Origin of the sequence: Clostridium beijerinckii, assembly GCF_036699995.1 — a bacterium.
Taxonomy (GTDB): Bacteria; Bacillota; Clostridia; order Clostridiales; family Clostridiaceae; genus Clostridium; species Clostridium helianthi.
Genome location: NZ_CP144906.1, coordinates 315,515 through 430,857, shown reverse-complemented (window position 1 = coordinate 430,857; position 115,343 = coordinate 315,515). Strand labels below are relative to the sequence as shown.

Sequence of the window (115,343 nt, the reverse complement as noted above, 5' to 3'; positions counted from 1 at the left end):
TCATCATGATTTAGTATTTCTGTATACGGAATACACTTTTTAATTATTTCTTTATCACTAATTGAAAGAATCTTTGAATCAGATTTAACTAGATTCCATAAATAAGCAAAGAAACCCTTCGCCTGAATAGCAATTACTCTAGGATCGTTAATTAACAATAGATTTCCACAATTAACACAATTCAATATTTCATTTATATTAGAAATTTCATAAAAAAATTCTGTAGGAAACAATCTTAAAATTATTTTAAGCTTAAAATTAGAATATGCATAAACATGTCCATCTTTTACAGATAAATTATCAGGTCCAACTTGTACTATGTTAATATTAGTATCTTTTAGAATATGTTTAAAATAATAACTGTGGTGTAATTCTTCATAATGACACGGATCCATCAAAAATCCTACATCTATTTTTTCTTTCTCCATTGCATGTTCTTTACATATTTTTAGTAATTCTTTAATCACATTATTTATAAAACTAACATTTATATTCCCATCAAAACTACATTTACCTGATAAATGAATTTCTTTTTGACCGCAAGGTTTATCATAATTAAATTCAGCAAAATAAATATCCCCATCAACATCCCTAAAAGTGTCATATCTGGCCCAAAACATTGGAGACATTGGACATTTCAAGTTAAATATTTTTTCTTTAAACATGAAATCATCAAAATAATTCAATAACTCACTATGTCCTTCCTTAATGTTCTTAAGTATATTTAATGAAATTCTATTTATTTCTTCACTATAAAACACCATTTTTTCATAAGTTGATTTATCAAAATAAAACGGTATTTGCGAGTGAACATACTCTTCGCCTAAAGAACTCACCATATAGTTATTAAATAAAACATCTTCAGTATAATTAATCTGTTTTTCCATAGAGTAATCCACATCCTAAATAATTTCTTTACATACATAAAGATACTTAAAATTTTAATTGTCTTATCGCTTATGCTAACTTGATGAACTTCCTCCCTTTGATCCAGAGTATCCTGCTGATTTACCACCTGACGAATCTGATATGCTAGCTTTGCTCTTGCTAGAAGAGTCACTATTTATAGATGAACCACCACTAAAACTGTTCCAACCTCCAACGTGCCCACCGCCACTATAACTAGAACCATTTCCATCTTGGTCTTCATCATCTTCTTTTTGAGGGTTGTAACAGCCTGTAAATCCAAGCGGTCCACTTACAAAAAATGCAGCAGCTACCGCAATGGATAATGCTTTCCTCTTATTTTTCTTTACTATCTGCTTGAAATCTTTCATTATACCCTCACCTTTATCACTTCTACTTCTATATCCTCATTTATAAAATTTATATAATCCTGTAAGTCATCTTTAATCTTATTCATAGTCAAAATAGTTATTTTAGTGTAGCCAAGAATTTTTAGCATATCCGTATTTGGAAGATCATCATCATTTATTCCATATTGATTATTCAATTTATCTTTTAAATCATCAATCTTAAAATCATCATTATATCTATCATACGGTATCAGCATAACAAACTTTTCAGTGCTTACTTCCTTTAAATTCAAACCATTATTTATCAATTTATTAATATTCTCTTTTGTTCCTATTATTCCAAACGGATGAAATAATAAATTAACGTTTAGAATTGGTTTTATAGAATATTCATTGTTTAATATAAATGCTAAATTTAGAATCTCATCAATAGATAAATCAACTATAAAAAAATTATTCTTACTACAATTTTCTACTACTATATCCAATACATTTTTATTACATTGGCATGTATTTTCTTCTTTCAACATAAAATTATCATAGGTTTGAAGTGAAACAAATGGTGTACTTCTGAAGAACCCTTGAAATGGTCCTAAGTTTGATTTCCATATTCTATACACCTTTCTTAAATCTATATCTTGTAGATGCATATAATCCTACCTTTCATATGTTACTGCATAAATTCCATATAAAGATATGCACTGTTTAAATCCCTCTTGAGTTATGAAGACTAAGTGACTATCTGTAGATTCACTTTCACATACTTCCCCCATAATAGTAATTTCCGGATTAGAGTTCTGCCAAGAATTAAAATTTGAATAAATATTGATTTCTTTAGCATACGATAAAAAACCATATGAAAGTTTATAAACAATAGCAAAGTTATTTCTTAACGAAAGTATTTGCCTATACTTCTTGAAGTCTTCCAATGTATCAATAACCAAAACTCCATTGTATATAGAATTCACCTCGCCCTCCAATGTTTCAGTGGGTTTATCATCAAACCACTCATCATAAGTCCTATAAATAAAAACTTCCATTATATATCCTCCATTTACTTTATAATACTAAATCAATATTATTAATATTTATCACCACTTACATGTTGTACTCTACACAGGTCATTATGAATATTTAAAAATTTAATAATATATATCCGAAAACTCAATGCTTATCTTTTCTACTTTACTTTCATATAAACGTCCATCAGAGGATTGTTTATCTTCAACAGATTTAACAGGTAGCTTAACTACAAACTCGCTGCCTTTTCCCAATTCACTAAAGGCTTTAATATCACCATTATGCATATCTACAATTGATTTTACAAGAGATAGCCCTATACCACTACCTTGACTATTACGTGCAAGAGTTTTATCTACCTGACCAAATCTTTCAAAAATCATATTCAGTTTATCCTTAGGCATTCCAACTCCATTGTCTTTAACAGATATTACAATATTATCTTTTTTATCATACATATTAACCAATATCTGTCCTCCTCTATCGGTAAATTTAATAGCATTAGATAATAGGTTTAGCATTATCCTTTCAATTTTATCCAAGTCGATTGCCATATCCTTTTCTTCCACATCTGTATCAAATATTAAGTCAATCCCTTTATTATTTGCATAATCTGCAACTGATAATGTTATATCTTCAATAACACTTACAACATTGTAGTTCTGAAGATTCATTTTAAAGTATCCAGAATCAAATTTTGATATGTCAATAAGATTATTTACAAGTCTTACAAGCCTATAACAATTTTGTTTCATTGTTTTTAAGTATTTACCTGATTCTAACTTATTTTCATCATTGCCTGACAATGATAAGATCTGAACAGCCCCCAAAAGTACATTCAATGGTGTTTTAAGCTCATGGGATATATTAGAAAAGAATTCTGTCATCATCTTATTTAGTTCCGTAGTTTTACTTATCAATTTTTTATTTTCCTCAATATTGTTTTCCAAAAGTTGTATTTGTTTTCTTGAGGTAATATCCCTAAGCATAACCATAGCCGAAGGTTGTCCTTTATACATACAAAAACTATTTGTAACTTCAATATCCACTTGTTTACCATCAAGTCTCAATAACTTACTTTCAACAAATGGTGTACTTAATTTATTGGATATAGCATTATCTATTCTTCTATAAACTGCATTTTTAACTTCATCTGTAATTATCTTCTCAATGTCTATACCTATTATTTCTTCAACCTTTTCCGCTCCCAAAAGTTCAGCCATTTTCTTGTTCGCAAATATAAACTTATTATTACTAATAACAAATATCGCATTGTCTGAGTTGTTTATTATCATATTAAGACATTCTTCATTATTAAATATTATTTCTTCAAATAATTTCACTTTGTTATCAGCCATATATAAATCACTATTCATAAGATTATAAGGCTTTCTAAGTCCTGTCTCTACAACCCCTTTGTATAAAAAATATGCAGAAAGAATCATTATAGTATGTCCTATTATAGTAGTAAATTCTGAGGGAAATATATAACTTACAAAAAACATTTCACATACTCCTGATAATATGAGAAAGCATTCAAAACATACAAATAAATATCTATCAATATTTTTTTTGAATATAAAAAATACAGCAGCAATTATTAAAAATGCAGTACATAATACATATTCACTAACTATTTTGAAGGAGGTCAACCCCACATTTTCTACATAACAATCTGGAAAAAACTTAAATATACATATTGACGATATCAAAAATATTGTTATGCAAAAATAAGCAATGAACAATACGTAAGGATTAACATTCCTTTGTGGGCTCACTTTGAATATTATTGCAATCAAACATGTAAAAGCACCCATATATCTTGAAGCAATCCAGAATTGGGTTGCTATCTTTAATCCATCTATATTAGTTAAAAAAGGCATTCCAGTATAAGTAAGCATATGAAATATCCCTAGTACTGCTACAAAAAAGTACCCAATTCCTAATATTAATAAGAAGTTGTTCTTATTGATTCTGTAGGTGTTAAAAGCAAATACAAATACTAATGCAAAAATAAAATTAATAAATAACTCAATTCCAGTATGAAAAAATAAATTACTATAGTTATTTATAATAATCAGAAATCCCATAAAAATAAAAAAAAAGCTCCATTCTATCAACAACTCAAATTTGATAGATTTTGAAAGCCTTCTAATTCCTCCTGTACTCACAATGTGTACCTCCCCGTAAACGTTTTTCAATGAAATTATCTTTAGATTTCTTTAATTCTCTCACCATTCTTTATTTTACTACTTATACATAAATATGTAAATGCATTCACTACCATGAGAAAGCCCTAAAAGCCTTATAATTTTTTCTCAAAGTTATATATAGGCTCTAAAAAAATACTTATCATAAAATATCTTATGAATATCATATTCTGCATAAGAATTTTATACACTATAAACTTTATAAGTTAGAACCCATATACACTTTTACTAATCTTTCTCTAAGTATATCCTTTATTAGCTTTCATTTTTTGTATACCATTTTCTTATGATTTCAGCACTTTCCTCACTTGGATAATACTTCTTATCGCCACTAGTTTCACCTATTGCAAATATAGAGAATCCCAGGTTCCAAGATTCATTTTCAAACACACTTCTATATGCTTCAAAGCAATTTGCCTGTTCCTTATTATTTACAATATTAGAAATCAACGGATTATGTGGTTGAACAGAAGCCTTATTAGTTCTCGGAAAACCTAATTCTCCAAAGAAAATTGGCTTATTCCATTTATCATAGAAGTTTTTTACTTCCTGTTTTATATTTTGTTTTCTATCATATATTTGGCTACGCTCTAATGAACTTATTAAATTTTCTACTGTATTAGTGTCATTAGAAGTAAGTTCAAAATAAGCTGCTATAGAAATGAAATCTACCTTTGAAAATATCCTATTATTTAATTTTTCATTATACTTATCTGTAAATTCTGGTGAGAAATCTTTCGCTGTAACCCAAAAATTTGTTCTATAAGTTAATAGACCTTTGTAACGATCTCTAACGTAATCAACCATATCACACATTTTCCGCTCATTAGATTCCATATACACAAAACTGGTCCCTATGTTTAATGCGTCAACATGGTACGGTATGGCTATATCTTTAATTAAATTTCCCAAAACATTATTAGTCCAGTTATTAAAAAATTCATCTATATTATCTGGTTTCCATTCTGTCTCTCCCACACTTCCGTTTTCAATCCATGGGTAAGGTTCTAATATTATATTTATTTTCTTCCATCTTAATTTTTCAAATAATTCAATAGCCCTCTTTTCACTTCCTTTATCTATTGTCATATTACTAGAAGTTCTACTATCTATATTTATAACTACTGGAACATTTAAAGTATTTAACTGCAATTTATCTATATCCTTAAGCACTTGATCTATATTATAGTCAGTTGATAAATTCCCAGATTTAATTTTTGTTTGAAATTTTGAATTTAATGTTTTTCCCTCTACTTTATTAATCATCTCATTAATAAATCCCCTTGACTCTACGTTAATGTTATAAGCATAAAAAGCAAATGTAATCATACTTAAAATGATAAATATTAATACTCCTCTTTTAGTCATTTCTCCACCTACTACCTACTCTATCGGTTAACCATATATTATTTCCATACACCTTCATTACTCAGTTTGCGTATTTCTCAAATTACTTTTCCAAAAATTTCAACAACTAAGAAAACTCTACATTATATTAATAATGTTAAGACTTCAATCTCTAAATATAGTGACTTAATATGCAACACAACTTGCAGTAAGCAATTCAGAAAACGAACTTGTTATTTATTTTCTTTCCTATCATTCCAATCATATAAATTATCTAAAGTTTTACTAACTAACTGTGCAAAATCATGATTTTATCACTTCTTAATTTTCTCAAAATAGTTTTTTACTGTACTAGATGAGATTTATTTTCATACCCATATATTCCATCTAATAACAAAAAAATATTCAGAATTGACATAATTTTTTTAATTGTTTCATTATTATTCCCCCATTAAATATATTACCTTCTAACATATTACTATATAATGAAAAATTAGGCAAAAATGTAATCATAACTTAAATGCTAGTTTTTTATACTCTATAAATAGAAAATGCCAACAATTCAGAAAGACTCTAAATTGTTGGCATCACTATTCTTATGGTACACTTGGTGGGATTCGAACCCACGACTTCTGGATTCTTTTTTATATTAAATAAATTTCTCTTAAGTTTTCTTAATCGTTATTATTACTAATCTCCGATTTCTTGGCTTGTCCTACACATTCTTAGCTTTAATAAAACTTATGTGTTAAAAATGTGTTAATGTGTGTTACACTTATCCCCCTATATATAATGTAGGAAAAACTTTAAGCTAAAATATCAATCATATATTTTAGCTTAAAGTTTATTTTATTTTGCTAAATTATATTGCCTTATTAGATTTAATGTCATCTATTGTATCTCTTATAGAAATGTATCTATAAAATAAATATTTATCTTCTCCTATTAATATTGAACCCAATATATCTAACAGGCGTTCCTCTTCCTCTTCAAGAACATCTAAAATATATTCATTATTAGTCTTATAAATATTTCTCTCCATACATAGTCCCTCTTCCCATTCATTTATACTTTGGTTTAAAAGAGGTTGATCAACTTCTTCTTTTCTGTACAAGTTGATTGTATCATAAATAAACTTTACTGACAGTGAAGTTTAGACTTTATTCGACTATTACATTTATTGTAAGCGAATAGTTATAATAAAGAATGTAAATATTATACCTATATTAATATTTTTTGTCATTTTAATATGTTGTGAAATTATATAATTTAATAATTTTAAAATTTAAAACTAATACACTCTTTTTTTGTCATTAAAAATTTTTAGATGTTTTTTATTTACACAAATAAACCCTTTAATTAATAACATTTATAATCATTCTGCGATAACTATATTATTTTCATAGAGGTGATTTTATGATAAGGCGAAGGCGAAAAGAGAAGAAATTTACCCAAAGAGAATTAGCATCTCAATTAAGAATTCGTGATACGTATATATCTCAAATTGAAAATCATCCTGAATCTTGTAACCCTACATTAGATATAATTTTAGGTTTAGCAAAATATTTAAAAATTACCCCTTATAAGGTTTTTGATTATTTTATCATGAGTAGAAAAAATAATAAGCATAAATAAATATACCCAAAAGGTTCCGAACCCTTCCGAACCTTAAACAAATAATTATATACCATATGTATACTTATATACAGGTGATGGAGGATGATAAGTAAGAAAAATACTAAAGTTACTACTATAATTCCTAAAAAAGTTTATGAAAAACTAATAGAGGAAGCAGCATATGAAGATAGAACTGTAAGCAACATGATAGCAAAAATTTTAAAAGATCATTATAAAATAAAAGATAATGATTAATAAAGGCCATGATAATTAACTTTATCTTGGCCTTTATCATGTATCTTGAAAAATTATTTAATCATTTCATATAAGGAATTTCTAATAAGTTCATCTATAGTATCATACTTAGATCTTTTAATTACTTGTCCTATTTTCCACTTTTCTTCTTTATTTATTTTGAATTCAATTTTAAATAGCTCTGATTCTTCTAAATCTTCTAGTATTCCAAAATCTTCTAAAGCTCTAAGTGTATTTTTGTCTTTTCCCTTAAGGTAGAAGTGGCTGCTTATCCATATAATTGCTAAAGGAAATGCAAAGAACCAAAAGCCATAATTTAAGCCTAGAAATGAATCTCTAAATAGATTATTCATTTAACTATTCCCCTTACCATTTTATTATACTGATATAGGCATAAGCATCTTATAAAACTGCTAATATCCATTCCATTCTCTTTTGCTAATTCCTTAATTAGTTCTTTTTCTGTTCCAGTAACATGTGCCACAACTCTTTCTACTCTGAGGTCTTCTTCTTTTTTCCTACCCTTAATTTCTATATTATTTACTCGTTCATTATCTTTTACTTTAACCCCATTCTTTACATAATAAATATTCATTAACCTCTCTCCTACTCTCTTTTAAAATTTATAAATGGCTATTCTAAAAGCCCTTATGGACAATAGTGCACTATTAGTACACTACTAGAAATCTAATACATTGACTTCTTCATATGCTCACTTTACATATTCTTTTGTTAATTAATTTGCCATCTAATCCTTCTAAAAAATCGTATATCTCAACTTAAACATATAGATTCTAATTGCATAATTTATAAATCTATACCATCAATTCCTTGTATTTCTTCATATTCATCTTCTGGAGCATCTATTGATATTTCTTTATTTACTAGTGACATTACTCTCTGACCTATAGCAGCTTCATATAACATTTCTTTTATATAATCTTTTGGGCTATATTTTAACTTTAAATATTTAGCTATTATTACATCTTTTTCATTGGTTTCACTAAGATACAAATTTATTCTCAAATCATTTACCCCCTTTTGTGCTACTTAGTGTTATATCGTGCTACATATCTGCTTGTATAAATTGAAATATATAAATATATAGCACGAACCGTTACAAGTTGTAACAAATTAATCTAATCCCTTAGCTTTACCTATAAAATGGCTACCATTAACATTAGATAATAGACTATTATTTAATTGTTCTACTTTATTAAATGAATCTTTAAAAACTTCAATGAAGTATTCTGCTCCACCACCACATAATTTTATTTCATAGTCTTTTAAATTTTCTACATCAATTTTTATTTCATTCATTATTAAACTTCCAATGCTACCTGTCGTGTCTTTATAATCCTCCAGGTCAATTAATCCATTATCTATTAACTTAAATATATCTTCTACTTTTCTATTTTCTCCTTGAGCATTAAGCCTATCTGCTATAATCTTAAAATAATTCATAGTTCCTACTGGGATAGATGTTTCTTTTTCTTCCTTACCATTTATAAAAGTGAATACATCTGTTGTACGCCCTCCAATATCAATAATAGCTATTAATCCATTATTTCTTTTAGGAAGAGAATAGAAAGCAGCGAATCCTTCTTTTAATACTCCAACTTTATCAAATGTTATTTCATGATCTACACAATTTACTTTAAATTTAAATGTCTTTCCTTGTAACCTATCTATTATTTGTTGCCTCATTGCAAATTGACTGGCAGGTAAGTGTAATATACTATTTATGTTTCCTTCTAATCCATCTTTACCAATAGCATAAAGTAATGGTATTTCAATTTCCTTATTTGCTTTAGTAAATTCTTTATTAAAATTACCTCTATTAAAGAAATAAGTATTTCCTTCAAATTCTAAAGTTTCTGCTCCAAATTTATCTGATTCATTATCTAAGATAAATCTATTTTCATATATTCCTCCTAGGCTTGTCTTGATATTGAAACTTCCTAAATCAAATGTTGATAATTTATTCATAAAACCCTTTCCTTTCTATCTTAAATATTTTATATTTTGCTTATTTAAAATTACTATAATTGCTAATCCAATACACATCGTTATAGCTCCATAGACAATCATCCAAAATCCCCATTTTACCAAAACTTCTCCTGCTAGTATTAATTGGTCGTGTGGTGGTATTTTCATATTAAATTACTCCTTGATTTTAGGAGCAACTTTAAGCTATACTATATTTGCGAGATATGGTGGTAGCTTAATGCTGCTGCCTTTTTATTTTTCATTAATTAATTCTCTTAATTGTTTTTCTATTTCAAGTAACTTATTTACTTTATCCTGAGTTAGTAGGTTCTCCTTAATGTTTAATCCTTCTGCTATATGCAAGTTTTTTAAACTTTCCTCTAAATAATCTTTAATCATTAACATAATAATTTACCTGCTTGTATTTATTTTTTTTAGATATGATCTCATTTAATCTTTTTGCTATTCTTTTTGAATTACCTATTTTCATAAGTTCATTAATCTTAAACTGCAAAAGATATTTTTCATTTATTGCTAAAGAATATACTGGCTCAATATCCCCAGATTCTTCCCATTTAACTTCTTTCATTTCAGCAAATAAACTTGTTATGCAAGTATCTTTGTTTTCTCTTATATGGTCTGCAACCTCATCAATAATTCTACGAGCTTCATATTTGTAATTATCTTCGTAATCATTCCCTAAATTGTCATGCCTACTATAAGCAACGACTATTCTTTCCATAACTTAACACATCCTTTCTAAACTTCCCATCCTAGCAATCTTTTTTCTAATGAATCCCAATCATATTCTCTTCCAGGAAAGTTATCAAACTTGCTTTTTGGATTCCATCCATTTTCTTCTATTGGCTTTAAAGTATTTTTAATTTTATTTATGTTGTTTATTGCCCATAAAGTGTAACTATATAGATTATCTGCCCCCTTCTCAGTTGCATAATTAAATGCTTTTACTATTTTATCTACCTTATCTTTAGCAACTTGTAATAGGCTTTTAGCTTGCTTCTGTGTGAATCCTAAATCAATTACTTCCTGTTCTTCATCTGTTATTTCAGAGAAATGTACTTGACCATCTATTGGTGGCTTTCCATCACTATCTAGAGGATTATTTAAAAATAAGTATTTTAATAGTTTATAAGTATTTTTCTTTCCAACCTTAGTTATTGAGATGTAACCTTTCTTAACTAAAGATTTTAATAATTTAGAAACCTTAGCTTTTCTTTTAGTTTTTAGATCAGACATGAGTATTTCATAACCTGGATAAGCATATCCAACTGATATATTGTAATAATCAAAGATAAGTTCCAGCATATAGCTTTCTTCTAGAGATAGGTTTTCATCTTTTTTAATTGCATTTCTAAATTTTAGATAATCTTTAGTCATATCAGTTCCACCTCCTTTTTCTTGCCGTATAAATCATTTTACTGTATAAAATAATATTAAATCATTTTGCCGTATAAGTCAACTATTTTTATTATACTTTTTATTTACTTTGTGGTATAATTAATTTATAAGTTAATTATGGAGTTGATTAAATGGATAAAAAAATATCTAAAAATGAAAATAGAGAAAAATTAACTGTACTTATTGATAAAGATGTGAAAAAGGATATGAAAAAAGAAATTCTTGATCTTGATTGCTCTATGGGTGAGTTCATAGAACAATTATTCGATATCTATAAGAACACTAAAAAATAAGACATTAGATTAATCTGGTGTCTTATTTTTTTACTCAAATACAGTAAGTAGTATAGACAAGTAATTAATATAAGCTTAAGTAATATATGCAGTTCCAAAAATGAAACCTAACTGGATTTCTATATTTGGAACTAATATTTAAAATTGGAGTTATACAAATAGAACTTATTATAAGTTGCATATTTAGAACCTATACTCTACCCAATTTTCCTATACATGAACTCTGTATTAGCTTCATTTGTCTTTGCATAAATAAGGGTTGTACTAATTTGTGAATGTCCAAGTAATGCCTGTACACTTTCTAGTGGCATATAATTAAGAGCCTTTGTAGCAAATGTATGCCTAAAGATATGGGGATATAAATGCTTTCCGGGATTAGTTTTATTTTCTATCTTCTCTATTATCAATTGAACAGCTCTTTGCTTTAATTTATTGTAAGGCCTTCTGCTGCTGCAAAATAAATATTCGCATTCGCCTTTTCTGCTATATAAATATTTTTCTAAGACTATTTTAGTACGATCATTGAAATAGACTCGCCTCTGCTTATTCCCTTTTCCTATTACCAGTAATGTCATTCTCTCCATGTCTAAATCGCTTATCTTTATTCCTGTTAATTCACTTAATCTACATCCAGTGGCCAGTAGAAATTCAAAGATTGCCTTATCTCTTATATCTGCAAGACCTTCTCTTATTATTTCCACTTGCTTATCTGTAAGTGGATCCCTTTCTCTGATAGGTTCCTTAACAGACTTAACTTTCTTAGTAGGATTACTGATTATATATTCTTCATCTTGAAGCCATTGAAAAAAGTCACGAATAGGCACCATTTTAGTATTTAATGTATTTTCTTGTACACCTTTAGCTATACTGGCCATATACATTCTAATATCCATGCTATTAATGGTTGTTACTGGCTTATTAAAGAAATCATTTAAATGTTGTAATTCTAGCCTATAGTTATAAATAGTTTTTTCACTGATACCTTCTAATTTCTTACATGCTAAATATAGCCCTGCTTTTGCCTCTATATCTGAAGCCACTAATGAAGTTTCCTTGGTGGTTACCTCATACTTATATAACACTTCATCTATAATTCGCTTAATATTTAGTTGCTTCTGAAGATTAACTTCCAGTTCTGGTAACTCTACTGTTAACCTTCCAGTTAGGATTACACTTAGTTCATCATTACAGTTTTTGTACTCAAAATTCACATAAAATTCCTCCTTGTTATGGAAGCAACTTTAAGTTATACTAATCTTGCTGAGGGATTGGTGGTAACTTTCATGTTGCTGCCTTTCTTTTTTAATAAAAATAATTCTAATATTCAACTTGAATTAAAAAACACATAAACACCTTCTTTATATAAATAAAAATATTGCATCTATACTATTTAAAAGATTTTCATTTTATTCAAGTTTTTCTGTAGGGAATTTTTAAGAAATATTTTTTAAGAATTATATACAGAACCGATAATATATAAGAAAGCATTTCAGAAATTGCTTTTATATGATGAGTTACATATCCTATTTTAAATTTTAAAATTCAGATTTTAGAGAAATATTGAGCATATTAGATCATAATTAGCTATTTTATAGGCTTAAGTGCTTATTTACTGCGATTCATGCAAATATCAATAAGAAATACTAGAGCAGGCTTGAAATTCATATCTATAAGGAAAGCATTTTTTGAAACGCTTTTTCATAAATATAGACAAAAAAAATAAAGCTAGGAAATTAAATCCTAGCTTCTACTATTTACCTTTTTTCTTTTCTTCATCGTACTTTTTAGCTAAATACGCATTTGCTTTATTTTTATTAACTTCGTTTATTATGCCACCTATTAATGCCAATACAACTATCGCTATGAATATATAACCCATCGTTCCCCCACCTCCTTAATATTAGTTGGTAATTCAATTGTATAATATATGGTAATTTTGTCAAATACAATAATTAAATTATGAAGTGTATTATTAAAGGAATTTATATTAGAATAGGTATAGCAGTAATTTAAATGCTATTATTCATTAGCTTTAATGTATATTTTTCCTATTGAATTAAGTATTTCTTATAGGTATAATAAAATTGCAAAATGGACTGGTGGTGATTTAGGTCACTGCCTTTTTATTTTTTATAATCTTACGTATAATTTATTCAACTAGTGTTAATAACTAAAACATAACATTAATTAATCCAAAAGAGATAGCTTTACTGTCATTCACCTGATTCTTTCGCTATCTCTTTTTTCATGCAAAAAAAATAAAAGGTAGATTAAGTATCCATACCTAATCTACCTTTATAGCTTATATATCATTATGCTCCAATAGCTTTTAACAATGGTCCAGCTACTGCTTTTACACCTTATTTTATTGATAATTGAAATACTATATTAAAACAAATATTTAAATACACTTTATGTTAATATTATAATCTAATCTGTTTTTTCTGATTTTCGCTTTTGGGCTTCAACCGGACAAATAGAAAAGTCTTGATCTGTTCTAAGCAGACATTTCGTGTATGGACAATCTTTGCAATTCTTTATCTCTGAAAACTTCATAATGTGCCACCCCTTTGTAGAATTAAATATATCATGTTATGCAAACAAAATATATTTAAGTTTTCATTTTGTTAAATATATGTAGTATTTTTTGATAAATTATTAATTTATTGTTGAATAAATTCTTGATATCTGTTAATATTGTAATTGTTAATAAAAATATATGTGGAGGTCCTTATGCCAAAATGTAATAGGAAGAAAAAAACTAATCCTGTTATATACTTCTTATTATCTTTCTCTTTTTATACTTTAATGCTAGTAATAGTATTATTTTTCTTGTATATGAAGTTATAAGATAGTTAGTAGTAAACAGGGCTTATATGATACCACAAATGAATATACGTGGTATCATATAGGTAAAATTATAAGAAAACAAATTATAAAAACCTACTACTAAAAGCACAAGATCAAACTCCATATCTAAATAAAATATAGAGCGAGAGGATGGATATATTAAGTATATTCTTCTCTCGCTCTATATCTTTGACTCAAAAACACTGAACCGCTATAAGTTTTACTTATTTTAATTATAATAAAGATAAAATATAATTAAGTTCAAAATAGTTTCTTAAATAGTATAAAATTTTAAGCAAATTTACTTTGTTTCAATAGAATAAAACCAGCTGCCTAATGTATTTTTTAATTCATTACACTTATTTATATCTAAATATTGTGTTTCAATCCATACTCCCTTTGAATTTCCACGAACATAACACTTAATTCCATTGAAATAAGATAAAATATAACTAATATCCACACCATCATATGAGTCAGATGAATGAGGTAAATAGTTAGTAACCACATATCCTTTATCGCTTGTTGTTGCTCCTGTAGCATCCTTTGGAATATTTGAATCAATTGCGTTACATAGAATATGTGCTAATTGTTCCCAAGAATATTTATTATAAATATCCATATCCTGTTGAGAATCGCAAAAACAAATCTCTGAGATAAAATTTCCACAACTAATATGATTCATTTCATATAGGCTTTCAAATTTAACGCCACGATTAGTAAAACCTAACTCTGCAAAGTTATTTACTAGCCTTTGAGCATACTGATACGCAGTGCTTGACTGACTCGATACAAGTACCTCTGTACCATGTGCTGAACCGTCAAAGCAATTCATGTGCAATGAAATAAACAAATCACAATTAGCTGAATTAGCTTTATTAGCCCCTTCGCTTAATTCTCCTGTCTGTGTGTTTGCATTGGAATTACAATCAATAACAGTATGTCCATATTGCTCTAATACTGATTTAACTGCTATATAATATTCTTTCATTTCTTCATGCTCGTCTACAATCCCAACTGCTCCTGTGCAATTATCGCTATGACCAGCCCTTAAACCTATTTTCATATAATTATCACTCCTTTTAAATAAAATATAATTAAGTATATGGATACTTAAAAATTAAGCTGTTGCTTCTTGTGTATCTGTAGCAGATGGTTTAGCAACTAGTTCTTGAACTTTATTAAATTGTTCTGTTAATGCTGCTAATTCAGCTTTTAAATTAGTGTTATCATCTTGCAATTGCTTAAGTAAAGTAGAATTATCTACAACCGCTGCTTTTCCTTGATTTATCTCTCCGGCAATACTTTGCCTGATTTCTGCCGCATCATCTTGACTTAGCTCTGGAAACTTTGCTAATACTAACTTGTCAAACATATCTGCTTTACTCTCAAGTTTTTCTTCTACAGTCTTTGAAATTCTGAATTGTTCATCTACTATATTCCAAACAGCTTTACCTACAGTAATATAATTTTTGTTCTTTAATATAGCTTCTTCTAATCCACTTTTAACCAATCTGCTTTCTAACACCTTAATTATTAACCTTAATGCTGTTCTTATCATCTTACATTCCACCTTTTCTATTTTTGTATTAAATAAGTCACTGCTGCAGTAACTCCTACAACAATAATTGTTTTTATTAGTTCATTCCAATTTTGACCTGGTTTACTTTCTAATGCTTCTAGTTTATTTGCTATTTTTTCAATATTCTTTTCAATAGCTTCGATTGCATTAAAAAGTCTATCAAATTTTTCCTCTGTAACATCAGACTTACGCTCAAGTTCTCCTACCCTTTCACTAAGTTCTTTTCTCTCAGCTTTACTCTCTTCAACTTGATGCCAAAGAGCTTTTATTTTGTCCTCTAAGTTTTTAACACGAATACAATCTTTACAATCATTCATATAGCACCTTCCCTGCTTCAAATTTTGTATAAAAATAAGCAACAAAAAAGAACCTCTAAAGGCTCTTAATATTGCTTATATTTTTTTATTTAATTGCTCGCCATTTTTTCCTATTGCGTATTTAATTTTAAATTTTAGATAGCCCTAAATATTAATTTAATGAGTTTGTTATTGATATTTCCTTTTTTCTCAAACAACAGTTTTTATATTTCTTTCCGCTACCACATGGACATGATTCATTTCTGCCTATTTTTGTCTTTATAATTTTATCTGTTTCACTATTAATATGTTCATTTTGATTTATATTGTAGTTGGTTTGATAAAACGCTTCTTCTATATTAATATTATTATTTTGTGAGTTCAACATTATAAATGTTTGTATAATCATTATAAGCAACTGTATAAATGCATATAATTCTGTTCTTGTTTTAGGTATTAAATCACCTAATATATTTAATTCAGGTATATTTTTATTTATTTCTTCTTTAATTTTATCTGGTGAATTAGCGTTCTTATTATTTTCTAATATAGAAAGTAGCAAAGTCATGTTATCTCTTGTAACGTTTCCTGCTTTTAATACACTTATTGTATCTCCTACTATATTAAATGTACCATTCATCATATGAGCAATTTTACCACAAAAAGGGCAATTAACTATTCCAGATCCCAATGTAATATTAAGACTATTATTAATTTCAACCATAGATGGGAATATTGATTTACAATTATCACATATTGCTGGTATTTTCATATAAACATCATCTCCTTGTAATGTTTATATTCTGCATTAAATAAAAAATCCCTTTACTATTTATTTATAATCTTATTAGTATAGATATTTCATATAATAATAACATTATAGCTTGGCCTTTGCTGGAAAAAAATAATCTCTTTTTTATTAATTTTAAAAGCTACAAAAAAATGAAAATAATGCACATATTAAATTAAATAGTTTGATTTTTTTATATACTAAACTTACTCGATATAAAATTCTAGTAAAAAGAGCTGTCTCACTAAATAATTAGTATACAACTCTTTTTTGCTATACCTATAACATACTTATTATTGTATCTGCAATAGTCTTATATCCTATATCCCCCGGATGTGTAGACCATGTTTGTTGTATATTAGTTGTAGTCCTATCATGGTAAGTAACTGTTGCTCCTACATAGTTAGTTGCTTTATTCGTAGGTGTATATAATGAGCTTATATTCAAAAATTCACAGTTATAACTCTTACATGCTTCTAGAATAGTATTAGCGACAGTATCATTATAATACCAACCAGTAACACATAATACTCTAGCATTAGGAGATTTAGTTCTAATATCTGATATAAGTTTCCCAAAGTTATTATTAAAAGTTGTCCGTCTAATATCGCTATTAACATTATCGCCTATCTGTATAATTATCAAATCTTTATTCATCCATGTTGTACCATTGTTTGCGATATAACTTTGAGCTGTAGCATCATTTTCAGCCATTTCAAAAGCACCATCATGAAGTTTGCTAAATTGTGCTGATGAATTCTTATTTAATATAGCTTGTTCCACATAATAAGCATAATCTTTGTATGGTGAAGTAGCTCCCATACCAAAAGCACCACCATGTGTTCCGTCTGTATCCATACCAAGCAATAGTGAATTGCCTATAAATAATACATTCGTAGGCATATGATTAATTGCTATAAGGCTTTCATTCGGTTTAAATGATGTAATATAATTCCCATTATCCCTAGAATTTTCACAGGGATAAATTTCAATGCTATCATATAAAATTTGTCCTTTGGTATCAGCAGTATTTACTAATACAAAGAAACTCTTTGCATCTGAATAAACATTAAGATTTGATGCGTCTATTGTGAATGTATAATCAATAGTTCCACCTGTTAAATTTGCTTTTTCTACATATATAACTCCACCAGAATTCTTATTAATTCCAAGCTTTATTGAAGCATTACTTGTTGTAAACGAGCCCTTTATCTTAATTGCAACATTAGGGCTACTAGATATAAAATCGTTTGTTCTCAATCCTTGACCAACTGACGAGATTTTAACTCCGTTAATTATTTTTTCAGCTTTATTAAATGGTGCATGATACGTAAATAAATTATCTACAACATTTTCATTTGTTTCTGCATTAGCTATACTAGCCGAATTCATAGTGATTATTGATAATATAGCAATAAATACTACTATCAATCTTTTTAAGTTTTTCATTTTATTCCCCCCTTAAATTAATTGTAATAAAAATATAAAAAGTCATACTTTCCACTTTTTATTACAATTTTATATTAAATACCTTTAAGGGTCAATACTTTGAAATCTCTAATGATTTGAAATAAAATCAAACTTATTATTGACTTTATACAATCTTCGTATTAATTAAATTCGTACATATCCATTTGTTTAAAGTTGAAACGTATGTCCACTCAATAAGTTGCGGTGTGCTAAACGCTAAATTTGTAACAATGTTAGGATTATTAATTAGATTTGTTGTATCAAATCCACCATAATTATAAGTACCTGTAGCCCTAACTAACGTAGTTACTTTAAACCCTTCTGGAATAACATTAGGAAGTGATATTTTATTTGATGTTGTCGCTGTAACAAGACAATCTATAAATATTCCTTTTGTAACATCTAATGCTCCACCATCTGTACTAATATTTTGTTGGTACTGCATAGGTATTTGATAAGAACTTTCTTCTACCCATTTAGCACCATCGCATCGGAATTTTATCCAGCTTCCTTTTCCTGACAGGAAGTTCCTTGTCATCGAAATATTAGTGCCTTCTACTATTTTAGTATAGTCGTCATCAATAATTATTTTTATTGATTTACTTTTATCTGCACTACCTCCTAAAAAACCATTAATTGTTGTAGCAACAGTATTTTGAATTTTGTAGGTATTTTCAAAGGCATATTTAAACCATAAACGTGGTATACTCAAATTGTCATTTATAATTTGTAAGTCCTGTATGTGACCAAAATCTTGTCTTTCCGATGTTATCTCAAGGTCAAGATTTACTGCTAATATTTCACTATCATAAGTAATAGCATCTGTTAATGTACCGTAAAACTTTACTCGATTGCATCTTCTAAAATCAATAGCTGATGCAGGCACACTTGATGGATTCATTTGCGCACAACCATAACATTCAACATCAAATACTTGATTGTAAGTATTTCCACTTGGTGCTGTACCAGTGTCTCCAAAAGTGAATCCGTGTGAGCAACCCGTTGTCTTACAACTTATCAATGTTAAATATTGCATATTAATATTGTTTGTGTTTGTATCTGAAAACATATCTCTCGAATAACATATAAAACTAAATCCACTATCGAAAGCTTCACAATTTATTGCAATATTATTTATACTATTTGCAATTTTACTTGCACCTTGTATATTATCCGATATGAAACCAAAACAAAAACTTGTATGATTGTAAGCTCTGCAATTAATCAATTTAGTATTTGTAGCTTTTGAAATAAACCCATGAATTGAATTATACGATTCACAGTTAATAATTTTTGTGTTTTCTACTAATCCATTATATGATTCTATCAAATATCCATGAGCTGATACGTTAGTTATACAATCCTCAATAACGACATCTTGAGTTGCACATGTATTATTTTGGAAACCTTGATCTACTGTTGATGCATTAACTCCTATATTCTTGACATGCACATTATTTGATTCAACAAACACTTTATTATTAAAAATTGCACCAGCTAAAAATACATTATTTACAGCGTCAAATACAGGTCTGCTTTCCCCAATAATATTGATATTGCGATTAATAGAAACTGTATTTCCGCCCAGATCATAATTCCCATTAGGTATAAGCAAATTACTATTAAGTGGTACGTCTGCAATTGCTCTTGCAATTCGGTTATAATCACTAGTTTCACCTGCAAGTCTTGGGTATTTTGCGTTTAAATTAATCGCAATATCTGACAAGTCTGCATTAATATTTTCTAATTCTGTAGTATGAGAATCCGATGTTTCCTTTAATTCATTAACTGCACCTATAACTTCTTGTGATGTAGTTTTTAATGTTGCAGCTCCTATCATATATTCCTTAATTTTCTGCCATGTACTTTTTCTTAAGATTCCACCCTGGTCAAAAGGTACTAGATCATTATCCTGTGGAATCGCTGTAATTTTATCAGGTATTTTCCATCCCATTCTTACCATCTCCTATCCTATAAATTGTTCATTATTTTCGTCTACCCAAGGCTCACCATTTTCATCATCTAATGTACCTATTCCAACGGTTTTATCTAATATATTTATTATTTCTTTTACATTCAAAGCCGCTAAATCCCATCTATCTTTTTGCATTTTAGTAACATGAATATCATCATTATTAATGTGCTGCGTATAGGCTATGTCCATATTCTTTATAGTTTCTATAACTGTGTTTCCTTCTTCTACAGCATTATCTATATTGGACTTAGTAGTATTCCCGGTTGAAATACTATTGTCTAAATTATCTTTAGTAGTATCGGAAGTATTAATAGTATCTGTTAAATTTTTTATGTCAGTTTCTGCCTGTGCATTTTTATCTGTTAAGATAGTAATGTTTTCTATAGCTTCTGAGATCTGTTTTATTAAATTCTTATTATTTATTACCGCCTGTGCATTGTTATCCTCTAAAGCTTGTAAATTAATATTTATATAAGCTTTTATGTTTTCTAAGGCTTCAATGGCTTCAATAGAATTACTTATTGCACTAACATCGGCAGCATATTTGGTTATCATATTTTCAGTATCTGTTATCATTGCTCTTAAATTATTCAATACTTCAATATCAGGTTTAGAATATATTAAAACATCATTTGCTATAGATTCATCCACTGTAAAAATGAAAGTATTTGTACTTGTTTGACTGTTACTATCTGTTAACTGCAATTCCCCATTAACTTCTCCTGGAACATTTGTTGCTTGCAGATCTAAAACTGCTGTTACAGTACCATTGGAAACATCTGTTATAATCTTTTGAATAAGGTTTCCGTCAGATTTTTCTAAAATAATGTCTACTTTTTGTCCTGTTAGATCTGCTAGAACACCATTTGTATAAACTTGCAATTGCAATGTTAATGTGTCTCCACGTTTAATAAGCTTTTCACACTCAAACGTATTATATATTGTGGTATCAATTGGTATATATAATGTCCTTTGCACTCTCAGTTCTCCTTTCTATATTTATGAATCTGTAGGTTCTGGCATTGAAGCGTCTATCATATCCTGTATTATTGATGTTAGTGATTGTCCTTTAATCCAAAAGTTGCCGTTAGCTGCAAAATCACCATTTACCACCAAATCATTTTCAGCAGTAATGTCACCATACACGCGCAAATTTTTCTTTATCCAAAGAGTGTTTTGAATCAATAAAATAGCAGCTTCATTATCAGCAACAACTGATATTTTAGACGTATATCCATTTTCATTTGTGATTTGTACTCCAGTTTTGTCTATATAGCAACATTGATCACCGTCCTCAACCGAAAAGCCACCTTGAGCTGTGCATTTCCCATTTGTATTCACAAAAAAAATCATTGTTCCATCTTTGTACATTCTAAATTGACCATCATAGATTGTTACACCATCAGAATCAATTTTTGTGTATTCTTTACTGGCGCCTATACAACACTCCTTAAAAGCTCTTTCAGACATTTTATAATCATTTGGGGTGTCTCCTTGCATTACAACAGAATTCACTTTATTAGTAGTAGTTGCAGCTATATCACTTGTATTATTAATAGTATTTAGAATATTTTTCTTTTTTCTTTCTCCAATTTCTACTTCTTCTATTTTATTTGTTAGTACATTAAATTTAATTTTTGTAACTCTCCCTGTTGCTTCGATATATGTTTTCTTTTCAGGATCATTAGGGTCGTAGTATTTAATTGTTACATTATTACCTATTTCACATTTTTCCAATATAGCAAAATCTTTATATTCTTCTGTATTAGCAAGCTGTGTAAATTTAACTGTATTATTTATTTTTAACTTATCTAATCCATCATCGAATAGTTTTTGTGTTCTTTCCCTTAACTGCGCATATACTATATCAATTGCTTCTTGGGAATTATCAACTAATTTCACATCATCAAATACAACTTTTTTAAATATTTTTCCTACTATAGCTGCATTGGGAGAATATATAATTTCACTATTGGGGAGATATACACCATCTGAGCTACATGGCAAAACTGCTGTTGCAAAACTTTCTGTATCAGTATCATCTATATTTTGTTCCAGCTCTTCTAAGTTTTTACCACTTCTTATCTCAAAAGTATGATCTGTTCCCCTCTCATCAACCATGTTTAATTCAAAGTTGTTATAAATAATTTCTCCACCATAAGCCTTGTATATAGAGTTTTCATTTTCACCTAGAATTGCTTTTCTTGGAGAAATACCACTTACATCTAAGTAGTTAATAATTTCCCCCGTCTTTTCATCAATGCCTAAATTTATGACTGTATTAGTATTTGTATCTAAGCTTCCTACATAGTATCCTTGCTGTTCTACACATTTACCTAAGAGCATTTGTAAAGCCTCTTTTCGTGTTTTCCCTGCTGGTACCTCTAGTCCTAAAACCATATTCATGTCTAAATCTCTTCTTGCTTTAGCTTGAGCATAAATTTTAATACTACTGTTGCTTGTATTCGGTGTTCTTGTTCTTACTGTGAATAGTTGTTCACCACGTTTATCTGTAGTTGAAATAGAACTTTTTATATCATTTTCTCTAACTAGCAAATTACTTAAACTCTTTTTATCTTTTATCGGATATTCCAAATCTAAATCAAAGATACCATCTATTGTTTCAGTTACGTAGCAGCTTAAAGCTTCATTTAAAACATATTTATTATGATTAAAATTTGTTTCACCTTTTAAAAATAGTCTAATCATTATAAACACCTCCAATTCGGAATAATTTCTATTCTTGTAACTCCTGCACCAGTCCAACTTATAGCATTTTCACCTACATCTAAATAGGGAAAATACCCTTCCATTTGATCACCTTTATTTTCAAGAACTTCTTCTAAAAATGAATTTATTGCTATGCTTCCATTAGGGATATTTTTTATATTAAAAGTTCTTGAATTAATAGTAAAAGCGCATGATCCTGATCCATAAATTTTTATATCAGGTTTACTTGTATGAGTTGCTTTATTATTATTCAGGATTGTACTACTAGTAAGCGTTAAAGTTTCTTTTCCATCCAATAGGTATCCAAAAGGTTGGCATCTAAACTGAATAGTAAAAGTGTACATTTGGTTCTCGATTATTTGGGATATTGGAATTACATTATTTATTTTAGCCTTATAGTATCGATCTGGAAGGCTTCCAAAAACCACTTCTCCATCACCTTGTAACCAATTTAATAGTCTCATTGGATCATTTCCAAAGTAATCACATTCAACTGATTTTGTATCTGAATCATATCCTTTAAATTCAGTCAATGTTCCATCTCTACCATCAACTGATTTTTCATCAATCTTTGGTGTACTTAATTGGATAGGTGGAAGAGAAATAATTTTTAACCCTTCATCTTCAGCTTTTTTATTATTCCATACTAAAGTTTTTTTCATTAAATCCCCTCCTTTATGATTTCTTCTGCTTATACGCCATAACGTTAAATTCATCTGCTAATTGTTCTGCATCCATATTGGTGTGCTGATGATATTCTTGAATGTTTAGTTGTGGCTGGTATATTTCAGTTTTAGTATTATTTGTGGTAGCTTTAGCTATTAGACCTCCTAGACTTCTAGCCATATCCATTTGTGATTGCATAACAGCTGATTTCATTAAACCAACTTGTTTAGCTATTTCAGATTTTATAAACTGCTCTGATTGCATGTGATTTTTAATAGCTGCACCTTTTGAAACATAAGCAACAGCATCATCTGAACTAGATATTTCGAACTTATTATTTTCATCAACATTATAAAGTCCGGCATAAGGGTTATAACTTGTACCACTCGCATAGCCTGTAGTTGAATCTGATGAACTACTTCTACTACTTCTAATAGAAATTAGATTTCTAACAGCATCTTCTGTTGATGTTTGTTGTGAATTCAAACCATTAATCAACGAATCAGCTAAGCTCTGTCCTGAATCCTGCCATTTTGGAGCATAACTGTTAAGTAAATTAACTAAATCTTGTTGACTATCATTTAAAATTCTGTATCTTGCCTGAGCATTAATAGAGTCTGTCTCAAGCAATTTATCATAATATGCATCAACATTTTTAAGTTCCTTTTGCTTAGCCTCTTTTTGTCTGGTATATTCTTTTTCAAGTGATTTTTTTTCATTATCCTCTTTTTCACTTAATAACGATTTTTCTTTTTCTAATGCTGCTTTCTGATCCTCAATATCCCAAGCATCCTCTTTTTCTTTTAGTTCATTTTGAGCATCTTTAATTTCTAATGCTATTGCTCTTTTATCAGCTTCGCTTGCAGTATTAGCCATTTTAGTTTTAAGTACATTAATATTATTATTTGCATCGGTTCTTTCCTTATATCTGCTATCATCTGTACTCTGTTGTTCTAGCTCAGCTATTTGCTTATCTAACTTATCACTTTTTGATTTAGTTCTATTTTCTAATGCTTCAACTTTTTTGTTATAGCTTTTTTCCATATTTGAAAGTTCATCATTTATAACTTTTTCAGCAGCTTCTTTTTCTTTAGTAAGCTGATTTTTAATAGCTGTTGTGGTTGCTTCAGCTATTTTGGCAAGCGCATTTTTATTTTGTTCGGCTATTTCTTGCTTTTTCTTGGCTGTATTTTTTGCAACTTCAATTTCAAGTTCTGCAGCTTGCTTTGCTGTTTCAACCGCTTTTTCTGCATAGTCCTTTTGTCTTTGGTATTCATCATCACCTAAAGCTTTTCTTTCATTACTTGTTAAATTATTAAGCCTATCAAGTTCAGCCTTAGCCTTAGCATAAGCTTCATTATTATCTATACTCATTATATTGGCATTATCAACTGCGTACTGTGCTTGCCTTATCTGCTGTTCAAGTCCAGTAAAACTTCCAGTTGTTGAGTTCATTTGATTTATAACACCATTTGCTAATTTTTCATTTAGTTGTATACCATTTTTAGCACTTTCTTTTGTATTACTAGAGATATTGCCCAACAAATTATTTTGTGAGCTCATAGCACTAAGTAATTTGTTTACAACAACTCCAAAACGACTATCTACAGCGTTAGAAACATCTTTTTTCATTGCATTAACGCTAGAACCATGATCTAGTATTCCAGTTCCAGCGCCTAGGTAGTACAATTCATTTTCACCTGTTGTAAACTCATAGCCGTGCTCATCTTTTGTTATTAAACCATCACTACCTCCACTAGTACCAGTGTATCGTGGCGTTGCATCTCCAGTATTTGCATTAACATCCACTGTTGCTGTAGCTTTTCTTCCAGTTATCCAATTAAATAAATTCTTTATATCATCCAATAGAGTTAAAGATTTTCCAACATCAACCGTAACTGTAGCATCTGCTTTTTTTCCGTTTAAATCATCTACTTTTTTAGTTGTTGTATCTACTTTGCTATCAGCTTCACTTGATTCTATAACTATTTTAGCATTAGGATTACTTTTAGTTATTTCGTCAAGTTTGGCTTTTGCTTCCTCCGCATTTGCTGTTTCTTCACCATTTATTTTTATGGTTGTTTCGGGATTGCTAGCTGATATTTCGTCAATTTTTTGCTTAGCTTTATCTATTGTATTTATCTCTTCGCCATTTATTTTTATATCGGTTTGTGTTCCCTTTGGTATTTGAGAAATTTTTTCAATGACATCTGTTAAGTTTGAAATTGTACCATCTGCATTAGTTTCGATTTTTATAGGCGTTCCATTTAAATCGTATATGCCACTAACTACATGACCGTTTTCTGTTACTATATCTTTTAAACTGCCTACTATTTGACCGCTAGAGTTTCTAATTTCTCCAGATGCGTTTATATGAGAACCACTTAAATTATTCATAGCCAATTGACATTCTGCTGCTAGTTTTGCATGTGATCTTCCAAGTTCTGCGTTATCCTTTGCCATTTGTTCTGTGTATCCCGCAACTTGCCCACTGGTTGAAGAATACGCCCCAGTTATCTTTCCTGTTCCTTCATCTACTGTAACCGTTACTGTTTCCATACTTTTAGTCTGTGTATTCTCTAACTCATATGTACCACTTTTAACTATGTTGCTTAGTCCGTCGTATGTTTGTTTCATAGTTGTTAATTTTTGTTGTGCTATTAAGTCTCCTTTGGTTAGTTCTTCACCGTTAAAAGTGTTTATTAGCGCAAGTGCTTCGGGATTCTTTTGTCTCAATATATTTATGTACTCTTCCCATTCTTCACTTTTCAATTTTGTTTTATCATCACGCAACTTGGTGAATTTATCTATTTCAGCTTGAATTGCTGCTGCGTTCTCTCCATCTGCTGTAGATAAATTTGCTTTCAACATATCTATTTGAGTATCATAACTAGCTTTTATTTTTATATTTTCTTCATCTAAAGCTTTTCTTTTATCTTGTAATAGTTTTGAAGCATCTGTTGCGCTTACTGTTTCAACTCTTGCGCCAAACTCATTTTTAGAGTATGCCTTTTCTTCTGCTGTTCCACCTACTGAATTTAATTCAATTTCTTTTATTTTATTTGTCTTGTCTTGCACATCTTTTATTTCTTGTTCATTTAATGCTCTTTTTTCATTTACCGCTTTTTGCTTTATTGCTAATATTTCTGTTTTTAATTGGTTCTCTTGTGATATTTGGTTATCATAACCTTTAGAAATAGTGTCTAATACCTTTTGTTCTGTAGCATCTATAGCATTATCATCTAATTTAAACAAATCACTTAAAGACTTGCTAGACTCTGCTTTTTTAGAATTTATAGTAGATATTGCATCATTAACCATCTTATTGATTTGATTGTTAAAATCAGAGCTTTCGGAATCTGTTATTATTCCGTCTAGGTTTATAGTCTTTAAAAATAATTCAAATTTATGCAATGTATCTGTGGATTCTTCTACTTTTTTCTTAAAATTATCTGAAATATTAGAACCAAACTCTTTATATTCAATCCCCAAGTCTTGCAATTCTTTTTTAGATTTAAATGTATATCCTGTCATTCCGTTAATAGCTTTTTGCCATTCTGTCATATCGTCTGTAGTACGTGTTAATTTATCTCCCATTTGGTCGTTAGCTGTTGCAACTGCTGCCGCTCCAACTCCTAATGCTGCCAAAGCTGCAATAACGGGAATTGCTACAGGTGCTATTGTTGCTAATGATCCCCCAAACGCTGCAATACCTCCTGTGCTTGCTGCTGTTGTTGCTCCAACTTCCGTTGTAACTGCTGCAACTGGCGTTAATAGGGCAGCTAGTTTGCTAACTCCACCTATCAAGCCACCGATACCACTTGTTAACCCACCAACTAATTTTAACGCAGGGCCTCCCGCTGCAATTGCTAATAATGTTTTAGCGTAAAATTCTTGTTGCTCGGGGCTTAAATCAGAAAAGGCGTTTGCTAGATTCTGAATTTCGTTACAAATTTGAATTATAACTGGTGCAAAATCTTCTTCTAGTTTTATCGCTGTTGTTTCTAAACTTCCTGTCATCTGCTCAATAGCACTTTTACTATTATCTTGCATGGTTTTAGCCATATCTTTAGCTGCACCATCTGCATTTTTATAACTTGTTGTTAAATCATCTAATTGACCTGAACCGGCATCAACTAAAGTCAATAAACCGGACATAGCTTCTTGTCCAAAAATAGTAGCAATATAATCTTGTTTTTGTTGATCTGTCTTACCCTTTAATGATTTAGTTAAATTGTTTATAATTCCACTTAAAGGTAACATCTTACCTCGAGCATCAAAAGCTTTAAACCCTATTAACTCCATTGCATCTGCTGCTTCTTTAGCTGGGCTTGCAAGTCTGGTCAATATACTTCTTAGCGTAGTACCAGCCATAGTTCCCTTGATACCACTATTAGCAAGTATTCCAATAGCTGCGGTAGTCTCTTCTAAGCTTATTCCCGCTGCATGTGCTGCTGGAGCTATAAACTTAAGTGCTTCTCCTGTATCTCCGACTGCTGCATTTGTAGCCGCTGCATTTTTAGCTAATACATCGGCTACATGTCCTGCTTTATCAGCTTCCAATCCAAATCCACGTAATGTTGAAGCTGCAATATCAGAGCTGTTAGATAGATCTTCTCCGCTACTTGCTGCAAGGTCTAACATACCAGGCATGGCTTGCATTATTTCTTCAGTAGAAAAACCTGCACTTGCTAGATTCTCCATACCCTCAGCTGCTTGCTTAGCGCTAAAGGCTGTATCTGCTCCAAGTTGTAATGCCTGGTCATGCAATTTTGTAAATTCTTCTCTAGTAGCTCCAGAAATAGCTTTAACTCTACTCATTCCAGAATCGAAGTCCATACCAATTTTTGCTGCAGCAGCACCTAATCCAAGTATAGGTAATGTAACTCTAGTTGTTAGCTTATCACCAACTCCAGAAATAGATTCACCTATGTTAGATATACCTTTTCCAATATCTATATTAGAAAGATTGTTCTTAATATCTCTTCCTGTTTGTTTTGCTTTCTTTTCTATATTGTCTAAAGATTTAGTAGCTGACATTTCAGCGCTTTTAAATTCTCCATCTAAACCGTTTAGTCCATCCATTTTAACTTTCAGATTAACTTGTTTATCTTTTAATCCATTAAGTTTATTTTCAAGTTTTATAATGCTTGCTTCCGCTTGAAGCATTTGTTTTTCAATTGCATTTTTTTTAGTTGGATTAGTAGCTTTTTCAAAGGCTTCTTTTAATTCGAATAATTTCTTTTTTTCTAATTCTATTTTATCTGTAGTGTTTTTTATTGTTTTCCCTACATTATCCAGTTCCTTTGCAAGCTGTTTACCATTAAAGGCTGTGCTTGCGCTCTTCATAGACTTTTCAGCTTTATTCATGGCTTTTTCAATACCATTTCCTAAGTCATTAGCAGCTTTCTTACTGGCAGTTTCAACATCTTTTTCAAATCCTTTGGTATCAAGCTTGGTGTCAATAATTATTCTTCCATCATTAGCCATGAATAGCCCCTCCTTTCAACTAAAAAAGAGCAACATAAGTTACTCTTGCAATTCTGATAAATCTCCACCACGTTTTAAAATAGTAGCCAAATTCTTGTTATGTTTAACCTCTTCTTTACTTCGTGGTATTGCATATAATTTTTTTATTTTTGTATAATGATCTTTCATATTTTTATCTGTAATTTTGTTTAAATCCATAGCCCTTATAGACATTATTTTCGATATCTCATTATCTTCTTTTAGAGAATTAAACATAGCTTTAAATTTCCACCAATGAAGATTTGTTTCTTGTAGATCTACTCCATATTGGTCTAAAAATGCACTATAAATTTTATCTCCATCATAATCAAAATTATAAATATCTTCCTTACTTGAAGTTGTTTTTTTATTCTTAACTACATCTTTGCCACATCTGTAAAACCAAAGCATCTGCTCTATAGCTTGATTTATATTCACCGGAATGTTAGGGTAATAAATCTCTAATGCTCTAGTAAATATTTCTTCATCATCTAATGATTCGTCATTAAATAATTGCTCAAACTTAATAGAAAAACGGAAGTCTGTATTTATTTTGACTTCCGCTCCATCTATTAAAACATATTCGGGCAATTTCTTTAGTAATATACTCATATCATTGCCCCTTTCTTACTATGCTTTAGCTGTTACTGTAGCAATACCAGCTTTTTTAGCTTTTAGACTTGAATCTACTTCAACTATGCAAATTTTATTACCTGTAAGTCCTGTAATTTCTGCTGTTCCGTTCCATACTTGATATCCTGAACAATCATCATTCAATGATGGTGCAGTTACAGTACTTGCTGTTTTATACATATAGATATTACCACTTGTTAATGGTTCCTTTATTGTGATTTTAGTTGTTCCAGCAGTTGAACCTTCAACTGATGTAACTGTTAATGCTCCAAGAGTTTCTGCATACTCTCCTTCATGAAATTCCTTTTCTTGAATATCAAAATATCCAAAAACAGGATCACCAACACAATTTAAATTACCTGCGCCAGTCATTGTTTCTCCACCAGCCCCCTGTGAATTTGTAACCTCAACAGCAACCTTAAATTTTCTAGCTTTAAAGTATCTAGTTGAACCTGGTAGTGCAGGCAAGAATAACTCTACTCTTACATATTCTCTTTCTGCATCTGATCCAACCGCATGATTTCTTCCTATAAAATATAATTCTTCAACTGCTTCAATTTCTGCAGCTTCATCATCATCTGCATCGTTATACATTAAGTCTAAATCATAAGCAAACTTTGTTTTATATCCTTTTACTGTACTCGATTCACTTGTATTATGAATATAAGTTTTGCTTTCAATTTGTGCTCCAACATCTTCATTGAGAGTATTGAATCCAGTACCCATAAATGCAAATTTTTCTTTAGCCTTAAGTGATAAATAATCAGCTATATCACTTCTTACTATTTTCTTATTCATTTATTCATCATCCTTCTTTCATAAATTTATTTTCTCTTTTTTAAGTATTTAAGTCTCAATTCGATTTGATATCTAGCCTTATCCGTGTCTACTTGAAATGCATAGCCGGGGCTTGTAACCTTTATTTCTTCGCTTCTACACTTTCCTTCAAGAGTCGGAAAATTTCCGATCAAGTTTTGCTCTTCAATCCAATTTGCAAAGTCCTCATAAAAATCTGAGTTAGCTAGATTTTGCATAATATCTGAACCATAGGGTTCTCTACTACAAAATATAAATTGAAACTGCCTTGAAGAATCTCCATTTATGTAGTTATTAAGAACCGGATCACATGGAATTTCCTCTATTGAATAAACTGTAGAATCTTCGCCCAGATAATTTACATTTAATCTAATTCCTCCATCACTCGATCCATTAAGAAAAGGACATGTTAGAATGAATTTTCTTATACTATCAATTATCATTCAGCACGACCTCCTACAGAATTTGCTACAGTTTTTAATATTTGATTACCTTGTTGTGGCCACATTCTTTTATCCCACAACTTTCCTCTTAATCCACCAGCGCTTTCTCCTTGTGTTCCGTTACCTTCGTTAGTATAGTACTGTTTAGCTGCATATGGAGCATTGTAGGCAACAAAGTCATTACCTAATTCAACACTCATATCCTTTAATCTACCAGTAAGAAAAGGGACATAATTATTCATGGCTTTAGCACATTCCTTAGTGAATAAAATTTGTGCTGAACCATCTTCATTAAGTCCCCTTTTTCTAAGAATTTCCTGTGTATTTATTTCAATTTTAAATCCCATTACTCGGCTTCCACCTCCCAGTGTCTGGATAATAGTTTTGCTGCAGTAACTGTAACTACATCATCATAATTTTTATCAAGATCTGCTATCTTAGTAACCTCAAAATTAATATTGCCTTTTACGATTTTATCTCCAAGGCCAAAAGTAAAATAATTAATCCTATCAGCATCAGGTAAACTTTTGAATTGTTTGGGTGGAATATAATTATCTAATTTATCAATTATTATTAGTGTTACATCAGTTACAGTAGCTCCTTTATCTCCGACAGTTTTACCTATAACTAACTTCGTTTTAGAACTCCAATTTACTCCTTCTATCACAGTCCTTTGATATTTATCTAAGCCAGAACTTTTATCAAAATATTTATTGTAAATTGTTATATCTGTATTTGGGAATAAAACCATAAAATCACCCCATTAGTTTCGCATAAGGTGTTGGAAGTAAAGCTTCAATTCCTGGAGTAATAGCCCACGCTTCAACTCCATTTTGAAAGCTCATTGATTGGTTACTTTCTGACATTGAAGAAACACCAATAATTTTGACTGATTTTATCTTGCTGGCATTCTCAATTAATTCATCTACGGCTAAGTCATAGTTAGTTACAATAAAATCGTCAGTAAACTTGGGATTATCTACAACATTCAAATATTTCTTTATAGCAAATATTGCTTTCTTTTGGTCCATACTAAGTTCCATAGTATTCCTCCTAAAATAAAAGAGGGCATACCCCTCTAAATAAATGAAATTGTTCCAATACCTAATTCTTCACCATGAGGCAATGTAGGTAATGCTGTAGCAACTGCCTTTGTAAATTCTCCTACTGGATCAATAGATGTATAAGTTCCAACAAATATTTTATTTTCTAATAAAGTAGCCTCATCCATACAACAACCATTATTGCATCCCATACTACCATCACCAAGAAGTTTTACTTCCTCAGCTGTTAATCCATAGATTGTTTCTCCTAATGTTTCATCACCAAACATAGCAATCTTATTTTCTGGGAAGTATCTATTAGTTGTAAATCCTTTAACACCTTCTTTTTTAAACTTACCTTCATAAACTAAAATTTGAGGCAATTCTAATTGCACTAATAGTTCATTTAATGCTGCTAAAGTTACAATCTTGTCTGAATTAACTCCATATATTGCAGATCTTACGGTAGCACAAGAACAAATTGTTTTTACAATCTTTCTTGATGTAAGTGCTCTTGTCGGTCTATATCCTGAAGTAGTTTCTATTGCAGACGCTAAATTTTCTAAATCATCAAGTGGTGTATCTGTAGCTGGTGTCTTCCAAGTAAATGATTTTTGGTTATCTGATGGGACTTTGTAATCTACAGTTACTTTGATACCATTCTCGTTAATAGCGATTTTACCACTTGAAAGTAATTCCATTCTCATTGCTTCAATTCTAACCTTTACTGAGTCAGTCATTTTTTCAGCATCATTATAAATTTGTGATAGGACAAAAGCTAATTCAGCATCTGTTCTTGGATTTTGGATTTTAATTATTTCTTTTTCAGCTATTTTAATTTGTCTTTTGATAAGAGCTAAGCTTGCAACACCTTTTTCAATTGCTTCTCTAGATGCTAATTGAGTTTTGGTATCATAAGCATGTACTTCTGCACTTACCGGAAGTCCACCAGTTCCTAAAATCATGTCAAATTCAATATCTTGAATTTTTCTTTCTGGGAATAAACTTTCCCCAAGCATTGGAGTGACTTGTCTTTCTTTAAAATAGTTTATTAATTCACTTGTGTTAAATACTTCTTCTATTCTTGGCATTTATCCATTCCTCCTTATTATCTAAATTTTATATCTGGTAATGCAGCTTTAATGGCTGTTATTGCTTTATCAGCAAATCCATCTAAAACTCTATCCGCTCTTAAGTAACCTTCAACAATGAAAGAACCTGGTGCATCTCCATTAGTTACATCAACAGTTTTATATAAAACTCCAACTGGTGTAGTTGTTAGCGTTTCTGAGCCTGTAGTCCCAGTTTGTTTTACAACATTTCCATCCTTGTCTATTAAGCTTCCTGATAAAACATATTTCTTTCCATGTTCATCACCTTCAGTTACATTGGCCGCTAAAACAGTACCACTAAAAGTAACTAGATTTGCATTGCTATATAGTATCTCCATATCATTTGAGTAAGTTGATTTTGTAAAATTCATTTATACATTCCTCCTATTTACTTGCCCAAGGATCACTTGCAGCAGTAGTTGATTTATTATTCCTCTGTGCTATTGAGGCACCAATTGATATTTTTGAACCATCCGGATTAGATCCACCTGGAACATATGAACTAGATTTCAATCTTTCATTAACTACAGATTCTAATCCTTTTGACCAATCCTCTGCTAATTCATCTAAATTAGCTTTAGTCGAATCTAAGTCTTCACCTAAATATCTATCTATAGATTTGATTTTAATTCCTTTTTCATTTGCATATTTAATTGCATCAGCTAATAAATCTTTTCTTGCTAATTTAGTTTCAAGTTCCTCTCTAGCCTTTCTTTCCTTAGCTAATTCAATTTGCACTGGATCTTTAACTAATTCAGGATATTTTTCTTTTAAAGCATCTCCAAATTCAGATTCCCAAGTTCCTTTTTCTTTCATTGTTTTTAAAGCTTTTGAATGATAAGTATCTCTTTCACTATCCATAAATTGTTGAAATACCTTATCAGATTTAATTTTTCCCTTAAAAACATCAAGAGTAGGTTCTTCGCCTTTAAATTGTTCTTCAATATCAGTTCCCTTTAAAAGGTTATTAATATCTTCATCATCTTTAGCTGCTTCAATTTTCTTTAATAATTCAGATTTAATCATCTTTATATTCCTCCTATACTCTAGACCATCATACACGCCCTAGAACATTTATTTTTTTTATATTTTAATGTATTTATACCCCTTGCACGAGAGCTTCCCACAAGACGTAATTTTCAACAAAATAAAAAGCCTTATTTCTAAGACTCAATTTGTGATTCAGCACTTACTAATATTGGTGGATGAGTTACACCCATACAAACAAAATATATTTTCTTGGTTTCAAGGACCTTTTTCAATTCTTCTTCTGATAATTCCCAACAACTTTCAACTGCATTTTGTCCATCATTATATTTAAGTCTAGTTATTGGTAGATCAATTACATTGTCACTACCTTCTGGAGCTCTAAGAATTGAATTTGTATTTTCAGTTTTTACTGGTTTCATAAATGCCTCCTAAAATAAAAATAATCCTTACGCTGGCTTTGCGAGATAATGGATCACCTTAACCTTTCTCAATCTTGATTATATTTGCATTAAAAATCGGCAACTTTCAATCCCTCCTTATTCAATTATTTCATAAAAACATCTGCAGAATGGATGTCTTGGCAAATAAGGCTTTTTATCAAAGTCATATAGTTTACCATCAAATGGCTTACACTTTTCACATGCTTCTAGCACAGCATTATATTTAACCTTTTTAACATCTGTTTCCATGCAAAATCTATCAAATGCCTCATTTTGACACCTTGAAACTTCTGTTTCAACTAACCTTCTTACCTCATATGCATTATTACCATAAGTTTCTTCAATATTATTTTTAATCTGATTTACATTAATTTTTCCTTTGAGAAAATCCTGTACTTGGCCATGAAGATATTCAGCAACTTCTTGTTCATTTTTCCATACTCTGCTTGAGAAATGTTGTCCTTTATAATGATTATTAATAATTTTTTCAACATCTTTCAAATTAGCATTATAACTGTAATAATCAAAAGTATTATTTACTGTATCTTTTAATATATCAGTAGTAACTCTATTTGTAAGAGTACCTTGACTTTTAGCAAATCCAGTAATCAAAATAAGAAACTTATTACCTAATGTACTTTGCTCTTCAGCACTTAACTTCATTATTGCATCAACTATTGTATAAGTTAGCATTACATTTGCAATTTCTTTAAGTAAATCATCTTTATTTTTCTTTTGTTCTTTATAGACATCTTTCAACTGATCAGTGACATCATTGTAAAGACTTTGTATAAAATTGGCTCCCTTATTATTGTTCATGGCCATCACCCGCAGCGTCATCCAAATTCATCTTAGGTTTGTTTTCCTGTTGTTCTTTTTTCACCTTCTCAGCCTCAGCTACTTTATTATTTACAAAACTAAATCTTCCCCTCATTGTATCCTTTGATATGACTCCATCTGGAAGCTTAGAAATAATATCAGCCGTTGCAGTATCATCACTTGGAATATTAGGAGTATAAAGAGCTTTGATATCTTTATAGTCATAATTTTTATTTTGCTTAATGTTTAAGTATATACATAAAAATCTATTACGATTTTTAACAATATTCATATGAGCCTTTATTTCCAATGTACACTTATTTCTCAATGCTATTAACCTTGACTCTAATGCAACACCACTAAGATTACTTTGAAGTTTTTCATTATGATTAATATGACATGCTAATTGATACATAACATCTATATATCTATCTAAAGTATTTTGAATGAAAGTATCATTAATATTTTTAATAAGCCATTCAATTTTAACTTTATCGCCCTCTGCATTAATTATGCCTAATCTTTTCATATCTGGGACCTTTGTTTCATCAACTTGACATCCCATAAATACTAAGTATGCATTTCTAAAATCACTTATTTCATTACCTATATCTGATAGATTTGTTTCAAAGGCATCTTGCAGACCCTTCAAATCCTTAAATAAACTATCGTCATATTTTTCTTCTGTTAACTCTCCACAACTTACTGGAACTTCTCCAAAAATATTATTGTCTGGATTTGATATCTCATTAAAATGACCATCAAAATGATAAATTTTATCTGAAGTATAAACGTCAATATATGTAGTTGTATAATCAAAATCATTTTTAAAAGCATGAATGAAAAATAAAACCTTACCCGAAGCCTTATCAACATAAGCGTATCCTTCTGTAGGTTTTATAATTTTACTGCAAAAATCAGCATTTTGATCTATATAATATAGCTCATATACTTGAGTGAAGATCAATAAATATTTCATCAAATCACTATCATGCAATTCATTCCAGTGAGCTGTGAAATAATCAATATCTTTAATAACACTATCGTTATTTGTCCTTGATTCATAAGTTATATCATTCCCAACAGTATAACTAACTTCTTCTTTAATAAACTTCTTAATAAAGTTAGCATTAATTTTTAAATTAGATCTTTCTGTTACAAATAAATATTTTCTTATTGCATCTGTATCACCTTTGTAGTATCTATACATTTTTTGATATATGTTCTGAAATACTCTGTAGCTTCCATAGACTTTTTTGACAAGGCTTAAATGCTCTGGATTATTAAGGTCTAGCCCTAATTCCTTTTTAAATAACTTTTTTAGCAACTCAGTTATCTTCATTTCACACCTCCTATAATCCAAATGCTCGTCTATCAAATATTTTAACTGGACTAATAACTGTGATTGTTTTAATTTTATTCTCTAACTCAGAAATACAATCAATCATATCATCATGTGGCGTATACAATTGACCTTGAAAGTCCAATATCTGTTTAACAGCCTCAGAACTATCTTCGCAATCAGAAGAAATAATTATCTGGCCATTATTCATTGGATCAACAACAGTACTTATCTTTTCATCCTTATTTTTTTTCTGCATTTCATTAATCCACTCATACTTCTTACCTTTAAGGATTGGACTTTCTGTTATTAATTCCTTAATTCTAACAACATCAGCTCCCTGGAACGTATTTCGTTCAATGTTTATATGAGTAACATCTAAATTTCTTTCAAGCATTTCCACAGCCTTTTTACAATATTGTTCATATTCAAGCTTTTTCATAATTAAATCTCTTATGTAAGTAAAATCGTTTGTAGCTTTTGAACCGATTGCCATAGCTGTAAAGTCAGATTTTTTCTTAGCTGTACTTGCTGGATCTATGCTTAACATCGTCTTAGTAAACGTGTGATTTTCAATTTCCTCTTTAGTTTGAGTAGCCACTGATTTAAACCACTTTTCACCTATAGAACTTGCATCATTCATAAGTTCTGACATGAACGCTGCTCTATTTTCCCAATATTTAATCGCTAAATCATTAAAGCAATCCCATTTTTCCGGCCACCAGGTTTCAAACTGCATTTCCACCTGGTGTTCTAAATAGAATTGATGAGCTTTTTCTTTTCTCTCATCTTCATTTAGCTTTTCATCAAAATAAATATCATGGCATTGTAACCATAAATCACTTTCAAATATATCTTCAACAGTTTGTCCGGGTTCTAATATAATTGCACGTCTTAAAACAGTAAAATAGTCATTATTTCGACTTAATTTACTCATAAGGCAATCAATGTGCAACACTGTTCCAATGGCAATTATCTTGGTGGCTGCCTTTATCTTCTTACCATTTCTATATACAGCTTTATCTCCAACTTCTTCAACTTCTTTGGTCCATTTAGAGTACTGCTTTTCTCTTGCTGCATCTGTTAAAATATTCTTTTCATCCTGAAAGTCATCTCCAATAAATACAGTTGGTCTAATTCCTCCCCAGTTTGCACCTCTGACAGATGTTCCAGAACCAACAGTTCTAATGTATGTCCCATTAGTGAACTCAACCTCATTTGCATTGATGGTATATCTTTCACCATTTGCCTTTACTGCTTTAAAATCTATCAACCTGCCAAAGTTTTTAATTATTTTCTGATTTTCATTAAATACTTTCTTGATAGAATCCAAGAACTGCGTCGCATCTGTATCAGTTTTAGCACCTAATAAAGTGAACAAAGATTTTTTATAACAATGCAGATATACACTAACAGCCATATCAAAGATAGTTGTTTTAGCGTATCCTCTGGGTTCAATAATTGCAGCCTTATCTCTTTTATCCTCTACGAATATTTCATTTGCAACCTGCCATAACTCATAATGACCTTTAGAAAGTTGTCGAGCGACATTAGGTATATGGTCTTCTGGATAACTTCCATCATCATTTATTCCTTTTGGAACAAAAATATCACTCATAAAATACAAACAAAAGAATTCTACATCAATTTCACCTAAAGCTTTAGCTAATTTATCAAGATCTGAGCTGTTATTCTTAAGTAGAGCTATAGCTGTATCTTCATCATAATGTTCAGATAAATATTTTTTTAATAAATACACATCGTATTTAATTTCAGTATCAAATTGCTTATTATCAAAATATATCAATTGCTATAGCACACCCTTTCTATAAGAATTTAAATTTTAGGCATAAGAAAAGCACCTAGATAATTCTAAGTGCTTAATTATTTAATTCCGTGCCATATTTTTCTTTTAACATTGCTTTAGTATCTTTAATTTCTTTTAGTAAAACTTCCATTTTATCTTTATTTTTTAATGTTAATTGCTCAATAGCTTCTAAATTATCTTTATTTACTGATTCCATTAATTGCTTTTGATAAGTTCCTAACCTAGCATACTCAATTTGCTTTTCTCTAGTTGCCTTATCAGTAACATCAATTAAATATTTCTCATAACATGAAGGACACCTAAAGAACTGTATTCTAATTTCTCCAATATGTTTAGACTCTATAGGTATCTTTTTTAAATTTAATTCAGCTTTACATTTTTCACACTGAACCCTATTTTTATTAATCATTTGATCAACTCCACTCACCTATTTTCTTCATATTCTGAAACTCTTCTGTAGAATGTATTTCTTTTAAGCCCAGTAAGTTCCATGGCTTTTACAGCAGTTATCTCTCCAGCTTTCCACTGGTCATAGGATTTCTTGAATGTATCATCAACTTCAATTTTCTTGCGACCTTTATATACACCTTTTTCTTTAGCGATTGCAATGCCTTCAGCCTGACGTTGTTTAATATTAACTCTTTCCTGTTCTGCCATAGTTGCTAGAACTTCGATAAGTAAATTATTAATCATATCCATAAGCCACTCTTGACCTTCTGGTATATCCATCATAGTAGTAGGTATGTCTAGAACTTTTACTCTAACACCTTCATTTTTGTAGTACTCAAGTTCTTCTTTGACTTGGCTCTTATTTCTACCAAGTCTATCTAAAGATTTAACATAAATGGTATCGCCTTTTTGAGCAACTTTTCTCATGAGCTGGTATTGAGGTCTATCAAAATCTTTTCCACTTAATTTATCCTGGAATATAAATCTATCTTCTACAAACTTCTTAAGTTCAACTAATTGTCTATCTAAATTTTGATCCTTTGTGCTAACTCTTGAATAACCATATATTCTCATAAAAACACTTCCTTCTAAAAAAATACTAGAAAATTTTATGGAGCTAGTCGCCAGTCGAAATGACTTTCCAGATTTAGAAGGTACCCCTCTTGTATCTGCTCCTATGTATCTTCTATAGTATTATTATATCAATGTGTTTCATTGAAGTCAATGTTTATTATGAAACATTTCAAAATTATTTATACAACTCTATTGAAATATATTTAGTTATTATTTAATTGTTTCACTGTAGTATACTCTAGTGAAACACTACTTTTTAAAGTTATCTTTCTTAATCTCATTAAGCATATCATCTATGTTTACATTAACACTGCTGTTCCCATCCGTTATTTCAACCTTATCCTTGAACATTCCTAAGTGCCTTCCAATAAGCTCTAATGCCTTGAGTCTATCATGAAGCTTAACTTCTATACCATTAGCACCTTGCTTTATACTTGCTATAGCTCCAATCTTATCTTCTGGAATGTCCTTTGTTGGGACGATATTAACTCTCTTATACTGTCCCATATCCTCAACCTCAAAGAAGTCAGTTGGCTTTGCTAATGCTATTCTTCTTAACTCTTCCAAGATAATATCCTGAGTTATCTCAGTTCTTTCCTGTCTATCCTTCATACGCTTATCAATATAGTCTTTTATCTCTGTATTATCTAATAATTTATATGCCTGAGAGTCTGCATATTTAGCTTTATATCCTGCTCTTATTGCTGCTTGCGTGACATTAAGATCAATTAAATATTCATCACAAAACAGCTTTTGTTTTTCTGTTAGCTTGGCCATTAATGCCACCTCACTTTCTTTTATAAGAATAAACCAGTAGGCCACCATATACTTGTGCTAGTGGAGGGATCCACCTTCTTTCAAATATATTTTTTGTTTCTACTGGTTTATGTTTAATTTATAAAATTCCTTGATACCATATTACCTTATTATAAAAAGCACGTCAATTCCACACTAAAGGACATAATTTCAAACAGTATTTTTATAAGTTTTGGCTTATTCCCTCACTTTTCAGTATTTTGTCAAGGACAAAATTTGATAATATTTTTACACTTTTGAAAAACTTTTTTATAATTTTATTCCATCAATACCGAAAAACAATATACTTAAATCTTCTATAGCGGCTCTTAAATCTCGTCCAACAGTTCTTATATTTAAGCCAAATCTTTCTGACACTTCATCATAACTTGGAGTGATATCAGCATCTCTTGTATCAATATACATATATTTAACTATGTTATATCTTCTTTCTTGATTTTTACCTTCGCTTTCACAAATAGATTGATAATATTTCATAGCTTTATTTATATGACCCACAATTATCATCGTCCTTATTTTTGTTCTGCCTAATGATTGCACATATTGTTCTTCATCATCTATTGCCTCAATATCGTCTAATACATCAACTGCATTCTCTTCATAAACATTATTGATAGAGCTATCAGCAATCTTATTATGTGCCTTTAGAGTTCTATAATGTTTTAATAATAGCCTTGTATTTCTTAATCTCCTATCATATCTTTTCGTTGTTTTATGATATTCCTGCTCTTTAATATATTTTATTCCTTCTCTGACACCAATTCTCACTGCTTCATCATAGTTTATTAATTTTTTATTCTCCATGTACATCTACTCCTTTACATCAATTTCAATCCCAGTTTCTACGGTCCAATGTCTTTCACCTATAAGCTTGTCTTTATGTTCAAGGTTAATCTCCTGAATTAAATTTGGTTCATCAAAAGTCAAAGCTCTTCTATGACACCTCCATAAAATCAAAATGCACATCTGGATTAAATCAAACGTTTCTCTTATGACCTCCTTCAAATGCATAAGCGATTTATCAACTTCATAAATTTCTATTGCTTCAATTACTTCGTTAAACTCTTCCTGTGTTTTATCGATTATTTCTTTTGAACTTAAAGTTGCATTATCTATATTTAAATTGTAATTTTTTGTTAATATATGCATCAATAATTTCATCCCTATATTTCCCTACCTTCACATTTAATTTTTTTTAATCTTTTCATATTTACAAACTTATTTACAATATTTGGGGTAAACAAGTAAACAAAATTTACTTTTTTCTATATACGTATACGTATTAGGCGTATTAGATGTATACATATATACCTAATTTACTATTTATAACTTATATATATTATTTTGTTTACTTTGTTTACCTTTGTACTTTAAGCATTGGTATTATCACGTTTTAAGGGTAAACAAAAGGGTAAACAGAAGAAAAAATTGTGTTTACTTTGTTTACTATTCCAAATATCCCCAAAGCAGAATTTGTTTACTTTGTTTACTCTTAAATCCATCTTGTTATCCTAATATTTGGTACTTTTCATTCTTGCCTTTACCGCTTCTAAAAGTAAATTCTGATTAATTTCTTTACCACTTAATGCCTTAATTACATCTTCATCAACTGTCCCTTTAGCTATTAAATGGTGAATAATAACTGTCTTCTTTTGCCCTTGCCTATATAATCTCGCATTAGCTTGTTGATACAATTCTAAACTCCACGTTAACCCAAACCATACAACAATGTTCCCTCCATACTGTAAGTTAAGTCCATGGCCTGCTGAAGCTGGATGTGTTAGAAGTATTGATATGTTACCCTCATTCCAAGCTTTAATATCCTCACTTCCTCCAAGCACTTTACCTTTATATTTATTCTTAGTAAGAAATGCTAATATCCTATCTTTATCATGTTGGAAATTATAAAATATAAGAACTGGTTTTCCATTGGCTGCTTCAATAAGGTCTAGCAATGCATTAAGCTTTTCCTCATGAATTTCCATTACTTCCTTAGATTCTGAATATATTGCGCCATTGGACATTTGAAGTAACTTACCTGCAAGTACTGCAGCATTAGTTGCTGTTATATCTTCATTATCTAGTTCAATTATTAAGTCTCTTTCAAGTTCCTTGTACTGATCCAATGCTTTCTTTGGTAGATTTACATAAACCTTATTATCAATTCTTTCAGGTAAGTCTAGGTAATCTTTAGCCATCATTGAAATACATATATCAGATATTTTATTGTGAATTGTCTCCTCTGAGCCTTCTTTAAGATTCCAGTTATAAACTATATGACCATTTCTATCTCCTGGCTTAAAATACTGCTCCTTATATCCTGTGATTGTTCTGCCTAATCTTTGACCACCATCTAGTAAATAAATCTGCGGCCATAAGTCTATTAATGAATTTGGTGCAGGTGTTCCAGTAAGTCCTATAATTCTTTTAAAATATGGTCTTACTTTTCTTAATGCTCTGAACCTTTGAGCTTTACTTGATTTAAAAGAACTTAATTCATCTATGACACACATATCAAAGAACCAATCTTTAGATAAATAACTTACTAACCATTCTACATTTTCTCTATTAATAACATATACATCTGCATCTTTTCTTAGCGCAGCCATTCTTTCTTTTTGAGTTCCGAGCACTTTAGATATTCTTAAATGATTAAGATGGTCCCACTTTTCAACTTCCGTTGACCATGTATCTTCTGCAACTCTCTTTGGGGCTATAACAAGAACTCTATTTATTTCAAGATAATCGTATTTTAATAATTCTATTGCTGTTAAAGTGCTTACAGTTTTGCCTTAGCTAACCCATTCCCATATCGAGAAAAAGACCTGCAGCATCATGTTCAATTACATGATTAATTGCATATTCTTGATAATTCCATGGGATAAAGTTCATATTCATCACCTTCTTTCTAACTTAAAATTTCTGGTATTATGCAACAAATTAATAGTTTAATCTTTTAATATCATCTATTAAATCTATAGTTAAATTTTCTTTAGGAACATCTAATATTGTGAATGTTTCCCCATCCCACTTAAATTCTTTTTTAGGAATTGATAGAGATATGGTTGCTAAATCTAAACCTCCAAAGATAGATAATCCACTTTCATTAAGCTGATTAACCTTATAATATTCTTCATTTTCTATGCTTTCTTCACCAACTATAATAAATTCATTTCTCATTTCACATCTTAAATTATTATTTGCTTTTAACAGCTCTGTTTGTATCTTCATTTTTTCTAGCCACTTAGAATCTTCCTTTAATTCAACTGCTCTAAATTCTAATTTCACTACTCTCACTTCCTCACATTTTCTATAAACAAATCTACTTTTTCAACTGTATCTAAACACTCAACCAAAAAACCTAACTTTCTAAGCTCTTTTGCCCTATATTCTTGAATTTTCCTAGGTTTTTCACCAGGCGCCTTTAATTCTATAAATACAACTTTTCCGACAGGTAAGAGCACCATTCTATCTGGTACTCCTATTACTCCAGTTGGATTCCATTTATAAGCCTTACCACCTATTTTCTCAACCTGCTTTTTTAGATATCTTTCAACTCTACTTTCTTCCATTATTTCTCCCTCACAAAGGCTCTTTGAGTTCCATAAACTTTTCCGAATTTTAAAAGACCTTTATCATATTTAGTCCATCCATTAAGACCTTTTAGAATATCATTAATTTCTCTTGATACAATTGGTGTTAATTGTTTAGGATCCCCATTGAAAAGTTCAACCCATATTTCCATTACACAAGTCTTTGTCCTTTGCATAGTACCTACTTTAGAATCACCAAATTCATTACCCTGTATATAATTTCTTCTTTCAGATAAATCTAACTTATACCAGTCTTCAGGTAATAATATTTCTAAGTACTCTTGTATAAGTCCAGACTTTGCACTTTCCTCTGAATGGGATTCTTGTTGTTTCTGTGCTTCTTTTTCTTCTTCACCTGATAAATATAAAGGTTCATTATTTTTAAATAACTGAACTGCTTCTGCCCATATTTGATCTATTTCATCATCCAGATGAATCTTATCCTTACTTACTTTGAATACGTCCTTTGTAGGCTCTTGATTGTATATATCTATCGGCCAAAATCTTCTATTTCCAGTCTTATCTCTTAGAAATTCATGTTCATTACTTGTTCCAATGAATATACATTGCCTTAAAAATCTACTTGTCCTTTTACCATATGCAACTCTGTATATATCTTCCGTTTTACTTAAAAAGTGTTTTGTAGCTTCAATATCTGCCTTTTTTGTAGCCATCATTTCAGCCATTTCAAATATCCATACTCCTTGTAATTGTTCATATGCTTCTTTTCCGCTTACAGTTGTTAATGAATCAGAATACCAATCCTTGCCTAACTTTCTAATTATGGTACTTTTACCTACTCCCTGCTTACCACTTAAAATAAGCATATTATCAAATTTAATGCCTGGTTTAAAAACTCTAGCAACTGCTGCAGTTAAAACTTTTCTTGTAACTGTTCTTACATAATTACAATCTTCAGCTCCCAAGTAATCTATAAATAGAGTATCTATCCTACTTACACCATCCCAATTTAGACTATTCAAATAATCTCTTACCGGATGGAATGTATGTTTTTGGAAGGCTATTGTTAAAGCATCATTTACCTTTGAAGGAGCTGATATTTCATATATTTTTTCTATAAAACTTCTAAGTCCGCTATCATCACTGTCTGACCAGTCTAAGATGTTTATATCTTTTCTCCAAGGTAATTGTCCAATAACTGTAGCTCTATTAGAAAATTCATCGTAAGCTATTTTACCTTTTAAAAGTGGTTCATTTTCTATAATTAAAAGAATATTATTTATTGTACTTTTTAACTTACCACGTTCTGTATATTCGAGTTCTTCAAGCCATTTTGTCTCTGATTCTTCATTTATTTCAACTGCCTCGAAGTCTTCTTGAGCCTTCTCCATACGCTCTTTGCCTAATGTTTTTCTAACCTCATTATCATTAGCTGCAAACTCTGACATTTTAAGAAATGATGGTAGTCTATTTACAGGAGTATCAGGCTTTGAGTCTTCATCAAGTTCTCTAAATTTATGAATCCTAACTAAATCAAACACATTACATAGCATTCCGCTTGTTGGATCTGTACCATGGTGTGAGAAACTGAATTTATCATCATATACAACTAGTCCACCAGATGTACTACCTTCTGCATAGGTATATCTTGTTTCATCTGTACCTGGAATATATACATCTTTTAGAAATTCTGCTATTGCATCAGTAATCGAATAGGTTCTACAGAAAGCACCTATGATACCTTTCTTTTCTAATGGATCCTCTTGTTTCTTAATAGCTGAATTTAATCTTGCTCTAGCTCTTGAACTTTCAGGCCAATAACTTACATCCTGCCAACCAAAAGTATATCTACCCAATACTTCATCCGCATCTAACCATTTTCCATCTTGAAATTTAAATACATATTCTCCATCTCTTGAAGTCGATGGCCAAAACATTAACCTTGATGGTTCATAAGTTGTATCATCGAATAGATCCATTCCTAATTCATTTGCTATCATTCTGGATATAGCTTGATATTCATCTGGAAGAACTGGTCTTGATAAAGGAATTACTAATCTTAATCTTTGATTTTCAGGCGAATGCGAATGAGTTGAATACATAATAACTGAAAAGTCCCATAAGACTTCTATACCTGCCCACACATCACCCTTTGCATAATCTATATCTAATGTAAGCATTGTTCTGTTAGCCACATTTTCAGCCTTACGTCTGCCATTCTTAAGTCCACCACCAACAAATCCGCCTACATCTTTAGCTTTATCTTTATCAGTTTTAGCCATCTTTTTATATTCAACGTAACTCTCTACTGTTCTGGTGGTTCTACTTAATCTTTTAACTACTTTAGACCATAATACATTTTTATTTTTCCATTTTTTTGCCCACTTACCTTCACCAGTTGCGAGAGTTACCATGCCATCATATTTAATTTTTATATCTTCTTGAATATCGTCAGGATTCATAAGTAGAACCTCCTTGTTATTTTTCATTTAATTAATCTAGTTCTTCACCTTCATTATCAATTTTGATGCTCCAACCACACCTACATTCTCTATAGTAATAATCTTCTTCTATTATTAATTTACCTTGTCCATTTCCTACTCTATCGCTACCACACTTAGGGCATTTTTCATATTTAGGCATTATAATTAATAATTTACTAACATCCATATTATTTCATCCTTCCAGCTTCAAATTTTAGTGTGGCGTATTACTTGTTTCCATCACTTATTACTAACACATTGCAATTTTTAGATTCTCTTGAAGTTGTTATTCTATGCTCTAGCTCTATTTCATTAACATATTTTTCTATTGTTTCACCAGCTTCATAATCTAAAACTTGTATTTTTAAATCCAAATCTCCATACCCTTTTAAAGTTTCTTGCATTATTAACATTGCTTCACTTATTTTCATTTTTTACCTCCAAAAATTTTAGTATTGTGAATTTAAAATTATTCACATATTACAATTCGTTTTTCTAATTTATGTATTTCTACATCTTTAACACACAAATTAGAAAATGTTCGTGTTTCAAAGTTTTCATGCTTTTTATTGTCCTCTATGAAACAGAATACAACTTCAAAGCCTGGGTATTTTTGTATTTTTTCCATTAATTCTTTCGCTATCATTTTATTTTTCACTCCTTCGCCATTTTTACAGATTTAGCACTAAACTATATACCAATTACTATCAGCTAATACTTTTAATGCTCTCAATAATGTTTCTGTATCAAAATGCCCAAAGTGACAGTCTTTCACATCTATTTCAAGCTTGTTACTTAACACCTCGTAAGCACTATTCCTTGGCATTTTATTGGTTTTCCAAACATAATCAAATAGATCATGACACGCTTTTTTTAATATTTTCATTTCCCTATTAGCTAGTATGCCCAATGGTCTTCCATCTGGATGTGTTCCTACTGAAGCCTTACAGTTTCTACATAAATAACAAACTCCATTACCATATTCTTTTCCGTAAATCTCTTTATTAGATGTCTTTACAACTTCATGGCCACAAAATGGACATATTTTTAAATCCTCCATAATTTTCACCTTCCTGTATTAATCCTTCATGTAATAATCACATTTATAACCATCTGCTCTAAGCGGTAATCCGTTAGCCCATTCAATAGATTCACCAAATATTGCATTAACTGCTTCTATACTTCCAAAGTCTTTAGATATATCCATAATAATTTCATCATGTACATGCATTACAATGTCATATCCTGCTTTAGTAACTTTAAACATGGCCTCTGCTAAACAGTCTCTTGCTACAGCTTGAACAATGTTCTCGACTAGCTTTGGACCGTAAGTTTCTAATGTTGTCCATTGTTTTGAGGTTTGTTCCATCCCCTCATATGTTATAATGTTCTTATCATATGGACCTGCTTCAATCTTTGGTTTTATATAAGATAATCTTCTACCACTTGGTAATTGAATGAATAAAACTCCTGGATCATATATAAACTTAATCCCATGATGTAACTCAACTGTAGTTCTTTCATGAATTGCTTTCTTAGCTGCTTTATCAACATCCCACCAAAACTTAGTTATCTTAGGATTTGCATTTCTCCAATCCCTCACTAAACCCGGAAGTTCTGCTTCTGGAATATCTTTTTTCTTGTCCATGCTTGTAAGAGCTCCAACGCTTCCGCCATAACCAAGTGCCAACTCTGCTATTTTTCCCTTTTGCCTTAGATGTCCATTTATACCATGCTTTTCTACTGGTACCTTAAACATCTTAGATGCAGATGCACAATAGATATCACCATTATTATTAAAAACTTCTAGTCTCCATTGTTCCCCAGCAAGCCACGCTATAACTCTTGCTTCTATAGCACTGAAGTCCGCAACTATAAATCTATTTCCATCAGCCGGGATAAATGCAGTTCTTATAAGCTGGCTTAACGTATCTGAAACACTATCATATAAGAGTTCAACTATATCAAAATCACCATTCTTTACATAATTTCTAGCATCATCTAAGTCCGGTAAATGGTTTTGTGGAAGGTTCTGAACTTGAACTCCACGTCCTGCCCATCTGCCAGTTCTATTAGCACCATAGAACTGTAACAGTCCTCTTACTCTTCCATCATCACATCTCATATCAATCATTGTTTTATATTTCTTTGTTGAGGTTTTTCCCATAAGCTGCCTTAGTTCTAATATTCTTTTTACTTCATCTTTTCCTTGAAGCTCAGCATCTTTTATTAAAGTTGGCATAATATCTTTATTTATACTTCCAACTGCATATCCTAACCTTTGCCCTATCCACTCTTTCAATTGAGCTGGACTGTTGGGATTGCTTAGCCCTGTTAACTCTATTGCTTCATTCACTAGTCTTTCTTTATATTGTTCATCACAGTCAATAGCTTTTGATATAAGTTCTAAATCTGTATTAATTCCCCTATCATTAATATGCTGATCTAATTCCCAAAGCCTTTGTTCTTTATCTAAAGTTTTATATCTGCTTAATTTATTTCTTATATCTCTTTCAACTTCAACGTCTTGCTTACAATATAATTTAAATGTTTCCCATTTATCTGGTGCATCTTCCGGTAAGTTTCTAACTCTTTGACCATTTGCTTTAGTAGGCTTACATGGCTTACAAAAGTATTGAATAAGTGATTTACCTTCTTTCATCTTCTGTTTATTCTCTGGAAAGTGTAATGCCTTACCAACCATATCAAGTGAACTTGGTAAACCTAAAGTTAAAGCTTTAATCATAGTACATTGCCATTGCTCTGGCACCATAAGAAGGTCATGAAATCTATAAATAGCATTTCTTTCAAAGTTAGCATTAAATGCACTTTTAATTACTTGTGGATCTTCAAGAGCTTTTAAAACTCTTTCTGGCAATAAATCAAAATCTGTAAAATCTAAAATTTCTACTGGTTCATCATTGAAAGCATATGCAAACAGCAATATTTCAAAAGATGGGTGCTCACAGTATCTATAAGCACCCACATTTTTAATATCTAAGTCACAATATGTTTCAACATCTATGCTTAGAATATCCATAATTCTAAACTAAGAATGAATCATCAGTATCTGATTCTACTGCATCAAAATCATCTTCTGCTCTTGTAAATCCACCTAATGGCTCACCATCTTCCAATTTTTGAGCATTGCCTAAACCACATGCGACCCCTTTGTTTCCGGCTGCATTATAAGCATAGAAGTTAAGTGTTAATCTTCCATAGCAGCCACTATATACTTCACTTGCTACATCCATAATTGGATGTGCACTTGCATCTACAACTCCTGGTTTCATCTTACTACTTGCATTTAAGAAATAGCATCCTGAATATGCTGGATCATCTGGTCTTTCAACATCTCCATCTCTTAAAGGTATTTTTAAAGTAGGTGGAACTTTTCCTCCCCATTTAGACTTCCCATTTTCTTTTGCTTCTGCTGTTGCTTCTTTTATAGCAGTAAGTGTTGATTTATCATTTTTATCGATTATTACAGATACACTATATTTAGGCTCATTACCCTCTAATGCATGTGGTTCAGCTAGATGAACATAACTCAATCTAACCTTTCCTGTAGTAACCTTTGTGCCTGTGCGCTTTGCATTTATCATAATAATTTCCTCCAAAATTTTAATTTTTTATTTCACCAGAGTACAATGCCCTCTGCTATGGCATATTTAATTTTTACTTAAAATCTTCTATTGCTGAATTAAATACTGGTCTTTTATCACCTTCAGGTGCTAAAGTTGGTTTACCTTGTGGCTTTTCAATATATTCTCCTAGCAATCTCTGAACCTCTTTTTTACCTATAGCTGTTTCCATATTTGATATGCCTGTAAGCTTTTTAGTGTAAATAATATTTTCCAAGAAACCTTGTTCAATAAGTATCTCTCCAACTTTCTTTTCATCTGTCCACTTTCTATTACTTCTACCTTCAACGACTTTATAACCTGGATAATTAACTCCACTTAAGGCTTGATCTAAAGCATATTCTTTTATCTTTGTGGCCCAACCTACAAGATCATCAACTCTTCCTAATATATCTGCAATCTCTTCTTGACTTAAAAGCTTACTTTCTGCAAATTCATATCCTGCAAGTTCCATATTATACTCAGCTTTAGCTTTGCATATAGCCTGTGCTTTGCAGAATTTACAGTGTTCTCCTGCACATAATTCTCCTTCACCTTTAATTGCAAGTTGTGCTCTAGGTTTAACATATTCATCTGCCCATTTTATAAGTTCATCAATTGATATTTCATCAGTGCTTATTGAATCAAGTCTTGGTTGTATAATTGTCATTTTTACATTTTGAATATCATATAAAAACGAAAACTCTGTTATTGCTCCAAGAGCGTATAACCTCATTTGTGTATTTCCTACTGCTGAAACTGGAACACCTTTACCATACTTCAAATCACAAATTTCCATTGTTCCATCTGCAATTATTACAAAGTCGCCAGTTCCAAATCCGTCTGGAACCCATTCAGAAAAATCAAGTCTTTGTTCAACAATTGCAATTGCATCAGGTGTTGTTGCTTTAGCTTTTGCAACTTTCTCTATGCAAACATCTGTATAAATTTCAACATAATCTGGCATATCATTTGTATACAGATCATTGTTAGTTATAAGCTTCTTTACTTTACTGTCATAAGATCTCTTAGTTATTTCCCCAAGTTGATATCTCAAGCTCAATTCTCCAAGCTCATGAGCTAGTGTTCCCTCTTCTGCTGCTGTACTTGTTTTATTTTCAAAGCCCTTTTCTAGTTCAACACTAGGCGTACACATTAACCACCTATGAGAAGAACTTGCAGATAATTTTGCGTGTGCTGCCATTACTTTACCTCCTGCATTAATGTTAATTCGTATTCTTCACTGACCACTTCTGATATAGTTATTACAATGTAATCACAATCATCATCGCCTTCATTAAATAACCATATGTGTATGCGAAGTGGATCTATCTCTTTTATAAGACCATCTAAATCCTTTATTTTGTACCCATTACTCTTGGCCCATTGCTTTACATGAATAGCCTTACCAACAGTAAATGTATCAACATCAAATTGTGGCTTGTTTACTATACCTACTAAATTTGCCATTATAGTAATGCCTCCGCCTCTTTTATAAGAGCTGCATAATCTTCTGGTTTAACATCAGATAGTTTTTTAGCTCCAAGGTTTTCAATTAAGGCCTTAGCTTCTTTTTGCTTTCCAGATTTAACAACTTGATTAAATTTTTCTCTAACCATTTCCTTAGTAATATTAACTTCAGCATCGGCTGTATTTTCTCCCTTAATATCCGCATCCTTCGGTAATTCTTCAGTAGTCGTATCTATTCCTGTAACTTCAACTTCCACATTAGGAGTTTCACCCTTTGAATCAACCTTTTCTTCTTTCTTATTTCCTACCCTTTCCTTTTTAGGATTTTCAGCTGCGGGTTTAATATCTTTCTTTAGTTGCTCCAATTTTGCTTGTCCAATATTTACAACAGATGGGGTATTTCCATTAATAAGTGCTGTTAATTCCTTTAGTTCCTCGATTGAATTTAATACTATTTGCATAATTTTTTCCTCCTGAAATCTTTAATTCTATTTATATTCTGAATTGCATGAGCATCTGCACCAGTAAGTTTTTCTCTTTCCTTAGCCTTCTTCTTATATAAGTCATTTACTACTAACTGCATAAACTCTGCTTTTGTTAACCTTTTATCCATTTTTTAGATCTTCTAAAAACATTTTCTCTTCAAAAACTTTAATGTCTGAATTAATATTTTTAACAATCCACTTTTCTGCCTTATCAATATGAATCTTGCTTTTTGAATATCTGCTAAAAACCCCTATAGAATATGAATTGCTCGTCGGAACTACTAATATGTCACCTTCTTTTAAATCTTCTATGTCTGTGAAATATGAGTATTCTTGGTCAAAACTACCTCTTGTGAATCTAATAAGTGCTACTTGTTTACTCATAACCTTATAGCCCTCCCAGCTTTAAAATTTTTTCTCTTTGCTTTTTAGGCAACTTCATAAGTTCATCCATAGCTACACATACAAATCCAGTGTTCCATTGGCCTATAAACCATGCTTTAATTTCAATATTGGGTGGAACTGGGACTACTATGGCTTTTGGATTTTTGTATCTCCATTCATTCACCCAAGCATCTTTCTTAGCTTGAATTATTTCTTCTTTTGCTTGCTGAATTTCTTTATGCCAATTTTTAATTGCAATCACACTCCTTTGTGATATAATTGAGTTGAATATTTACGTATGGCTATAATGGATTACTTTGGTCGGTATCCTTATAGCTTTTTTCTTTTGGTAACTTTTGAAGTTCTTTCTCAGAACGTTCTTTATCATAAGAGCTTACCATCTTTCTATGTCCTGGTACTCTATCCTTGCTTGTCCACGTTTCAACTTTGTTCACCTCCCTCCAAGTTGCATTTTCATATGGGATACGATTAAAATATCTAAATCCTGACTTACTTGTATAGTCTCATTTGATTGCCTTTCATTAGAATCAATACTGGCATACATTTTTTCTCTTAATTCCTCAATGGCTTGTTCAATACTCTCTTTTGTTAAATCACAGGCTCTACATTGGAATATGGTTTCTTGCTTTCGAGGTTCTTCCAACTCTTCAATTTCAAGAACTTCAGCTTTTCTGTAAAAGGATTTATTGTTTAGGCTAAAACTTGTTACTTTTACTCCTTGAGCTTCTAATTTTCTTTTTAGATCTAATGTACTCGTAACTTCTTCTTTTTCAATTTTAGTAATTAAAGCATCATCTTCTCTAATATGTCCAGGCATTTCTATTTCAACAAAGTTTAATACATTTTTCATTTCATCAACGTGAAATCTGAACTTTGGCATCTTTTAATTCCTCCTAACTTTTAGTTAACTAACTTACCCTTTTCAAAATTATGTTTAAAGATTACTTAAATCTGTCTATGTTCTTCTGTAATCTTCTCTATCCATCTATCCAATGCTCTTTTGTCAATAGATGTTCTTGTTCCTACTTTGAAATATGGAAAATCAGTATTTGGTTTTTCAACAAGTTCCCTTACCTTTTCGTGTCCTATTCCCATATATGTTGCTGCCTCTTGAATTGAAAAAGTGATCTTCTGAGGTTTTTCTGATTTTAAGACTGTTAATATTTCTTTTAGTAATTCTTCCATCCTAAGTCTCCATCTTTTCGAATATTTCTTTTTCACTAACCCCAAAGGCTTGAGCTATGGCTCGTCTACTATTTTTTCGAGGATATACAATTCCCTTTTCCCATCCCCAGTAAGCTCTTTGCCCGGTGAAACACTTTTCTGCTGTTTCTTCTTGACTCCATCCCTTAATGGTTCTTAAAACTTCCATCTTTTTGTTCCAAGTTAAATTTCTAATTAAATCTGACATCATTCTCCACCTCTTCGTTTGCTTACTTGCATGTTTTTTGCTTACAAGTACATATTACGTCATAATGTTTATAATAGCAACGATATCTTTACGTCATATTACGTCATTATACCAATTTTATCAATGTATTGCTTTTATTCTCTATTTATTCCATTGATTTATTGACATAATGACGTAAAAGACGTATAATAACGTTAATTATTAAAAAGGAGTTTTTGTCGTGAATAGTAAATTACTTGGACTTAAAATAAAACAATTAAGAAGTGAACACAGTTTAAAAATAGGCAGAAGATTTCTTCAGAAAGATTTAGCCGATGCATTAGGGATTTCAAGAGGATATATAGGTGACATTGAAAGTGGTAGAACAAGACCCAATAATGAATTAATAAGCAAAATTGCAAATGTTTTTAATGTACCTACATCTATTTTAAGTGATAATATTGCATTTGAATTTTGCATTAATTGTGAAAAATTAAAAAATCTTAGAGATATAAATAAACTTACTCAAGAAGAATTGTCTAAAATATTAAACTTAGATTCTGATGTTATTAGTAAACTTGAGAAACTTGAGATTGGTGCCAGCCCAGAATTGGCACATAAAATTGCTGTATTTTTTAATGTATCTTTTGATTTTCTTTACAATGATAAAGAAATTACTAAGTGTCCCATTTGCGGATTAACTTATGAACCCCTCAAATATGAAGACTATCATAAACATAAAATTACACATGAAAAATATTTAAAAATTAACTCAGGCTTTTTAGATATAGAAGATAAATTATTATCAAACTTCCATAAATTAAACGAAGTTGGTAAACATAAATTGATTGAGTACAGTAATGATTTGATAGATACACCAAAATATACTGATAATGAAATCAGCATTGATAAATTCAGAGCTCCACTTATGGAAGATCCTGAATCTTTAGTTAACCGTTATACAACAATAGCTGCACACGATGATAATTTAACAGCTGAAGAAAAACGAGAAGCAGATAAAAAAATATTAGAAGCATTAAATAGGAAACGTAAATAACTGGAGTTGATTGCATTGACGAAATACGAAAAACTTTTAATTGAAGCTGAAGATCAAGGTGTTGAAGTTATTGAAGTTGATCTTGGCACTAATAAAAAATGTGGTAAATATCTTAATAATAAAAATGAGAGCATTATTATTATTAATTCAAATATAACAGATATTGAAAAGCATGAAGTACTTGCGGAAGAATTAGGTCATCATCATACTACTTATGGCAACATAACAAATTTAGATGACATTAGAAATAAAAAACTTGAATTAGTTGCTCGCAGAGATGGTTTTAAAACTTTAGTGGAGCCTATAGATATTGTTAATGCCATGAGGAATGGTGCAACAAATATATATGAATTGGCTGAATATGTTCATGTTACAGTGGATACCTTTTATACCATAATAGAGGATCTAAGAAAACAATATGGATTAGGTATACCAGTCGGTAATTATTATATACAATTGGAACCTAGTTTTGGTATATATAAAGATATTGATGGTCTATTCAATTATAATGGCAAATAATCCAGTTGATTATTTCAATTGGTTGATTTATAAATATTTATATAAATTCTACGAAAGGATGATTTTATGGCAGTGAAAACAAACTATAAAATGAATGGGAAAGATTATTTTAGAGTATCAGCTTCATTTGGGAGAGATGCTAATGGGAAGCTTATAAGAAAGTTTTTCTATGGAAAAAACAAAAAGGAGGCCGAAAAAAAACTAGAAGAATATAAAGATAGCTTAAAGCAAGGATTAATTGTAGATAAAAATGCTTATTTAAGTTCTACAATGAGCAATTGGTTATTTGAAGTAATAAATATGTCCAATAAAATTAAACCAACTACATTTGAGAGATATGAAGGTATATATAGAAATTATATAAAGAGCTCTCCTATCGCTTCTTTGCCATTAAATGATATTAAGTCTTTACAAATTCAAAAATACTATAACAAACTATTTAAAAATGGAAAAACTACTAGTCAAATATTTAATCTAAATAAGTTACTAAAACATTTTTTTACTTATGCAGTGAATGAAGGTTACTTACTAAAAAATCCTTGCATCGGCCAAATTGTCATTCCCGGTGAAGTTGAGATTAATAATAATGAAGTGGAAGTTTTTACTGATGAGGAACTAATAGCTATTCTTAGCTATTCTAAGAACTCTATAATAAAAGATATAGCAACTGTCTGCATTTCTACTGGAATAAGACGTGGTGAATGTCTGGGCCTTAAATGGAGTGATTTAGATTCGGATGCTATGGAAATTAATATTAGTAGAACTGTTTCAACTGTAGCTGTTATTGATAAAGATGGAAATAGAAAATATGAAACAATAGTACAAATTCCGAAAACAAAAGGATCTGTAAGAAGCATTCCACTACCAGAATCATTAAAACCTATATTTGAGAGAATAAAAATCAAACAAAATGAAAATAAATTAAAAATCGGTGAAAGTTATAATAGAGAAAATGAAGGCTTTATTTTTTTAACTGAAAATGGAAATCTAATTGATAGTAGTAATTTAAGTAGAAGTTGGAAGAGATATTTAAAAAAGATTGGAGTAAGGTATATAAAATTTCATGCTTTAAGACATACATATGCAACACGTCAATTTGAAGCTGAATTACCATTAAAAACAGTATCAACTTTATTAGGCCACAGCAGCATAGAAATAACAGCAAATACTTATACCCATGTGTTAAAGAAAGAAAAAGAAAAAAGCATTGATATTCTTAATGTGTTAAAAATGTGTTAATACAGCTAAATATTAATTCAAACATTTTCACAATCCCAGTAGTATCAACGCTTATGGTACACTTGGTGGGATTCGAACCCACGACTTCTGGATTCGAAGTCCAACGCTCTATCCAACTGAACTACAAGTGCATATTCATTTTTATATAAATAAAAACAACTGAAATCAGTTGTTTTTTGGAGCGGGTAGTGGGAATCGAACCCACCTTTCCAGCTTGGAAGGCTGGAGTATTACCGATATACGATACCCGCGTATTTATTTATATTATTTCATGTATGGAGCGGAAAACGGGATTCGAACCCGCAGCCTCCACCTTGGCAAGGTGGCACTCTACCGTTGAGTCATTTCCGCTCATTTGGTGCAGATGAAGGGAGTCGAACCCCCACACCGTAAGGCGCTAGATCCTAAGTCTAGTGCGTCTGCCAATTCCGCCACATCTGCATATACAATTGGTGGCTCACCCGGGAATCGAACCCGGGACACCATGATTAAAAGTCATGTGCTCTACCGACTGAGCTAGTGAACCAAAATAATGGCAGGGATAGCAGGATTCGAACCTACGAATAATGGAGTCAAAGTCCATTGCCTTACCGCTTGGCGATATCCCTATAATGGAATGAACCACATGTTATCCCACATAATTTAAGTAAATAATAAACTTACTATGGTGCGTCATCAGGGATTCGAACCCTGGACACCCTGATTAAGAGTCAGGTGCTCTACCAACTGAGCTAATCACGCATAATTGGAGCGGGTAGTGGGAATCGAACCCACCTTTCCAGCTTGGAAGGCTGGAGTATTACCGATATACGATACCCGCATATTTATTTATATTATTTCATGTATGGAGCGGAAAACGGGATTCGAACCCGCAGCCTCCACCTTGGCAAGGTGGCACTCTACCGTTGAGTCATTTCCGCTCATTTGGTGCAGATGAAGAGAGTCGAACTCTTACACCGTTAGGCGCTAGATCCTAAGTCTAGTGCGTCTGCCAATTCCGCCACACCTGCATAAGTTTTTATGAATTTGGTGGCTCACCCGGGAATCGAACCCGGGACACCATGATTAAAAGTCATGTGCTCTACCGACTGAGCTAGTGAACCAAAATAATGGCAGGGATAGCAGGATTCGAACCTACGAATAATGGAGTCAAAGTCCATTGCCTTACCGCTTGGCGATATCCCTGTATGGGGTGAACGATGGGACTCGAACCCACGACAACCAGTGCCACAAACTGGCGCTCTACCAACTGAACTACGTTCACCATAATGGTGCGTTTTAAGGGATTCGAACCCCTGGCCCACGCCTTAGAAGGGCGTTGCTCTATCCAGCTGAGCTAAAAACGCATATCTTTTATTATGTTACAAATATTAAATTTGTATGGAGCGGGTAGTGGGAATCGAACCCACCTTTCCAGCTTGGAAGGCTGGAGTATTACCGATATACGATACCCGCATATTTATTTTTAAATGGTCGGGGTGACAGGGATTGAACCTGCGACCTCATGGTCCCAAACCACGCGCGCTCCCATCTGCGCCACACCCCGATTTAATGGTGCGTTTTAAGGGATTCGAACCCCTGGCCCACGCCTTAGAAGGGCGTTGCTCTATCCAGCTGAGCTAAAAACGCATATTTAATTGCTTTTCAGACTTTTTTATTTTACTCTATTCAAGCAATCTTGTCAAGAACTTTTTCTTCGGAACGTTTTTTATTTTACATGTTCCTTTAAACTTTGTCAAGACTTTTTTAACCACTTTGATTAATATCATAATTTTTAATGGAGCGGGTAGTGGGAATCGAACCCACCTTTCCAGCTTGGAAGGCTGGAGTATTACCGATATACGATACCCGCAAATATTAATCTTTAAATGGTCGGGGTGACAGGGATTGAACCTGCGACCTCATGGTCCCAAACCACGCGCGCTCCCATCTGCGCCACACCCCGAGAATCTTAACTAGTTTTTCAACTTGTCACTCATCTCTCAGCGACAATGATTATTCTACAATATCAAATCTGTTTCGTCAATACCTTTTTTATAATTTTTCATAATAAATTTAAATATTTAATCATTATTCCCTAATTTCTTTTAAATATGCGTCTACTTCCCCATTATTATCGATGTTTATAAAACCTATACACCTCCCTTTAAATTTAGGTAATGATATGCTTCCTGGATTCATTAATATCATATCATCTTCTTTCTCTACTAATTGTTGATGTGTATGACCGAATAACACAATGTCAGCATTTAATTCTCTTCCCCTATAATAGATATTATTCATAGAACTCTTTACCCCATACAGATCACCATGTGTAAAAAATATCTTTTTTCCATTCACTTCTATGACAGATTCCTTTGGATACTTAGTTGAATAATCGCAATTACCTGCAACAGCATATACTTTTCCTTTAAAAGTATTTTCCAATAATTCCGCATCATCAATGTTATCTCCTAGATGTATCAAAATATCGGCATCCTTTATTAGTGCCTTAGCCAAATTAATATATTTAGTCATCCTATGTGTATCACTTACAACTGCAATTAACATAATTTAATTTCTCCTCCTGCATTATTACTTATTTAACTCTTATATAGCAAAGAACCTATCCATCTAGAATAACTTTCTAAATAAATTAAATTAATTTAATAATTACCTTTTTTAATTCCTTTAATGCCTTTCCTCTATGACTTATTTCATTCTTCTCCTCTGAAGTTAACTCAGCAAAAGTTTTATCTAATGGTTCGTAGAAAAATAATGGATCATATCCAAATCCGCCATCTCCATGTAGTTCTTCTATAATATATCCTTCCACTTCACCTGTAACTTTAAAATACTCCCTCTTATCTGTAAACATAGCTAATTGGCAAATAAACTTAGCTCCTCTATTGCTTTTTAAAACTCCTTTTAACTTGTTTAAAAGCTTTTCATTGTTTTTTGAATCATTTCCATGTTCCCCTGCATATCTAGCAGAATAAATTCCAGGCTCCCCATTTAAGTAATTTACTTCTAATCCTGAATCATCTGCTAATACAATAAAATTACTATCTTTTCTTTCCAACAGATATTCATATATTTCCTTAGCTTTCTTTTTTGCATTCTCTTCAAATGTTTTTCCATCTTCAACTACATCTATGTTTATACGCTCATCTTCCAATGATCTAACTTCTATATCTATCTCTTTTAATATTTCTTTCATTTCTTTAATCTTTTTCTTATTATTACTAGCTAATATTAATTTTTTCATTATATATCTCCTTTTGCTCATTTACAATAAAAATTTCAAATTCCATAATTACTCTATAAAGTGCTTTAAAATCACTGGTTCTTTTGCTTTTCTATCACTAATAATATTATCACTTTTTCATTTTTAAGTAACCTAACTAACACTATATATTCCTAAATAGCTTTTATATAATTCTAACTAATTTACTTGAACACATTAATCTTTTAGCATTCTTACTGTATATTAAATAATTCATCTCTTTTAGGTGGTTCAACCTCGATTTCACTATCATTATCTATTAATAATGCTCCACGCTCACATATCTTACCTATTATACTAGCCTCAATTCCACTTTCATTTAGAAGGTTTATCAATTCACTACCATTTTTAGTAGTAATAAGCATACTTCCAGACGATATGAGCCTAAGTGGATCTATTTTAAATTCCCTGCAAACCTTTTTAGTTATATCCAACATTGGTATTTTCTCTTTAAATATTTTAAAGCCTTTATTTGATGCCATAGCAACCTCAAAAAGTCCTCCAAGAAGTCCTCCTTCTGTTATATCGTGCATTGAATTAACGCCAAATTCTCCGCTTATTTTTCCCTCTCTAAGAACACTTAGCTTATTAATTAAATTACTTCCAAATTCTATCTCTTCTTTTGATAAAATTTTCTCAATTCTTGCTTTATGATCATTTATTAAGATATATGTACCTTCTAATCCTAATGTTTTAGTTACTATTATGTCATCTCCTAATTGCGCTCCTGCAGTTTTTACAGATTTACCTTTTAAATTCTTTCCTATTACTGTTACCGATATAACCATCTTATTTACTGCACTTGTTACTTCTGTATGTCCTCCTATAATCTCTACATTAATCTTAGCTGCTTCTTCATTAATTTCCTTCATGATTTCGTTTATCTCTTGTAATGTTGATGATGTTGGCGCTAATATTGTAACTAAAATACCTATAGGCTCTCCACCTGCTGATGCTATATCATTACAATTAATATGTACTGCTAGCTTCCCAACATTCTCACTTGCTCCTGTTATTGGATCTGTAGAAAATATGCCTTCATATTCTCCAAAATCAATAATAGAGCAATCTTCTCCAACATCATTTCTAATCTTTACCTCCTTTCTCTTAATTGTTTTATTATTTAATATAATATTTCTCAAATCCTCGAAATCTAATTTTCCTTCCTTCATTATAAAAAATCTCCTTTTATTTTTATTTTATGTACTTTTTGTTTACAAATTTCATATTAATGAATAAGATGAGAATTTTATGAGAGGTGTTATACATTGAGATATATAGGACCATTTTTTAGGATGAACAGTCTTTCCCAAAAAGAAATTAGTGGTCAACTTTTTTACTTATCCAAAGAATCAATAAAAACTTTGGTTCTAAACTCTAAGTGCGGAATTTTAGCTCAAACTAGAGCTTCAAAAAAATCTCCTATAGAAGATATTAGCATATTAAATAATTTTTCTCCACTATTATGCTTATATAGAAAAGCTTCACCGTTATTTATTCATAGTAAAAGCAGCCCTAGTTTTGATGAAGCAAGTTTTAAAAAGGAAATAAGCCCTTCTACTAGTGCTCTTATGACTTTATGTTTACTTGAATTAAGCGAATATTATTCACATTATAGTGATGGAAAAAGAAATGTAGTATCTCTTGAGAAACCATTTAAATACCTTGCTAGAGAGCAGTTACAATTCTATTCTGAAAACTTACGAAATAATGAAGGCTTATTTGTAGATAAGAAAAATATATCTGATGGAAATTCTAAGGGATTTTCTCTAATAGATAAAGATGATAAATTTAAATTTTCAGATCAAGCTTTTATGATGGATGCTTACCTACTATACTCATATTATAATGATAATGACGAGCTTAGCAAAGATTATGCTGCATTTTCAAACGAAATTCTAGATATGTTTAAAACTTATAATTCTGTATTATATGATTTATCGTTTAGTGAATGTATACAAATTTTTCTCGCTCTAAATATTCATTATAAATATTCGTGTTCACAAAATGCAAAAGAATTAATTTTAGATCTAGGTGATTTTTTAATTTCTAAATTTCAAGAAAAAGATTACTATATCGATTCTATAGATGATTGTGCACTATTTTCTATCTGTCTAATGGAAGCTTATAAACATACAGAAATAATTTCTTTTAAAGAATTCTCTAAAGAAATTACTGAAAAACTGATTAGTTTATATGATACGGACAAAAATATATTTATAAAATTGTCCGATAAGAAAGATAGTAAATACTCTTGCATTGAAATTAATCTATATCTTTTATGTTTACTTATGTATTCATTTCAAGAAGATAGGATTTCAGAACTACGACCTATTATTTCTGGTCTTTATAGAAAATTCTTCGTAAACGGCGGCCTTTTAACAAGTTGGCCTGAAGCTCCAACCTTAGATGAGGTAGAACGATATAAGAAATTAAGCCTACGTTCCGATGATATGTTAGATGAGATATATTTTAGAATGCCAGTATTACCTACTCCTAAAAGCACAGGTTTAGCTCCTGTATTTGTTAAGAGCTTAAGTTATTCAAAGAAAAAAGATTCATTAAATACTAAAAGGACTTCTTTTGATAGTAGCAAAAATATGTTCAACTTCTTTATGATTATCTACCTTCTTAAAGATATGGTTGAAGACTTTATGGAATTTATCCCACCATTAGGATTAGAAAGACTCTCTGATTTAGATAACTCTGTTGACGCAAATACTGATTCTGCAACAACTGACACAAAAGAAGATATCTCTAATAATTCATCAGCTACATCTAGCCCAGAGAGTAATGTAAGTAACTTAAAAACACAATTAAACTTATCAAAGGTAGAAGCCCCTGTTAGCTTTAAAGAACCTGTACTCAATAGTTTTAATACTTTCAAAAAAAATACTAATATAGCTTCATTAAATAATGATAGTACAACTAAAATTAGCCATTCTGTTAAAAATAAAAAACCAAAGAAAAATAAAGCTCAACATCCACACAGTAAGAAAAAGTTTTAAGATTCATAAATATGGATATGATAAAAAACTATCCTTATATGTAAATCAAAATATAAGATTTACATATAAGGATAGTTATAATACGTTGTATTGAAAACATATGCTCTAAATAATTATTAATATTAATCTTAAAACAATTCTTATTGGATTGTAGCAAAATTTATATTACCATTTCCATCTAATTTCAGATCTGATATCTTATCAGAAATTGCTATATTTTCATTATAAAACACCAATGGAAGAATATCGTAATTATCAAATAGATTTTCTTCTAAGCTTGAATAATCTCCATTATTTTTAGTGTTTAATAACTTTTCCAACAATTTATTCTGGTCTTCTGTTAGATATTTTTTAAAGTTATCATAAAAATCTGCTTTGTCAGATGAGTCAGCATTATTATTAACCAAAATCATATCATATCTTTTTTTTAATTCTTCATCTTCGAATTCTTCTTTTACTAAACTATATTTTATTGTTATATTTGTATTATTTTTAAACCAGTCTTCAATTGTTCTACATAAAATTCTATTTTCATCAGTATCTTCACAAAGTAATGTTAATATCTTAGGTTTGTTCCATTCACCTTCTTTATTACTAATAACTTTCCTTGCTTGTAATTTTGTTAGATCCTGTTTATCCTCTCTAAAAAAACTTCCTTCTGCAAGTTCAAATTCTTTATTATTCGAATTTTGATATGATTCAGTAGCTTTACATACATCATTATAGATATCTCTCCTTCCTTGAAGAGGAATAGAGTTGCTTTTACTGTTAATGATTAAATATGTTCCTTTTGTTTCGGGAAGTGTTATTAATTTTTTCTGCTCCGATAATTTATTAAGTTCACTTTCTGGTGGATTTATTACAATATCTCTTTCTTTGACTTCATATGATGCCATAGATGTTTCTACACTATCATCATTTAATATTTTAATAGTATCTATACCACTTTTATTATTCTCATTTCTTTTTAAGACAACCTGATCTTTGTTAAATGAATCAATCTTATAATCACCAGAGTAAATTAATGTACTATAATTATTTTTCATATTACGCCACATTATTAAATACTTTCTTAGTGTATACTGTGGTTTGGTCAATTCATTTAGAAAATTATCATCCGCTTTATTCAATCTAATAATAACAGAATTCTCATTTCCTTTTATTGCAACTCCAGTTTCATATACAACTTTACCATCTCTGAATTCTTTTGCCCCATAAACATTAAGCAATGCTTGTATATTTTCTTCATCTTCCTCTTTCAGTAACTCTTTAAAGAAAGTAGCTATATCATTAGGAGTTATTTTACTTCCGTCACTCCAAAAAATATCATCTCTAATTTTAAACTCATATTGAATACCATCCTTGCTTTTTGTAATTTCACTTGCTAAAGATGGTACTATTTTATTATCCACATCTTTAGAAACCAGCCCTTTGCTTACTGCACATATAATATCCTCATGGCGTTTAGATAAATTAGTAACCTTTTCTAAGTCTTCTGGAATCTCATTTATACCATAACTTATTGTTTCTTGCGAATCATCAGTAGATAAATTGTTACTTTCTTTGTTCACAAATCCTAAACAAAATAATATTATAAAACTTAACATAATTGCATAGAAAAAAATTCTTTTCATAATTACACCCTTTGCCTTAATTTATATTAAGAATTATTTCCACAATTTACTTTGTCTAATCAAAAAACTGACTCAAATGTTTTTAAATAACTTTGAGTCAGTTCCTTAATCAAAAACTTCTGCTACAAATCAACAGCTGTTAAGTTCGTTTTAATCAATATTTTATTACTTAATTAAATTTATCATAAAGAAGATTAAAGAAATTGATATTAAAAAACTTAAGATACAATATACTATTCTCTTTTTTCCTGTCTCGTTAATAAGAAACCTAATTGCTAAAATTGCCATAGTGATACAGACTCCAAGTTGTATCGGTAAGTATGAATTAAAAATCTGACCAACATAATAAAATTGATATGTTGTCAAAAAAGTACAAATTATTAAGATGCTTGTTATAAAAGCTGATATAAATTCAAGCAAATTTATTAACTTTTTCATACTCTACCTCCTTAGCATTTCTTCAAACTCATCTTCTGAAAGGATCTTTACTCCTAATTCCTCTGCTTTAGTTAATTTTGATCCTGCAGCTTCCCCTGCTATTACATAATCCGTTTTTTTACTAACACTTCCTGCAACCTTTGCTCCTAAGCTTTCAAGTTTATCTTTTATCTCAGTTCTAGAATAATTTTTAAGTGAACCAGTTGCAACAACAGTCTTTCCTTCAAAAGCACTTGCTATCACTTCTTTTTCTTCATATTTAGGACTGACACCTAGAGATAATAGTTCTTCAATTGTTTGTAAGACCTTTTCCTCTTTAAAGAAAGCCACAACTCCTTGAGCAACTATATCTCCGACATCCTGAACTTCAACGAGTTCTTCAAATGTTGCATTTTTCAAACCTTCTATAGATTTAAATCTGCTAACTAAATCTTTTGCAGTCTTTACTCCTACATTTGGAATTCCTAATGCATATATAAATGCGTATAGCTCACACTCTTTACTTTTTTCAATAGCTTCCAGAAGATTTTGTGCTTTCTTAGCTGCAAACTTTTCTAATCCTATTAAATCCTCTTCTTTCAGTTTATATAAATCAGAAATAGATTTAATATTAAGTTTTTCAAATAATTGTTCCGCTGTTCTTTCTGAAAAACCAGCTATATTCATTGCTTCTCTTGAAGCATAATGAACTATAGTTTTAACTAATTGAGGCTTACAAGACAAAGTGTTTTCACAAAAATAATGAGCTCCACTTAACACTAAATGACTGCCACAAGCAGGACAAACTTCTGGAACTGTTATTTCATCAGAACCTTCTAAAGATTCTGGTACTATCCCCATTATCTCTGGTATAACATCGTTACTTCTTCTTACGAAGACTTCTGCACCTATCCTAACACCTTTTCTCGCAATATCATCCATATTATTTAAAGTCGCCCTTTTAACAGTAACGCCTGCAAGTTCCACTGGCTCTAATATTGCTGTCGGCCCAACTCTACCACTTCTTCCAACATTCCATTCAACATCTAAAAGTTTAGTTGTTGCTTCTTGTGCTTCAAATTTATATGCAATAGCCCACTTAGGGAACTTTACTGTATATCCTATCAATTCTCTTGTTCTAATATCATCTATTGCAATCACTAATCCATCTATATCATAATTTAAATCAAATCTAATATCTCTTACATAATCTATCTCTTTCTCAATCTCTTCTATAGACGTACATACCCTTATATAATCATCAACTGGAAGCCCTTGCTGTTTTATAAACTCCATCATTTCCATATAAGTCTTAAATGGAGTTCCTTCTTTATAGCCTACATCATAAAAGAAAGCCGAAAGATTCCTTCTTGCAGTTTCTTTTACATTTAAGTTTCTTAGAGCACCTGCAGCCCCATTTCTTAAGTTCTTTAGTGGTGCATCAGAAGTCTCATTATATTTATTAAACGCTTCTTGCGTCATAATAGCTTCTCCATGAACTTCTAAAATATCATTGCTATTGATTTTAAGTGGAATTGATTTTATTGTTTTGACCTGTGCTGTAACTTCTTCACCAACACTTCCGGTTCCTCTTGTTGCAGCTATTTCAAGTATACCTTCAGTATTATATGTTAAGTTAATTGTTAACCCATCGAATTTCTTTGTAACAACATACTTTAGATCAGGCAGATTTTCTCCTCTTCCCCTAGCCTCTTCTACAAACTTAACATTTCTATTATGCCAATCTATAATTTCTTGCAAACTTTGCGCTTTATCTAAGCTCCAAAGCCTTGCTTTATGTGTATACTTCCTAAATCCTTCTAGCACTACATCCCCAACTCTTAATGTAGGCGAATAAGGAAGTACATATCCTGTTTCTCTTTCTAACGCTTGAAGCTCGTAGTATTTTTCATCATAGTCCTTATCGCTTATAGATGGACTATCTAAAGAATAATATTCATATGAATATCTATTTAACTTTTCAACAAGTTCTTTTATTCTTTCAATCTTATCCATATTAGCCTCCAAATTTCCACTAAATCATTTTAAGTTTTGCAAAAGATAATAATAATGACTTAACACCTTGTTTATCGAACGCAACTGTTAATTTCTTATCGTTACCTGAATCCTGAACTGCAACAATTGTTCCTTTTCCAAATTTTTCGTGAATTACTTTTCTTCCAAGAGTCGCTTCACTAACAGATATATATTCTTTAGCCATTTCATTCATAGTACTTCTATCAATTACATTATTAATACCACCATTGTTAAGAGTATATGCTCTATTACCTGTAACACTATTTCTTAAACTGTGTGGGTTAGTGTAGGAATTACTTTGCATAAGCTTCTCCCTGCTCTTAGCACTTTCCTTTTTAACTCCAACATATTCTTTTAAGTCTGGCTTTATTTCATTAATAAAGTCAGATTGAGGATATGCTACAGTTTTACCAAATACTCGCCTAACTTCTGCAGAAGTCATAAACAATGTTTGTTTTGCTCTAGTTATACCAACATAACACAATCTTCTTGACTCTTCCATCTCTGATTCTTTTTCAAATGACGCATTCCCTGGAAAAATACCATTTTCCATACCAACCATAAATACAACAGGGAACTCCAACCCCTTTGCACTATGGATTGTCATTAATACTACCGCATCATCTTCCTCTTCAATCTTATCCGTATCCTGAACTAGAGAAACTCTTTCTAAATATGCAGATAACGATTTGTCTTCGTTGTTCTTTTCAAAATCAGCTGCATCTGAAACAAGTTCCTTTAAATTTTCAATTCTACTCTTGTCTTCAATTTCATTTGATTCTTGTAATTGTTTTAGATATCCAGTATCTTTTAATATTGATTCAATAAGCACTGAAACAGGTACTGTCTCACTGAGTTCCATGAAATTTTCCATTAGCGCAACAAAAGGTTCAATTGTTGAAACATTTCTTGACGTTAATGTTGGAATGCTCCTTACTTCAGCTAATGCGTCCCATAAATCAAACTCAAAGCCGCTTGCAAATTCTTGAACCTTTGCAACAGTCGCATCACCAATGCTCCTCTTAGGTACATTTATTATTCTTCTAATACTAATATCATCTTGAGGATTAACAATAACTTTTAAATATGCTAATATATCTTTTATCTCTTTTCTGTCATAGAATCTTGTGCCTCCTACTATTTTGTAGGGGATTCCTCTTCTTCTAAAACTTTCTTCAAAAATTCTCGACTGAGCATTTGTTCTATATAGTATAGCAAAGTCATTATAATTTTTATCTTCTTTATTCTTTATGTCTAAGATTTGTTTACTAACAAAATCTCCTTCATCACTATCAGCATAAGCTCTATATATTTTGATTTTATTTCCTGGTTCTTGTTCTGTCCTTAATACTTTGCTTTTTCTATTTGCATTATTAACAATTACTACATTAGCTGCACTTAGTATATTTCCTTTTGATCTATAATTTTGTTCTAGCTTAATTACTTTAGCTCCTGGATAATCTTTCTCAAAATCTAGTATATTTTGAATATCCGCACCTCTCCACTGGTAAATACACTGATCGTCATCTCCAACAACACATATGTTCTTATATTTTGAAGCAAGTAATTTAACCAACTCATATTGAGCACCATTAGTATCCTGATACTCATCAACCATGATATATTTAAATTTATTTTGATAAAACTCCAATACTTCAGGATTATTTTTGAAAAGCTCAACTGTTTTGAAAATTAAATCATCAAAATCCAACGCGTTGTTTTCTTTTAATCTCTTTTGGTACATTTCATAAACATCTGCAATTTTCTTTTCCCTAAAGTTAGCTTCATTTTCTAACATAAAGCTTCTAACACTTTGCATTCTATCTTTAGCTTTTCCTATCTTCCCCATTATCTCTTGTTCTGTTATATCTTTATCATTAATATTAAGTGTTTTCATGCACTCTTTAACTAATGTCTTTTGATCTGAGCTATCGTATATAGTAAAACTGCTCTTGTAGCCTATCTTATCTATCTCTCTTCTTAGTATCCTAACACAAGTTGAATGGAAAGTGGATATCCACATATTTTCTGCTCTTTCACCAATAAGTGCCTTAACTCTATCCTTCATTTCCTTTGCTGCCTTATTTGTAAAAGTAATAGCTAATATACTGTAAGGTGCAATATCTAAATCTTCAATCATATGTGCCATTCTATGTGTCAAAACTCTTGTTTTACCTGAACCAGCTCCAGCTAAAATAAGCACCTGCCCATCAATTGTAGTTGCCCCTTCATATTGTTCTTTATTAAGTAATGATTTTAAATCCATTTACTTATTCCTCCTTTCCCAATCCTTAAATATTATACCATATGTGCTTATGTTTAAATCATTAACCTAACTAAAATATTATTTTAATTGCATATATTCAAACTTATACTCTAGGTTAGTCTATATCTACTTAGCAAAATTATGAATTTTTAGGAATAAAAAACACTTGATATTTTAATCAAGTGTTACTCACGCATTACTTAGTAATTTAATAATTTTACTCATCATATATTAATCACTCTAACTTTTATAATTCAACAATATAATGAACTATATTCTAAAGTTTAAGATGTCTTTTTCTAATACCGATGAAATATTAACTAGCTTTTTTGCTGTCATAGAAAATTCATTTGTTATAGCTGCTTGCTCTTCTGTAGCTGCTGTAACCTCTTCTGAAAGGGCTGATATTTCTTGCGATTTTGAAGCTATATTTTCAACTGTATTTAAGATCTTATTTCTTCCTTTCATGGTTTCTTGAAGTACCACATGAACCATATTAATATCACTAGGAATATTATTAACCTTGCTAATGACTCCTTCAAATGAGTTTGTTACGGTATTAATATCATTTTTACTTTCTTTTACTATTTTAGTTACAGCCTCTGTAGTATTAGAAACATCATGAGTCTCTTTCATAACTGTATCTATTAATTGAGTTATGCTTTTTGATGAATTTAATACTTCTTCTGCAAGCTTTCGTATTTCTTCTGCCACTACTGAAAATCCTTTTCCAGCCTCCCCTGCTCTTGCTGCCTCAATGGATGCATTTAATGCTAAAAGATTAGTTTGTTTTGCAACTCCATTTATAACATCAACTATGGAATTAATCTGCGATATAGTGTTATCTAAATTTTCAACCTTTGCTCTTGATACTGAAAATGAGTTTAACATATCATCGATAGTGTTCGCTAACTTATTTATAGTTTCTACTCCTTTATTTGTATCCTCTTTTATAACTTTTCCACCATCAGCTAATAATTTCAATTTATTATCCACATTATCTAAATCTACCGAAAAACTTTCTAATAAGCTAACAGCCTCTTCTAACGCTTCCGCTTGTTTTATACCTTCTTGAGATACATTAGTCACTGAAGTTGCGATTTCTTCACTAGATGATGCTACAGTGCTACCGCCAATTTCAATATCCTTTGATAGTTTAGCCAAACTTTCTGATATCACTTTTGTTTTCCTAACAAGCTCCCTCATGCTCTTTCTAGTTTTACTACTTGCAGCTGCTAATTTTCCTATTTCGTCTTTACCTGTAATTTTATATTCTGCTGTAAAATCTCCATTCCCTGCTTTTTCAATAACATCTTTAATAATTTCTATAGGTTTCGCAATTCGCCTTCCTATATATACTCCTGCAACAGCTGCTAATATCAATACTACTATAGCATAAATTATGCTTTTTATAATAGTGCTTCTAATAGACTTTTGCATGTTATCAACAGAAATTCCAATTGAAAGAGCGTATCCTATATCATCTCCGTCTTTGACAGGAACTGTTACATTATATGCCGGAGTTCCCTTCCATTCGTCCATATATGCTCCTGTATTACCTTTAAATACTGCATCTAATCCTGTTGATTCAATCTTCTCTCCAATTGATTCCTTCGATGTTCCTGCAACAAGAGTTTTATCACTTGATATTATACCTATATAGCATAATTCTCCATCTGAATATTTATATGTTTGATCTATTATTCCCTGTATTTTATCTGTATTTGTAACTCCTACACTTTCTATATTTGCTTTTATATTATTAACTAAAATAATTCCATCTGCTTTCATTTGGTTTTGTATTCCATTTACCATCTGGTATGAAAAAAAAGTTATACAAATCAAAGTTATTATTGCTGCTATTAAAACAAAATTAAAGATTAACTTTTTTCTTATAGAATTAAACATATTACCCCTCCCTAATATTTGATTATCTATCTTAATATCTTAATTATAATTTCTATATGTTTTTTATATTTGATTTAGTACCCGAAACGAATCTTTTCAGCATATACTTCGTTCGCGTACGAAGTATATGCTAACTTTAAAAACATTTTATTTACATTAACTTATTGAATACTTTAGTTTTACACTCCTATGACTTCTGTAACCCCAGGAACCTCTTCCTTTAATCTCTGCTCAATAATCATTTTTATTGTCATCATTGCTCCTGGACAATTTCCACAAGCACCTTGCATTTTTACACTTACAACTCCATCGTTGCTCACATCCACTAATTCAACGTCTCCTCCATCTCTTTGCAGCATTGGTCTAATTTTATCTAGTGATTTCATTATTAATTCTTTCATAATCTATACTCCTTCTTTTATATTCTTCGTACGCGTACGAATTATCTATTTAAAAAAAATGCCTTTAGAGCATTTTTATTATATTTTTAAGAGCTTTATCTATATTATCTTCAAAGACCTTTTTTTCATCTTCGCCAAAATCTTTTAATATTATATCTAGAAATTCTCTCTCCATAACTTGAAGTCTTTGCTTTATAACTACAGCTTCAGGAGTTAAACTTATATATACACTTCTCTTATCTTCGCTACACATGCACTTATTTATCAACCCCTGACTCTCATACTTATTTATTATGTCAGACAAAGATGATTTTGATATTTTCCATGTGCTTGCTATTTCATTAAAAAGTAACTTCGAACCATCTTCAGGTAAGATATCAAATAGTGCTGCGTGATTTTGCAATATAGGTAGTCGCTCATCCTTTATTTTTTTTGTCAAAAATTTGTTGGACGCTTCAACAATTATACTCATTCTTCCAACGATACATTTGTTTTTCATTTTTACCACCTCGTTCGTTCGGGTACGAATTAATTATAGAATTTTAATATTTTTTTGTCAATGCTTTTTTTATTTTATTATTTTAATATAGTTTTAAATTTTTATTCTCCTTAAAACGCTAATTAAATATTTAATTTCTTTTTTAAGACTTTAATTCTGATTGATAATTCAGCCCCCAATCATACATAGATTTAATTATCGGTGACATAGACTGACCAAGAACCGTCAACTCATATTCAACTCTTGGAGGAACTTCCGCATAAACTGTACGTTTTAAAATTTTATCTCTTTCAAGCTCACGCAATTGAAGTGTTAATGTTCTGTGTGTAACATTCGGAATCAATTTCTTTAATTCATTAAATCGTTTCTTGCCACCTAATAAACGATATAGAATAATTCCCTTCCACTTACCACTAATTATATTTAGTGTTGTCTCTACTGGACATGGGTGGTTAGGACAATCTGGATATATAGCTGGTTCATGCATATTTTTCGCTCCTTTAGTATAAAATAGATACTTAGGTAAGTTCATTTATATTATATATCAAATTTGTGCGTACTTCAATGCAGTATCCAATTGTGTTAGACTTAATTTATACTTAGATAAGAGGTGATTTTTAAATGAATACCAAAAACAAAGAAATTATAGATGCATTTCAATTTCGTCATGCTTGTAAGCAATTTGACCCTACAAAAACAGTATCTGAAGAAGATTTTAATACTATATTAGAGGCTGGGCGCCTTTCTCCAAGTTCATTCGGTTTTGAACCTTGGAAGTTCCTTGTAGTTCAAAATAAATCTCTTAAAGAAAAATTATTTCCCGTATCTTGGGGGGCTCAGAATAGTTTTAATGGAGCTAGTCACTTTGTAATTCTTCTTGCTCGTAAAAAAGTTGATACAATTTATAATTCTGAATATATCACTAAAATTATGTCTGAAGTTCAAAATCTTCCTGAAGATGTAGCCAATCAAAGAAAATCAGCTTTCGAAAGCTTTCAGAAGAATGATTTTAATTTACTTGAAAGTGATCGTGCAATTTTTGACTGGGCAAGTAAACAAACTTACATTGCTCTAGCAAACATGCTAACTGCTGCAGCTTTCTTACAAATTGATTCATGCCCAATTGAAGGATTTAATATTGAAAAAGTAGAAGAAATTCTTAAAAATGAAGGTATTTTAGATACTGAACACTTTGGTGTTTCAGTTATGGCTAGCTTTGGATACCGCGCTAAAGAACCACACGAAAAAACAAGACAACCATTAAATTCTGTTGTACAGTGGATATAAATCTATTGATAGAAAACCATGCATAGATGAAGTTATTTCATATGCATGGTTTTCTTTTATAAATATTATAATTTGTATAAATCCTACTAGTTTTATTAAAAATAAAAATGAAGTAGATAAATTATAAGTTATATATCCGTGTGTTAAGATATTTATTATTATGGTACAATAAATCAATATATAAATTAAAGCAAACAAACGATTGGAGTGAATAATTTGGAAAGATTAGATAAAATAATTTCTAATTTAGGATACGGAAGCAGAAAAGATGTTAAATCTTTTGCAAAAAAAGGAATTATAGAAGTTGATGGTCTAATAGTAAAAGATAGCGCCATGCTTGTTGACCCTGAAAAATCTGTTATAAAAATTAATGGTGAAGAGGTACTATATCGTAAATACATATATCTAATGATGAATAAACCAGATGGAGTTATATCAGCTACCCATGATAATAGAGATGAGACCGTTATTGATTTATTAAACCTAGAACATCAGGTTTTTGACCCATTCCCTATTGGTAGATTAGATAAAGATACTGTTGGATTATTGTTATTAACCAATGATGGTGAATTAAACCATAGATTGATTTCACCTAAATGGCATGTTGATAAAGTATATTATGCTGAAATAGATAAAAGCGTTGATGAAAAAGATATAAAAGCCTTTAAGGATGGAATTACCTTAGATGATGGGTACAAATGTTTAGAAGCTAAGCTTGAGATATTATCGAGCAATAACGATGGATCTGAAATAAGGCTTACAATTCAAGAAGGTAAATTCCACCAAGTAAAAAGAATGTTTGAAGCGGTTGGAAAAAAGGTAACTTATCTTAAACGAGAAGAGTTCGGTGGGTTATTATTAGATCCAGATTTAGAAGAAGGCGAATATAGAGAATTAACAGATGAAGAATTAAGCCTTTTAAAGAGCTATTAACGAATATTAAATAATTTTGCAATAAAATAATTCATTTCTTTCAAAAATATTCACATTTTTTATTAAATCACTTGCATTATTAATAATAATACCCTATAATATTCTTGCAAGGATAAATAAAAGGAATATATAGCCCCCTTTTTATTTATTGCTTATTGCTTATTGCTAAAGCGCAACCTAGCCCCAAGGGTTGCGTTTTTTATTATGGCCTTTTGAAAACATTTACCCAATATTTGAATACGATAACAAAATAAATTTAACTTAAAAATGTACATATTGTTAACAATATTAACAAACAGCAAAGAAACTGCATGAAAAAAATCATCTAGCTGTTACTGATGGTTTTTTTGATGCAGTTTTTATATGATTATAATTATTTTATTCCTTAAAAAATCTAGAATGTAAAACATCCTAGATTCCATTTCTATAGTACCCGATTACCTTCGGAACATAGTTCTGAGTTTCTTGTGGCATTTTATATAGGTCAGAAGCGGATGATACACCTCTTCTTTGCATAGTTCCAGGTCCTCCATTGTATGCCATAAGAGCCATCTCTGAACTTCCATTATATTTATCTAAATATTCTTTAAGCAACTTAGTTCCACCGTTAATATTTTGATCAACATCATATCCATCAGTTATACCTAAATGTGAAAAATTTTCTGGCATTATCTGCATTAATCCAGCAGCTCCGACACCAGATGTTGAATTAGGATCAAAATCAGACTCCTGCTTAATTACAGCTAAGATTAAATTAGGATCTACCCCATATTTTTTAGCTGCATCATCTACAGCCGAATATATTTTCTTAATATCAGCTCCACTTTTATTAGACAATGTAGATTCAGAATTTCTTGTAAAACCAATATAATTATTAGTTAAAATCATTGGTATTTCTTCTAAGTTTTGTCCTGTCACATATGTTTGCCCTACTCTAGCTGCATTATTTAAATTTATATTATCTTTTGAATTTGATTTCTCACTGTTGGTTGTTTCACTTTTTACTTCCTTTGTATTCCCACTTGATTCAGCATTACTATTTTCTTTAGATTTTTTTGATGATTCCATAAGATTTTTCATAACTAGTTGAAATGCTAAATCTTTTTCACCGCTAGTGCTATTGCTAGAATCAGAATCATTTGTTACTTGTCCATTGCTGAGCATATTCATTGCTAACAATTGTTCATTTGATATTTTATCTAAACCATCTATCGCCATACTTAAACAACCTTTCTCCAAAATTTATCCTATGTTTATTTTCGAGCTATACCTTTAAACCTTTAACATAAAATGTTACTTCAGCATAGTCCTCATAACTAACCTTTTTATAATAACTTTTGGCTAAAGCTAAAATCTTATATTTTCCTTGAGTAAACGGCATAAAGCTATAATAATGCTTCCTACTGTATGCTTGCACTTTTCTCCACTCATTGTTCTCCATTAAATAAAATTCATAGCAAACATTTTTCCCGCCTCTGCTTATAGCCTCAAATGTAAGTTCCTCATTTACATGACCCTCTAGTGTATTTGCTATTATATTAGTTTCTATTACAGGGGACGCCTCACTTACATACAAGTTTATCTGCTTTTTAGAATCATACTCACTAGTACATTTAACATTTTTAGCATAAACTTCTATAGTGTATTTACCAGCAGTTTTAGGTATAAATCTCAATTTTTTATTTTTTGAGAACTCTGTTTTCTCAATGGAGTGTCCATTAATTTTAGTTTCATATTTCAATAAAGTATTCTGTGTATTTTGAACAATGCATTCAAATTCCACAGCTTCCCCAATCAAATGTGTTTCCTTATAAGGCAATATTATATAATCTATTTCACCAGGTAGATATTCTAGAGCCTTCAAATATATAACTGTTTGGGCATCATAAGATTTATCTGAGTACTTATCCTTAAGTCTTATTTCTACTTCATACTCTCCTGCCTGATTAGGAATAAAATTGATCCAGTTAGATTTATTATAATCTACTCCCTCTAACCTTCTTCCATCTTTTCTAATTGTGAATGCATATTGGAGCTTTACTCCCCCTTCAGCATTTACCGTTATACCAACTGGCTCCCCAACAATAATCTTCTTTTCTTTATCAACTACAATATCTAAAATCTTTACTGGCTTTTCACTCTTTTTCTCAATATTAAATGTAATTCTTTTTAAATCCTCATAGTCACCTTTATAATTAATATCCTTAACGTAAAGTATAATGTCATACTCTCCTGCTTCAGATGGCTTCCATACAAATTCGCTCTTTTCTATAAAGCCCGTATCCTCTTTAATGGGTCCATTAACCTGATATCTATATATAACTTTGTTTCCACCTTCTATTTCTGAAGTAAACTTAATACTACTTCCACTTATATTAGGAGAATTCGAATCAGCTACAAAATTATTAATCTTAATCGTTTTATATGGTTTAACACTGTATACCAAAATAGCTCTATCATCATATTCTTTATTTGAAAATATGCTTTTTACAAGACATAAGATTCTATAACTGCCTGCTTCTGTTTCCTTATAATACACATTATTTTTAGTTGAATAGTCTTGTATACAAATTGATTTCCCATCTTTATATATTTTATAAAATTTATATAGTAATACAATATCTTCATTACTAGCAAATTTTTCAATATTTGTTTCTACTACAAAACCAAGCTTTTCTCCCGCTATTAATGAGTTATTTAAACATTTAAAATTGGTTATTTCTACTTTATCAATTTCTCTCACTTTTAGTGTGATAATTCTATGGTCTTCAAAAGTTTCAGTGGAATCCATTCTTTTGCACTGAATTAAAAATTCTTTATTCCCCGACTCATTTGCTGTATATTTTAAAATATTACTTTTATCATAATCCTTAATTATATCCCATTCATTATTCTTTTTTATATAATATCTATATAAATATAAATTCTCATCATCTGTCTTTATTTCAATACAACATTTTTCTCCAACTTTTATTTCCTCTTTATCTATCCTGATATCTTTTATAAAACTTGGTTCTATTTGAGCATTGTTTTCAATTAATATTTTATTTAGAACTTCTTCACTATATTGAGTATTATCTACCGTATCTTCAACTTCCTTGATATCATTAGAAGATGATATTTCTTCATCAGCATAGCTATTTGATATTAATACTTCTTTTTCTGCTCTAGAAATTTCTTTAACTTCAAGAAACACCACATTATCTTCTATATTATTCATTGCTTCTTTAAATTCAATATTGCATAAAATAGGATCTTCTTTTTCAGACGCTAGCAAATTACTTTCTTGATCATTGCAAGCACTTCTAATTTCTTCATCATTAGTAACATCTTGAATACTAGTCTCTTTATCCACAGTATTACTCACTTCCTCTGTCACTATAGAATAGTCCTCTTTGGCTAAATAGTCTAAAGGTTTTTTTCCATCCCTCTCTCTGGCTTGTACCATAACCATATACTCCCCTTCTCTTTTAGGCTTCCATATGCAATAATTTTTTTCTGAAAATTCTTGTATAGTATTCCAAACCCCACCTTTGCCAACAATAAATTTATATTCTAAGTTTTCTATTTCCCCATCTATTTTACCAGATATATTTATCTCCGTGCCAACTTTTTGTGGTGTTTGCTTATCAAAAGCTATCTCAACATACTTTAACTGAAGTTCCTCCATAAATTCATGCTCCTCTCATACCAATTCTCAAAATGATCCTTATTATTATATTATACATTTATACCATTTTTTGTAAATAACTTCAGTTTATTTTTTATTTGATTATATCATAAATGCCTATATAAACTCATATATTAGTAAGATGATTTTTTTTAAATAAAATCTTCCAATCATAATTAAAATCATATCCAAAATATAGGTTTACAATTTTTTATCGCATAAAAATAGAAGCTCTTATCTAAGCTTCTAAAATTGTCAACAAGTTATAAGTTTTAATAAGTTTTTTTCCAGCCTAATATTATCTTCGTCAGTTCTTTTTTTGGGATTAGAGGTCTTTCCTCCACTTCTTCTTATTTTCTGTGATATATGTCTTTCTTCCAATAATCTATCTATATTTTTCTCATAATATATATATCCCTTAGGGTTTATTACTTTCGCTTTCTTAGATAGACATATTGCAGCCACACCATAGTCTTGAGAAACAATTATGTCACCTTCTTTAGTTTCATTCATTACATACATATCTACACTTTGAAATCCACTGTCAACAACTTTAACTACAGAATAATTGCTCTGTATAAAATGATGAATATCACAATAAATTATCACTGAAATATTGTGTTCTTTTGCTACTTTTTCAATAATGGAGATGCCTGGACAGGCATCTCCATCAATAATAATCTTCATAATTAAACTAAAGTCTCTTTTCTAGTTCAGCCTTCATATCTTCATATCCTGGCTTTCCTAGTAAAGCAAACATATTCTTTTTATAAGCTTCAACACCTGGTTGATTAAATGGATTTATTGCTAAAAGATATCCACTTATTCCACAAGCCTTTTCAAAGAAATAAACCATGTATCCAAAATAATATGCTGAAATTTCTGGTACACTTAATACCATATTAGGAACTCCACCGTCATTGTGAGCTAATAGTGTTCCTTCAAATGCTTTCTTATTAACGAAATCCATAGTCTTTCCAGCTAAGAAATTTAATCCATCTAAGTCATTATCAGCTTCTTCTATATTTATTTCATATTTTGGTTTTTCAATATTTACAACTGTTTCAAACATTATTCTTCTTCCATCTTGGATATATTGACCCATTGAGTGAAGATCTGTTGAAAAATCTACTGCTGCTGGGAATAATCCTTTATGATCTTTACCTTCTGATTCTCCGTATAATTGTTTCCACCATTCGTTGAAATAATGAAGTGATGGTTCGTAATTTACTAATACTTCAATTGATGCTCCTTTATTATATAAAGCATTTCTAGCTGCTGCATATTTATAAGCGTCATTTTCTTTAATTGATGGTACTGAATAAGCTGTTCTTGCATCTGCAGCACCTTTCATCATTTCATCAATATCGATTCCAGCCGCAGCTATAGGCAATAATCCAACCGCTGTTAATACTGTAAATCTTCCTCCAACATCATCTGGAACTACAAAAGTTTCATATCCTTCTGAATCAGCTAATGTCTTTAAAGCACCTCTAGCTTTATCAGTTGTTGCATATATTCTCTTTCTTGCTTCTTCTACACCATATTTCTTTTCTAAATATGATTTTAAAATTCTAAATGCAATTGCTGGTTCTGTAGTTGTACCTGATTTTGAAATTACATTTAAACTTACATCTTTTCCTTCAATTACTTGTAGAAGTTCTGCCATATATGTTGAACTTATATTATTTCCAGCAAAAAATATTTGTGGAACTTTTCTCTTATCACTTCCTAATACATTATGGAAATTATTTGTCAACATTTCAATAGCTGCTCTAGCTCCAAGATATGATCCACCTATTCCAATAACTATTAAAACATCAGAGTCTGATTTAATCTTTTCTGCTGCCTTTTTAATTCTTGCAAATTCTTCTTTATCATAATTTACAGGAAGGTCTACCCAACCTAAAAAATCATTACCTGCGCCTGTTTTATTGTGTAAATCTTCATGAACAGCTTTAACCATGCTTTCCATATTTTCAAGTTCTGCTTCTTCTAAATAAGGAGAAACTTTTGATAAGTCTAGTGATATACCTTTATTCATTCTTCTATCCTACCTCCATATATAACTAAAAATAATTTTATTATTCAATTATATCATAAATTCTCAATATCTCATCTTTGCTTTTAACTTTTTTACAAATAATATATCAAATAATAACCTGAAATTAATCTTATTTAATCTTTACTCGGTTCTATTTTTTCTAATTGTATGAATTAATATTCATCTTATCCTTATTGATATCAACTTATTTTTAATGCTTGCCATAACATATTGTTTATTAAATATCAATCATTTTTAAAATTTTAAAAGAGAAAACTAAGTTTTCTCTTCATAAAATGTAAATTATATATTTTTCAATTATTAAAATCTAGATAACTTTGTTAATTTTTTAACTTTGTTCTATGCTAATTGGCCAGATAATTAAACTTATTCTGTACTAATATCGTTTTTATTTAACCTCTTGTTTTTCCCCCAGCAATATTGTAAGTAACTCCATGAATATAACTTGCTCTATCACTAGCTAAATAGCAAACTAAATCTGCAACTTCTGAAAGCTTTCCTGATCTTCCTAATGGAGTTGTTGAAGTTTTACTATATCCTGCTCTTAATTCTTCTACAGTAATTCCTCTAGTATAAGCTAACGCTGTCTCATATTCTAAAGTTCTGAGTCCTGTAGCTTCTAAAATCCCTGGCGCAACTCCGATAACTCTTATACCTAATTTCCCCAGCTCCTTTGCCCATGAGCGAGTCAAAGAATTTACTGCATTCTTACTTGCTGCATAAACACTTTGCCCCTCAGATCCTTCCAATCCGCTTTCAGAAGACATATTTATAATAACCCCTTTTCCTTGACTTGCCATCTCTCTTGCAGCTACTTGAGCACATAGAAATACACCTTTTACATTTACATTCATAACTTTATCCCAAACATTTTCATCTAACTCAAATTTTCCTTTTGGTTCTTTTTTATCAACTAGTAATCTAGGAATATTAATACCTGCATTATTTACAATTATATCAATAGTTCCAGTAATCTCTTTAGCCTTCTCAATCATTTTTTCTACGCTATCTCTATCTGCAACATTAGTAACTATATATTCCATATGTCCATTATGATCATCAAATTCAGGTTTGTTTGGATTCATATCACAAACAACTACATTTGCACCATTATTTAAAAACTCTTGTGCAACTGCCTTACCAATACCAGATGCTCCCCCTGTTACAATTGCTGTTTTTCCTTCTAAATTAAGCCATGTATTTTTCATAAAAATTCCTCCTGATTATTTAACTTCATTATTTAATGCCATTTTATTATCATTTCGATTTCATATAAATTTTAGATATAATTATGCTAATATAAATATTTCACTTCCTATTTTGAGTTTAGGAATTTCTTTTTTCTCCACACAAATTGTCCCTGATAAAGTAGGTACTTTAGAACCATTAAACGCAACAGTTATATGTCCTAAACTCACTAGATTCTTCTCAGCCACATCTCCAACAGCTGTTATTTCAAAAGCCATTCCATCAATCATAAATACTTGTCCAGGTTTAATTGTTTCTTTAACTTCCTTTATATTAATAGAGTAACAGTAATCTGCTAGTGTATCTGGTGCATTATCTCCAAAAAATATTATCATTCCTTCTTCTAAGAATGTTTCTGCTAAATCTCCTAAGGCTTTTACTTTATTTTCATAGATTATCTTACTACTCATAGATGCTTTCATCCCTTCAAATATATTTCTTTGTAAAATTATTATTTATTCTAAGCTACTTAGATTATCGGCAATTTAACATGGTATTACCTTGACCACATAATATTTCAAAATCTTTTTTAAAGTTCTCTATAGCTACATCCACGCAATCGTTTTTAATTAAACCTTCGATTACATCAGGTGAAATTGTAGCCGCTCCAATTCCATACTTGCATAATTCTAATACTTGTTGTGAATTCTTAAAACTAGCTGCTAATACTTCTGTTTTTAAATTGTTTTTCTCAAAAATATCGTGAATGTCTTTTGCCACTTGAACACCATTTGCTCCCAAATTATCAATTCGGTTTACATATGGAGCAGCATATTGAGCACCTGCTTTTCCAGCTAGATATGCTTGCATTTGAGTATATATAGCGGTAGCAGTAACATTAATTTCTTCTTTTCTAAGAATTTTTATAACCTTTAACCCCTCTCTAGTTACAGGTATCTTTACATAAGTATTTTTACCTAGCTCTTTAATAATTTTATGTGCTTCTTTAAGCATACCTTCTGAACTTTCAGAAATCACCTGTACATGTAATTCCGAGTTTTCTCCAATAAATTCACGTATTTCTCTTAATATTTCATACGGCTGTTTTCCATACTTATACAAAATACTCGGATTACTAGTTACACCATCAATTGGGAATATGCTGAAAACATCTTTTATTTTTTCAATATTTACATCATCAATAATTAATTTCACTATGGATAACCCTCCTTTTATTCCACTCCTTGCATCTAAATCAGCAATGTATTTTCCTTGGTGCAATTGAGCAATTCATAAGAACCACTCAATCGCAATTAAATAAATTTTATAGTTTATTGATACAATCCTATACTTGCAACCCATGCAACTGCTACTCTAGGTACACCAATCATGAAACGTGAATACAATACAGATGGAACACCAACCTCTACTGTTTCTGGTTCTGCTTCAGCTAGACCTAAACCTACTGGAATAAAGTCACATGCACATTGTGTATTAATAGCGAATAATGCTGGTAATGCTAAGCTTGGAGGAATAGTCCCTTTACCTATTTCAACACCAATTAAAGTACCTACGATTTGTGCTATAACTGCACCTGGTCCAAGTAATGCTGATAATAGAGGAATAGAGCATATGAATCCAAGAATCATAAGTCCAATTCCGTTTCCTGCTAATGGTACTAATATTTTAGCGAACCAATTACCAAATCCCGAACCTTGTATAATTCCTATTAGCATCGCAACAAATGCCATGAATGGTAATATTGTTGTAATCATTGATTGAACTGCATCACGGCCTGCTTGGTATAGTGTATTTACAACTTTACCTGCCCCCATACCAATTTTTTGGACAATGCTAGATTTACTGTTTTCAGCCAAACTTTGTGATACTTTCTTATCCGCACTATATTTAAATTCTCTTTTTCCTTCCTCAGGCGCTTTTGTGCTCTTTATAGGTTCTGCACCTGAATCTGCTAAAGAGATTTGATTTAAACCAACTGCAGATACATAGATGTCTTCTGTAATGAATTTTGCTAAAGGCCCACTTTTACCTACTGGCATAACATTTATTGTCGGAATTCTCTTTTGTGGGTATATTCCACAGCGAAGTGTTCCACCACAATCAATAATAACTAAGAAAATTTGTTCCTCTGGTACAGATGTTTTAAATCCATTTACCGCTTTACATCCTGTTAAGCTAACAATCTTTTCTACAATTTCAGGTTCAGCTCCACCACCTGTAATATATAATAATGTATCTTTTCCTTCTTCAGGTTTTACTGTAAGTGGACCGCCAAAACCTCCACTTCCTTTTACAATTTTAATTGCATTATATTTTTCCATATGAATACCCTCCTAAACTAATTTGCCTTAAGTTGATTACTTAATTCAATACCTTGTTGTCTCATAACAATCTTTGTAGTAAAATCAGTTACCCATCCTGCAAAGAAATTCATTACTAAACCTACTAATAAATAACGAAGTCCTAAAGCTGTTGGATCAAGGCCAAGAGTTGTAATACCATTTGCAATACCTAGGTAAATGAATATTTCACCTACATTAATATGAGGAAAAATACCGCTGTTTGTGTGACAATGATACGATGCTGATGCATAGTAACTTGGTTTCATTCTTTCAGGAAGAAATTTCCCCATTGATAATGCCATTGGATTACCTAACATAAAGGCTGATAAGAATGGCAAAACTCCATAAGCTAATATAACATTTTTAGATGCAAACTTTGCAAACCTGTCAACTTTATCTTGTCCAATAAGAGCAATTATTGAATTCATAAAAACTAAAAGTAATAATACCTTTGGGATAATTCCTGTTACCCAACTAACAAATGTATTTCCACCAACTTCAAATAAATACATAAATCCTTTTGCAAAATAAACAATTGCGTCCATATTAATATCTCCTTTCTAATTGTGAGCTTTTAATTTTTTAGCTGTAAAAATATTACCTAATCTTTGTAATGGACTTTGCGGCTCTACAACTTCGCCACCGCCCATAATAACGTTATAATTGGAAGAGGCTTCCAGTACTGCTTTGGTTAATGGTTTAGCTAAGTTCTTACAATCTGCTTGAGTTAATATACCAACATCTTTTCCTTCAAATCCGTTTAGTTTCTTGACCCTTGCAAGTACTGTTATTCCTTGCATATAACCCCCTTCAAGTATAATTCCATTTTGATCGATAGCAAACATTGCAATACATCCAGCACGGAAACCACCTTTTACTTTACCAATGGCAACTCTTCCTCTTCTTCGCAATTTACTATAGTAAGCCGTGAAACTTTTCATTTGAGCAAATGTTAGTATATATTGGAGTATAAATGCAATTCCAAAGCATATAATCAAAAACCAAAAATTCATCATAAACCTCCTACTTATAAATCAAATATATCGTTTTCTTTTGTAAAATGTAAAATTAGCTCTCTATAACTTTTTACCTTTGAAAGAGCCTCAATGGTATTCTTATCATTAGCAATAGCTATAATTTCATCATAAATTTTAACCAAGAGTGTATCATCCTTAGTTTGTTCTGGAAGTCCTACCAAAAATACAAGTTTTCTTTGATTGTTTTCTCCAGCCTTTTCTGGAATTATTCCTAAACTGACTACGATTTCATCATTCTCATAATTGATAGTATGAGGAAATGCTATAGATTCATTAAAAATCATCGTAGACTTTTCTTCTCTTTTTCTTATTCTTTCCTTAAATCCATCATCTACATAACCTTTTGAGTATAGATTATCAATCATATGATTAACATTTTCTAAATAACTCAATTGATTATCCAAGATAAAAAAGGTATCTTCATCTAAAATACTTAGTAATATAGAATCCATTCCCTGCATGGATGGCATGTCTAATTTATCTATATACTTAATACTTTTTATTCTTTTCTTCAGCGCTTCTTCATCAAATATTTTCTCTAAATATATTACAGTGGCTGTTGTCTTAAAGTTAGCTTGGACAGTAGATAGAACTAAATTATACTTATCTAATATTTCGCTAGTAACTGTGCTATCTGAATATAAATCTATAACTGTGTTCGCATCAAAAATGCCTTTTAATTGACTTGCAACCAACCTAGCTGTAACTCTTCCAGTTCCGCATATAACTGCAACTTTATATATTTTACTTTTTTCTATTTGCTGCTCTGAAATAAAAACTCCAAAATATGCTGCTATAAATCCAACTTCATCTTGCGTCATTTTTACATCAAGACTTTTTTCAATGACATCTCGCGCTAACTCTGCCATTTTATAAGCTACTTTATATTTTTTCCTAATCTCATCTACTATAGGATTATGAATATGGACCCCATACTTTAAACGATTTACCAAGAAGGCCATATGGTATACAAAGTCTTTCAAAATATCATCTAGCGTAATGTTTAAACCCATATCGTATTTAATGCGCTCTAATATATGATTTACTAAATTTGATACTTCTTCTGTAATTTCAACGTGTGGTGAAATCCCTTCTATGTTAGTCGGAGTATTCATTCCTATAATCGGCAATGCTAAGAAAATTCTTTCTTTAATTGGAATACTTATAGTAAGCCTTTTTTCAACTGCATCTGATATAGTATTTACCAATGTAAATTCCCAACTTCTTAATAATTCACCATATTTCTCGCTTAATGTATTGATTGTATGTCCATTTAAAAGGCGATCTAAAGTTACAACTAGAGAATGTATGAAAGATTCAAATGTCGTTGTATCGAACTGATATTGGTCTGTTATCTCTTTTACTAAATCAATAACATCTTCATCTAATTCGTATTCTCCATAAATCATTTCATAAAGGTTCTCAAGTACAAGAAACCTTATATTTAATTCTGTACCTTTTAAGGCTAATCCATTATTTGTTTTGCCTATAATCTTTAAATCGTAGTTATTAAGTATCTCCCTCATTTTCTTTAAATCACTTATTACTGTCGTTCTTCCGACATTCATCTCACACGCCAGGTCATCAGTTAAATATGGCTCTTCACTATTCATAAGCTTATACAAAATAAATGCCATTCTTCTTTGAGGTGAATTAAGAAATTCCTTTTGGTTATATATATTAGTCTTGATTTCCTCAAATTTATTATTATCGATAATATAAATTTTATATATTCCTTGCTTATTATCAATTAGTGCAGATCCTTTTAATAAACCATTTAGCTCTTTTACATCATTTTTAACTGTTTTAGAACTGACCTCAAATTTTTCAGCAATGGCGTCAACAGAAATGGAATGTCTTCGTTCAATTAATTTTAGAATTCTTGTCGAACGGTTTTCAGTATAAAAATACTTCATTTTTGCCTCCTTGAAAAGAATCAATACTTATTAATTCATTTAAATTAAAATAAAATTATTACTATTAATCTTACTTTAACTTGTTGTTCTTTGATTTTAGAAGTCTTTAAAAATTATACTCATAGTATAATCTTATGACTATCTTATATTCAAAGGTTGATTTTTTCAAGCGTTTTCGATACCCCCTTTCTTTAATGTAATTATACTTTATATAATGATAACGATTAATGCCGTCTTTTTCCTCTACAGAGAAAATGTTTGCACAATTGTATTCAATTAGTATTAAAAGTAACTTTTTAATTAACTCTTATCTAATATGAACTATTTAAATTATCACTATAACCATATTTATATTAAATAAAAAAGGTGTTTAACAATGATTTTTCAATCACTTATAAACACCTTTTTTTATATAACTACTTATTATATAATTTAGTTCTGCTTAACAGCATCTACAACATCTATTTCTTCTGATATAATCTAAGACCTCTTGTTTTGCTTTTTCATACCCATCGCAATATCCTTGCTTGTATCCAGCTGTCTCTCCCGCAGTTTCTCCTGCAGTATTTCCATCCTCATAACCATCACGATATCCATCTTTATAGCCATCATTATATGCATCTTCCAACGCATCAGCTAAACAGTCATTATTTACGTTAGCGCCAAGAGTTCCATTACCACAAGGATTACAATTTCTACTATCCATCTCTCCACGTTCTTCTTCACAATTACAACGTCTGCAATTTCTATTATTTCTGTTTTCCATTATTTCCTCTCCTTCGTAATCAGCATTAATTTTCGTTTAATCATTGCTAAAGCGCTTAGTTAAAGTATTACTAGGATCAAATTATTATTGATCTGCCTATAAAATTTAATACCTATCTAATAATATATTATGCTGTTATATTTTATTTGCTATTAGTTAGAGAAAATATGTATTTACTGCTTTAAAAATATTATTCAGAAAATCTAACGTTAGTAGTGTTGTCATTGTAAATTTCTTTCCTACCGTTTTTTACTCCTTTTCTCATTTATCACCTCTCTAAAAAATCAACAAAAAAAGTAGCTTAGATGTTACCTTTTTTAGATAATATCTAAGCCACTAAATTTTTTATTATATTTTCTTTGAGTGTCTATACACCTTATTTAATAAGACTCAATCCTATTCCCATTCTATAGTAGCTGGTGGTTTTGAAGTTATATCGTAAACAATTCTGTTTACTCCCTTAACTTCATTTACAATTCTTCTGCTTACTAAATCTAAAATTTCGTATGGAATTCTCGCCCATTCAGATGTCATTGCATCACTTGATGTAACAGCTCTTAAAGCAATTGTATGAGAATATGTTCTTTCATCTCCCATAACTCCAACAGAACGGATATTAGGTAAGCATGCGAAGTATTGCCAAATAGATTCATCAAGATTTGCATTTGCAATCTCTTCTCTGAATATTGCATCTGCTTCTCTAACTATTTCAAGCTTTTCTTCTGTAATTTCACCTAAAACTCTAATAGCAAGACCAGGACCTGGGAAAGGCTGCCTCCAAACTAATTTGTGAGGAATTCCAAGCTCTTCTCCTACTGCTCTAACTTCATCTTTAAATAATTCTCTTAATGGTTCTATAAGCTCAAATTGCATATCTTCTGGAAGTCCACCAACATTATGATGAGATTTTATAGTTGCTGATGTCTTAGTTCCACTTTCTACGATATCTGGGTAAATTGTTCCTTGAACAAGATAATCAATTTGACCAAGTTTTTTAGCTTCTTCTTCAAAAACTCTTATAAATTCTTCACCAATTATTTTTCTCTTAGTTTCTGGATCTGATACTCCTGCAAGTTTTCCAAGGAATCTATCTGAAACATTAACTCTCTTAATGTTCATATCAAATTCCTTCTTAAATACTCTTTCAACAGTATCGCCTTCATCTTTTCTTAATAAACCATGATCAACAAATATACAAGTTAGGTTGTGACCAATAGCCTTATGTACAATCATTGCTGCTACTGAAGAGTCAACTCCACCAGATAAAGCACATAATACTTTCTTATCCCCCACTAATTCTTTTATTTCTTTTATTTTTTCTTCTGCAAAAGATCCCATAGACCAGCTGTTTTCTAAGCCACAAATATTATGTATAAAGTTCTCTAACATTTTTTGCCCAAATTGAGTATGTTCAACTTCTGCATGGAATTGAACTCCATAAAGCCTTTTTTCTTCATTTTCCATAGCTGCAACAGGACAAACTTCTGTAGTTCCTATTACCTTAAATCCTTTTGGAGCTTCTTCAATATAATCAGTATGACTCATCCAAGCTATACCATAAGTTTCGATTCCTTCAAATAATTTAGATGATTTATCTAATTTTACATTTGTTTTTCCATATTCTCTTACTGGTGCTGTCGCAACTTTTCCACCTAATAAATGCGCCATTAATTGATCACCATAGCATATTCCAAGTACTGGAACGCCTAATTCAAATACTTCTTTTTCTACTGTTGGAGTATCTTCTCCATAAACACTATTAGGTCCGCCTGTGAATATTATACCCTTGGGATTTTTAGCTTTTATCTTTTCTATAGTATAGTCATATGGAATAATCTCGCAATAAACGCCACATTCTCTTACTCTTCTCGCTATTAGTTGGTTATATTGTCCACCAAAATCAACAACTAAAACTAAATCTCTTTTCATGTTCTCCTCCTAAACTCTTCTTATAAATTCTATTATCAACTAAATAAATCTTTTTATCAATAAATTGAGACAATTTTCACCGAAAATTATGAATACTAATTTAAATAATCTCTATAATTATCAGTTAATCAAATAATGCACAGTTCACATAAGTGGTATATTTCATGATTGTGAACTGTGCATTTTACTATTGTCCTACACTATAATTAGGTGCTTCCTTAGTAATGTTAATATCATGTGGGTGGCTTTCTCTTTGACCTGAAGCTGTCTGAACTACAAAATTAGCTGTTTCATACAAAATTTCAAAATTCTTTGCTCCTAAATATCCCATTCCTGACTTAATTCCACCTAATAATTGGAATATAGTATCTGAGACAAAACCTTTATAAGCTACTCTACCTTCAACACCTTCTGGTACTAATTTCTTATTTCCTTCTTGGAAATATCTATCTTTAGATCCACATTCCATAGCAGCTAAAGATCCCATTCCTCTATAAACTTTATAACTTCTTCCTTGATATATTTCCATTTCCCCTGGTGCTTCTTCACATCCTGCAAATAATGATCCCATCATTGCTGCAGAAGCTCCTGCTGCTAGTGCTTTTACTATATCTCCTGAATACTTAAGCCCACCATCAGCAATTATAGGAACTCCATACTTCTTACCTACTTCTGCACAATCCATAACTGCAGTTAATTGAGGGACTCCAACTCCAGCTACTACTCTTGTAGTACAGATTGATCCCGGTCCAATACCAACCTTAACACAATCCGCTCCAGCCTTTATTAGATCTTCTGTTGCTTCCACTGTAGCAACATTTCCAGCTATAACTTGAAGATCAGGATATATTTTCTTTATTTGTGAAACAGCATCTAAAACTCCTTTTGAATGTCCATGTGCTGTATCAAGAGTTATAACATCAACTTGTGCTTTAACTAGTGCATCAACTCTTTCCATCATGTTTCCAGTTACACCTACTGCTGCACCACATAATAATCTACCTTTTTTATCTTTTGCGGCATTTGGAAATTTTCTAACTTTTTCAATATCCTTCATTGTAATTAATCCCTTTAGGTGACCTTCACTATCAACTAAAGGTAATTTTTCTACTTTATGCTTTTTTAATATTTCTTTTGCTTCCTCTACAGTAGTATTTTCTGAAGCAGTTATTAAGTTATCTTTTGTCATCACTTCTGAAATTCTTCTTTGGTAATTTGTTTCAAATATTATGTCTCTGTTTGTAATTATCCCAATTAATTTTCCATCTTGAGTTGTTATTGGAACTCCAGATATTCTATATTGTGCCATTAAGTTCTCTGCATCCTGAATAAGATGATCTTGAGATAAAAATATAGGATCTGTAATTACTCCATTTTCTTGTCTCTTAACTCTATCTACTTCTTTTGCTTGTTCTTCAATAGTCATATTTTTATGTATTATTCCGATTCCGCCTTCTCTTGCAACAGCAATTGCCATCTTCGACTCAGTTACAGTATCCATTCCTGCACTCATTAAAGGAATATTTAATTCTATAGTCTTTGTTATTTTTGTTTTTGTGCTCACTTCTCTTGGTAATATGTCCGATTTATTAGGTACCAATAATACATCATCAAAAGTATATGCAGTCTTAATTATTTTTCCCATTATAGTTCCTCCTGTTTTTGAATTATTTATTTCATTTTTAGTATTTCATGATTTTTCACTTGCATTGCTTGTACTGTTTTTTTGTACAAAAAAAGCACATTAACCTCAAAAGTGATGTTAATATGCTAATAAATCTATAGATTTAGCCTATACTAATATCACTTATAGTCGGAAATTTACGGCTCCCGGTAGATACTCCTTGCCATATTCAAGGTATATATAAGTTTTCAAATGTGCTATATTTTAAATTAAAATTATTATAATGTATGTACAATCTAAAGTCAATAAATTTGAAGCTAAAATTGCAAATTTACTTCAATAATGTAAGTTAAATTTATTGTTATCGATATCTTTTCTATTTTTTTACATCATCTTTGATAGATCCATTATCAATCGTCGTTGGATTTAAAATATCTGTATTTTCTGTGAAATCAAATTCTGCACCATTTACTACATCATAACAATCTTTTAAACTTGTGCTACTAGTATTTAAATTACCAAATTCAACTCCATCTAAATACTTACTAATCCCTTTGTTTCTTATAGCCGAACTTACACTAGTGCTTTCACTTAGAGGAGAATCATTTTTTAAATTATATGATTCAACGGCCATTATTACTTTTCTGCATTGATCTACAACTTTAACTTTTTTCGCTTCATTTATATAGCCATTCACTTTAGGTAAAATAGCAACAGCTAAAATTCCAATAATTGCAATTACTGCAATCATTTCAATTAAAGTAAAGCCTTCTCGTTTTCTTTTCTTACACAAGCTTTTCTTTTGCGTACTATCTTTGAATTTAAATTTACATTTAATGTATAAAGAAATCATTATTCATTATCCATCTCCTATTAATGTTTTTATTTAAATTATGTCTAATAGGAAATCTTTTATACAATAAATGGAAAATATTCTCTAATAATTTCTAATATTGACTTCTAATATATAAATTTCATATAAAGTTGCATTGCTATGATTTCCATAAGCTTAAATATATAAAATACTTTTTAAAATTACATAGATATGTTAATGGCTATTAATCACTTTATTTTTTAATACTAAAAAGCAAAATAGAGAAAGTACCTATGAGCACTTTCTCTATTTATTAAATTAAATATTTATAATTCTTTAATTTATATATTTTAGTACATTCCGTCCATTCCCATTCCTGGAGCACCTGGCATTGGTGTTTCCTTTGCTGGAATATCAGCAACTGCTGCTTCTGTTGTTAAGAATGTTGAAGCAACTGAAGCTGCATTTTGAAGTGCAGATCTAGTAACCTTAGTTGGGTCTACTATTCCACCTTTTATCATATTGATATATTCTCCATGTAGTGCATCATATCCTATTCCTGGTTCACTATTCTTAACTTTTTCAATTATTACTGAACCTTCTACACCTGCATTAGTAGCTATTTGTCTTACTGGTTCTTCTAATGATTTAACTATTATATTGATACCAATTTGTGTATCCGCAACATCTGAAGTTAATTTTGCAACTTCGTTTATTACATTAACATAAGCAGTTCCACCACCTGCTACTATTCCTTCTTCAACAGCAGCCTTTGTTGCAGCTAATGCGTCTTCTATTCTAAGTTTCTTTTCTTTTAATTCTGTTTCAGTTGCTGCACCAACTTTAATTACTGCAACACCTCCAGCTAATTTAGCTAATCTTTCTTGTAGTTTTTCTTTATCAAATTCTGAAGAAGTTTCTTCTATTTGAGCTTTAATTTGGTTAATTCTTTCTTTTATTGCATTAGAATCACCTTTACCATTAACTATAACAGTGTTTTCTTTACTTACTTTAACACTATCAGCTGTACCTAGCATATCAATAGTAACATCTTTTAATTCTCTGCCTAATTCTTCAGCTATTACTGTTCCACCAGTTAATGTTGCAATATCTTGTAACATTTCTTTTCTTCTATCTCCAAATCCTGGTGCCTTAACAGCTACACAAGTAAATGTTCCTCTTAATTTATTAACTACTAATGTAGCCATTGCTTCTCCTTCAATATCTTCAGCAATGATTAATAACTTTTTACCTGATTGAACTATTTGTTCAAGTACTGGTAATATTTCTTGTATGTTAGAAATTTTCTTATCAGTTATTAATATATATGGATTTTCTAAAACAGCTTCCATTTTTTCAGTATCTGTAGCCATGTAAGGTGATACGTATCCTCTATCGAATTGCATACCTTCTACAACATCTAATTCTGTTCCCATTGATTTAGATTCTTCTATAGTAATAACGCCTTCGTTACCAACCTTCTCCATAGCATCTGCAATTAACTTACCAACTTCTTCATCAGCAGCTGAGATTGCAGCAACTCTAGCTATATCTTCTTTTCCATCTACTTGCTTAGAAATCTTTTGGATTTCTTCAACAGCTTTATCTACAGCCATTTTAATACCTGTTCTAATTAGTATTGGATTAGCTCCAGCTGTAACATTCTTTAGACCTTCTCTAATTATTGCTTGAGCAAGTAATGTTGCAGTTGTAGTTCCATCTCCTGCTACATCATTAGTCTTTGTTGCAACTTCTTTAACTAATTGAGCACCCATGTTTTCATATGGATCTTCTAATTCTATTTCTCTTGCAATTGAAACACCGTCATTTGTAATTAATGGTGCACCAAATTTTTTATCTAAAACAACATTTCTTCCCTTAGGTCCTAAAGTCACTTTAACTGTATCTGCTAATTTATCTACACCTATTTGCATAGATCTTCTTGCATCTTCTCCGAATTTTAACATCTTAGCCATTTATATCACACGCTCCTTATATATGTTATTTATTATCGTTTCTAATTGAATTTATTTTTTATATTTAAATATCTAGTTATTAACACTTTAACTATTCAACTATTGCTAGAATATCATCTTGCTTTAATATAGTATATTCTTCGCCATCAACCTTTACTTCTGTTCCAGCATATTTTGAATATAATACTTTATCTCCAACTTTTACTTCCATAGCTACTCTATTTCCGTCTACAATAGCTCCAGGTCCTACTGCAACCACTTCTGCTTCTTGTGGTCTTTCCTTTGCAGTACCAGTTAAGACTATTCCACTCTTAGTCTTTTCTTCTGCCTCTAATTTTTTAATTACTACTCTTTCACCAAGTGGTTTAATGTTCATGAAAAAACCCTCCTTAAAATATATATTATCATTTCAGTTTATTTTCTGTTAGCACTCATCATTGTCGAGTGCTAACATAATTATAATATCCTTTATACCCATATAATTCAAACATTACTTCTAATATTATATCCCATTTTTCAGCGAATATTACTCCTTATCTCAAAATATATCGCATTTACTTAAATTTTCTCCATATTATTATTAATATTATGAATTTTTAAAATAATAAAAAAACTCTAACCAAATAAACATATTACTGATTAGAGTTTTTATGACCTTATATAGAGAATAAAGCTATTAAATTTCATAAATAATTTAAAATTCTAAATACCTCATTGCCTAGATCACCTATATAATAATAGAATTTTTAATTACTTAATTATATTTCAAAATCAAGATTAATATTATCTTTCTAAATTTACATTGTGATATTCACCTAACACCTTATTAGATAATACACTCTTAATAGGTGTTTGCTGGTTTAATTTTGTAAATGGCGCTTTAGCTTTCATTACTGATACAATTTTAGCTGCCCCATTTATACAGCCACCTTCACACATCATTCCTTCAATAAAGTTTCCTTGTAACTTTCCAACCTTAGCCATTGTCATAGTTTTTTTGATATCCGCCCCACCAGAAACTTGAACTGGTTTAAAGTCTACATTAACACCTTTTTCTTGTACATAATTTTGTATTGCGGCAGTTAATCCTCCCCCAACAGCAAAATTTCTTCCAAAGATTGATGCTTCATCAACAACTATATCTTCACAAGTTGTTGGATCAACTCCAAATGCATCAAATAATGCGACTACTTCCTCAAAAGTTAATACATAATCAACTGCATCCCTTATTGAATCTATTAGTACTTCACTTTTCTTTGCAGTACAAGGCCCTATAAATACCACTTTTGCATCTTTATCTTTAGATTTTATATATCTACCCGTTGCTACCATAGGTGAAACAGTTCCAGAAATTTTCTCAACTTGATCTGGCATCATTTTTTCAATGTAACTTAGGAATCCTGGACAACATGAATTTGTCATGTAGCTATCCCCTTTTTCCATTCTCTCTACAAATTCATTACTTTCATGTACAGTAACTGCATCTGCTCCACATGCAGCTTCTAACATATCTTTAAAGCCTAATGCCTTAATTGCATTCTTAACTTGTCCATAAGTTGTTTTAGGCCCAAATTGCCCTGTTATTGCTGGTGCAACTACTGCATAAATTTTTTCTTCTTTATCCATCAATCTATTAATAACTTTAACTAATGAGCTTTTGTCTTCTATAGCTCCAAATGGACATGCTGACATGCATGCACCACAGTTTACACATTTACTTTCTGTAATTTCAGCACTCAAATCTTCTGCATTATAGCTTAATGCACCTGTTGGACATGACTTCTTACAAGGTCTCATATCTTCTGCAACAGCATCATATGGACATGCTTTTTTACACATTCCACATTCCTTACATTTATCTGGATCTATATAAGCTCTTCCATCAACATATGTAATTGCTCCAAAATTACATGCACTTTGACACTTATGAGCTATACAATTTCTACATGCATCAGTAACTTGGAACTTCTTTGTTGGGCATCTATCACATGCTTCTTTTATAACATATAATATTTGTTTTTCTTCTTCTATATTAACTAAATCTTGTCCATGTTTGCCTGTTGGTTTAAATCCTGCTGCAAGTTTTGCTCTCTCTAATACTACATTTCTTTCTCGTTCAACTGAATCTCTATACTTAGGTTCTTCTCCTACAATCATAGCATAAGGAATTTTTTCTATTTCCTCTTTACTAATATTATTTTCTTTTGCTAATACAGCAACTCTAGTAAGAACCTCGTGCTTTAAAGCTAGAAGTTGATTCTCAAACTGAAACATTATACACACTCTCCCATGAATAATTTTTATCTTACATTTATAATACAAAATAATTATAGCATACTCTTGTTAAAATTATAACAAATATTATATAATTTAAATTTTCTAAATTTTCTTAATATACGTTCTATTTTCATATGTATATATTGGTATTTCTCAGCTACTTTAGTTAAAGTTTTTTCTTGTATTTCCACTTCTTTTCAGATCTGTTTATTTACCATTATATTAGTTATATCAAGGGATTTATATGACATTTATATTATTACATCAATGATAAATTATTAACATTATTGAACATATTATTCTAATATTTCTTGACAAAATAAAAAGTCTAGGAAATAAAATCCTAGACTTTTCATTCTATAATAAACTTTTTTATTCTATCCTATACATTTATTTTATTCTCTCTCGCATAGTAGAATAAATATTGCTGCGCAAAACCTGCTAATTTACCAAACTTGTTCCTTCCAAAAATTCTAATTTTATTTAGAGACGCATCCTCTGCCCCATAAAAATGAATCATCGCACGTTTAACCCATACATCTACTGGGAATGCTGAAGTCTTTTCCATTGAAAATAACATTATGCAGTCAGCTACCTTTGAACCTACACCTTTGAATTCTTGAAGTGCATTGTGACATTCATCATCATCTAAATTTTTAATATAATCTAGATCATACTTTATATATTCATTTGTATCATTTGCTTTCAGGTCCTCTTTTGCTGTTTTAGAATTATATACATTTTTTATTGTATCAAAAATATATTTACTTCTGAAAGATGCTCCTGTCTCCTGTATTTCTTCTAATGTAGCATCTTTTATTTCATCTATATTAGGAAACGCATAGTAAGTTTTATTCTTATAAATAATTTCTTTTCCCCATTTATTAGATATTTTATTTACAGTCTTCTTTATTGATGGTATATTATTTCGCGCTGAAATAATAAAGCTAAGCAGCATTTCAAATGGATCTTGATTCAAAACTCTAACACCATATCCAAATTCAATACTTTGTTTAAGTAAAACATCTTTTGAAAGTTCATCTTTTATAACTGAATAATCTCTATCTAAATCAAAATACTTAAGCCAAATATTTTGAAAATCTTCCTTTGTAGAATTGTAAATTATTACATCATTTCCGTCTTCTTTAACTTCAATTAATCTTCCAAATGCAATTACAATAAAATTATTTTCTGCTATCTCTTCAAACCTAAAAATTTGCCCACACTCAAATATATGTTTTAATTTAAAATTGCTTAATTCTTTTATTATTAAATAATTATCATAAAATTCTACAAATTTATAATCCATTTTATTATCCGTCTCCCTTACAGTATAAAATTATTTAGTTTTTATCATCTTATAGTCTAGTATGGATATTGATGAATCCTATTCTCAGATTATGAATATTCAAATTATATGTTTATCTCTTTAGTGAAATCATTAATAAACATAATATCATATTAACTTTAGTTTAAACTTATTTCATTCATATATTCTTCTTTAAATAATATATTCTACACTAAGGTTTTTTTCTAAAGATTATGTCACAGTTTATATTGCCCATTTTCTGATGTATGCCACCTATATTATATCTTTTAACTATTTATTTTTTTAATATCCAATATTTCAATTAAATTATGCAATTAATCTTAAGAAAATAGTTATTATTTAATATATTATATCACTTACTTAACAGTAATAAAATGTTTTGTTGAATTTTACAATATTCTTTAGTTTAAAATTATTTATGTAATCTAGTAGTTATTTATATATTTCCCTAAAAATAAAAAAACCCAAGCATAAACTTGAGTTTTTCCATATATTCATGATATTATTTAGAATAATCATAGAATCCTTTTCCTGATTTTCTTCCAAGCCATCCAGCTCTAACATATTTTCTTAATATGCTACTAGCTCTGTACTTGTTATCACCTGTTTCAGTGAATAAAACATCCATGATAGCTAAGCAAACGTCTAATCCAATAAGATCTCCTAAAGCTAAAGGTCCCATTGGGTGGTTAGCACCATATTTCATAGCTGTATCAATATCTTCAACTGAAGCTATTCCTTCTTGTAGTATAAATGAAGCTTCGTTAATCATTGGGATTAATATTCTGTTTACAACGAATCCTGGAGCTTCTGCAACTTCTACTGGTTCTTTTCCAATAGCAACTGATAATTCCTTAACAGCATCAAAAGTTTCTTGAGAAGTAGCTATTCCTTTAATAATTTCAACAAGCTTCATTACTGGAGCTGGATTAAAGAAATGCATTCCGATAACTTTATCAGGTCTCTTTGTAGCTGAAGCAACTTCAGTAATTGATAAAGATGAAGTGTTTGAAGCTAAAATCGCTTCTGGCTTACAAATTCCATCTAATTCAGCAAAGATTTCCTTCTTAATTTTCATGTTTTCGATTGCAGCTTCAACTACTAAATCACAGTCAGCAGCTAATTTCATATCAGTTGTTCCTGAAATTCTTGAAAGTATAGCTTCTTTATCTTCTTCAGACATTTTTCCTTTAGCAACTTGCTTTTCTAATCCTTTAGTGATTCCAGCTATTCCTCTGTCAACAAATTCTTCCTTTATGTCTCTTACAATTACTTCACAACCTTTTTGAGCGAATGCTTGAACGATACCAGCACCCATAGTTCCTGCTCCAAGTACAAAAATCTTTTTCATGAATTATTCCTCCTCTAAATCTTTTCATTATAGATATCCTTAGCTAAAATATGTATTTTAACTAAGGATTAACTTCATAATTATCTAATTGTTACTTATTGAATAATATTGTTAATTAATTATCTTTAATGTTACATTATTAACTTTCAATAGTACAATCTAACAAAAATATATCTAAATTAACCGAATAATTATTCAGCGCTCTTTATTTCTTTAACTTGAGCTATTAATTCTGGTACTACTTTAGTAAGATCACCAACTATTGCATAGTCAGCAATTTTCATTATTGGAGCTGAATCATCTTTATTTACAGCAATGATTAAATCTGAATCTTGCATACCAGCAACGTGTTGGATAGCTCCAGAAATACCACAAGCTATATATATTTGAGGTCTAACAGTCTTACCAGTTTGACCTACTTGATATGCTCCATCAATCCATCCTTTTTCTACAGCTGCTCTTGATCCAGCTACAGTTCCGCCTAAAGCTTCTGCTAATTCTTTAAGTAATTGGAAGTTTTCTTTGTTTCCAACTCCTCTACCACCTGATACGATGAAATCTGCTTCAGCTATATCAACGATATCTTTCTTAGCTTTTATAGTTTCTAAAACTTTAGTTCTTACATCGCTATCTGCTAATTTAACATCAACTTTTTCAATTTTACATTTAGATGGATCAGTTGTAATCTTTGCAAATACTCCTGGTCTTACTGTTGCCATTTGTGGTCTATGTTCCGGACAAGCAATTGTAGCCATTAAGTTACCACCAAATGCTGGTCTTGTAGCTAAAAGATCGCCATTTGTAACATCAACGTCAATTGATGTACAGTCTGCTGTTAATCCTGTTGATAATCTAGCAGCTATTCTTGGACCTAAATCTCTTCCGATGAAAGTAGCTCCTACGAATAATATTCCTGGTTTTCTTTCATTTGCTAAATCACAAATAACTTTTGTGTAAGCATCAGTTGTATAGTGTTCTAAGTTTTTATCATCAGCAACTAAAACTTCATCTGCACCGTGCTCTGCTAAAGTTTTTGCTAATCCTTCTATGTTGCTACCTAATAATAAAGCTGTAAGATTTACTCCTAATTCATCAGCAATTCTTCTACCTTCACCAAGTAGTTCTAAAGATACTTTTTGTAATTCGCCTTCTCTTTGTTCAGCAAAGACCCAAACGCCTTTGTAATCTGCTATATTCATAATAAATTACCCTCCTATTATCTTAGATGTAGTGTTTTTCTTTTAATTTTCCTACAACATAGTATGCTGCATTTTTAGGTGCTTCTCTTACGATTTCTCCTGCACCTTTAACTTCCTTAGTCATTGACTTCTTAACCTTTGTAGGTGAGCCTTTAAGCCCTAATTCAGCTACATCTACATCTATATCAGCTGCGCTCATAACTTTGATTTCATCATCTGAAGTTTCGAATATATCTACAACATTCATATATCTAGTTTCATTTAATTCTTCGATTGCAGTTAATAGACATGGAGTTTTAACTTCTACTACTTGATGTCCATCTTCTAGTGCTCTATTTACTATTAATGTATTTCCTTCAACTTTAACGTCTTGAACGTAAGTTACTTGAGGAATGTTTAAATGTTCTGCTATTTCTGGTCCTACTTGAGCAGTATCTCCATCAATCGCTTGTCTTCCAGCAAATACTAAATCATAATCTAATTTAGCTATTACTCCTGCAAGTGCCTTTGAAGTAGCTAAAGTATCTGCTCCTCCAAGTGCTCTATCTGTTAATAGGACAGCTTCATCAGCTCCCATACATAATGCTTCTCTTAATACTGCTTTAGCCATTGGAAGTCCCATACTTATTACAGTAACTTTTCCTCCAACTTTTTCTTTTAATTGTAATGCACCTTCTAAAGCGTGTTTATCCTCTGGGTTCATTATTGATGGAACACCATCTCTTATTAATGTACCAGTTTTAGGATCAATTTTTACTGCTGTAGTATCTGGAACTTGTTTTACACAAACTACTATATTCATTCTAAAAGTCCTCCTATCTTAAAATGCTTCCTGCGATAACCATCTTTTGAACTTCTGAAGTTCCTTCGTAGATTTCGCATATCTTAGCATCTCTCATCATTCTTTCTACTGGGTATTCTTTAGTGTATCCATATCCACCAAAGATTTGAACTGCCTTAGTTGTAACTTCCATTGCAACATCTGCAGCAAATAATTTAGCTCTTGCAGCATCTACTGAATAAGGTTGACCTGCTTGCTTCTTTGTTGCAGCTAGGTATACTAAGTATTTAGCAGCTTGAATTTTAACGTCCATTTCAGCTATATACCATTGTAATCCTTGGAATGCTGATAATGATTTATTGAATTGTTTTCTTTCTTTCATATAGTTAACAGCTTCTTCAAATGCACCTTCTGCAATACCTAAAGCTTGAGCTGCTATACCAATTCTTCCTCCATCAAGAGTTTTCATTGCTATACCAAATCCCTTACCTTCTACGCTTAGTAAGTTTTCTTTTGGTACTATACAGTTTTCCATAACTAATTCAGTTGTTGAAGATGCTCTAATACCCATCTTGTTTTCTAATTTTCCTATTGAGAATCCTGGGAATGACTTTTCTACTATGAATGCAGAAATTCCTTTAGTTCCTTTAGATTTATCAGTCATAGCAAATATTATGAAAGTTTCAGCAACTCCACCATTTGTTATGAAGATTTTTGAACCATTTAATACATAATGGTCTCCTTCTAATACAGCAGTTGTTTGTTGTCCTGCAGCATCTGTACCAGCACCTGGTTCAGTTAATCCGAAAGCACCGATCTTTTTACCACTGCAAAGATCAGGTAAATATTTTGCTCTTTGTTCTTTAGTTCCATTTTCATTTATTACTGATGCACATAATGATGTATGTGCTGAAAGAATAACTCCTGTAGTACCACAAACTTTTGATAATTCTTCCACAGCAATTATATATGAAAGAACATCTCCGCCTGCTCCACCAAATTCTTTAGAAAATGGGATACCCATCATTCCAAGCTTAGCCATTTTTTCAACGTTTTCCATAGGGAATCTTTCTGTTTCGTCGATTTCAGCAGCTATTGGCTTAACTTCATTTACTGCGAATTCTCTAACCATTTGTTGTACTAATTGTTGTTCTCTAGTTAATTGGAAATTCATTAAATTACCCTCCTTGTTAATTAAACCTATTTGATACAAACTATATATAAATCTCTAATAGATTTTTAACTAATTATTAAAAAATTATTTATTTTGAAAATTCTTTTCTGCTCTTCTTTCTAAGAACGCAGTCATTCCTTCTGTTTGATCTTCTGTTGCAAAGCACTTTCCAAAGTCTTCTGCTTCTATTAATATAGCTGCATCTATATCAACTTGCATTCCTCTGTCTATAGCATCTTTACAATATGCAACTGCTTTTGGAGCATTAGCTGCAATCTTGTTAGCCATTGCTTTTGCTTCTTCCATCAATTTTTCTAATTCAACTACTTTATTAACTAAACCTATTCTATAAGCTTCTTCTGCATTTATAAGGTCACAAGTATATATTAATTCTTTAGCTTTTCCTGGTCCAACTATTCTTGCTAATCTTTGAGTCCCACCAAATCCTGGAGTTATTCCAAGTCCTGCTTCTGGTTGACCAAATTTAGCCTTAACTGAAGCTATTCTTATGTCACATGACATAGCAAGTTCACATCCACCACCAAGAGCAAATCCTGATATAGCTGCGATAACTGGCTTATCCAATTTTTCTAATCTTCTGAAGACATTATTTCCTAAGATACCAAATTCTTTACCTTGTTCTTCATTAAGATCTTTCATTTCTGAAATATCTGCTCCAGCAACAAAAGATTTCTCACCAGCACCAGTAACTATAACTGCATACACATTGTTGTCTGCTTCTAAATCATCTAAAACAACATTTAAATCTTTTAGTGTTTCTGAATTCAATGCATTTAATGCCTTTGGTCTATTGATTGTAACAATAGCTAAATGCCCTTCTTTTTCAAGAATAACATTTTTTAATTCCATTCTAAGGACCTCCTTCAAACTTGCTTATTTTTTTAATTTTCACACTATTTTTGATATTTTTTATCCAATTGTTAATAATATAACAAATAAGTTTAAAAAAATATCAAGACTTCACGCCTCAATTAAAATTATAATACGTTCCTAGATTATTTGCAATAAAATATTGCGTTATTAATATAAGTTTTTAAGTATATGAAAAAATAACTGATCAAAGGTATATATCTATTTTCATGCCAAACAGAGAAGAAAACTTTATTCATGTAAAGCTTTTGGATAAAATTTTCTTAAATCTATTTCTAAAAACAAATATATATATTTGATCTGTTATTTTTTGAACAAGCTTTAAATAATATATTGCATATGTTTATTATACTTTTAACTTTCACTCTCATTTAACAAATAAATTAAAGTCAATAAACTTTCACTTAGATGCACATTTTCTACTTTTACATGATCTGGAACTACTAAATCTACAGGTGCAAAATTCCAAATTGCTCTTACTCCACCCCTTATTAATTCATCAGCGACAACTTGCGCATTTTTTCTAGGAACACAAATTATACCAATATCTATTTTATGTTCTTCTAGTACTAATTCCATTTCGTCTATATCCATTATTTCTACATCTCTGATTTTCATTCCTATTAATTTAGGATTTGCATCAAATATTGCTGTTATCTTAAATCCTAAATTTTCAAATCTAGAATAATTCGAAACTGCTTGCCCTATATTTCCAGCGCCAACCAGTGCAGCTTCATAACCTCTGTCTAATCCCAATATAGCGCTAATTTGGGTATATAGTTCCTTAACATTATATCCATAACCTTGTTGTCCAAAATCTCCAAAACAATTTAAATCTTGTCTAATTTGTGATGCAGTAAAGCCAATCTTTTCTCCTAATTCCTTTGAAGAAATTCTATCCACCTCATTTTTCATAAGTTCTTCAAGATATCTATGATACTTAGGCAACCTTTTGATAACTGCCATCGATATATTTTTATGCTTTTCCATATCTACTTTCTCCTATTTCAATACTTTTATATTTTTCGACCCTATAATATTTATATCAAACTAAATTATATAACTACTATTTAGACTTTTATTAATTATGATTAGTCTATTTATTAACAATCAATTTTAAAATTATATTCACATTGTTAAATTTTAATTAATTGTTATAATTTATAATTCTACCATATTTCTATATTTTTATGTCAAGCTTAATTAAATTATTTATTCAAAAGTGCCTATAAATTTAAAATTTCTCTTGATAAGCAGCAGAAGTCTCCAGAAAACTCACTACTATGAAATTTTACTTTTTTATATTTTGACCACTTTTTTTAATTTAAACCGCTTTATTTTTAACCTTTTCTATATAATAACAATATCAATACTTAAACATGTGTTCAAGAATTTTATTTTAACATTATGATTTTTGTTTATATTAAATAATATCTTTATAAAATTTTATACCTTTTAACAAAATCAAAAAAATATTTCAAAATAATTTTTCAACCATTTTGAAATATTTCTTATCTTAAGAAATTAAATTACTTTAATTACCTTATTTTCATTGATAAACGCATTGTTCAATATCATATTTAATACGCTATCGCAAACATAATACGAAAAGGTTAAATCATTATAATAATTTATAGTTCCGTCATATTGCTTCTGTAGCTGCATTATAAACTCTTCTATATTACTTGAATCTACATGTGTATTTATAATTCCTGTCGGATCAAACGATTTAGCTACCTTAGCTAAATTTTTCTCATACATCATATGATGTTTTACAGCGCTCGTACTCTTAAATTCCCATCTATAATAGTGTGGTGCACAGAAAAAATCACATAAAAAGTGACATATTACTCCAAGCTCTTCACTAAACTTATCAATTGTCATATCATAGTATATTTCTTCCAATGATAATGATGATAAATGTATAATCTTTTCAATAATCATATCTATACTTTCATTAAAATAATGTTTCTTAAATTTATATTTAGGCGCACAATCAGGTTTCACGTTCCCCCATATAAATCTTTTATTATTAATTAAATAAATACTCTTTGTATTAGCATATTTTATAATATTTTCTGCCATAATTTTATGAGTATTGATCATCAATGTTTGACCACTTCCTCTGCATATTAAATTTTATATTTTATAAATGCCTCATTTAGGCATTTCGTTATTTTTTCATAAATTAAATTTGTTTTGTACACTTATAATAATACTCTAGATTCAAATTTACAACACTTTATTAATCGATTTCTTCAAGTATTATATGTACTAATACCCAAGAATATCAAAGTTCATAACTTATTAAACTATATTAGCAAAAATATTAGTTTAATATAGTTTAAGCATACATTTCATATGGTTTCCTCATATACTAATTCATATAATTTATAGTATTAATCATGATATTAATTATACTATTAAACTAACTATTTAATAACTTAATATACTAACGACTTTGTATTTCAACAATTAAATCATCATATCATCCTGATACATTAATTGAAAGTATCTAGATTTCTTGTATACGATCTTCTATTGTTCTAAATCTTAAATATCGTTCTTCCTACAGCCCCTTCATTGTTATCTACTGAACTTCACTCATACCTCTAATAATTGACTTGCTCTAACTTGCACATGCTTTCTAAGTGCATTTCCAAAGATAAATAAGCTGCTTCAATATCATTAAGATATCTCGAAACAGCTTACTTACTATAGAAATTTATTATATTCTTTATTTTCGTTTAGCCTATTTAATAAATGCTTTATTTCCTGATCCTTATTTTTATCCATTACAAGAATGACATCTCCAGCATCTACTACAACTAGATCTTTTATTCCAAACCCAATTATTAGATTCTTGTCCCCAAATATAGAGCAATTCTCGCAATCGTCAATATAAACATTCTTAGATATACTATTATTTCTATAAGTGCTCAGTAGCCTACTTAAAGCGCCAAAGCTTCCCATATCATCCCAACTAAAATCACATTTAATAACATATGCTTTTCTTGTTCTTTGCATAACTCCAAAGTCTATAGAAATTCCGTCTATAAGTTCATATTGCTCTTTTATAACATTCTCTTCATTTTCTTCTCCTAAATTTTTATATATTTCCATCAATGATTTATGCAATTTAGGCAAGTATTTTTCTATTTCTCTTAGGATAACATCAGCTCTAAATATAAACATTCCAGAATTCCATAAATAAGTTCCTTTTAATATAAAGTCCTTAGCCACCTCTGAATTTGGTTTTTCTGTAAACCTTGCAATTTTATAAGTTGGAATACTTCCAGCAGTTCTTTCCCCCATTTCTATATATCCATATCCTGTTTCAGGTCTACTAGGTTCAATCCCAAGTGTAACGATACACCTTCTCCTATTTGCCATTTCTATTGCTTGTGATAAAGTATCTATATAATTCTTCTCACCCTGAATATAGTGATCTGATGGTAATACAACCATTACTGCATTAGCATCTTGTTTTAATAATTTTACTGCAGACAAACCTATACAAGTTGCAGTTTCCTTATTAGCAGGCTCTACAAAAATATTTTCCTCTCTAATTCCTATTAGTTCATCCTTAACCTTTTCTTTGTAGTCCATGTTGGTCACAATATAAATATTATCTCTGTCTATTAATGGTATTATCCTATCAACAGTATTAACTAAGAAACTTTTATCGTTAATTAGCTTTAAAAATTGTTTTGGTTGATCGGCTCTTGATAGAGGATATAGTCTACTGCCCTTACCTCCAGCTAAAATCAGCCCGTATATCACGCATTTTCAACTCCATGTAATGATACTAGTTCATTATATGTCAAAATATTTGTATGTGTGAGTCTATAGTAAAAAGAACACTAAATTATTTCCTTTAAATGCTCTCCTCCATGAATTATAGACCTTCCATTGTATTTCCTTCACCAACTAGGCTATAGAAATCTTTTGTAAATACCTCTACTGCACTTTTAGTCGCATCATGTTTTATTAATCCTTCTATCACATCTGGTGCTGCTGTAACTGATCCAATTCCATACTTGCACAAATTTAAAACTTGTTGTGAATTTTTGAAACTTGCAGCTAATACATCCGAATTTAATCCATGCATCTTAAACATGTCATGAATATCTTTTGCAACTTGGACTCCATCAGCTCCCATATTATCAATCCTATTTACATAAGGTGCTGTATATCTTGCCCCTGCTTTTGCTGCCATGAATGCTTGCATTGAAGTATAAATAGCTGTTGCTGTGATATTTACATTTTCCTTGCTTAATAATTTCATAGCTTTTATTCCTTCAGGTGTTACAGGAATTTTAATATAAGTATCTTTTCCAAGGACATCTAACATATGATGTGCTTCATTAATCATTTTCTCAGCAGTTAGCGATACTACTTGTGCATGTAATTGTACACCTTCAGGCAAGAATCCTCTAATTGCTTTTAATACCTCCATTGGATTCCCACCCTGTTTTTTTAATATAGATGGATTTGTTGTAACTCCATCACATGGGTAAAATTCATAAATTCTTTTAATAGCCTCTAAGTTTGCATCATCAATTAACATTAACATTTTTCTTCTCCCTCTCTCTTTTTAATTTATATACTTAAATTAAGTAAATGTGTTATAAACACTATAAAGCAATACTACTATTCCAAGAATATATATTCTTATATTGTAATATTCTAAACAATATATATTCTTAAGAATTTTAGAACTTTAGAATATTAGAATAAAAACATTTTTATTCATATCTTTTTATTCAACAATAAATGCATATGCATAAATCAGCTACTTGACTAAATTTTCTATCCCTGCTGAATAAGCTATATAATAAAATTCCTCCATTTGAGTCTCAGTATACATTTTAGGATTCTCTTCAAAACAATAATCTAAATTATTGATTAAGTTGTATTTTGATTTTGCAAGTGGATTATAATTTAATAATTCATATCTTGCTTTTGAGTAAATGCTTGAAATATATCCACTTATATCATAAATATTATTTTTAGTTGCTGTAAATTGAGGTATTAGCGGAGTTCTGATAATAACATTGTCTTTCTTATTGCTTTCTAAAATAAACTTGATGTTCTTTTTGATTAGTTCATTACCTACACCAGTAAAAACCTTATGCTTATCATTATCAAATACCTTTAAATCTGCAAAAATTGTATCTAAATAAGGTAGTGCTTCTATTATATATTCAGTCGGAACGAATAAAGAAGTTTCAATTGCTGTGTTTATCCCAGCTTCTTTTAACATTTTAAGTAATGAAACTGCAAATTCTTTCTGGTACAATGGCTCCCCGCCAGATAAAGTTACTCCACCACCGTATTTAAAAAACACTTTATCCTTCAGTGCTATTTCTATAACTTCATCTAAAGTATAATTTTTAGAATCCATAGTCAACGCACCGGTCGGACAAATATCTGTAGCAATCTTATTTTGTTCATCTGTACATTTATCTTGAACAACACATATTTTATTATTTTCTCGTATAATTGATTTATTAGAGCATTTTTTAATACATAACTCACAATTAATACATTTATTTTCAAAATGAATCAAATGCTCCTCTGGAGAAATACCTTCCGGATTCTGACACCAAACACATTTAAGCGGACATCCTTTTAAAAAAATTGTTGTTCTTATGCCATCACCATCATGTGTTGAAAATCTCCTTATATCAAAAATTCTTCCTGTTAAAGATGTATAATATTTTTCCATATGCTATATATCCCTATAACTTGTTCTTGCTATAATTTCGTTTTGCAATTCTCCTGCAAGTTCAGTGAAATATGCTGTATATCCTGCTACACGTACAGTTAAACTACGATAACTTTCAGGATCCTTTTGTGCCGCCAATAAATCTTCTTTACGTAAAACATTAAATTGAATATGTGGTATTTCTAAATCCACAAAGGTTCTTAAAAATTTTGAGAATTTATCTATACCTGTTTGATTCTTAAAAAATTCAGGTAAAAACTTCATATTTAATAAGCCGCCATTAGTAGTTAATTCATTATCTAATTTTGATACAGATTTTAAAACAGCTGTAGGTCCTGCAATATCTCTTCCATATACAGGTGACATACCCCCATCAGCTAAAGGCGCCTTTGCACACCTTCCATCTGTAGATGCTCCTACATTTTCACCCATTGGAACATGGGCCGATACTGTATACATTCCTGTATGATATTTACCTCCACGATAGTTTGTATAAGATTTAAGCTTTCCATTGAAATATCTTGCCCACTTAGCACCAATTTCATCTACCAATTCAATATCGTTCCCGTATTTAGGTGCACGATTTAATAGCATAGCCCTTATCACTTCATATCCCTCAAAGTTATTTTGAAGAGCTTTTAACAAATCTTCTTTAGAAATTCTCTTTTCATCGTATACTAAAAGTTTTATTGCAGCCAAGCTATCTGCTAAATTTGCAACTTGTATCATTTGAATTCCTGACAGATTATATACTGCCCCGCCTTCTGTAACATCTATTCCTTTCTCAATGCAGTCGTCAATAACTGATGATAAAAATGGTGAAGGCAAAACATCTATATGAGCTTTTTCTACTTGTTCACATGCTAAAATCATTCTATCAATGAAATAATCTATTTGCTTAGCAAATGCTTCCTCTAAATCTTCATACTTTTCATAAGTAGTTAGGTTCCCTAGGTCTTGAGCCAATGAATCTCCTGAAATTAAGCATTTTCCACCATTTAGAGTAAGCTCTAAAACCTTATTTAAATTAAACATTGCCGCGTCACTCCAACCAAGATTATTACCTTGAGTTGTAAGCTCTACGCATCCAACAATTGCATAGTCTCTTGCATCTTTTTCTTTAATTCCTAAGTCTATCATAGACGGCACTATTGATTCATCGTTAAAGAACTGTGGCATTCCACTTCCTTTTGACACAACTTTTATGCTCTCTTTCAATAGTTTTTCTGATGTGTTCTTATGAAGTCTTACAGATAAGTTAGGCTGTGGTAGACCTAAATGTTCTTGAGCTTTTAGGAATAAGAAAGATAATTCATTTGAAAAATCATTACCTTTTTCATCTTGGCCACCAATTGCAATATTAAATCCTATAGGAAATCCTGCGAAAAATTTAGCACTATGAGAATTTCTTAGATATACTATCTCATTAAACTTAAGCCAAAGACATTCAATTATTTCTAAAGCCTTTTTATCATTTATATTTCCAAGTTGTATGTCTCTTTCATAATATGGATATAAAAATTCATCCATTCTTCCTGGTGAGAATGATGATGCATTTGATTCCATATGAAGTATAACAAATAGAAACCAAATTGCTTGTACTGCCTCATGGAAAGTTTGTGCTGGCCTTCTAGAGATATTCTTACAAATCTCTGCAACTTGAAGCATATCTGATACTAATTCTTCCTCACAGATTGACTCAGCTTTTTCTTTAATTAAGTTATGGTATCTCATCATAAATTCTTGAGCACCCTCCATAACGATAACTACACTTTTATAAAAATCCTTATTTTCTTTAGTAGCATTCTTCATTTTTTCAATTGCTCTTTGTTTGATTCCTTCTGGACCTAAAGCAAGCCACTCTCTGCAATTTGGACAAATATGTCCTTGAGCATGGTCTTTTTGATTTATTTTTACCACTTTTGCAATTTCATCAATTTCTTTTCCATATCTCTGTCTAATGACATCCTCTAATGAGTGTCCATCCCAATATGGTTTAATAACTTTTCGAAATGTTTCTATATCATTTAAATTCACATTAAATTTGTCTTGAGGTCTAGTTGGTAGAGATTCAAATTCTTTATCAATCCATGAGCTACCGCTCTCTGGAAAAACAACACCATATCTAACCCCTTTAGTACGGTTACCTACTATTAACTCTTCATCATCGACGCCAATTTCTAATTTTGAAAGAGAATTTTTTAATGCTAATGCCCTTTTTATAATAACTGGCTTATCTTCATTCTCTTTATAAGTTTCAGTTATTATAAGTGCTTGTTCGATAGATGCATATCTTTTTTCAGATAACATCTTCTGCTTTAAATTTTTAATTCTTCGAGACATTGCTAATTCATCCATTTCTCTTTCTCCTTTCCTATTACTTATTATTATTTACTATTAATATATTCTTATTTTATATTATTTAAAATTATTTTTCAATGTATTTTTTATTATTTCATATAGTTTTATTAAACTAATATTGGTTTATTTATTGAAGGCTATTTGACTTAAGCATAGATAAAAGTTTAGCTATCTAGTTTATCTTATAATTAAAAATTAATTATTAAATCTTAAAAGCTTTATGATTAATTCATTCTAAATAAAAAATAAGCTGTCTCAAGATAGAAATCTAAATTTCTATTTTGAAACAGCTTTGATTTGTAAATAAAGCCTAGTTAAATTACTTATATTTATAATTTGCTATTATTCTAATTAAATACTTTTTTATTCTATTCACATACTTTTCCTGGATTTAATATGTTCTTAGGATCAAAAGCTAATTTAATTCCTTGCATTATTCCAATACATTCACTTGGAAGTGATTCTTTTAAATATCCTTTCTTTGCAAATCCTATTCCATGTTCTCCTGACACCTGTCCATCTAATTCTTTAGCTTTATCATACATTATTTGCATAACTTCTTTTAATTTAGATTCCCATGCTTCTTGGTCAAGGTCATCTCTTAATATATATATATGAAGATTTCCATCGCCTGCATGCCCAAAGCTTTTTATTCTTATATTAGCAGTACGTTCAAGTTCATGAGTGAAAGTTACAAATTTTCCTATTTGATTTCTTGGAACAACAACATCAACTTCATCCATTTCAGTAGTTAATGCTTTAATTGCTTCAAGGAAACAACCTCTAGCTGACCATATTGATTCTTGTCTTTCTTCAGTATCTGAGATTAATACATCTAAAGCTCCAGCTTCTAAACAAATATTCGCTACATTTTCATAATCCTTTTCAATTTCTTCTGTGGAATTTCCATCGAAAGTTAATAATAGGTATGCATCAGATGATTTATCAGGAAAACTTTTTCCTAAAAATTCTTCTGCAGCAAGTATCGCTTCTCTCTGCATAAATTCAATTGCTGTTGGTATTGACTTAGATTTAATTATTTTAGGCACAGTCTCTATCGCTCTTTCGAGACTTTCAAAAGGAATAAGCAAGCTTAAAGCCTTTTTAGGAAGTGGTAACAATTTCAAAATAGCCTTTGTTACTATTCCTAAAGTTCCTTCCGAACCAACAATTAAATCCTTTAGTGCATATCCGGAGCTGTTTTTAACTACTTTTCCTCCTAAATTTACTATATCACCATTTGGTAATACAACCTCAAGTCCTCTTACATAGTCTCTAGTTACTCCATATTTTACAGCTCTCATACCTCCTGCATTAGTACTTATATTTCCACCGATTGTTGCTGATTTTTCACCTGGGTCTGGTGGATAGAATAAATCAAATTCTTGAACATATTTACCTATGTCCATAAGTAATACACCTGGTTCTAATGTAAGAGTCAAATTTTCTTCATCTAATTCTAAAATTTTATTCATCCTGCTAAGGTCTATAACTATTCCACCTTTAAGTGGAACCGCTGCTCCAACAAGTCCTGTTCCTGATCCCCTTGGAGTAACAGGAATATCATTCTCATAGGCATATTTCATTACTTTTGAAACTTCATCAGCACTTATAGTCTGAATAACTATATCAGGCATTTTCTTAATTCCGCCTAATTCATCATGGCTATAGTCTTCATTTATTTCTTCTCTAAAGAAAACTCTCTCCAAATCATTCTCTGCTATAGATAATATATATTCATAATCTTTTAATTCAACTTCTTTATAACTCATCACCTATGCCTCCTTAGCCATTTTTATTTTTTCTATTAATTCTGGAATTATTTCATATAAGTTTCCAACAACTCCATAGTGAGCAACCTTAAATATTGGCGCTTTATCATCCGCATTTATAGCAAATATATAATCCGAATTATTCATTCCAGCTGTAAATTGAACTGCTCCAGATATTCCGCAAGTTATTATAAGTCTTGGTCTTACTGTTCTACCACTTAATCCGATTTGCCTCTTTGCATCAACCCACCCTGCTTCTATTAGTGGTCTAGTACATGCGAATTCTGCTCCTAAAAGTTTCGCTAATTCTTTTACTAATTCCAAATCCTTTTCTGATTTAATCCCTCTTCCTGCTGCAACTATTACTTCAGCATCACTTATTCCTACTTCAGCATCTTTTTTCTTTATACTAAGCGCTGTAATTTTAGATAAAAGCTTTTCTTTATCTATAGAACATTCTACTATTTCTCCTGAAATATCATCATTTCTTTTTGGTGCTGTCATAACTTTATATCTAACAGTTGCTAATTGAGGTCTAGAATTTGGAGTAACTATCTGAGCCATTATATTACCACCAAATGCCGGTCTAATTTGAACCAAATCTGTATTTTCCTTCATATCTAATATTGTACAATCTGCTGTAAGTCCAGTTTTAAATCTAGCAGCTATTCTTGGCGCTAAAGATCTACCTATAGTTGTAGCACCGACTAAGATCGCTGTTGGTTTTACATTATTTATAAAATCTCCGAAAGCAGCTGTATATGGTTCTATTCTAAAATATTTTAATTCCTCATCATCATATACAAATACCTTATCTACACCATAATGTAATAATTCTTCAGCTTTATGAGAAATATTATTTCCGATAAATACAGCATATACTGGATGATTTATCTTTCCTGCTAATTCTCTTGCCTTTCCTATTAGCTCATAAGTAACAGGATGTATTTCTCCATCTACATGATCAACATAAACGCCTATTCCATTCCAAAGACTTTTATCTATCTCTTTGACTTGCTCCTCTATATATTCAACAGCTCCTTTAGGTCCCTTTTTAACGCAAAGCTTACACATTTTACATGCTCCACTTATTTCAACAACTCCATTATTATTTTCAAGGGCACCAAAAGGACATATTTTAATTAACTCATCAATATCTAATATTTTCTCTTGATTTACTACTAACTTTGCCATAACGCATTCTCCCCTTTAATTATCTTTGTGAGATATCTTTACTAAATATTTAATACCTAAATGAATTTCAATTCTTTTAATTTCTCTCCCATTTTTCCGCTTAATTCACTAGAACTGCCTGTCCACATTTCTCTATCATTATTAACTTCTGGTGGAAATATTCTCTCTACTTGAGTTGGTGATCCATTAAGTCCATAATTTTTCTCATCTTTATCATCAAAATCTTTTAGGCTTAATATCTTTATTTCTCTGTCTTTAGTTGAAAGTTTTTTTCTATAAGAAGGTAACCTAGGTTCGAAAATTCCTTTATCTACAGTTATTAGACATGGGTACGCTATCTTTACTGTTTCAATACTTTCTGGCATATCCATTTCAACTGTGATTGTTGAGTCTTCTACTTTAACTATGTCCTTAACGTTAGCTACATGTGGTATGTTTAACCATTCAGCCATTTCAGATCCTACCTGCGCTGTATCTCCATCTGTTGTTTGCTTACCGCAAATAATAAGTTCGAAATCTCCCATCTTTTTCACGCCTTGAGCTATTGTATACGATGTAGCTAAAACATCAGCTCCTCCAAATTTTCTGTCTGATAATAATGTACCTTCATCAGCACCCATTGTGTAAGCTTCCTTGATTACACTTAAAGCTTGATTAGGACCCATACTTAAGACTTTAACAGTACCTCCTTCGCTCTCTCTAATCTTAAGAGCTGTTTCAAGAGCATACAAATCATATGGATTCATTTTGGAGTCTATGCCATCTCTTTTCAAAACTCCTGTAACTGGATCAACCTCAACTTTAGATGTTCCTGGTACCTGCTTAATGCAAACTAAAATATTCATGATAACTTCCTCCTAAAACTGTATTTTAAATTCCAAACACTGATTGGCAAAGTAATAGTAGTAGTCTTGTCAAAACAATGTGGAATAAACAAACTTTTAAAACTTATTCCAATATACTTCTTGATAAAATCCAATATCAGTTTAATTATTCCGCTATATATAATAGTTTTTGCTAGAGTCACAATAAAACTAATTTATTCCTCCTCTTTCTCAACATGTCATATCAATCTTAAATTGGTATGACCAATTTCAACTTAATTATACTTTCCAAAATATAGTTTGTAAAGTATTGTTATTTATTTAACAGAAAATGTTTACATTGTCTTTATTCCAATATACTCCTTAGTGCCTCATATTCTATATCTTTTTGCTTATATAAAATTTAATAAAAATTCAATTTATATTTTTAATTGATCATAATTTAACATTTTTTGTTTAAAATATAACAAAAATAAAATGGATAAAAAAAATAACCTCACTGACGATTATCTTTTATCCATCTTATTTTTAAAACAGTATATTTTTATTTTTTATACCCATAGGCTTCTCGAATTAAATCAAAGTGCTCTACCATAGCATTATGAGCTTTATTAGCATCTCTGCATTTCAAAGCCCTTACTAAATTCTCATG

119 protein-coding genes, 19 tRNA genes, 1 pseudogene and 1 riboswitch (2 of these 140 running past the window's edge) are annotated in these 115,343 nt (G+C 30.6%); of the genes and pseudogenes, 9 read left to right on the top strand and 130 right to left on the bottom strand.

Annotation, left to right across the window (positions count from 1 at the left end; translation table 11 throughout):
- The 7 genes from PZA12_RS02195 to PZA12_RS02165 all read right to left on the bottom strand — a co-directional run.
- A protein-coding gene (locus PZA12_RS02195; RefSeq protein ID WP_078116973.1) for a glutathionylspermidine synthase family protein crosses the window boundary here: on the bottom strand, positions 1 to 887 show its 5' portion. The gene continues 1,573 nt to the left of window position 1, outside the view; the window shows 887 of its 2,460 coding nt (coding positions 1-887); the start codon lies at positions 885 to 887; its stop codon lies beyond the left edge, outside the window.
- A 75-nt stretch (positions 888 to 962) separates the two neighbouring features.
- Positions 963 to 1,277, bottom strand: coding sequence for a hypothetical protein (locus tag PZA12_RS02190; RefSeq protein ID WP_078116972.1), 315 nt, complete (start codon positions 1,275 to 1,277; stop codon positions 963 to 965).
- Entirely contained in the window at positions 1,277 to 1,906 is a 630-nt protein-coding gene (locus PZA12_RS02185; RefSeq protein ID WP_078116971.1) for a normocyte-binding protein, read from the bottom strand. The genes PZA12_RS02190 and PZA12_RS02185 overlap by 1 nt, the downstream gene beginning before the upstream one ends.
- A 6-nt stretch (positions 1,907 to 1,912) precedes the next feature.
- Positions 1,913 to 2,296, bottom strand: a complete 384-nt coding sequence (locus PZA12_RS02180) for a hypothetical protein (RefSeq protein WP_078116970.1) — start codon at positions 2,294 to 2,296, stop codon at positions 1,913 to 1,915.
- Positions 2,297 to 2,398: 102 nt separating this feature from the next.
- On the bottom strand, positions 2,399 to 4,447 hold the full coding sequence (locus tag PZA12_RS02175; protein WP_103698627.1) for an MASE3 domain-containing sensor histidine kinase: 2,049 nt from the start codon (positions 4,445 to 4,447) through the stop codon (positions 2,399 to 2,401).
- Between the two features lie 294 nt (positions 4,448 to 4,741).
- Positions 4,742 to 5,854 carry a glycoside hydrolase family 113 gene (locus PZA12_RS02170; protein ID WP_078116969.1) on the bottom strand — a complete coding sequence of 371 codons (1,113 nt, stop codon included), beginning with the start codon at positions 5,852 to 5,854 and terminating at the stop codon, positions 4,742 to 4,744.
- A gap of 841 nt (positions 5,855 to 6,695) precedes the next feature.
- On the bottom strand, positions 6,696 to 6,875 hold the full coding sequence (locus PZA12_RS02165; RefSeq protein ID WP_103698628.1) for a hypothetical protein: 180 nt from the start codon (positions 6,873 to 6,875) through the stop codon (positions 6,696 to 6,698).
- Positions 6,876 to 7,249: 374 nt separating this feature from the next.
- On the opposite strand from PZA12_RS02165, the gene PZA12_RS02160 reads away from it, so the two are divergent.
- Positions 7,250 to 7,468: a helix-turn-helix domain-containing protein gene (locus PZA12_RS02160; protein ID WP_103698629.1), complete on the top strand. Its 219-nt coding sequence runs from the start codon at positions 7,250 to 7,252 to the stop codon at positions 7,466 to 7,468.
- Between the two features lie 84 nt (positions 7,469 to 7,552).
- Complete coding sequence (locus PZA12_RS02155; protein ID WP_103698630.1) at positions 7,553 to 7,705, top strand: ribbon-helix-helix domain-containing protein; 153 nt, start codon at positions 7,553 to 7,555, stop codon at positions 7,703 to 7,705.
- Between the two features lie 53 nt (positions 7,706 to 7,758).
- Here PZA12_RS02155 and PZA12_RS02150 read toward each other — a convergent pair whose 3' ends face one another.
- The 8 genes from PZA12_RS02150 to PZA12_RS02115 all read right to left on the bottom strand — a co-directional run bounded on the left by PZA12_RS02150 (position 7,759) and on the right by PZA12_RS02115 (position 11,092).
- Positions 7,759 to 8,058 carry a hypothetical protein gene (locus PZA12_RS02150; RefSeq protein ID WP_103698631.1) on the bottom strand — a complete coding sequence of 100 codons (300 nt, stop codon included), beginning with the start codon at positions 8,056 to 8,058 and terminating at the stop codon, positions 7,759 to 7,761.
- Entirely contained in the window at positions 8,055 to 8,300 is a 246-nt protein-coding gene (locus PZA12_RS02145) for a plasmid mobilization protein (protein ID WP_103698632.1), read from the bottom strand. The genes PZA12_RS02150 and PZA12_RS02145 overlap by 4 nt, the downstream gene beginning before the upstream one ends.
- Positions 8,301 to 8,512: 212 nt before the next feature.
- Positions 8,513 to 8,731: a hypothetical protein gene (locus PZA12_RS02140; RefSeq protein ID WP_103698633.1), complete on the bottom strand. Its 219-nt coding sequence runs from the start codon at positions 8,729 to 8,731 to the stop codon at positions 8,513 to 8,515.
- A 108-nt stretch (positions 8,732 to 8,839) separates the two neighbouring features.
- Complete coding sequence (locus PZA12_RS02135) at positions 8,840 to 9,694, bottom strand: ParM/StbA family protein (RefSeq protein WP_103698634.1); 855 nt, start codon at positions 9,692 to 9,694, stop codon at positions 8,840 to 8,842.
- Positions 9,695 to 9,709: 15 nt separating this feature from the next.
- Positions 9,710 to 9,862: a hypothetical protein gene (locus tag PZA12_RS02130; RefSeq protein WP_181006010.1), complete on the bottom strand. Its 153-nt coding sequence runs from the start codon at positions 9,860 to 9,862 to the stop codon at positions 9,710 to 9,712.
- Positions 9,863 to 9,946: 84 nt separating this feature from the next.
- Positions 9,947 to 10,099: a hypothetical protein gene (locus PZA12_RS02125; RefSeq protein ID WP_181006011.1), complete on the bottom strand. Its 153-nt coding sequence runs from the start codon at positions 10,097 to 10,099 to the stop codon at positions 9,947 to 9,949.
- A complete protein-coding gene (locus PZA12_RS02120) occupies positions 10,086 to 10,436 on the bottom strand; it encodes a hypothetical protein (RefSeq protein ID WP_103698635.1) in 351 nt (116 codons plus the stop codon). Before PZA12_RS02120 ends, PZA12_RS02125 begins: the two co-directional genes overlap by 14 nt.
- Positions 10,437 to 10,453: 17 nt before the next feature.
- The gene (locus PZA12_RS02115; protein WP_103698636.1) at positions 10,454 to 11,092 is read right to left on the bottom strand and encodes a helix-turn-helix transcriptional regulator; all 639 of its coding nucleotides are present in this window, start codon (positions 11,090 to 11,092) and stop codon (positions 10,454 to 10,456) included.
- 152 nt (positions 11,093 to 11,244) lie between these two features.
- Between PZA12_RS02115 and PZA12_RS02110 the strand changes: the two genes are divergently transcribed.
- A complete protein-coding gene (locus tag PZA12_RS02110; RefSeq protein WP_181006012.1) occupies positions 11,245 to 11,406 on the top strand; it encodes a hypothetical protein in 162 nt (53 codons plus the stop codon).
- 197 nt (positions 11,407 to 11,603) lie between these two features.
- On the opposite strand, the gene PZA12_RS02105 is transcribed toward PZA12_RS02110, so the two are convergent.
- From PZA12_RS02105 to PZA12_RS01855, 51 genes and pseudogenes are all read right to left on the bottom strand, one after another.
- Positions 11,604 to 12,617, bottom strand: a complete 1,014-nt coding sequence (locus PZA12_RS02105; protein WP_103698637.1) for a tyrosine-type recombinase/integrase — start codon at positions 12,615 to 12,617, stop codon at positions 11,604 to 11,606.
- 539 nt (positions 12,618 to 13,156) lie between these two features.
- A complete protein-coding gene (locus PZA12_RS02100; protein ID WP_278286288.1) occupies positions 13,157 to 13,285 on the bottom strand; it encodes a hypothetical protein in 129 nt (42 codons plus the stop codon).
- Positions 13,286 to 13,836: 551 nt separating this feature from the next.
- Positions 13,837 to 13,962 carry a hypothetical protein gene (locus PZA12_RS02095; RefSeq protein ID WP_278286289.1) on the bottom strand — a complete coding sequence of 42 codons (126 nt, stop codon included), beginning with the start codon at positions 13,960 to 13,962 and terminating at the stop codon, positions 13,837 to 13,839.
- 595 nt (positions 13,963 to 14,557) lie between these two features.
- Positions 14,558 to 15,322, bottom strand: coding sequence for an N-acetylmuramoyl-L-alanine amidase (locus PZA12_RS02090; RefSeq protein WP_103698638.1), 765 nt, complete (start codon positions 15,320 to 15,322; stop codon positions 14,558 to 14,560).
- A gap of 54 nt (positions 15,323 to 15,376) precedes the next feature.
- Positions 15,377 to 15,817, bottom strand: coding sequence for a hypothetical protein (locus tag PZA12_RS02085; protein ID WP_103698639.1), 441 nt, complete (start codon positions 15,815 to 15,817; stop codon positions 15,377 to 15,379).
- A 17-nt stretch (positions 15,818 to 15,834) separates the two neighbouring features.
- The gene (locus PZA12_RS02080) at positions 15,835 to 16,155 is read right to left on the bottom strand and encodes a hypothetical protein (RefSeq protein WP_103698640.1); all 321 of its coding nucleotides are present in this window, start codon (positions 16,153 to 16,155) and stop codon (positions 15,835 to 15,837) included.
- A gap of 151 nt (positions 16,156 to 16,306) precedes the next feature.
- Positions 16,307 to 16,906, bottom strand: a complete 600-nt coding sequence (locus PZA12_RS02075; RefSeq protein ID WP_103698641.1) for a YecA family protein — start codon at positions 16,904 to 16,906, stop codon at positions 16,307 to 16,309.
- Between the two features lie 297 nt (positions 16,907 to 17,203).
- Complete coding sequence (locus tag PZA12_RS02070) at positions 17,204 to 18,373, bottom strand: hypothetical protein (RefSeq protein ID WP_103698642.1); 1,170 nt, start codon at positions 18,371 to 18,373, stop codon at positions 17,204 to 17,206.
- Between the two features lie 145 nt (positions 18,374 to 18,518).
- Complete coding sequence (locus PZA12_RS02065; protein ID WP_103698643.1) at positions 18,519 to 20,348, bottom strand: hypothetical protein; 1,830 nt, start codon at positions 20,346 to 20,348, stop codon at positions 18,519 to 18,521.
- A 12-nt stretch (positions 20,349 to 20,360) separates the two neighbouring features.
- Positions 20,361 to 21,347 (bottom strand): BppU family phage baseplate upper protein, encoded by a 987-nt coding sequence (locus PZA12_RS02060; protein ID WP_103698644.1) that lies wholly within the window; start codon positions 21,345 to 21,347, stop codon positions 20,361 to 20,363.
- Positions 21,348 to 21,368: 21 nt separating this feature from the next.
- Positions 21,369 to 23,078 carry a phage tail spike protein gene (locus PZA12_RS02055; protein ID WP_103698645.1) on the bottom strand — a complete coding sequence of 570 codons (1,710 nt, stop codon included), beginning with the start codon at positions 23,076 to 23,078 and terminating at the stop codon, positions 21,369 to 21,371.
- Entirely contained in the window at positions 23,078 to 23,761 is a 684-nt protein-coding gene (locus tag PZA12_RS02050; RefSeq protein ID WP_103698646.1) for a phage tail protein, read from the bottom strand. The genes PZA12_RS02055 and PZA12_RS02050 overlap by 1 nt, the downstream gene beginning before the upstream one ends.
- A 13-nt stretch (positions 23,762 to 23,774) precedes the next feature.
- Positions 23,775 to 29,255: a phage tail tape measure protein gene (locus PZA12_RS02045; RefSeq protein ID WP_242984853.1), complete on the bottom strand. Its 5,481-nt coding sequence runs from the start codon at positions 29,253 to 29,255 to the stop codon at positions 23,775 to 23,777.
- A gap of 39 nt (positions 29,256 to 29,294) precedes the next feature.
- On the bottom strand, positions 29,295 to 29,885 hold the full coding sequence (locus PZA12_RS02040; RefSeq protein WP_103698647.1) for a bacteriophage Gp15 family protein: 591 nt from the start codon (positions 29,883 to 29,885) through the stop codon (positions 29,295 to 29,297).
- 18 nt (positions 29,886 to 29,903) lie between these two features.
- Entirely contained in the window at positions 29,904 to 30,704 is an 801-nt protein-coding gene (locus PZA12_RS02035) for a hypothetical protein (protein ID WP_181006013.1), read from the bottom strand.
- A 26-nt stretch (positions 30,705 to 30,730) separates the two neighbouring features.
- Entirely contained in the window at positions 30,731 to 31,165 is a 435-nt protein-coding gene (locus PZA12_RS02030; RefSeq protein ID WP_103698648.1) for a chloramphenicol resistance protein, read from the bottom strand.
- Entirely contained in the window at positions 31,162 to 31,512 is a 351-nt protein-coding gene (locus tag PZA12_RS02025; protein ID WP_103698649.1) for a minor capsid protein, read from the bottom strand. The genes PZA12_RS02030 and PZA12_RS02025 overlap by 4 nt, the downstream gene beginning before the upstream one ends.
- The gene (locus PZA12_RS02020) at positions 31,512 to 31,916 is read right to left on the bottom strand and encodes a DUF6751 family protein (RefSeq protein WP_103698650.1); all 405 of its coding nucleotides are present in this window, start codon (positions 31,914 to 31,916) and stop codon (positions 31,512 to 31,514) included. The genes PZA12_RS02025 and PZA12_RS02020 overlap by 1 nt, the downstream gene beginning before the upstream one ends.
- A gap of 4 nt (positions 31,917 to 31,920) precedes the next feature.
- On the bottom strand, positions 31,921 to 32,208 hold the full coding sequence (locus PZA12_RS02015; protein WP_103698651.1) for a hypothetical protein: 288 nt from the start codon (positions 32,206 to 32,208) through the stop codon (positions 31,921 to 31,923).
- Positions 32,209 to 32,243: 35 nt separating this feature from the next.
- On the bottom strand, positions 32,244 to 33,299 hold the full coding sequence (locus tag PZA12_RS02010) for a major capsid protein (protein WP_103698652.1): 1,056 nt from the start codon (positions 33,297 to 33,299) through the stop codon (positions 32,244 to 32,246).
- 17 nt (positions 33,300 to 33,316) lie between these two features.
- Positions 33,317 to 33,691, bottom strand: a complete 375-nt coding sequence (locus tag PZA12_RS02005) for a hypothetical protein (RefSeq protein WP_103698653.1) — start codon at positions 33,689 to 33,691, stop codon at positions 33,317 to 33,319.
- Positions 33,692 to 33,704: 13 nt separating this feature from the next.
- Positions 33,705 to 34,346 carry a DUF4355 domain-containing protein gene (locus tag PZA12_RS02000; RefSeq protein WP_103698654.1) on the bottom strand — a complete coding sequence of 214 codons (642 nt, stop codon included), beginning with the start codon at positions 34,344 to 34,346 and terminating at the stop codon, positions 33,705 to 33,707.
- Positions 34,347 to 34,483: 137 nt separating this feature from the next.
- A complete protein-coding gene (locus PZA12_RS01995; RefSeq protein WP_103698655.1) occupies positions 34,484 to 34,729 on the bottom strand; it encodes a hypothetical protein in 246 nt (81 codons plus the stop codon).
- Positions 34,730 to 34,846: 117 nt separating this feature from the next.
- Entirely contained in the window at positions 34,847 to 35,569 is a 723-nt protein-coding gene (locus PZA12_RS01990) for a phage head morphogenesis protein (protein ID WP_103698656.1), read from the bottom strand.
- On the bottom strand, positions 35,559 to 36,911 hold the full coding sequence (locus tag PZA12_RS01985) for a phage portal protein (protein WP_103698657.1): 1,353 nt from the start codon (positions 36,909 to 36,911) through the stop codon (positions 35,559 to 35,561). Before PZA12_RS01985 ends, PZA12_RS01990 begins: the two co-directional genes overlap by 11 nt.
- Before the next feature lie 10 nt (positions 36,912 to 36,921).
- Positions 36,922 to 38,718, bottom strand: a complete 1,797-nt coding sequence (locus PZA12_RS01980) for a terminase (RefSeq protein WP_103698658.1) — start codon at positions 38,716 to 38,718, stop codon at positions 36,922 to 36,924.
- Positions 38,719 to 38,791: 73 nt separating this feature from the next.
- Positions 38,792 to 39,148, bottom strand: a complete 357-nt coding sequence (locus tag PZA12_RS01975; protein ID WP_103698659.1) for a hypothetical protein — start codon at positions 39,146 to 39,148, stop codon at positions 38,792 to 38,794.
- Positions 39,149 to 39,162: 14 nt separating this feature from the next.
- On the bottom strand, positions 39,163 to 39,762 hold the full coding sequence (locus PZA12_RS01970; RefSeq protein WP_103698660.1) for a recombinase family protein: 600 nt from the start codon (positions 39,760 to 39,762) through the stop codon (positions 39,163 to 39,165).
- A 249-nt stretch (positions 39,763 to 40,011) separates the two neighbouring features.
- Positions 40,012 to 40,539 (bottom strand): terminase small subunit, encoded by a 528-nt coding sequence (locus PZA12_RS01965; protein WP_103698661.1) that lies wholly within the window; start codon positions 40,537 to 40,539, stop codon positions 40,012 to 40,014.
- Between the two features lie 288 nt (positions 40,540 to 40,827).
- On the bottom strand, positions 40,828 to 41,382 hold the full coding sequence (locus tag PZA12_RS01960) for a hypothetical protein (RefSeq protein WP_103698662.1): 555 nt from the start codon (positions 41,380 to 41,382) through the stop codon (positions 40,828 to 40,830).
- A gap of 6 nt (positions 41,383 to 41,388) precedes the next feature.
- Positions 41,389 to 41,727 (bottom strand): hypothetical protein, encoded by a 339-nt coding sequence (locus PZA12_RS01955; RefSeq protein ID WP_242984855.1) that lies wholly within the window; start codon positions 41,725 to 41,727, stop codon positions 41,389 to 41,391.
- Between the two features lie 362 nt (positions 41,728 to 42,089).
- Positions 42,090 to 43,470, bottom strand: a pseudogene (locus PZA12_RS01950) (SNF2-related protein).
- A gap of 48 nt (positions 43,471 to 43,518) precedes the next feature.
- Positions 43,519 to 43,866, bottom strand: coding sequence for a hypothetical protein (locus PZA12_RS01945; protein WP_103698665.1), 348 nt, complete (start codon positions 43,864 to 43,866; stop codon positions 43,519 to 43,521).
- A gap of 5 nt (positions 43,867 to 43,871) precedes the next feature.
- Complete coding sequence (locus PZA12_RS01940; protein WP_103698666.1) at positions 43,872 to 44,150, bottom strand: VRR-NUC domain-containing protein; 279 nt, start codon at positions 44,148 to 44,150, stop codon at positions 43,872 to 43,874.
- Positions 44,150 to 46,594, bottom strand: coding sequence for a virulence-associated E family protein (locus PZA12_RS01935; protein WP_103698667.1), 2,445 nt, complete (start codon positions 46,592 to 46,594; stop codon positions 44,150 to 44,152). Before PZA12_RS01935 ends, PZA12_RS01940 begins: the two co-directional genes overlap by 1 nt.
- 31 nt (positions 46,595 to 46,625) lie before the next feature.
- Complete coding sequence (locus tag PZA12_RS01930) at positions 46,626 to 46,802, bottom strand: DUF3797 domain-containing protein (RefSeq protein ID WP_103698668.1); 177 nt, start codon at positions 46,800 to 46,802, stop codon at positions 46,626 to 46,628.
- Positions 46,803 to 46,842: 40 nt separating this feature from the next.
- On the bottom strand, positions 46,843 to 47,046 hold the full coding sequence (locus PZA12_RS01925; protein WP_103698669.1) for a hypothetical protein: 204 nt from the start codon (positions 47,044 to 47,046) through the stop codon (positions 46,843 to 46,845).
- A gap of 38 nt (positions 47,047 to 47,084) precedes the next feature.
- Complete coding sequence (locus PZA12_RS01920; protein WP_181006014.1) at positions 47,085 to 47,261, bottom strand: hypothetical protein; 177 nt, start codon at positions 47,259 to 47,261, stop codon at positions 47,085 to 47,087.
- 39 nt (positions 47,262 to 47,300) lie between these two features.
- Complete coding sequence (locus PZA12_RS01915; protein WP_103698670.1) at positions 47,301 to 47,675, bottom strand: zinc-finger-containing protein; 375 nt, start codon at positions 47,673 to 47,675, stop codon at positions 47,301 to 47,303.
- Positions 47,676 to 47,693: 18 nt separating this feature from the next.
- The gene (locus PZA12_RS01910; protein ID WP_103698671.1) at positions 47,694 to 49,655 is read right to left on the bottom strand and encodes a DNA polymerase; all 1,962 of its coding nucleotides are present in this window, start codon (positions 49,653 to 49,655) and stop codon (positions 47,694 to 47,696) included.
- 4 nt (positions 49,656 to 49,659) lie between these two features.
- Positions 49,660 to 50,220, bottom strand: coding sequence for a DUF2815 family protein (locus PZA12_RS01905; protein WP_181006015.1), 561 nt, complete (start codon positions 50,218 to 50,220; stop codon positions 49,660 to 49,662).
- A 73-nt stretch (positions 50,221 to 50,293) separates the two neighbouring features.
- Positions 50,294 to 51,442, bottom strand: a complete 1,149-nt coding sequence (locus PZA12_RS01900; RefSeq protein ID WP_103698672.1) for a DUF2800 domain-containing protein — start codon at positions 51,440 to 51,442, stop codon at positions 50,294 to 50,296.
- Positions 51,442 to 51,708 carry a hypothetical protein gene (locus tag PZA12_RS01895; protein ID WP_103698673.1) on the bottom strand — a complete coding sequence of 89 codons (267 nt, stop codon included), beginning with the start codon at positions 51,706 to 51,708 and terminating at the stop codon, positions 51,442 to 51,444. The genes PZA12_RS01900 and PZA12_RS01895 overlap by 1 nt, the downstream gene beginning before the upstream one ends.
- On the bottom strand, positions 51,708 to 52,169 hold the full coding sequence (locus PZA12_RS01890) for a hypothetical protein (protein WP_103698674.1): 462 nt from the start codon (positions 52,167 to 52,169) through the stop codon (positions 51,708 to 51,710). The genes PZA12_RS01895 and PZA12_RS01890 overlap by 1 nt, the downstream gene beginning before the upstream one ends.
- Entirely contained in the window at positions 52,160 to 52,321 is a 162-nt protein-coding gene (locus PZA12_RS01885; protein ID WP_181006016.1) for a hypothetical protein, read from the bottom strand. The genes PZA12_RS01890 and PZA12_RS01885 overlap by 10 nt, the downstream gene beginning before the upstream one ends.
- The gene (locus PZA12_RS01880; RefSeq protein ID WP_103698675.1) at positions 52,314 to 52,577 is read right to left on the bottom strand and encodes a hypothetical protein; all 264 of its coding nucleotides are present in this window, start codon (positions 52,575 to 52,577) and stop codon (positions 52,314 to 52,316) included. The genes PZA12_RS01885 and PZA12_RS01880 overlap by 8 nt, the downstream gene beginning before the upstream one ends.
- A gap of 4 nt (positions 52,578 to 52,581) precedes the next feature.
- Positions 52,582 to 52,839 carry a hypothetical protein gene (locus PZA12_RS01875; protein WP_103698676.1) on the bottom strand — a complete coding sequence of 86 codons (258 nt, stop codon included), beginning with the start codon at positions 52,837 to 52,839 and terminating at the stop codon, positions 52,582 to 52,584.
- A gap of 40 nt (positions 52,840 to 52,879) precedes the next feature.
- Complete coding sequence (locus PZA12_RS01870; protein ID WP_181006017.1) at positions 52,880 to 53,032, bottom strand: hypothetical protein; 153 nt, start codon at positions 53,030 to 53,032, stop codon at positions 52,880 to 52,882.
- Positions 53,029 to 53,478, bottom strand: coding sequence for an aspartyl-phosphate phosphatase Spo0E family protein (locus PZA12_RS01865; RefSeq protein ID WP_103698677.1), 450 nt, complete (start codon positions 53,476 to 53,478; stop codon positions 53,029 to 53,031). Before PZA12_RS01865 ends, PZA12_RS01870 begins: the two co-directional genes overlap by 4 nt.
- A 65-nt stretch (positions 53,479 to 53,543) precedes the next feature.
- Entirely contained in the window at positions 53,544 to 53,783 is a 240-nt protein-coding gene (locus PZA12_RS01860) for an excisionase (RefSeq protein ID WP_103698678.1), read from the bottom strand.
- A gap of 1 nt (position 53,784) precedes the next feature.
- Positions 53,785 to 54,009, bottom strand: coding sequence for a helix-turn-helix domain-containing protein (locus PZA12_RS01855; RefSeq protein ID WP_103698679.1), 225 nt, complete (start codon positions 54,007 to 54,009; stop codon positions 53,785 to 53,787).
- A 220-nt stretch (positions 54,010 to 54,229) separates the two neighbouring features.
- Between PZA12_RS01855 and PZA12_RS01850 the strand changes: the two genes are divergently transcribed.
- The 3 genes from PZA12_RS01850 to PZA12_RS01840 all read left to right on the top strand — a co-directional run bounded on the left by PZA12_RS01850 (position 54,230) and on the right by PZA12_RS01840 (position 56,803).
- On the top strand, positions 54,230 to 55,045 hold the full coding sequence (locus tag PZA12_RS01850) for a helix-turn-helix domain-containing protein (protein WP_103698680.1): 816 nt from the start codon (positions 54,230 to 54,232) through the stop codon (positions 55,043 to 55,045).
- Positions 55,046 to 55,060: 15 nt separating this feature from the next.
- Positions 55,061 to 55,564 (top strand): ImmA/IrrE family metallo-endopeptidase, encoded by a 504-nt coding sequence (locus tag PZA12_RS01845; protein WP_103698681.1) that lies wholly within the window; start codon positions 55,061 to 55,063, stop codon positions 55,562 to 55,564.
- Positions 55,565 to 55,630: 66 nt separating this feature from the next.
- Complete coding sequence (locus PZA12_RS01840) at positions 55,631 to 56,803, top strand: tyrosine-type recombinase/integrase (protein WP_103698682.1); 1,173 nt, start codon at positions 55,631 to 55,633, stop codon at positions 56,801 to 56,803.
- 54 nt (positions 56,804 to 56,857) lie between these two features.
- Here PZA12_RS01840 and PZA12_RS01835 read toward each other — a convergent pair.
- The 22 genes from PZA12_RS01835 to PZA12_RS01730 form a co-directional block, all read right to left on the bottom strand.
- Positions 56,858 to 56,934, bottom strand: a tRNA-Arg gene (locus tag PZA12_RS01835).
- Positions 56,935 to 56,980: 46 nt separating this feature from the next.
- Positions 56,981 to 57,054: transfer RNA gene (locus PZA12_RS01830), tRNA-Gly, on the bottom strand.
- 25 nt (positions 57,055 to 57,079) lie between these two features.
- Positions 57,080 to 57,154: transfer RNA gene (locus PZA12_RS01825), tRNA-Gly, on the bottom strand.
- Positions 57,155 to 57,159: 5 nt separating this feature from the next.
- Positions 57,160 to 57,244, bottom strand: a tRNA-Leu gene (locus PZA12_RS01820).
- A 9-nt stretch (positions 57,245 to 57,253) separates the two neighbouring features.
- Positions 57,254 to 57,329, bottom strand: a tRNA-Lys gene (locus tag PZA12_RS01815).
- 7 nt (positions 57,330 to 57,336) lie between these two features.
- Positions 57,337 to 57,411, bottom strand: a tRNA-Gln gene (locus PZA12_RS01810).
- Positions 57,412 to 57,468: 57 nt separating this feature from the next.
- Positions 57,469 to 57,544: transfer RNA gene (locus tag PZA12_RS01805), tRNA-Lys, on the bottom strand.
- Between the two features lie 5 nt (positions 57,545 to 57,549).
- Positions 57,550 to 57,623, bottom strand: a tRNA-Gly gene (locus tag PZA12_RS01800).
- 25 nt (positions 57,624 to 57,648) lie between these two features.
- Positions 57,649 to 57,723: transfer RNA gene (locus PZA12_RS01795), tRNA-Gly, on the bottom strand.
- A gap of 5 nt (positions 57,724 to 57,728) precedes the next feature.
- Positions 57,729 to 57,813: transfer RNA gene (locus PZA12_RS01790), tRNA-Leu, on the bottom strand.
- Between the two features lie 17 nt (positions 57,814 to 57,830).
- Positions 57,831 to 57,906 (bottom strand) — tRNA-Lys (locus PZA12_RS01785).
- Positions 57,907 to 57,913: 7 nt separating this feature from the next.
- A tRNA-Gln gene (locus tag PZA12_RS01780) sits at positions 57,914 to 57,988 on the bottom strand.
- Between the two features lie 3 nt (positions 57,989 to 57,991).
- Positions 57,992 to 58,067 (bottom strand) — tRNA-His (locus PZA12_RS01775).
- 5 nt (positions 58,068 to 58,072) lie between these two features.
- Positions 58,073 to 58,149 (bottom strand) — tRNA-Arg (locus tag PZA12_RS01770).
- A 35-nt stretch (positions 58,150 to 58,184) separates the two neighbouring features.
- Positions 58,185 to 58,258 (bottom strand) — tRNA-Gly (locus PZA12_RS01765).
- A gap of 15 nt (positions 58,259 to 58,273) precedes the next feature.
- Positions 58,274 to 58,349: transfer RNA gene (locus PZA12_RS01760), tRNA-Pro, on the bottom strand.
- A gap of 6 nt (positions 58,350 to 58,355) precedes the next feature.
- Positions 58,356 to 58,432, bottom strand: a tRNA-Arg gene (locus PZA12_RS01755).
- 149 nt (positions 58,433 to 58,581) lie between these two features.
- Positions 58,582 to 58,655, bottom strand: a tRNA-Gly gene (locus PZA12_RS01750).
- A gap of 17 nt (positions 58,656 to 58,672) precedes the next feature.
- Positions 58,673 to 58,748: transfer RNA gene (locus tag PZA12_RS01745), tRNA-Pro, on the bottom strand.
- Between the two features lie 125 nt (positions 58,749 to 58,873).
- Positions 58,874 to 59,353: a metallophosphoesterase gene (locus PZA12_RS01740; protein WP_077839114.1), complete on the bottom strand. Its 480-nt coding sequence runs from the start codon at positions 59,351 to 59,353 to the stop codon at positions 58,874 to 58,876.
- An 85-nt stretch (positions 59,354 to 59,438) separates the two neighbouring features.
- Positions 59,439 to 60,050 carry an XTP/dITP diphosphatase gene (locus tag PZA12_RS01735; RefSeq protein ID WP_078116968.1) on the bottom strand — a complete coding sequence of 204 codons (612 nt, stop codon included), beginning with the start codon at positions 60,048 to 60,050 and terminating at the stop codon, positions 59,439 to 59,441.
- A gap of 212 nt (positions 60,051 to 60,262) precedes the next feature.
- Positions 60,263 to 61,240 (bottom strand): AIR synthase family protein, encoded by a 978-nt coding sequence (locus PZA12_RS01730; protein WP_077839116.1) that lies wholly within the window; start codon positions 61,238 to 61,240, stop codon positions 60,263 to 60,265.
- A gap of 96 nt (positions 61,241 to 61,336) precedes the next feature.
- Between PZA12_RS01730 and PZA12_RS01725 the strand changes: the two genes are divergently transcribed.
- Positions 61,337 to 63,076 (top strand): hypothetical protein, encoded by a 1,740-nt coding sequence (locus PZA12_RS01725; protein ID WP_078116967.1) that lies wholly within the window; start codon positions 61,337 to 61,339, stop codon positions 63,074 to 63,076.
- Positions 63,077 to 63,216: 140 nt separating this feature from the next.
- Here PZA12_RS01725 and PZA12_RS01720 read toward each other — a convergent pair whose 3' ends face one another.
- From PZA12_RS01720 to PZA12_RS01685, 8 genes are all read right to left on the bottom strand, one after another.
- Positions 63,217 to 64,710 carry an ABC transporter substrate-binding protein gene (locus tag PZA12_RS01720; protein WP_078116966.1) on the bottom strand — a complete coding sequence of 498 codons (1,494 nt, stop codon included), beginning with the start codon at positions 64,708 to 64,710 and terminating at the stop codon, positions 63,217 to 63,219.
- A gap of 165 nt (positions 64,711 to 64,875) precedes the next feature.
- Complete coding sequence (locus PZA12_RS01715) at positions 64,876 to 65,148, bottom strand: hypothetical protein (RefSeq protein ID WP_017209848.1); 273 nt, start codon at positions 65,146 to 65,148, stop codon at positions 64,876 to 64,878.
- A gap of 3 nt (positions 65,149 to 65,151) precedes the next feature.
- Positions 65,152 to 67,143: an NAD-dependent DNA ligase LigA gene (gene ligA, locus PZA12_RS01710; protein ID WP_103698956.1), complete on the bottom strand. Its 1,992-nt coding sequence runs from the start codon at positions 67,141 to 67,143 to the stop codon at positions 65,152 to 65,154.
- Between the two features lie 19 nt (positions 67,144 to 67,162).
- The gene (gene pcrA / locus PZA12_RS01705) at positions 67,163 to 69,430 is read right to left on the bottom strand and encodes a DNA helicase PcrA (RefSeq protein ID WP_103698955.1); all 2,268 of its coding nucleotides are present in this window, start codon (positions 69,428 to 69,430) and stop codon (positions 67,163 to 67,165) included.
- 270 nt (positions 69,431 to 69,700) lie between these two features.
- Positions 69,701 to 71,338 (bottom strand): methyl-accepting chemotaxis protein, encoded by a 1,638-nt coding sequence (locus PZA12_RS01700; RefSeq protein ID WP_103698954.1) that lies wholly within the window; start codon positions 71,336 to 71,338, stop codon positions 69,701 to 69,703.
- A 179-nt stretch (positions 71,339 to 71,517) separates the two neighbouring features.
- Positions 71,518 to 71,739 carry a NifU family protein gene (locus PZA12_RS01695; RefSeq protein WP_078116962.1) on the bottom strand — a complete coding sequence of 74 codons (222 nt, stop codon included), beginning with the start codon at positions 71,737 to 71,739 and terminating at the stop codon, positions 71,518 to 71,520.
- Between the two features lie 64 nt (positions 71,740 to 71,803).
- Entirely contained in the window at positions 71,804 to 72,238 is a 435-nt protein-coding gene (locus tag PZA12_RS01690; protein ID WP_065418252.1) for a MarR family transcriptional regulator, read from the bottom strand.
- Positions 72,239 to 72,380: 142 nt separating this feature from the next.
- The gene (locus PZA12_RS01685) at positions 72,381 to 72,725 is read right to left on the bottom strand and encodes a winged helix-turn-helix transcriptional regulator (RefSeq protein WP_077845159.1); all 345 of its coding nucleotides are present in this window, start codon (positions 72,723 to 72,725) and stop codon (positions 72,381 to 72,383) included.
- A gap of 134 nt (positions 72,726 to 72,859) precedes the next feature.
- Here PZA12_RS01685 and PZA12_RS01680 point away from each other — a divergent pair, with 134 nt between their 5' ends.
- Positions 72,860 to 73,525 (top strand): NAD(P)H-dependent oxidoreductase, encoded by a 666-nt coding sequence (locus PZA12_RS01680; RefSeq protein ID WP_078116961.1) that lies wholly within the window; start codon positions 72,860 to 72,862, stop codon positions 73,523 to 73,525.
- 216 nt (positions 73,526 to 73,741) lie between these two features.
- Positions 73,742 to 74,458 carry a pseudouridine synthase gene (locus tag PZA12_RS01675; RefSeq protein WP_017209841.1) on the top strand — a complete coding sequence of 239 codons (717 nt, stop codon included), beginning with the start codon at positions 73,742 to 73,744 and terminating at the stop codon, positions 74,456 to 74,458.
- A 411-nt stretch (positions 74,459 to 74,869) separates the two neighbouring features.
- Here the strand turns inward: PZA12_RS01675 and PZA12_RS01670 are convergent, their stop codons facing one another.
- The 34 genes from PZA12_RS01670 to PZA12_RS01505 all read right to left on the bottom strand — a co-directional run.
- On the bottom strand, positions 74,870 to 75,676 hold the full coding sequence (locus PZA12_RS01670; protein ID WP_103698953.1) for a lytic transglycosylase domain-containing protein: 807 nt from the start codon (positions 75,674 to 75,676) through the stop codon (positions 74,870 to 74,872).
- A gap of 46 nt (positions 75,677 to 75,722) precedes the next feature.
- On the bottom strand, positions 75,723 to 78,128 hold the full coding sequence (locus tag PZA12_RS01665; protein WP_103698952.1) for a triple tyrosine motif-containing protein: 2,406 nt from the start codon (positions 78,126 to 78,128) through the stop codon (positions 75,723 to 75,725).
- A 255-nt stretch (positions 78,129 to 78,383) separates the two neighbouring features.
- Positions 78,384 to 78,815, bottom strand: coding sequence for a YaiI/YqxD family protein (locus PZA12_RS01660; protein WP_103698951.1), 432 nt, complete (start codon positions 78,813 to 78,815; stop codon positions 78,384 to 78,386).
- Between the two features lie 7 nt (positions 78,816 to 78,822).
- On the bottom strand, positions 78,823 to 80,172 hold the full coding sequence (locus tag PZA12_RS01655; RefSeq protein WP_017209837.1) for a glucose-6-phosphate isomerase: 1,350 nt from the start codon (positions 80,170 to 80,172) through the stop codon (positions 78,823 to 78,825).
- Positions 80,173 to 80,585: 413 nt separating this feature from the next.
- Positions 80,586 to 81,401, bottom strand: coding sequence for an SDR family oxidoreductase (locus tag PZA12_RS01650; RefSeq protein ID WP_011967689.1), 816 nt, complete (start codon positions 81,399 to 81,401; stop codon positions 80,586 to 80,588).
- 81 nt (positions 81,402 to 81,482) lie between these two features.
- Positions 81,483 to 81,851 (bottom strand): glucitol/sorbitol-specific PTS transporter subunit IIA, encoded by a 369-nt coding sequence (locus PZA12_RS01645; RefSeq protein ID WP_031276098.1) that lies wholly within the window; start codon positions 81,849 to 81,851, stop codon positions 81,483 to 81,485.
- A 64-nt stretch (positions 81,852 to 81,915) separates the two neighbouring features.
- Positions 81,916 to 82,596, bottom strand: coding sequence for a fructose-6-phosphate aldolase (locus tag PZA12_RS01640; RefSeq protein WP_103698950.1), 681 nt, complete (start codon positions 82,594 to 82,596; stop codon positions 81,916 to 81,918).
- Positions 82,597 to 82,712: 116 nt separating this feature from the next.
- Positions 82,713 to 83,723, bottom strand: coding sequence for a PTS glucitol/sorbitol transporter subunit IIB (gene srlE, locus PZA12_RS01635; protein ID WP_039771153.1), 1,011 nt, complete (start codon positions 83,721 to 83,723; stop codon positions 82,713 to 82,715).
- A gap of 17 nt (positions 83,724 to 83,740) precedes the next feature.
- Positions 83,741 to 84,289, bottom strand: coding sequence for a PTS glucitol/sorbitol transporter subunit IIC (srlA, locus tag PZA12_RS01630; protein ID WP_017209833.1), 549 nt, complete (start codon positions 84,287 to 84,289; stop codon positions 83,741 to 83,743).
- Positions 84,290 to 84,304: 15 nt separating this feature from the next.
- Complete coding sequence (locus tag PZA12_RS01625) at positions 84,305 to 84,757, bottom strand: transcriptional regulator GutM (protein WP_023976019.1); 453 nt, start codon at positions 84,755 to 84,757, stop codon at positions 84,305 to 84,307.
- 14 nt (positions 84,758 to 84,771) lie between these two features.
- A complete protein-coding gene (locus PZA12_RS01620) occupies positions 84,772 to 86,697 on the bottom strand; it encodes a BglG family transcription antiterminator (RefSeq protein ID WP_103698949.1) in 1,926 nt (641 codons plus the stop codon).
- 442 nt (positions 86,698 to 87,139) lie between these two features.
- Positions 87,140 to 87,463, bottom strand: coding sequence for a hypothetical protein (locus PZA12_RS01615; RefSeq protein WP_017209830.1), 324 nt, complete (start codon positions 87,461 to 87,463; stop codon positions 87,140 to 87,142).
- A gap of 396 nt (positions 87,464 to 87,859) precedes the next feature.
- Positions 87,860 to 89,392, bottom strand: coding sequence for a glutamine-hydrolyzing GMP synthase (gene guaA / locus PZA12_RS01610; protein ID WP_103698948.1), 1,533 nt, complete (start codon positions 89,390 to 89,392; stop codon positions 87,860 to 87,862).
- 187 nt (positions 89,393 to 89,579) lie between these two features.
- On the bottom strand, positions 89,580 to 91,037 hold the full coding sequence (gene guaB, locus PZA12_RS01605; RefSeq protein WP_103698947.1) for an IMP dehydrogenase: 1,458 nt from the start codon (positions 91,035 to 91,037) through the stop codon (positions 89,580 to 89,582).
- 145 nt (positions 91,038 to 91,182) lie between these two features.
- Positions 91,183 to 91,280: riboswitch (purine riboswitch) on the bottom strand.
- A gap of 112 nt (positions 91,281 to 91,392) precedes the next feature.
- Entirely contained in the window at positions 91,393 to 91,869 is a 477-nt protein-coding gene (locus tag PZA12_RS01600) for a type II secretion system protein (RefSeq protein WP_103698946.1), read from the bottom strand.
- Positions 91,870 to 92,180: 311 nt separating this feature from the next.
- Positions 92,181 to 93,806, bottom strand: coding sequence for a chaperonin GroEL (groL, locus tag PZA12_RS01595; protein ID WP_011967678.1), 1,626 nt, complete (start codon positions 93,804 to 93,806; stop codon positions 92,181 to 92,183).
- A gap of 91 nt (positions 93,807 to 93,897) precedes the next feature.
- The gene (gene groES / locus PZA12_RS01590) at positions 93,898 to 94,182 is read right to left on the bottom strand and encodes a co-chaperone GroES (RefSeq protein ID WP_103698945.1); all 285 of its coding nucleotides are present in this window, start codon (positions 94,180 to 94,182) and stop codon (positions 93,898 to 93,900) included.
- A 407-nt stretch (positions 94,183 to 94,589) separates the two neighbouring features.
- Positions 94,590 to 96,080: a 4Fe-4S dicluster domain-containing protein gene (locus PZA12_RS01585; RefSeq protein WP_077839139.1), complete on the bottom strand. Its 1,491-nt coding sequence runs from the start codon at positions 96,078 to 96,080 to the stop codon at positions 94,590 to 94,592.
- 385 nt (positions 96,081 to 96,465) lie between these two features.
- The gene (locus PZA12_RS01580; RefSeq protein ID WP_103698944.1) at positions 96,466 to 97,392 is read right to left on the bottom strand and encodes a DNA-3-methyladenine glycosylase family protein; all 927 of its coding nucleotides are present in this window, start codon (positions 97,390 to 97,392) and stop codon (positions 96,466 to 96,468) included.
- Positions 97,393 to 97,915: 523 nt separating this feature from the next.
- Positions 97,916 to 98,764: a 3-hydroxybutyryl-CoA dehydrogenase gene (locus PZA12_RS01575; protein WP_011967675.1), complete on the bottom strand. Its 849-nt coding sequence runs from the start codon at positions 98,762 to 98,764 to the stop codon at positions 97,916 to 97,918.
- 191 nt (positions 98,765 to 98,955) lie between these two features.
- Positions 98,956 to 99,963 carry an electron transfer flavoprotein subunit alpha/FixB family protein gene (locus tag PZA12_RS01570; protein WP_039773941.1) on the bottom strand — a complete coding sequence of 336 codons (1,008 nt, stop codon included), beginning with the start codon at positions 99,961 to 99,963 and terminating at the stop codon, positions 98,956 to 98,958.
- Between the two features lie 22 nt (positions 99,964 to 99,985).
- Positions 99,986 to 100,765, bottom strand: coding sequence for an electron transfer flavoprotein subunit beta/FixA family protein (locus PZA12_RS01565; protein WP_011967673.1), 780 nt, complete (start codon positions 100,763 to 100,765; stop codon positions 99,986 to 99,988).
- Between the two features lie 13 nt (positions 100,766 to 100,778).
- Positions 100,779 to 101,918, bottom strand: coding sequence for an acyl-CoA dehydrogenase (locus PZA12_RS01560; RefSeq protein ID WP_206490922.1), 1,140 nt, complete (start codon positions 101,916 to 101,918; stop codon positions 100,779 to 100,781).
- A gap of 84 nt (positions 101,919 to 102,002) precedes the next feature.
- Positions 102,003 to 102,788 (bottom strand): short-chain-enoyl-CoA hydratase, encoded by a 786-nt coding sequence (locus PZA12_RS01555; RefSeq protein ID WP_011967671.1) that lies wholly within the window; start codon positions 102,786 to 102,788, stop codon positions 102,003 to 102,005.
- Between the two features lie 375 nt (positions 102,789 to 103,163).
- A complete protein-coding gene (locus PZA12_RS01550; protein ID WP_103698126.1) occupies positions 103,164 to 103,799 on the bottom strand; it encodes a redox-sensing transcriptional repressor Rex in 636 nt (211 codons plus the stop codon).
- Positions 103,800 to 104,333: 534 nt separating this feature from the next.
- Complete coding sequence (locus PZA12_RS01545) at positions 104,334 to 104,915, bottom strand: zinc dependent phospholipase C family protein (RefSeq protein WP_103698127.1); 582 nt, start codon at positions 104,913 to 104,915, stop codon at positions 104,334 to 104,336.
- A 609-nt stretch (positions 104,916 to 105,524) separates the two neighbouring features.
- The gene (locus PZA12_RS01540; RefSeq protein WP_103698128.1) at positions 105,525 to 106,592 is read right to left on the bottom strand and encodes a mannose-1-phosphate guanylyltransferase; all 1,068 of its coding nucleotides are present in this window, start codon (positions 106,590 to 106,592) and stop codon (positions 105,525 to 105,527) included.
- Positions 106,593 to 106,707: 115 nt separating this feature from the next.
- Entirely contained in the window at positions 106,708 to 107,385 is a 678-nt protein-coding gene (locus PZA12_RS01535) for a transaldolase family protein (RefSeq protein WP_103698129.1), read from the bottom strand.
- Positions 107,386 to 107,604: 219 nt separating this feature from the next.
- Positions 107,605 to 108,540, bottom strand: coding sequence for a glycyl-radical enzyme activating protein (locus tag PZA12_RS01530; RefSeq protein WP_103698130.1), 936 nt, complete (start codon positions 108,538 to 108,540; stop codon positions 107,605 to 107,607).
- 3 nt (positions 108,541 to 108,543) lie between these two features.
- A complete protein-coding gene (locus PZA12_RS01525; protein WP_103698131.1) occupies positions 108,544 to 110,898 on the bottom strand; it encodes a glycyl radical protein in 2,355 nt (784 codons plus the stop codon).
- A gap of 371 nt (positions 110,899 to 111,269) precedes the next feature.
- Entirely contained in the window at positions 111,270 to 112,673 is a 1,404-nt protein-coding gene (locus tag PZA12_RS01520) for an FAD-binding oxidoreductase (protein WP_103698132.1), read from the bottom strand.
- Between the two features lie 3 nt (positions 112,674 to 112,676).
- Complete coding sequence (locus PZA12_RS01515) at positions 112,677 to 113,867, bottom strand: electron transfer flavoprotein subunit alpha (protein WP_103698133.1); 1,191 nt, start codon at positions 113,865 to 113,867, stop codon at positions 112,677 to 112,679.
- A gap of 56 nt (positions 113,868 to 113,923) precedes the next feature.
- Positions 113,924 to 114,712: an electron transfer flavoprotein subunit beta/FixA family protein gene (locus PZA12_RS01510; protein WP_065417003.1), complete on the bottom strand. Its 789-nt coding sequence runs from the start codon at positions 114,710 to 114,712 to the stop codon at positions 113,924 to 113,926.
- A 523-nt stretch (positions 114,713 to 115,235) separates the two neighbouring features.
- Positions 115,236 to 115,343: the 3' end of a FadR/GntR family transcriptional regulator gene (locus PZA12_RS01505; RefSeq protein WP_103698134.1), read on the bottom strand. It continues 594 nt past the right edge of the window; 108 of the gene's 702 nt are visible here — the last part of the coding sequence; its start codon lies beyond the right edge, outside the window; it ends in the stop codon at positions 115,236 to 115,238.

Excerpts from the sequence above, each read along its gene's own strand:
- PZA12_RS02190 (WP_078116972.1), bottom strand. The coding sequence starts at position 1,277 with ATGAAAGATTTCAAGCAGATAGTAAAGAAAAATAAGAGGAAAGCATTA.
- PZA12_RS02185 (WP_078116971.1), bottom strand. The coding sequence starts at position 1,906 with ATGCATCTACAAGATATAGATTTAAGAAAGGTGTATAGAATATGGAAA.
- PZA12_RS02180 (WP_078116970.1), bottom strand. The coding sequence starts at position 2,296 with ATGGAAGTTTTTATTTATAGGACTTATGATGAGTGGTTTGATGATAAA.
- PZA12_RS02170 (WP_078116969.1), bottom strand. The coding sequence starts at position 5,854 with ATGACTAAAAGAGGAGTATTAATATTTATCATTTTAAGTATGATTACA.
- PZA12_RS02165 (WP_103698628.1), bottom strand. The coding sequence starts at position 6,875 with ATGGAGAGAAATATTTATAAGACTAATAATGAATATATTTTAGATGTT.
- PZA12_RS02160 (WP_103698629.1), top strand. The coding sequence starts at position 7,250 with ATGATAAGGCGAAGGCGAAAAGAGAAGAAATTTACCCAAAGAGAATTA.
- PZA12_RS02155 (WP_103698630.1), top strand. The coding sequence starts at position 7,553 with ATGATAAGTAAGAAAAATACTAAAGTTACTACTATAATTCCTAAAAAA.
- PZA12_RS02150 (WP_103698631.1), bottom strand. The coding sequence starts at position 8,058 with ATGAATAATCTATTTAGAGATTCATTTCTAGGCTTAAATTATGGCTTT.
- PZA12_RS02145 (WP_103698632.1), bottom strand. The coding sequence starts at position 8,300 with ATGAATATTTATTATGTAAAGAATGGGGTTAAAGTAAAAGATAATGAA.
- PZA12_RS02135 (WP_103698634.1), bottom strand. The coding sequence starts at position 9,694 with ATGAATAAATTATCAACATTTGATTTAGGAAGTTTCAATATCAAGACA.
- PZA12_RS02130 (WP_181006010.1), bottom strand. The coding sequence starts at position 9,862 with ATGAAAATACCACCACACGACCAATTAATACTAGCAGGAGAAGTTTTG.
- PZA12_RS02125 (WP_181006011.1), bottom strand. The coding sequence starts at position 10,099 with ATGTTAATGATTAAAGATTATTTAGAGGAAAGTTTAAAAAACTTGCAT.
- PZA12_RS02120 (WP_103698635.1), bottom strand. The coding sequence starts at position 10,436 with ATGGAAAGAATAGTCGTTGCTTATAGTAGGCATGACAATTTAGGGAAT.
- PZA12_RS02115 (WP_103698636.1), bottom strand. The coding sequence starts at position 11,092 with ATGACTAAAGATTATCTAAAATTTAGAAATGCAATTAAAAAAGATGAA.
- PZA12_RS02110 (WP_181006012.1), top strand. The coding sequence starts at position 11,245 with ATGGATAAAAAAATATCTAAAAATGAAAATAGAGAAAAATTAACTGTA.
- PZA12_RS02100 (WP_278286288.1), bottom strand. The coding sequence starts at position 13,285 with ATGGGTTATATATTCATAGCGATAGTTGTATTGGCATTAATAGGTGGC.
- PZA12_RS02095 (WP_278286289.1), bottom strand. The coding sequence starts at position 13,962 with ATGAAGTTTTCAGAGATAAAGAATTGCAAAGATTGTCCATACACGAAA.
- PZA12_RS02090 (WP_103698638.1), bottom strand. The coding sequence starts at position 15,322 with ATGAAAATAGGTTTAAGGGCTGGTCATAGCGATAATTGCACAGGAGCA.
- PZA12_RS02085 (WP_103698639.1), bottom strand. The coding sequence starts at position 15,817 with ATGATAAGAACAGCATTAAGGTTAATAATTAAGGTGTTAGAAAGCAGA.
- PZA12_RS02080 (WP_103698640.1), bottom strand. The coding sequence starts at position 16,155 with ATGAATGATTGTAAAGATTGTATTCGTGTTAAAAACTTAGAGGACAAA.
- PZA12_RS02075 (WP_103698641.1), bottom strand. The coding sequence starts at position 16,906 with ATGAAAATACCAGCAATATGTGATAATTGTAAATCAATATTCCCATCT.
- PZA12_RS02070 (WP_103698642.1), bottom strand. The coding sequence starts at position 18,373 with ATGAAAAACTTAAAAAGATTGATAGTAGTATTTATTGCTATATTATCA.
- PZA12_RS02065 (WP_103698643.1), bottom strand. The coding sequence starts at position 20,348 with ATGGGATGGAAAATACCTGATAAAATTACAGCGATTCCACAGGATAAT.
- PZA12_RS02055 (WP_103698645.1), bottom strand. The coding sequence starts at position 23,078 with ATGATTAGACTATTTTTAAAAGGTGAAACAAATTTTAATCATAATAAA.
- PZA12_RS02050 (WP_103698646.1), bottom strand. The coding sequence starts at position 23,761 with ATGAAAAAAACTTTAGTATGGAATAATAAAAAAGCTGAAGATGAAGGG.
- PZA12_RS02045 (WP_242984853.1), bottom strand. The coding sequence starts at position 29,255 with ATGGCTAATGATGGAAGAATAATTATTGACACCAAGCTTGATACCAAA.
- PZA12_RS02040 (WP_103698647.1), bottom strand. The coding sequence starts at position 29,885 with ATGAGTATATTACTAAAGAAATTGCCCGAATATGTTTTAATAGATGGA.
- PZA12_RS02035 (WP_181006013.1), bottom strand. The coding sequence starts at position 30,704 with ATGAATAAGAAAATAGTAAGAAGTGATATAGCTGATTATTTATCACTT.
- PZA12_RS02030 (WP_103698648.1), bottom strand. The coding sequence starts at position 31,165 with ATGATAATTGATAGTATAAGAAAATTCATTCTAACATGTCCTTTTCTT.
- PZA12_RS02025 (WP_103698649.1), bottom strand. The coding sequence starts at position 31,512 with ATGGGATTTAAAATTGAAATAAATACACAGGAAATTCTTAGAAAAAGG.
- PZA12_RS02020 (WP_103698650.1), bottom strand. The coding sequence starts at position 31,916 with ATGGTTTTATTCCCAAATACAGATATAACAATTTACAATAAATATTTT.
- PZA12_RS02015 (WP_103698651.1), bottom strand. The coding sequence starts at position 32,208 with ATGGAACTTAGTATGGACCAAAAGAAAGCAATATTTGCTATAAAGAAA.
- PZA12_RS02010 (WP_103698652.1), bottom strand. The coding sequence starts at position 33,299 with ATGCCAAGAATAGAAGAAGTATTTAACACAAGTGAATTAATAAACTAT.
- PZA12_RS02005 (WP_103698653.1), bottom strand. The coding sequence starts at position 33,691 with ATGAATTTTACAAAATCAACTTACTCAAATGATATGGAGATACTATAT.
- PZA12_RS02000 (WP_103698654.1), bottom strand. The coding sequence starts at position 34,346 with ATGATTAAATCTGAATTATTAAAGAAAATTGAAGCAGCTAAAGATGAT.
- PZA12_RS01995 (WP_103698655.1), bottom strand. The coding sequence starts at position 34,729 with ATGAAACCAGTAAAAACTGAAAATACAAATTCAATTCTTAGAGCTCCA.
- PZA12_RS01990 (WP_103698656.1), bottom strand. The coding sequence starts at position 35,569 with ATGAACAATAATAAGGGAGCCAATTTTATACAAAGTCTTTACAATGAT.
- PZA12_RS01985 (WP_103698657.1), bottom strand. The coding sequence starts at position 36,911 with ATGAAGATAACTGAGTTGCTAAAAAAGTTATTTAAAAAGGAATTAGGG.
- PZA12_RS01975 (WP_103698659.1), bottom strand. The coding sequence starts at position 39,148 with ATGATTAATAAAAATAGGGTTCAGTGTGAAAAATGTAAAGCTGAATTA.
- PZA12_RS01970 (WP_103698660.1), bottom strand. The coding sequence starts at position 39,762 with ATGAGAATATATGGTTATTCAAGAGTTAGCACAAAGGATCAAAATTTA.
- PZA12_RS01965 (WP_103698661.1), bottom strand. The coding sequence starts at position 40,539 with ATGGCCAAGCTAACAGAAAAACAAAAGCTGTTTTGTGATGAATATTTA.
- PZA12_RS01960 (WP_103698662.1), bottom strand. The coding sequence starts at position 41,382 with ATGGAGAATAAAAAATTAATAAACTATGATGAAGCAGTGAGAATTGGT.
- PZA12_RS01955 (WP_242984855.1), bottom strand. The coding sequence starts at position 41,727 with ATGCATATATTAACAAAAAATTACAATTTAAATATAGATAATGCAACT.
- PZA12_RS01940 (WP_103698666.1), bottom strand. The coding sequence starts at position 44,150 with ATGGAAGAAAGTAGAGTTGAAAGATATCTAAAAAAGCAGGTTGAGAAA.
- PZA12_RS01935 (WP_103698667.1), bottom strand. The coding sequence starts at position 46,594 with ATGAATCCTGACGATATTCAAGAAGATATAAAAATTAAATATGATGGC.
- PZA12_RS01930 (WP_103698668.1), bottom strand. The coding sequence starts at position 46,802 with ATGGATGTTAGTAAATTATTAATTATAATGCCTAAATATGAAAAATGC.
- PZA12_RS01925 (WP_103698669.1), bottom strand. The coding sequence starts at position 47,046 with ATGAAAATAAGTGAAGCAATGTTAATAATGCAAGAAACTTTAAAAGGG.
- PZA12_RS01920 (WP_181006014.1), bottom strand. The coding sequence starts at position 47,261 with ATGATAGCGAAAGAATTAATGGAAAAAATACAAAAATACCCAGGCTTT.
- PZA12_RS01915 (WP_103698670.1), bottom strand. The coding sequence starts at position 47,675 with ATGGAGGATTTAAAAATATGTCCATTTTGTGGCCATGAAGTTGTAAAG.
- PZA12_RS01910 (WP_103698671.1), bottom strand. The coding sequence starts at position 49,655 with ATGGATATTCTAAGCATAGATGTTGAAACATATTGTGACTTAGATATT.
- PZA12_RS01905 (WP_181006015.1), bottom strand. The coding sequence starts at position 50,220 with ATGATAAATGCAAAGCGCACAGGCACAAAGGTTACTACAGGAAAGGTT.
- PZA12_RS01900 (WP_103698672.1), bottom strand. The coding sequence starts at position 51,442 with ATGGCAGCACACGCAAAATTATCTGCAAGTTCTTCTCATAGGTGGTTA.
- PZA12_RS01895 (WP_103698673.1), bottom strand. The coding sequence starts at position 51,708 with ATGGCAAATTTAGTAGGTATAGTAAACAAGCCACAATTTGATGTTGAT.
- PZA12_RS01890 (WP_103698674.1), bottom strand. The coding sequence starts at position 52,169 with ATGCAAATAGTATTAAATTCAATCGAGGAACTAAAGGAATTAACAGCA.
- PZA12_RS01885 (WP_181006016.1), bottom strand. The coding sequence starts at position 52,321 with ATGGATAAAAGGTTAACAAAAGCAGAGTTTATGCAGTTAGTAGTAAAT.
- PZA12_RS01880 (WP_103698675.1), bottom strand. The coding sequence starts at position 52,577 with ATGAGTAAACAAGTAGCACTTATTAGATTCACAAGAGGTAGTTTTGAC.
- PZA12_RS01865 (WP_103698677.1), bottom strand. The coding sequence starts at position 53,478 with ATGCCAAAGTTCAGATTTCACGTTGATGAAATGAAAAATGTATTAAAC.
- PZA12_RS01860 (WP_103698678.1), bottom strand. The coding sequence starts at position 53,783 with ATGGAAGAATTACTAAAAGAAATATTAACAGTCTTAAAATCAGAAAAA.
- PZA12_RS01855 (WP_103698679.1), bottom strand. The coding sequence starts at position 54,009 with ATGTCAGATTTAATTAGAAATTTAACTTGGAACAAAAAGATGGAAGTT.
- PZA12_RS01840 (WP_103698682.1), top strand. The coding sequence starts at position 55,631 with ATGGCAGTGAAAACAAACTATAAAATGAATGGGAAAGATTATTTTAGA.
- PZA12_RS01740 (WP_077839114.1), bottom strand. The coding sequence starts at position 59,353 with ATGTTAATTGCAGTTGTAAGTGATACACATAGGATGACTAAATATATT.
- PZA12_RS01735 (WP_078116968.1), bottom strand. The coding sequence starts at position 60,050 with ATGAAAAAATTAATATTAGCTAGTAATAATAAGAAAAAGATTAAAGAA.
- PZA12_RS01730 (WP_077839116.1), bottom strand. The coding sequence starts at position 61,240 with ATGAAGGAAGGAAAATTAGATTTCGAGGATTTGAGAAATATTATATTA.
- PZA12_RS01720 (WP_078116966.1), bottom strand. The coding sequence starts at position 64,710 with ATGAAAAGAATTTTTTTCTATGCAATTATGTTAAGTTTTATAATATTA.
- PZA12_RS01715 (WP_017209848.1), bottom strand. The coding sequence starts at position 65,148 with ATGAAAAAGTTAATAAATTTGCTTGAATTTATATCAGCTTTTATAACA.
- ligA (WP_103698956.1), bottom strand. The coding sequence starts at position 67,143 with ATGGATAAGATTGAAAGAATAAAAGAACTTGTTGAAAAGTTAAATAGA.
- pcrA (WP_103698955.1), bottom strand. The coding sequence starts at position 69,430 with ATGGATTTAAAATCATTACTTAATAAAGAACAATATGAAGGGGCAACT.
- PZA12_RS01700 (WP_103698954.1), bottom strand. The coding sequence starts at position 71,338 with ATGTTTAATTCTATAAGAAAAAAGTTAATCTTTAATTTTGTTTTAATA.
- PZA12_RS01695 (WP_078116962.1), bottom strand. The coding sequence starts at position 71,739 with ATGAAAGAATTAATAATGAAATCACTAGATAAAATTAGACCAATGCTG.
- PZA12_RS01690 (WP_065418252.1), bottom strand. The coding sequence starts at position 72,238 with ATGAAAAACAAATGTATCGTTGGAAGAATGAGTATAATTGTTGAAGCG.
- PZA12_RS01685 (WP_077845159.1), bottom strand. The coding sequence starts at position 72,725 with ATGCATGAACCAGCTATATATCCAGATTGTCCTAACCACCCATGTCCA.
- PZA12_RS01680 (WP_078116961.1), top strand. The coding sequence starts at position 72,860 with ATGAATACCAAAAACAAAGAAATTATAGATGCATTTCAATTTCGTCAT.
- PZA12_RS01670 (WP_103698953.1), bottom strand. The coding sequence starts at position 75,676 with ATGGCGATAGATGGTTTAGATAAAATATCAAATGAACAATTGTTAGCA.
- PZA12_RS01665 (WP_103698952.1), bottom strand. The coding sequence starts at position 78,128 with ATGGAGGAACTTCAGTTAAAGTATGTTGAGATAGCTTTTGATAAGCAA.
- PZA12_RS01660 (WP_103698951.1), bottom strand. The coding sequence starts at position 78,815 with ATGAAGATTATTATTGATGGAGATGCCTGTCCAGGCATCTCCATTATT.
- PZA12_RS01655 (WP_017209837.1), bottom strand. The coding sequence starts at position 80,172 with ATGAATAAAGGTATATCACTAGACTTATCAAAAGTTTCTCCTTATTTA.
- PZA12_RS01650 (WP_011967689.1), bottom strand. The coding sequence starts at position 81,401 with ATGAAAAATACATGGCTTAATTTAGAAGGAAAAACAGCAATTGTAACA.
- PZA12_RS01645 (WP_031276098.1), bottom strand. The coding sequence starts at position 81,851 with ATGAGTAGTAAGATAATCTATGAAAATAAAGTAAAAGCCTTAGGAGAT.
- srlE (WP_039771153.1), bottom strand. The coding sequence starts at position 83,723 with ATGGAAAAATATAATGCAATTAAAATTGTAAAAGGAAGTGGAGGTTTT.
- srlA (WP_017209833.1), bottom strand. The coding sequence starts at position 84,289 with ATGGACGCAATTGTTTATTTTGCAAAAGGATTTATGTATTTATTTGAA.
- PZA12_RS01625 (WP_023976019.1), bottom strand. The coding sequence starts at position 84,757 with ATGAATTTTTGGTTTTTGATTATATGCTTTGGAATTGCATTTATACTC.
- PZA12_RS01620 (WP_103698949.1), bottom strand. The coding sequence starts at position 86,697 with ATGAAGTATTTTTATACTGAAAACCGTTCGACAAGAATTCTAAAATTA.
- PZA12_RS01615 (WP_017209830.1), bottom strand. The coding sequence starts at position 87,463 with ATGGAAAACAGAAATAATAGAAATTGCAGACGTTGTAATTGTGAAGAA.
- guaA (WP_103698948.1), bottom strand. The coding sequence starts at position 89,392 with ATGAAAAGAGATTTAGTTTTAGTTGTTGATTTTGGTGGACAATATAAC.
- guaB (WP_103698947.1), bottom strand. The coding sequence starts at position 91,037 with ATGGGAAAAATAATTAAGACTGCATATACTTTTGATGATGTATTATTG.
- PZA12_RS01600 (WP_103698946.1), bottom strand. The coding sequence starts at position 91,869 with ATGATTTCTTTATACATTAAATGTAAATTTAAATTCAAAGATAGTACG.
- groL (WP_011967678.1), bottom strand. The coding sequence starts at position 93,806 with ATGGCTAAGATGTTAAAATTCGGAGAAGATGCAAGAAGATCTATGCAA.
- groES (WP_103698945.1), bottom strand. The coding sequence starts at position 94,182 with ATGAACATTAAACCACTTGGTGAAAGAGTAGTAATTAAAAAATTAGAG.
- PZA12_RS01585 (WP_077839139.1), bottom strand. The coding sequence starts at position 96,080 with ATGTTTCAGTTTGAGAATCAACTTCTAGCTTTAAAGCACGAGGTTCTT.
- PZA12_RS01580 (WP_103698944.1), bottom strand. The coding sequence starts at position 97,392 with ATGGATTATAAATTTGTAGAATTTTATGATAATTATTTAATAATAAAA.
- PZA12_RS01575 (WP_011967675.1), bottom strand. The coding sequence starts at position 98,764 with ATGAAAAAGATTTTTGTACTTGGAGCAGGAACTATGGGTGCTGGTATC.
- PZA12_RS01570 (WP_039773941.1), bottom strand. The coding sequence starts at position 99,963 with ATGAATATAGCAGATTACAAAGGCGTTTGGGTCTTTGCTGAACAAAGA.
- PZA12_RS01565 (WP_011967673.1), bottom strand. The coding sequence starts at position 100,765 with ATGAATATAGTAGTTTGTGTAAAACAAGTTCCAGATACTACAGCAGTA.
- PZA12_RS01560 (WP_206490922.1), bottom strand. The coding sequence starts at position 101,918 with ATGAATTTCCAATTAACTAGAGAACAACAATTAGTACAACAAATGGTT.
- PZA12_RS01555 (WP_011967671.1), bottom strand. The coding sequence starts at position 102,788 with ATGGAATTAAAAAATGTTATTCTTGAAAAAGAAGGGCATTTAGCTATT.
- PZA12_RS01550 (WP_103698126.1), bottom strand. The coding sequence starts at position 103,799 with ATGGAAAAGCATAAAAATATATCGATGGCAGTTATCAAAAGGTTGCCT.
- PZA12_RS01545 (WP_103698127.1), bottom strand. The coding sequence starts at position 104,915 with ATGATCAATACTCATAAAATTATGGCAGAAAATATTATAAAATATGCT.
- PZA12_RS01535 (WP_103698129.1), bottom strand. The coding sequence starts at position 107,385 with ATGTTAATGTTAATTGATGATGCAAACTTAGAGGCTATTAAAAGAATT.
- PZA12_RS01530 (WP_103698130.1), bottom strand. The coding sequence starts at position 108,540 with ATGGAAAAATATTATACATCTTTAACAGGAAGAATTTTTGATATAAGG.
- PZA12_RS01525 (WP_103698131.1), bottom strand. The coding sequence starts at position 110,898 with ATGGATGAATTAGCAATGTCTCGAAGAATTAAAAATTTAAAGCAGAAG.
- PZA12_RS01520 (WP_103698132.1), bottom strand. The coding sequence starts at position 112,673 with ATGAGTTATAAAGAAGTTGAATTAAAAGATTATGAATATATATTATCT.
- PZA12_RS01515 (WP_103698133.1), bottom strand. The coding sequence starts at position 113,867 with ATGGCAAAGTTAGTAGTAAATCAAGAGAAAATATTAGATATTGATGAG.
- PZA12_RS01510 (WP_065417003.1), bottom strand. The coding sequence starts at position 114,712 with ATGAATATTTTAGTTTGCATTAAGCAGGTACCAGGAACATCTAAAGTT.